Origin of the sequence: Mycolicibacterium sichuanense, assembly GCF_033741125.1 — a bacterium.
In the GTDB taxonomy this organism is placed as follows: Bacteria; Actinomycetota; Actinomycetes; order Mycobacteriales; family Mycobacteriaceae; genus Mycobacterium.
In genome coordinates this window covers 115,344-229,262 of the sequence record NZ_JAWQPU010000002.1, presented here as the reverse complement: position 1 = coordinate 229,262, position 113,919 = coordinate 115,344, and the positions used below count along the sequence as shown (strand labels likewise).

Here is a 113,919-nt window from a genome sequence, read left to right as displayed (position 1 = left end):
CAGCAATCTGGTCGTCTGCAGCCTGGCCGGCTACGCCTTCGCGCGCATCAGATTCCTTGGGCGTGGCGCCCTGTTCGTCACCCTGATGGCCACCCTGATGGTGCCGTTCCAGGTCACTATGATCCCGGTCTTCCTGATCGTGAAGTGGTTCGGCGACAACGTCTGGGCGGGCCTTGGCATCGATCACATCGGTGCGTTGATGCTGCCGAACCTGGCGACGGCCTTCGGCATCTTCTTCCTGCGGCAGTTCTTCCAGACCGTGCCGGTGGAACTCGAGGAGGCCGCCCGGGTGGACGGGACTTCGCGACTCGGCGTGCTGTTCAAGATCGTCCTGCCCCTGTCACTTCCTGCGATGTCGACGCTGGCGGCGCTGACGGTGCTGACGTCGTGGAACGACTTCCTGTGGCCGCTGATCGTGATCACTTCGCAGGACCAGATGACGATTCCGCTGGGGCTGAGCTACTTTCAGGGCGCTCACCGGGTCAAGTGGCCGCTGCTGATGGCGGCGAACGTGATGAGCCTGCTGCCGATGCTGTTGGTGTTCGTCGGCGCGCAGAAGTACTTCGTGCAGTCCGTGGCCAGTACCGGGATTAAGGGTTGAGAGGCAAAGACGTTGGCAGAGGTCGAATTTCGTGACGTCACCCGCCGCTTCTCGGGCGGTCGATCCGGGGATACGGTAGCCCTCGAGGGACTGAACCTGACCGTGGCCGACGGGGAGTTCCTGATCCTGGTCGGGCCGTCGGGGTGCGGCAAGAGCACCGCCCTGCGTCTATTGGCTGGGTTGGACAAGCCGACGACGGGTGAGATCAGGATCGGTGGCCAGGTGGTCGACCACCTGAGCCCGGGGCAGCGCGACATCGCGATGGTGTTCCAGAACTACGCGCTTTATCCGCACATGACGGTGTACCGCAATTTGGCATATGGCCTGCGGCAGCGGCGAACTCCGCGCGCCGAGGTCGACCGTCGGGTGCGGGAGACTGCAGACCTGCTCGAGATCGGGCCGTTCCTCGACCGCAAGCCCGGTCAGCTGTCCGGGGGGCAGCGGCAGCGGGTGGCGATGGGACGCGCGCTGGTGCGCAAGCCGCAGGCGTTCCTGCTCGACGAACCGCTGTCCAATCTCGACGCCAAGCTTCGCAACCAGGTCCGCGGCGACTTGAAGCGGCTGCACCGCGAGGTTCCCGTCACGTCGATCTACGTCACGCACGATCAGGTCGAGGCCATGACCCTCGGGGACCGGCTGTGCGTGATGGCCGGCGGCAAGGTTCAGCAGCTCGGCTCGGTCGACGACATCTACAACCGGCCGGCGAACACGTTCGTCGCGGCGTTCATGGGAAGTCCGCCGATGAACCTGGTGCCCGGTGTCGTGCGGGACGGCGTGCTGTCGGTCGCCGAGGCCCGGGTCACACGGGTGCCCACCCCCGACGGTCCGGTCACGGTGGGCGCTCGGCCCGAACACCTGCGCGTGCACACCACGGCGGCCGAGGGGCGGGTGCCCGCCCGCGTCGACTTCACCGAACCTCTCGGGAGTCACGCATTGGTGACCACGCTGATCGGCGATACCCGAGTGGTGGCGCAGGCGTCGGCCCAGGTGTTCCTCGAGTCCGGCACCAAGGTGTGGTTGGAGCTGCCGCCCGAGCGCACGTACTTCTTCGACACCGAGACCGGTGACGCGCGGCGTCATCGCGAGCGCATCACGCTGTGAACGGCCACTTACTGACGTCCGGGTAGATATGTAGCCTAAGCAAACTTTCGACCCGGCGGCTGCCAGGTCGGTCGCGACGGCTCAGACGCCGTAGCGCAAGAGTTCGTCGGGGGTGACCAGACGCTCGTGCTTGGCCGGAAACTCACGGCTGCGAACCGGGTGCCGAAGCAATGACCAGGCGATTCGGCCCATCCGAGTGCGGGCGATCGGATTGATGTACACGGTGTTCACTCCTGCGGTTGGCTTCTGGCTTCACCGTGGGCCCACACTAGCGCACGAACCCCGAGCACCATTAGACACCTGTGATCTGGCTAACACCAAGCGGCGCGCCGAGAAAAGATCGGATGTTTCTGGTGTGACTAATGTGATTTCTGAGGCGAAGCTCAGGGCCTACCGCTGAGGCGCCGCCGTCGGCTTGATCGGCTTCGGCAGTGCCGAGGCGCCCATCAGATAGCGGTCGACGCCAGCCGCCGCCGCACGCCCCTCGGCGATCGCCCACACGATCAGCGACTGGCCGCGGCCCATGTCACCGGCCACGAAGACACCGGGTACCGAGGTCTGGAAGTCGTCCTTGCGGGCGACGTTGCCGCGGTCGGTCAGCTCCACCCGCAGGTTGGCCAGCAGGCCGTCCTTCTCGGGGCCGACGAAGCCCATCGCGAGCAAGACCAGGTCGGCGTCCAGGTCGAAGTCGCTGTCCTCGACCTTCACGAACTTGCCGTCCTGCATCCAGACTTCGTGCACCTTGAGGCGTTCGACGTGGCCGTTGCTGCCGACGAACTCCTCGGTGTTGACCGAGAAGACGCGCTCGCCGCCCTCTTCGTGGGCGGAAGCCACCCGGTACATCAGCGGGTAGGTCGGCCATGGGGTCGAGTCGGCCCGCTCCTCGGGTGGGCGCGGCATGATCTCGAACTGGTGCACGCTGGCCGCACCTTGCCGGTGCGCGGTGCCGAGGCAGTCCGCTCCGGTATCGCCACCACCGATGATGACGACCCGCTTGCCCTTGGCCGTGATCGGCGGTTCGCCGTCCTCGCCGACGACGGGATCGCCCTGCTGCACCCGGTTCGCCCAGGGCAGGTACTCCATGGCCTGGTGGATGCCGTCCAGATCGCGCCCGGGGATCGGCAAGTCACGCCAGGCGGTCGCCCCGCCGGTGAGCACCACCGCGTCGAAGTCGGCCCGCAGCTGCTCGGCGGTGATGTCCACGCCGACGTCGACGCCGGTGCGGAACTTCGTGCCCTCGGCCTCCATCTGCGCCAACCGGCGATCGATGTGGCGCTTCTCCATCTTGAACTCGGGGATGCCATAGCGCAGCAGTCCACCGATCCGGTCGGCGCGCTCGAAGACCGTGACGTCATGTCCGGCGCGCGTCAGCTGCTGAGCTGCCGCCAGGCCCGCCGGTCCCGATCCGACGACGGCCACCTTCTTGCCGGTCAACCGGTCCGGCGGCAGGGGAACCACCCAGCCGTTCTCGAAGGCGTTGTCGATGATCTCGACCTCGACCTGCTTGATGGTCACCGCATCCTGGTTGATGCCGAGCACGCACGACGCCTCGCACGGAGCGGGGCACAGGCGGCCGGTGAACTCCGGGAAGTTGTTGGTCGCGTGCAGGCGTTCGATGGCGTCGCGCCACCGGTCCCGGAACACCAGGTCGTTCCACTCGGGAATCAGGTTCCCCAGCGGACAACCGTTGTGGCAGAACGGGATGCCGCAGTCCATGCAGCGAGCCGCCTGGTCACGCAGGACGTCGTGGGAGAAGTCCTCGTAGACCTCGTTCCAGTCCTTGAGCCGCAGCGGAACCGGACGGCGCTGCGGGGTCTCGCGGTGGGTGTGCTTGAGGAAGCCGCGCGGATCAGCCACGAGCGGCCGCCATGATCGCCTCGTTGACGTTCTCGCCGTTGCGCTCGGCCTCGGCGATGGCCGTGAGCACCGCCCGGTAGTCGCGTGGCATGACCTTCACGAAGTGCTTCAGTTGAGGCTCCCAATCGGACAAGATCTTTCGGGCCGGGGCCGAGTCGGTGGCGTCGGCATGCGCGGTGAGCATGTCGCGCAGCCACTCCACGTCGTCGGAGTCCAGCCGCTCCAGATCCACCATCTCGGTGTTGAGGTTGTCGCCCAGCGCGCCGTGCGGGTCGTACACGTAGGCGATGCCGCCGGACATGCCCGCGGCGAAGTTGCGGCCGGTGGGTCCGAGGATCGCCACCTTGCCACCGGTCATGTACTCGCACCCGTGGTCGCCGACGCCCTCGACCACGGCGTGGGCACCGGAGTTGCGCACCGCGAACCGCTCGCCGACCTGGCCGCGCAAGAACGCCTGGCCGCTGGTGGCGCCGAACAGGATCACGTTGCCGGCGATGATGTTGTCCTCGGCGACGAAGTCGGCGGGTGCCTCCTCCGCCGGCCGCACCACGATGCGCCCGCCGGACAGTCCCTTGCCGACGTAGTCGTTGGCATCGCCGTACACCCGCAGCGTGATGCCCTTGGGCAGGAATGCGCCGAAGCTGTTGCCCGCCGATCCGTTGAACGTGATGTCGATGGTTCCGTCCGGAAGCCCTTGTCCGCCATGGACCTTGGTCAATTCGTGGCCGAGCATGGTGCCGACCGTGCGGTTGACGTTGGCGATCGTGGTAGAGAAGCGAACCGGCGTGCCGTTGTCGATGGCCTCGCGGCTCTGCGCGATCAGCTGCTGGTCCAGCGCCTTGTCCAGACCGTGGTCCTGGCGCGAGCTGCAGTACAGGTCCTGGTTCATGAACGCCGAGTCGGGCTCGTGAAGCACCGGCGACAGGTCCAGCTTGTGAGCCTTCCAGTGCGCGGCGGCCTGCTTGGTGTCCAGCGCTCCGACCTGGCCGACCATCTCGTTCATGGTGCGGAAGCCCAGCTGCGCCATCAGTTCCCGCACCTCTTCGGCGATGAACATGAAGAAGTTCTCGACGAATTCCGGCTTGCCGGTGAACCGCTCCCGCAGCAACGGGTTCTGGGTGGCGACGCCGACGGGGCAGGTGTCGAGGTGGCACACACGCATCATGATGCAACCGGCCACCACCAGCGGAGCCGTGGCGAAGCCGAACTCCTCACCACCGAGCAGCGCGGCGATGACCACGTCACGCCCGGTCTTGAGCTGGCCGTCGACCTGCACCACGATGCGGTCGCGAAGTCCGTTGAGCAGCAGTGTCTGCTGCGTCTCGGCCAGACCGAGCTCCCACGGTGCGCCGGCGTGCTTCTGCGACGTCAGCGGGGTGGCACCGGTGCCGCCGTCGTGGCCGGAGATCAGCACCACGTCGGCGTGCGCCTTCGACACGCCCGCCGCGACGGTGCCGACGCCGTTCTCGGACACCAGCTTGACGTGCACGCGCGCACTGGGGTTGGCGTTCTTCAGATCGTGGATCAGCTGCGCGAGATCCTCGATCGAGTAGATGTCGTGGTGCGGCGGCGGCGAGATCAAGCCGACGCCGGGCGTGGAGTGCCGCACCTCGGCCACCCAGGGGTAGACCTTGTGACCCGGAAGCTGGCCGCCCTCACCAGGTTTCGCACCCTGGGCCATCTTGATCTGGATGTCGGTGCAGTTGGTCAGGTAGTGACTGGTGACGCCGAACCGGCCGGACGCGACCTGCTTGATCGCGCTGCGGCGCCAGTCGCCGTTCTCGTCGTATTCGAAGCGGTTGACGTTCTCGCCACCCTCGCCCGAGTTCGACCGTCCCCCAATGCGATTCATCGCGATGGCCAACGTCTCGTGGGCCTCGGCGGAGATCGAGCCGTAGCTCATCGCACCGGTCGAGAACCGCTTGACGATCTCGGAGGCCGGCTCGACCTCGTCGAGCGACACCGGCTCGCGCACGCCCTCACGGAACTTGAGCAGGCCGCGCAGCGAGGCCAGCCGCTCGCTCTGGTCGTCGACCAGCTTGGTGTACTCCTTGAAGATCGAGTACTGGCCGGTGCGGGTCGCGTGCTGCAGCTTGAACACCGTGTCCGGGTTGAACAGGTGGTACTCGCCCTCGCGGCGCCACTGGTACTCACCGCCGACCTCGAGCTCGCGGTGCGCGCGCTCGTCGGGCCGGTCGAGGTAGGCCAGGGCGTGACGGGCGGCCACGTCTTCGGCGATGTCGTCGAGGTCGATGCCGCCGACCGGACAGGACAGCCCGGTGAAGTACTCGTCGAGCACCTTCTGGCTGATGCCGATCGCCTGGAACAGCTGGGCGCCGGTGTAGGACGCCAGCGTGGAGATGCCCATCTTGGACATCACCTTGAGCACGCCCTTGCCGGCGGCCTTGACGTAGTTGGCCTTGGCCTGGTCGCTGCTGATCCCGGCGATCACGCCGCGATCGCACATGTCCTCGATCGACTCGAAGGCCATGTACGGGTTGATGGCGGCGGCGCCGAAGCCGACCAGCGCGGCCATGTGGTGCACCTCGCGGGCGTCGCCGGCCTCGACGACGAGGCCGACCTGGGTGCGCGTGCGATCGCGCACCAGGTGGTGATGCACGGCCGAGACGCTCAGCAGCGACGGGATCGGCGCCAGCGACTCGTTGGATTCGCGGTCCGACAGCACGATGATGCGCGCGCCGTCGCGGATCGCCGACGACACCTTGGCCCGGACGTCGTCGAGCGCCTCCTTGAGCCCCTGGCCACCGCGGGCCACCGGGTACAGGCAGCGGATGACCGCCGCCCGCAGGCCGTGCTTGTGGCCGCGGATCTCGTGGTCGGGGTCGACGCAGATGAGCTTGGACAGCTCGGCGTTGCGCAGGATCGGGTTGGGCAGCACGATCTGGCGACAGGAGTCGGCGTTCGGGTTCAGCAGATCGCCCTCGGGTCCGACGGTGCCCTGCAGGCTGGTGACCACCTCTTCGCGGATGGCGTCCAGCGGCGGGTTGGTGACCTGCGCGAACAGCTGCTGAAAGTAGTCGTAGAGCATCCGCGGCCGGGCCGAGAGCACCGCTACGGGAGTGTCGGTACCCATCGAGCCCAGCGCCTCCGCACCGGTGCGCGCCATCGGCGCGACCAGCAGGTTGAGCTCTTCGTAGGTGTAGCCGAAGGCCTGCTGACGCAGCACGACCCGGTGGTGCGGCATCCGCACGTAGTCACCGGGCGGCAGGTCGCCAAGGTGGAACAGTCCGGCTTCGAGCCAGTCCCGGTACGGCTTCTCGGCGGCGAGCTCGGCCTTGACCTCCTCGTCGGAGACGATGCGGCCCTGCGCGGTGTCCAACAGGAACATCCGGCCGGGCTGCAGGCGCATCTTCTGCACCACCGTCGACGGGTCCAGGTTCAGCACGCCGGCCTCGGAGGCCAGGACGACGAGGCCGTCCTCGGTGACCCAGATGCGCGACGGGCGCAGACCGTTGCGGTCGAGCACGGCGCCGATGACGGTGCCGTCGGTGAAGCACACCGACGCCGGACCGTCCCACGGCTCCATCAGCGAGGAGTGGTACTCGTAGAACGCCCGCCTGACGGGGTCCATGGACTCGTGCCGCTCCCACGCTTCGGGAATCATCATCAGCATGGCGTGCGGCAGGCTGCGACCGCCGAGATGCAGCAGCTCGAGCACCTCATCGAAGCGCGCGGTGTCCGAGGCCCCCGGGGTGCAGACCGGGAAGATCTTGTCGACGTCGGCGTAGCTGCCGAAGACGTCGGTCTTGATCAGTGCCTCGCGGGCGCGCATCCAGTTCTCGTTGCCGGTGACGGTGTTGATCTCACCGTTGTGCGCGACGCGGCGGAACGGGTGCGCCAGCGGCCAGGACGGGAACGTGTTGGTCGAGAAACGCGAGTGCACGATGCCCAGCGCGCTGGTGAGCCGCTCGTCCTGCAGGTCGAGGTAGAACGCCTTGAGCTGCGGGGTGGTGAGCATGCCCTTGTAGACGAACGTCTGACCGGAAAGGCTTGGGAAGTACACGGTTTCGCGGCCCGGGCCATCCTGCCCCGGCCCCTTGGTGCCCAGCTCGTGTTCGGCGCGCTTGCGCACGACGTAGGCACGCCGCTCGAGGTCCATGCCGGACGCCCCGCCGATGAAGGCCTGCCGGAAGGTCGGCATCGCGTCGCGGGCCAGCGCGCCGAGGGAGGAATCGTCGGTCGGCACGTCGCGCCACCCCAGGAACGTCAGCCCCTCGGCCTCGACGATCTTCTGCACGGACTCGCACGCAGTGGCGGCGTCACGCGACGACTGGGGCAGGAAGGCGATGCCGGTGGCGTAGCTGCCCGGCTCGGGCAATTCGAAGTCGACCACTTCGCGCAGGAACGCGTCGGGCACCTGCAGCAGGATTCCCGCACCGTCGCCGGTGTTCGGCTCGGCGCCCTGGGCGCCGCGGTGCTCCATGTTCAGCAGCGCGGTGATCGCCTTGTCGACGATGTCGCGGCTACGTCGACCGTGCATGTCGGCGACCATCGCGACACCGCAGGAGTCGTGCTCGTAGGCCGGGTTGTAGAGGCCCCCGAATCTTGAGCCTTGGTCGCTGGGCGCCATTCCCACCTGCCCCTTCACAACTTCATGGAAGCCTGATGCTGACAGCCGTCGACGACGACTATTGCCGGCGGGCGATGAAGTGTCTGCGTGCAGCGCTGAACGACGGGACTGCTCCACTCGCCTCGAGTGGTCAAACGATATGACAAACCCCGCCTGACATGCCAACTTAGTACAGCCTAACCGGGCGCCCTCCGGTCGATCCCGCCCCAAGGGGTGCCGGTTGCCTTCCTACGACGAAATCCGTTGTCGGGGTTGGGTAGTGACGGACGCTGGCGCGAGAGCGGGTCGGCGGACGCGATTCCGGCCACCGGGCAGGTCCCGCCAGGCAGTTTGCCCGAATGGAAATATCTATCTCCTTGGTGCAAGAATGCGTTTAGAATAATTTGCTCGAAAGCCTGATTGGATTCTTAGACACGGGTACTGGTCAGCGCGGCGACGCCAGCGGCCGGACTCAGGTCCATTCGCCGTAGCAACTGTGCATTCAGCGCCACCACGACCGTGGACAACGACATCAGCAGCGCACCCACCGACATGGGCATGACGAACCCGATCGGCGCCAGCACGCCTGCCGCCAGCGGCACCGCGATTAGGTTGTAACCCGCTGCCCACCAGAGGTTTTGCTGCATCTTGCGGTACGACGCGCGGGACAGGGCGATCACCGAGAGTACCGAGCGGGGATCGGAACTGGCCAGGATCACCCCGGCCGAGGCAATCGCGACGTCGGTACCCGCACCGATGGCCATCCCGACGTCGGCCAGCGCCAGCGCGGGCGCGTCATTCACGCCGTCGCCCACCATGGCCACCACGAGACCTTCGTCTCGTAGTTCGGCGACCTTCGCCGACTTGTCCCGCGGTCGCACCCCGGCGAAGACCCGATCGATCCCGAGCTGGTCGGCCACCGACCGCGCCACGGGCTCCGCGTCACCGGTGATCATGACGACCTCGACGCCGATGGCCCGCAGCGCGGCCACCGCCTGCCGCGACTCGGGGCGGATCTCGTCGGCCAGAGCCAACGCCCCCACGACTACTCCGTCGTCCACGACGTGCAGCACGGTCGCACCGTCGTCGCGCCACTGGCGGGTGGCGGCCAGCTCGGCCTGCCCCAACTCCGCGAGCAGCGCAGGACCGCCGACCCGGATCCGATGACCGGCCACGACGGCGTGCACACCCAGCCCTGGGCTCGAACCGAACCCGGTGGCCTCGGGTACCGACAGCTGCCGTGCCACCGCCTCGGCGACGACGGCGCGGGCCAGGGGATGCTCGGAGTCCGACTCCGCGGCCGCGGCCAGCGCGAGCACGGTCGACGGGTCGCCATCGACCGCTACGACCCCGAGGACGGTGGGTTCGCCCCTGGTCAGGGTGCCCGTCTTGTCGAAGAGCACGGCATCGACGTTGCGCATGCCCTCGAGCGCCAGGCGGTCCTTGACCAGCACGCCACCGCGGGCGGCTCGCTCGGTCGCGATGGACACCACCAGAGGGATGGCCAGCCCGAGGGCATGCGGGCAGGCGATGACCAGCACCGTGATGGTCCGGGTCACCGCGTCCTGGGGGCTGCCCGCGACCGACCAGACCACCGCGGTCAGCACGGCCGCACCCAGCGCGAACCAGAACAGCCAGCCCGCCGCGCGGTCGGCCAGGCGCTGCGCGCGCGACGTCGAGTTCTGCGCATCGGCGACCAGCCGCTGGATGCCGGCCAGGGCGGTGTCGGCGCCGACGGCGGTGACCTCGATCCTGATGCCCGAATCGGTCGCCACGGTCCCGGCCACGACACCGTCACCCACGCCGCGGCGGGCCGGCCGGGATTCGCCCGTCACCATCGACTCGTCGATCTCTGCGGTGCCTGCCACGATCCGACCGTCGGCGGGGACGCTGCCGCCGGGGCGCACGATCGCGACGTCGCCGACCACCAGTTCGGCCGGGGACACCGTCGTGACGACCTCGCCGCCGCCGGGCTCGCGGCGCACCAGCTCGGCCTCGTCGGGCAGCAGCGCCGCCAGCGAGTCCAGCGCCGAGGCAGCCTGCGCGAGCGAGCGCATCTCGATCCAGTGCCCCAGCAGCATGATCACGATGAGCAGCGCCAGCTCCCACCAGAAGTCCAGCTCGTGGTGCAGCAGGCCGAGCACCGCACCCCACGACGCCACGAACGCGACCGTGATCGCCAGGGCGATCAGGAGCATCATTCCCGGTGTCCGAGAACGGATCTCCGAGAGCGCACCGGCGAGGAAGGGCCGTCCGCCCCACAGGTACATCACCGTGCCCACGACGGGCGAGACCCACTGCACGCCGGGGAGGTCGGGCACTGCGTAGCCCACGATCATCGCGAACATTCCCGACAGGGCCACCGTGGGCACGGCCAGCACCACCATGATCCAGAAGAGCCTGCGGAACTGGGCCACGTGGCCCCCGTGGTGCGCGTGGTCCCGATGCTCGGTCATGGCGCCATCATATACCCCCTGGGGGTATGCTGACGGCGCCTTCCCTCGGCACCCGCTCGTCCCGACGCCGCTGCTAGCATCCGGTCATGGGCCTAGCGCGCGGCACCGGTGGCCGCTTGGGCGCCTTCGTCAGGACGTCGGGATACCTGCGCAAGTGGCTGATCCTCGGGATCGCGATCGGCGTCATCGCCGGCCTCGGCGCGGTGGTCTTCTACCTGGCGCTGGAGTACGCGGGGCGGTACCTGCTCGGTGACCTCGGCGGTTACCGGCCGCCCACCCCCGCCGCCGAGGGCGGCAGCCCGGGCTCGGCGGGGTTCGCCCGGCCGTGGGCCATCCCGCTGGTCACCTTCGGCGGTGCTCTGGTGTCGGCGTTCCTCGTGGCCAAGTTCGCCCCCGAGGCCGAGGGCCACGGCACCGACAGCGCGATCGAAGCCGTGCACACCGATCCGCGGTCCATTCGGGCACGTGCCGTGCTGGTCAAGATGATCTCCAGTGCGCTAACCATCGGATCGGGTGGCTCGGCGGGCCGCGAGGGACCAACCGCCCAGATCTCGGCGGGTTTCGGCTCGCTGCTGGCCCGCCGGCTGGATCTCTCCGACGTCGACGGCCGCGTGGCGGTGTCCCTCGGCATCGGTTCCGGCATCGGCGCCATCTTCGGGGCCCCGCTGGGCGGTGCGGTGCTCGCCGCCTCCATCGTCTACCGCGAGGACTTCGACTACCGCTCCCTGGTGCCCGGCTTCATCACCTCGGGCACCGCGTACGCCGTCTACGGCGCGTTCTTCGGCTATCAACCGCTGTTCGGGTTCGTCGCCCCCGACTATGAATTCGTGCCCGGCCAGCTCGGGTGGTTCCTGCTCATCGGCCTCGTCTCGGCCGGTGTCGGTTACCTCTACGCCAGGGTCTTCTACGGCACCGTGGCCCTCACCCGGCGACTGCCCGGCGGCAAGATCGTCAAGCCGGCCATCGGCGGGTTGCTGGTCGGCCTGCTGGCACTGCTCATCCCGCAGATCCTGGCGAGCGGCTACGGCTGGGTCCAGCTGGCGTCGGCCCGGGAGACGCTGCTGACGATCCCGCTCTGGATCGTGCTCGTCCTGCCGTTCGCCAAGATCCTCGCCACCTCGCTATCGATCGGCAGCGGCGGCTCCGGCGGCATCTTCGGACCCGGCATGGTCATCGGCGGATTCGTCGGTGCGGCGATCTGGCGACTGGCCGACCTCGCAGGCCTGCCCGGAATCCCGGACGGCCCCGGCGTGTTCGTCATCGTCGCCATGATGGCGTGCTTCGGCAGCGTCGCCCACGCGCCCCTGGCCGTGATGATCATGGTCGCCGAGATGACGGGGTCGTTCTCGGTGCTGCCCGGCGCGATGATCACCGTCGGGATCGCCTATCTGATCATCACCCGCACCAGCGTCTCGATCTACCGGTCCCAACGGTTGAATCGCGAGAGCGCCGAAGCCGAACGCCGCGGCGAAGCCAAGGTCGTCAAGGACGAGTTCGAGTAAACCCGGCCCGACGTCACCATCGGGACAAGATTCGGATACGGAACTCCTCGAATCGGCTGAGCACGTGCGACCCTCGAAATCTGGCAGTCCAAGGACGCACTGCCGAGGAGGGCGTGCTCATGACGACACCGACCATGCTGCATCGACTTGCCGCCGAGTTCGTCGGCACCTTCTGGCTGGTCTTAGGGGGTTGTGGCAGCGCCGTATTCGCCGCCAAGTTCCCCTCGGACGGGACCGCGCTCGGCATCGGATTCCTGGGTGTGGCACTGGCATTCGGCCTGACCGTGCTGACCGGCGTCTACGCGTTCGGCACCATCTCAGGTGGCCACTTCAACCCAGCGGTGACACTGGGTGCGGCCATCGCCAAGCGCGTCGAGTGGAGGGCGCTGCCCGGCTACTGGATCACGCAGGTGATCGCAGGCGTGGTGGCGGGTCTGGCGATCTATGTGATCGCCAAGGGCAAGGACGGCTGGACGGCCGAGGGCAACATGGCGGCCAACGGTTTTGGCGCACACTCCCCCGGCGGGTATTCGATGGTGGCGGTGCTCATCACCGAGATCCTGCTGACCGCGATCTTCCTGCTCGTCATCCTCGGTGCCACCGACGACAGGGCGCCAAGGGGCTTCGCGGGCCTGGCGATCGGTCTTACGCTGACACTGATCCACCTCATCTCGATCCCGATCTCCAATACGTCGGTCAACCCCGCCCGGTCCACGGCGGTGGCATTCTTCAACGGAGCCGACGCGCCGGCACAGCTGTGGCTATTCTGGCTAGCGCCGCTGGTGGGTGCCGCGATCGCCGGCGCGGCCTACCCAATCCTGTTCGGTCGCAACGAAGAACTCGCCGACCGACCAGTGCGCGACGACTCCTTGGAGTAGGCAGCCAAACAGCGAGTGCCTAGTTGCCGGGGGCCTTGTCCTTGGCGTTCGCGGCGGCCTTCTGCTCCGTCGGCGCGCCGTCGCTCGAGAGCTGGCCACCGGAGTTCTCCAGGTGTGCCCGCACGAACCACTGGAACTTCTCCAGCTCGCCGGCATGGCCGATCAAGATGTCCTGCGACACCAGGTCGAGCTCGTCGAGCCGCTCGATCGACTTGCGAGTGTCCTCGATCACGCCGGTGTACACCAGATCAAGCGCCGCCAGGTGCGCCGCGACGGTGTCCCGGCCGACCGAGTAGTCATCCCACGTGCGGTCCTTGATGATGGCGCCCGGCGTGCCCTGCGGCGACGCACCGAGCGCCGCGACCCGCTCGGCCACCTCGTCGGCGTACCCGCGGACCAGCTCGACCTGCGGATCGATCATCTCGTGGACGCCGATGAAGTTGGGGCCCACGACGTTCCAGTGCACGTGCTTGAGGGTGAGGTGCAGATCGTTGTAGGTGCTGAGTTGCTTCTGCAACAGATCCGCGACCTCGCGGCCGGCCTGGTCCGTCATCCCGGGAACGGTGAACTGTGGCATGCGATGCCCTCCTTCTTGTCTGACTCCGGAGTACGGCTACCCCCGTCCCTCGTCGGTTACACCCGGATACAGTCACGGCATGACCGAGTCGTCACCAGGATTCGCCGGCTTTCCCGAGGCGGCGCTCGACTTCTACGACGATCTGGAGATCGACAACACCAAGGCGTTCTGGGAGGCGCACCGGGAGGTGTACCAGACCAGCGTCAAGGCGCCGATGACGGCGTTGGTCACGGCCCTGGAGCCGGAGTTCGGCACTGCCAAGGTGTTCCGGCCGTTCCGCGACGTCCGCTTCGCCAAGGACAAGACGCCGTACAAGACCCACCAGGGTGCCTACGTCGGGGTCGGTCCCGCGTGCGGGTGGTATGTCGAGATCGCGGCCCGCGGGGTCCGCACGGGCGCCGGCTTCTACGACGCCAGCAGCTCCGATCTGGGCCGGATCCGGGCGTCGATCGCCAACGAGCTCACCGGCGACCGGCTGCAGAAGCTCCTGGCCAAGCTCACCAGGGCCGGCTTCACGGTCGGTGGCGACCGGCTCAAGACCTCGCCGCGCGGTTACGACGCCGACCATCCGCGCATCGAGCTGCTGCGGCACCGCTCACTGACCGTCACCAAGGACTACGGCTTCGAGCCGGTCATCCACACCCCTGAGTTCGTCGACGCGGTGCGCGCCGACTGGCGGGCGGCGCGTCCATTCGTCGAGTGGGTCGCCGAGCGGCTCGGTGACTAGAGCGCCCGCAGATTCGGAATGGCCTGCCGCGCACCGAACCGCGGATTGCGGGCCATCCCACTGACCTCGAGCAGACGCACGGCCCGAAAGCGATGCGGCCGAAGCGGTTCCAGCAATTCGACCATCTCGTCGTCGTCGATGCGGTGCCCCAGCAGCGTCGAACCGACCACATTGGACAGGTGGTAGTCGCCGATGGACAGCGCGTCGGCGTCCCCCCAGGCGCGCTGCGCGACCTCGGCCGCCGTCCACACCCCGACCCCGGGCAAGGTCATCAGCGCCGAGCGGGCGTCCTCCGGCGGACGGGCGGACAACCGCTCCAGGGCATCGGCCCGCTGAGCGCAACCGACCACCGTGCGGGCCCGGCCGGGATCGACGTTGGCGAGGTGGAACTCCCACGACGGGACCCGCCGCCACACCTCGGCAGGCGGCGGTACCCGCATGCGGGCGGGAGCCGGGCCGGGTGCCGGCGAGCCGTACTTGGTGACCAGCAGCCGCCAGGCGCGAAAGGCGTCCTTGCCGGCCACCCGCTGCTCCAAGACGGCGGGCACGAGCGCCTCCAGCACCCGGTCGGTGCGCCCCAGTCGCAGATGCGGGACCCGGCGGTGGGCCGCGGCGATCGTGGGCTCCTGCGGTGCGAAGCCGGTGACGTCGTCGTGGACGCCCAGCAGCGCGGGCAGCCGTTCGAGGAACTCGCCGGCACCCTCACCCCACGCCTCGCAGTCGACGGTGTGCAAGTCGGACCGCTCGATCCTGGCGGTCACCGGGCCGCTGGGCATCAGGCTGGTCTTCCAGATCGCGCCGTCGACCAGTTGAAGGCAGGGGTCACCGGGACCCCGGCGCTGCGGGGACAGCGTCATCGCCGGGCTGGCGGGCCCGTCGAAGACGACGCTGGCCGAACTGGACACCGCCAAAGGCTAGGTCAGAAACGTCCTAGCCGACGGTGACGTCGGCCTTGTCCGCGTAGAACGCGACGTGACCCGCGATCTGGGCGACGGCCGGGTAGGGCTGCTCGTAGGTCCAGATGACGTCGTCGACGGTGTCGCCCGCGGCGGTCACGTGGTAGTAGTTCGCCTCACCCTTGAACGGGCAGTAGGTGGTGGTGTCGCTGCGCTGCAGCGACGCTGGAGCCACGTCGGCCAGCGGTAGGTACTGCACCGCCGGATAGGTCGATTCCTGCAGGGTCAGCGCATCGTCGGTCTCGGCGACGACCTCGCCGTTGACCCGGACGACGACGTGCCGGCCGGTCGGCGTGACGGTGATGGGGTGCTCGGCGGTGGGCTCGAGGACTACGCGTTCGGTCATGGTCATGCCAACGCGCGAACACCCGACGGGGATTCCTGAGTGCTGGCTACGATCACGCCATGACTGGACCCTCGGCCGCGGCGTCGATCGCCATCTCGGCCAGCTGCGCCGACGTGTACGCCCTGATCACCGACCTGCCGACGATGGCGACGCTGGCCGAGGAGGCCGACGCCATGGTGTGGCACCGCGGTGCCGGCGCCAGCCCCGGTGCGGTGTTCAAGGGCCACAACACCAACCGCGGCAAGACCTGGACCACCAAGTGCACCGTGACCGACGCCGAACCGGGCCGGGTGTTCGCGTTCGACGTGCGGACCGCCGGCATCGTTCCGGTGGCGCACTGGCGCTACGACATCGAACCCATCGACGGAGGCTGCCGGGTGACCGAACAGACCTGGGACCGCCGGCCGGGGTGGATCCGCAAGCCCGCGGAGCTGACGACCGGCGTCAGCGATCGCACCGCGGAGAACGCCAAGAACATCGAGCTGACGCTGCAGCGGCTCAAGGCCAGGGCCGAAGCCGGGCCTACGGCTGCCCGGTGATTTGGTCGGCGACGTCGGCGATCGGCGAGGTGGTGGCGCGGCCAGCGGCTTCCTGCCGGTCGGCGATCCCGTACGCCAGGTACAGGCTTCGGACGCCCAGCCACCGCAGCGGTTCGGGCTCCCAGTTGCGCGACCGGTGTCCGACCCACGGCAGCGCGGTGCGCGGGGTCTTCTCGCCGAGTACCAGGTCGGCCAGCGTGCGGGCGGCCAGATTGGCCGCCGTCACGCCGTGCCCGACGTACCCTCCCGCCCAGCCGAGTCCGGTCGCGCGGTCAAGGTCGACACCCGCCTGCCAGTCCCGCGGAACGGCGAGCACGCCGCACCAGCCGTGGGCGATCGGGACGTCACGCACCTGGGGCAGGACGGTGTGCAGTACTTCGCCGAGCTGGCGGATGGTGCGTTGCGGGACGTGGCCGTCGAGGTCGGTCCGCGAGCCGTAGCGGTAGGGCACGCTGCGGCCGCCGATGGCGATGCGGTCGTCGACGGTGCGCTGGGCGTAGAAGAACCCGTGCGCCGTGTCACCGACCGTCTCGCGGCCGTCCCAGCCGATGGTGTCCCAGACGTCGGCGGGGATCGGCTCGGTGGCGATCATCGAGCTGTTCATCGGCAGCCACCGCCGCCTCAGGCCGGGGAGTGCGGCGGTGAAGCCCTCGGTGGCGCGCAGCACGATGGGTGCCCGGACGGTGCCGCGTGCTGTCGTGGCGCGGCCCGCGGCGATCTCGGTGACCGCGGACATCTCGTAGACGTGCACGCCCATGGCCTCGACGACGTCGGCCAGGCCACGTACCAGCGCCGCCGGCTGGATGCGAGCACAGTGCGGGGTGTGATAGGCCGCCACCACGCCATCGAACCGAATGCGCTGCGCCGCTTCGGCACTCGTCAGTGCGGCGACTCCGTCGTTGCCCCAGGCGCGGTGCTCGGCGAGCTCGGCGGCCAGACGAGCGGCCTGCGCCGGGTTGCGGGCGATGCGCATCGTGCCACCCTTGACGATGCCCGCGTCGATGCCCTCGCGGGCCGCGACGTCGGCGACCTCGTCGATCGACTCGTTCAGCGCGCGCTGCCAGTCGAGCACGCTCTGGCGGCCGTGCTTGCGGGCCATCGCGTGGCGGTCACCGGGAACGAGCCCCGACAACCAACCGCCGTTGCGTCCCGAGGCGCCGAACCCCGCGGTCCGCGCCTCAAGGATGGTGATGCGCAGCGACGGGTCGGCGCGCTTGAGGTAGTAGGCGGTCCACAGACCGGTGTAGCCGGCGCCGACGATGCACACGTCGGCGTCCCGGTTCCCCGGCAACCAGGACCGCGGCGAGGGCAACGCGGCGAACCAGTGCGAGATGCGACCGTTGATGACAGGCACCGATCGATTGTGGCAGGGCGGCCCCACTCAGTGCGGCGTGACCGCCCTGACTCCCGCCCAGGCGCTGCCTTGCTCCCGATCCAGCACGGTGATGCCCTTGTTCTTCAACGCGAAGACGTACACCAGCAGGCTGACGCCGATGACCACCGTGACGTACACGATGAACAGCGTGACGTGATCGGGCTTGGCCGCTTGGTAGAGCATCGGCGCCGTGCCGCCGAACGCCGAGTTCGCCAGCGCGTAGCCCAGTCCGACGCCGAGCGCGCGGATCTCGGCGGGGAACAGTTCGGCCTTGACGATCGCGTTGACCGACGTGTAGCCGGTGATGATCACGTAGCCGACCGCCAGCAGCAGGAAGGCCCACACCACCGACGTGGTCTGCGGCAGATATGTCAGCAGCACCCAGGTGTAGAGCACCCCACCCACCCCGAAGAAGACCAGCAGCGGTTTGCGGCCGACCCGGTCGCTGAGCAACCCGCCGAGCGGTTGCAGCAGCATCAGGAAGATCAGCCCCAGCAGGTTGATCCAGGTGGCCGTCAACGCCCGATCGGAGCCGAACGTCGACTTGACGATCGCCGGCGCGTTGATGCTGTAGGTGTAGAACGCGACCGTCCCGCCCGCGGTGATGAGGAAGACGAGCAGTAGCGAGCGCCAGTGCACGGTGAACAACGCCTTCATCGACCCGGCCGACGGATCCTTGCCCGCCCGCACGGTTTCGAGGTGGGCCTCGCTGAGCGACTCGTCCATGGAGCGCCGAATCCACAGCACCACCAGCGCGGCGATGCCGCCGATGAAGAAGCCGATCCGCCAGCCCCAGGCGCTGAGTGCCTCGGTGTCGAGGAAGTGCAGTGACACCAGCAGGGTCAACTGGGCCAGCACGTGGCCGCCGATCAGCGTGACGTACTGGAACGAGGACAGGAATCCGCGTCGGTTCGCCGTCGCCGCCTCGGACATGTAGGTCGCGGACGTGCCGTATTCACCGCCGGTCGCGAAGCCCTGCACCAGCCTGGCCAGGATCAGCACCACCGCCGCCCAGTAACCAATCACCTCGCGGGTGGGCATGACCGCCACGATGAACGAGCACGCCGACATCACGCTGATGCTCAACATCAGGGCCGACTTTCGGCCGCGCCGGTCGGCGTACCGGCCGAAGAACCAGGAGCCGACCGGGCGCATCACGAACGTCACCGCGAAGATCGCGTAGATGTAGACCGTCGAATTGGTGTCGGCCTTGTCGAAGAACTGCGCCTCGAAGTACGACGCGAAGACGGTGTAGACGTACACGTCGTACCACTCGACGAGGTTGCCCGCCGATCCCCTCGCGGTGTTGAGGACCGCCCGCCGGGTGCTCGTCGGAGCGAGGGTGGGACCGGGCTGGCTCATCTCCGGACGATAACGGATTGGTTCACAGCTTGGTGCCAGGTTCACCATTGGGCGGCGCTCGGATGGGTCTGCAGCCTCGGGCGCAGACGTGGGGCCACTCCCGCGGGAACGCCCGAATTCGACCCGACGCACGGGACGATGACGGCCGTCGGGCACGCTGGTGGTCACGATGCCCCCGCCCGCCCTGCTCGAGGATCCGAGCGATCTGTCCGCCCTGCACGCCAAGGGGGAGGACGCCGACGAGCTGTTCGCCTCCTTCGCCGCGTGGGCCGAGGCCAGCGGCACGGTGCTCTACCCTGCGCAGGAAGAGGCGCTGATCGAGATGGTCAGCGGCGCCAACGTAATCCTCGCGACGCCGACCGGTTCGGGTAAGTCGCTCGTCGCCACCGGTGCGCTGTACGCCGCGCTTGCCGGTCACCGGCGCAGCTTCTACACCGCACCGATCAAGGCGCTCGTCAGCGAAAAGTTCTTTGCGCTCTGCGAAATTTTCGGCGCCGCGAACGTCGGCATGCTGACCGGCGACGCGTCGGTCAACCACGAGGCGCCCATCATCGCCTGCACCGCCGAGGTACTGGCCAATGTCGCGCTGCGCGAGGGGGCCGCCGCCGACATCGGCCTGGTGGTGATGGACGAGTTCCACTTCTACGGCGACCCCGACCGAGGCTGGGCGTGGCAGGTACCGCTGCTGGAACTGCCGCGGGCGCAGTTCCTGCTCATGTCGGCGACGCTCGGCGACGTCACGTTCCTGCGGGAGGACCTCACCCGACGCACTGGACGGCCGACTGCGCTGGTCGCACATGCGGAACGTCCTGTGCCGCTTCATCACTACTACGCCACCACGCCCATGCACGAGACGATCGCCGATCTGCTGAGCTCCAAGCAGGCGCCGATCTACGTCGTGCACTTCACCCAGGCCTCGGCGCTGGAGCGCGCGCAGGCGCTGATGAGCGTCAATGTCAGCAGCAAGGAAGAGAAGGCCGCGATCGCCGAGATGATCGGCGGATTTCGGTTCACCTCTGCCTTCGGGTCCACGTTGTCGCGACTGGTCCGCCATGGCATCGGCGTGCACCATGCCGGGATGCTGCCGAAGTACCGGCGGTTGGTCGAGCAGTTGGCCCAGGCCGGTCTGCTGAAGGTGATCTGCGGTACCGATACGTTGGGTGTCGGCATCAACGTCCCGATCCGCACTGTGGTGTTCTCGGCGTTGTTCAAGTACGACGGCACGCGCACGCGGTTGCTCAACGCCAGGGAGTTCCACCAGATCGCCGGGCGGGCTGGCCGTGCCGGTTACGACACCGCGGGCACCGTGGTGGTGCAAGCGCCCGAGCACGAGGTGGAGAACCTCAAGCAGTTCGCAAAAGTTGCCGACGATCCGAAAAAACGTCGAAAGCTGGTGCGCCGCAAGGTTCCCGAGGGCATGGTGCCGTGGAGCGAATCGACCATGACCCGATTGGTCGAGGCGTCCCCCGAACCCCTGGTCAGCCACATGCGCATCTCCACGGGGATGATTCTCGACGTCGTCGATCGCCCCGGTGACCCGTTCGTGGCGATGCGGCGTCTGCTGACCGACAACCACGAACCGCGCAAGCGTCAACTGCGGTTGATCCGCGAGGCCGTCGGCATCGCGCGCTCGTTGCTGCAGGCCGGCGTCCTCGAACGCCTCGACGAACCCGAGCCCGACGGCCGCCGCTATCGACTCACCGTCGACCTGCCACCGGACTTCGCGCTGAACCAGCCGCTGTCGACCTTCGCACTGGCAGCGATCGACGTGCTCGACGCGGCATCGGAAACCTATGCGCTGGACGTGGTCTCGGTGATCGAGGCGACCCTGGAAGATCCGCGGCAGATCCTGGCCGCCCAGTTGAAGAAGGCCAGGGGTGAGGCCGTGGCCGCGATGAAGGCCGAGGGCATCGAGTACGACGAGCGGATCGCGCTGCTCGACGAGATCACCTACCCCAAACCGCTCGAGGAACTGCTTGGGCACGTGTTCGACGTGTATCTGCAGAGCAATCCATGGGCTGCCGACGGCCGGCTGTCGCCCAAGTCGGTGGTCCGCGAGATGTGGGAGGGGGCGTTCACCTTCCGCGAGTATGTCAGCGTCTACGGGTTGACGCGTTCCGAAGGCGCGGTGCTGCGCTACCTGTCCGACGCCTTCAAGGCGCTGCGCTCCGGCGTCCCGACCACCGCGCGCACCGAGGAGCTCACCGACGTGGTCGAATGGCTCGGTGAGCTGGTCCGCCAGGTGGACTCGAGCCTGCTCGACGAGTGGGAACAGCTCACTAGCCCGGATCAACCGTTGGACATACCCGTCGCAGCGCCCGCGCGTCCGCGACCGCTGACCGGCAATGCGCGCGCCTTCACGGCGATGGTGCGCAACGCCCTGTTCCGTCGCGTCGAACTGTTCGCGCGGCGACGGTGGTACGACCTCGGCCAGTTGGACGCTGATTCCGGATGGACAACCGAGCGCTGGGCGGGCGTCGGCGACGCCTACTTCGCCGAGCACGACGACCTGGCTACCGGTGCTGACGCGCGCGGCCCCGCACTGCTCATCGTCGACCGCCAGCCCGACGTGTGGCGAGTACGGCAGATCCTCGACGACCCCGCCGGTGATCACGACTGGGGCTTCGACGTTGAAGTGGACCTCGAGGCGTCCGACGAGGAGGGCGTCGCCGTCATCCGATTGGTCGACGCGGGACTCCTTGGCTGATGGGCATTCTCGCCGTTCGACCGATTGAGTTCGCGCTCGTCGTCGATACGCCGCCGTCGGTCCTCGGTGCGGGTGCTGGTGCGCCGGGGCATCCTCAGCCCGTTGCTCGCGGCTGACCTCCCGGACGCTGCGGCCAGCACTGGCCCGGTGGGGCGAGACAGACTCGGAAACAGCAGCCGGCTGCCCGGTGTCGTCGTATAGCGTTGCCGCTCAGGCGACTCCCACTGCACCGTGCCGTCGGGAAACTGCGTGTCCCGCCATCCTGACCGGCCACCCCAGAATGTCTTCAGCAGGTGGTGAGTTCGGCACAGACACTTCAGATTCGATGCCTGAGTCGGACCCGCTGGGTACGGAATCGTATGGTCCACATCGCAATTCACCGCTGGCTCGGCGCAGCCGGGGAAGCGGCAATGCAGGTCACGGCAACGCACGAACTCGGCCAACCGCTGAGATGGGGTATATCGCGTCTCGGGTGGCGCGTCACCGGGGTGCACGATGCGGCGAATCGCGGCGCCGCGCACTGCCCGCCGTACGACCGGCCCGGACAGCACCGGCCCGCCCATCACGGAGCCCGGACGCGTGACGGCGAACCTCGGAGGCGTCGGCTGGACGAGTGCCTGCGCCAGCGTCAGCTCCCGTAGCGGCGTCCGGCCGGACCGCCCCGCCGGGCCGCCATCGAGAGCCGCATCCTCTGCAGCCGTGGCCAGGCCTTCATCGGTGACGGTGTCCTCGTTGGCGACGACGTACACCACCGTCGCGATGACGGAGCCGGTGCCGGACTCGGCTGCCGCACCACAGTTCCGCTGGCGGCACGTGCAGTCCAACCGGTCTGCACCGGCGGCCAGTGCGCCGAGCGCATCGGATCTGCGCTGATCGACGGTGCGGGGATCGGCGTCGCACACCGTCGCGGCCAACGCATTCAACCGACGGTCCAAGGCCACCGCGTCGTGGGAGAAGAGACTGCCCCACAGCGATGCCAGCCCCGAGCCATCCTCGGCTCCGATCTCGACCGACCGCGACCGCGCCCGTGACTGCGTGCGACGCAGCGCGTGCGGATCGAATCGGTGCACCCAGTAGTCGATTGCCGCGACGGTCTTCTCCTGCGACATCGGCTCCCAGGTCCGCATTGCCGCGGCGAGCGCCGCATCGACGGCCCGCCGCGCCTCGGGGTCGGTGATCAACGCCGTACGCCATACGATGGTCGACATCAATTGGTAGGAACCCAAACCCGTGCCGAACGCTTCGCGCACCAGTGGCAACCGATCGCGCAACGCGGTGGCCACTAGCAGCTGATGGGAGGCTGCACCCGACGTGATCCGTTGGGCAGCAGCGATCTCGGCGCACACCGCGCTCCAGTTGTCCAGGTACCACTGCTCACGCTCCGCCGACCCCGCGGCGGCATGACGCCTATCCAACACGACGACCACCGCCATCAGGCGGCGCGCGCAAGCGGCCGTCTCGACCCGTGCCCACCCTCGGATTGCCGCCGCCCCTTCGAGCGACTTCGCATCCGTCACCAGTTCTTCGAACATGCGTGCGAATCTATCGTCCGGTTGGACGTCCGCTCGCTCACGAGTCGGCGACAGGCGCTCGTTGTGGATGAACTCGCGATTGTGGACAACTCGCCCCGCAACGCCATTGGACGCCCGCGGTTGTCGGCGGCCCTACGCACACTCGTCTCAAGTATCAAACGGAAAGGCGGGCAGGACATGTGCTGGCAGTGCGATCACCCCGAAGAGGCCCTCGACGACTACCTCGACCTGCTGCGCGGGAAGATCCTGCTCCGCGGATGGATCGTGCAGTGCGTCGAGGACGACCGACATCCCTTCGCCTACACGATCGGCCTGCACGCTCAGGGGTGGCCCGAGCTGCTCGTCACTGGGTTGGCACCCAAGCGGGCGCGATGGTTGTTGAACACCTTCGCCAAGCGCACACGCAGTGATCTCGAACCCGTTGCCGGACAGCAGGTTCGACTTCCCGCCGGCACCCGCCTCGAACTGGTCGAGGTCGCGCACCCCGACGCACACATGGGGATGGCCATCGCCATCGAAGGCAGTGGCATCAGCGCCATGCAACTCGTGTGGGCCGACGACCGCGGGCGGTGGCCCTGGGCGCCGAACTTCGACGACGGGCACCGGCTCCAGCCGGTCCTCGGGGTTCGGGGCCGGCCGGGCTGACCGGTGGCGCCCGCCTACTGGCTGGGCGGGGTCGGCGCCAGCGAGGCGCAGGCCTTGTTCGCCTCGTCCCAGGTCGCCTGGTCGACGCCAGGAGGGATCTGGCCGCTGGACATCGGCGGCGGCCCACCCTGGGCGCCGGGTGGCGGACCCTGCGGTAGCTCACCGTTCGGGCCACCGGGACCTCCTTCCGGAGGTGCGGGGACGCCGTTCTCGGTCAGGCACTTCGAGAACGCGTCGTTGCCCGGTCCCGCCATCGCGGACGTGGACGAAGACGGGGAAGACGTCGTCGATGCGGCAGTCGAGGAAGACCCGGCAGCAGAATTCTTTGCGGTCGTGGATGTTTCACCAGACCCACCGTTGGAGGAACACGCCACGGTGCCGCCGAGCAGGGCGGCGACGACCGCCCCACGCAGCGCGACGCGCAGGCCACGATCGATCACTCTTCCTCCTGAGAAGTAGGTAGTGACGGCAACCGTAGGAGGACAGTATGGGCGTTGCGTGTGGAGTTCTTATGCCTTTGCTTTGGCGGTATCCCACCGAGACGGGGAGGGGCCGTTTTAGCTCGTTTGCTCGGTCTTGCGCTTCGCGTCGCGAAGGCTCACCCAGAACCTGGCAGCCTCGCGGATCGATTCCTCGACGGGACTTGGCTCCCAACCGAGTTCACGCCTGGCCTTGCTGCAGTCCACGGGCGCCTCCGCACGCATCAGGCGCAGCGAGTCGATGGACAGCTTCTCGTCGGCGCCCGTCAGACGCGCCTTGGCGCTGCCGAGCGCGGCCATCGCCCAGGACAGCGCCAACGGGATGGACCGCGTGGGTGGTAGGACGCCGGCGGCCTCCGCTGCGATGCGCACGACCTCGGTGTTGCTGATCATCTTCTCCGAGATCAGGTACCGCTCGCCGATCCGACCCTTCTGCGCCGCGAGAATCAAAGCCCTTGCCGCATCTTCGATTCCGACAGCCTCGAGCTCGACACCATTCATCACGAACGGCATCTTGCCGAAGGCGGCACCGGCGATGATGGCACCGTGCGGGGTCCGCCCCCAGTCGCCTGCGCCGTAGGTGGTGGACACGCACATCGCGATGGCCGGCAAGCCGCGGTCGCGGGCGTACTGCATGACGAGGTTCTCGGCCTGCACTCGCGACCGCACGTACGGGGTGAGCCCGCGGAACCGGTGGGTCGACGACAGCTCACGTTCGGAGATCACGTCGTCCTCGGTGGCGACGCGACCGCGCTTGCGCGCCACCGTCGCGTAGCTGCTGGTGAAGACGAACCGTCGCAGCTCGGCCGCGACCCGTTCCTCGCACGCGACGTCGAGCACGTGCCGTGTGCCGTCGACGTTGGTGCGGAACAGCGGCGCGGGGTCCTTGAGCCAGCCGCGGGTGTCGACGACGCAGTAGTACACGACCTCGCAGCCGATCATCGCCGCGCGGAGGACGTCGGCATCCCAGATGTCGCCGACGAAGCGCGTGACTTCCAGGTCGTCGATGCCGATGGTGTTGGCACCGGCCCGCACCATGGCGCGCACGTCCTGCCCGTCGGCGACCAGCTGCCTGGTCACATGCGAGCCGAGGTATCCGTTGGCGCCGATGACGAGGACGGTCACCGCCGATCACCGAACGTCGTCATCCACTGTGCCGCTTCGTCGGGTAACGTGCCGAGCTCGCAGGCCTTCCGGCACCACTTCACCGTGGCGGCCACGAAGCGAAGCGGGTTGTATACGTCTTCCTGCCGACGCCACTTGCCGTCACCGGCATAGGTGACGATCGAGATGTTGGTGGCGCTGATGATGGTCCCGTCGCCGGGGTCGCGCATCGGATTGTCCAGCTCGCACAGGACGCGGCCGCGCGCTTCGTCGATCACCGTCCACAGCGACGGGAACGACGTCATGTAGCTGCCGGGAAACGTCTCCATCGTCTTCCAGATCCAGCGGCGAACTTCCATGCGACCGTGCATGGTGCCCGCCGCGTGTTCGACGTAGGTGACGTCGTCGGTGTACTGGTCCACCCAGGGATCCCAGTCCCGTGTCTCGGCCGCCCGACCGACCGTGGCTTCGAATCCGGCGAAGGCCTCGACCAGTTCGTCGCGGCTGAAGGTGCTGCCCGTCACACCCAGAACTAGAACACGTTCTACCTGGCTTTGTCGAGCAGTCGTATCGTTCCCACGTGGACGTCCTGCGATTGGCAGCGCTGAGCGCTGCGACGGCGATGCTCACCGCTCCCGTCGCCTCGGCGGACGACGTCGCCGGTCTCGTCGACATCGGTGGCGGACGCAGCCTGTTCCTGAATTGCCAGGGCGAGGGCTCGCCGACGGTGTTCGTCATCCCCGGGAAGGGTGGCTACGCCGAGGCCTGGAATGCGGCCGTGCTGCCCGACGACCCGATCCGATCGTCACCGTATGACCTGATCGAGGAGGCGAAGCTCGACCTGAGTCCCGCATCCACCCAGCCGCTGGTCGCGAAGACCACGCGAATCTGCGTCTACGACCGGCCCGATACCCGGCCCGACGGTGACGCCAAGTCCACTCCGGTGCCGCAACCGCACACCGTCCAGTCCGACGTCGACGACGTCGTGCGGCTGATCGGCGCGGCGCAGCTGCCGACGCCGATGGTCTTCGTCGCCCATTCCTACGGCGGGCTGGTCCTCGACCTGCTCACGCGCGAGCATCCCGAGCTGGTCAGCGGCCTGGTGTTCTCCGAACCCACATCGGAATTCCTTTGGAGCCTCGGCAGACCCGACCAGAACGAGGCGTTCGACGCCGACGGGCAGTCCGTCCCACCCGGTGAGGAGGCCATCCTCGCCCAGAACGCCTTCGCCACCATCGCCGCCGCCCCACCGCTGCCCCGAGTGCCCGCGATCGTACTGAGCGCAGACAGGTTCTCCGCGCCATCGGCGCTCAAGCCAGAGAACTACACCCAGGGGCAGATCCGCCAGGCGAACGACATGCTGGCCGCCGCGCTCGGCACCACCAACGTCGTCGTCCCCGGCACGGGGCACAACCAGATGCTCTATCGACCGCAAGCCATTGCTGACGAGATCGTGACGGTGGTCGACGAGGTCCGTACCGGGAACTAACCCACCGTCGCCCGGGGTTGTACCAGTGCCAACACAAGGAGGACGCGTGGCAGCCAAGAATTCAAGGACCTATGACAAGAACCCCGCGGCAGTGAATGCCCTCTCCCCAGAGCAGTACCAGGTGACGCAGAAGAACGGCACCGAGCGACCATTCACCGGCGAGTACTGGGACAACCACGAACCGGGCATCTACGTCGACGTGGTGTCCGGCGAGCCGCTGTTCGCCTCGACCGACAAGTTCGAGAGCGGCTCGGGCTGGCCGAGCTTCACCAAGCCGATCGACGCCGAGAACGTCGTCGAGAAGCGCGACTTCAGCCACCTGATGCTGCGCACCGAAGTCCGTTCGACGCACGGCGACAGTCACCTCGGCCACGTCTTCGACGACGGGCCGCGCGAAGCCGGAGGGTTGCGCTACTGCATCAACTCCGCTTCGCTGAGATTCATCCACGCCGACGACCTCGAAGCCGAGGGCTACGGCGACTACCGGACGTTGTTCACCGAGGAGGCACAGGCATGACGACCAAGACCGCGATCCTCGCAGGCGGTTGCTTCTGGGGCATGCAGGACTTGATCCGCAAGCAGCCCGGCGTGGTCTCCACGCGCGTCGGCTACACCGGCGGCAAGAACGACCACCCCACCTATCGCAACCATCCCGGGCACGCCGAGGCCATCGAGATCACCTACGACCCCGCGCAGACCGACTACCGCGCCCTGCTGGAGTTCTTCTTCCAGATCCACGATCCGACCACCAAGGACCGTCAGGGCAACGACGTCGGCAGCAGCTACCGGTCGGCGATCTTCTACCTCGACGACGAGCAGAAGGCCGTGGCACTGGACACCATCGCCGACGTCGAGGCCTCGGGACTGTGGCCCGGCAAAGTCGTCACCGAAGTGACCCCCGCGGTCGAGTTCTGGCAGGCCGAGCCCGAGCACCAGGACTACCTCGAGCGCTACCCCAACGGGTACACCTGCCACTTCCCGCGCGCCGGCTGGAAGCTGCCGAAGCGCGAAACCGCCTCGCAGTAGCGCTGTTTCAGCGGCCGGGCCGGCGGCGCAGCACGATGCGTCCGCCGGCCTTCGGCGTGTAGGCCACCCCGCGGGAGTGGACCTTCTCGTCGGGCGCAGTGGTGGTCTCGATGGTGAAGTGCCGCAGAACCGTTCGCAGCACTACGTCCATCTCCACGTTGGCGAACGCCGCCCCGACGCAGCGGCGGGTGCCACCGCCGAAGGGAATGAACGCAAACGTCGGAGGACGTTGGCCGACGTACCGCTGCGGGTCGAAGCGCTCGGGATTCTCGAAGTCCTCGGCACGACCGTGGATGTAGTCGATCGCCACGAAGATCGACCACCCGCGCGGAATCACCCATTCGCCGAGCTCGAAGGCCGGGGTGTACACGTGTCGGCCCGCGAAGTCGATCACCGTGCGGGCGCGCTGCACCTCGAGGATGGTGGCTTGCCGGTACTCGTTGTCGTCGGAGTCGGCCTCCTCGACGAGCTTGGCCAGCACCTCGGGGTGCCGGGTGATTCGCTCCATCGCCCAGGCCAGCGTGGACGCCGTGGTCTCGTGCCCCGCCGCAAGCAGCGTCAGCAGTTCGTCGCCGATGTCGCGGCGGGACATCGGCGAACCGTCCTCGTAGCTGCTGCGCAGCAAGAGGGTCAGGATGTCGTCGCGCGTCTCGAAGTCCGGGTCTGCCCGGACCGTGTCGATCAACCGCTCGATCACCGCGTCGTACTGCCGACGGTAGGCGGCCAGCCGACCCCACGGGGTGAACCGGCCATAGGTGCGCGACGGCGACGGCAGCACGGCGAGCTTCGAGCCCAGCGTCACCCACGGCGGGATGATGCGGCGCAGCTCGTCGAGCTGCTCACCCTCGGCACCGAACACCGCCCGCAGGATCACGTTCAGGGTGATCCGCATCATCGGCTCGAGGGAGGCGAATTCCTCGTCATCGGGCCAGGACGCCGACTCGCGCAGCGTCTCCTCTTCGAAGATCGCCTCGTAGTTCTTGATGCTCTTGCCATGGAAGGGCGGCGTCAGCAGCTTGCGGCGCTGCTTGTGCTCGGCGCCATCGAGGGCGAACACCGAACCCGAGCCGAGGATGCGGCTGAGGTTGGGCTGAATGTTGCCGACGTCGTCGGTGTTGGCCGAGAACAGCTGCTTGGCGATCTGCGGGTTGGCGACGGTCACCATCTTGCCGAACACCGGCACCGACAGCGCGAAGACCTCGCCGTGGCGGCGCACCATCCACTCGACCATCCGGCGTCGCGAGGCGACGAAGCCCACGGCCTGCAGGAACGGGGGCAGTCGCGGCGTCGGAGGCAGCTTGATCTCGCGCGGGGTGTCGACCGCGGGCGCAGCTACGAGGGTGGACGCGAGGGTGGATTCGGTCACTGCGCACTCCAAACTGTCGTGGTACCACGTCGTACCGCTCCGTGGTGTTGTACGGTACCGCCTAGTACCAGCAAACGCAAGGGCCGGAGGCGATCTCGAATGACCAGCGCGGCATCCGCCGTCGACGACGGATCTCCGGAGGGCTCGGCCACGGCATTCCGCCGGCGGCTGCTCGACGGTCTCGCCGACTCGATCGCCGAGCGCGGCTACCGCGCCACCACCGTCGCCGACGTGGTTCGCGGGGCGAAGACCTCCAAGCGCACCTTCTATGACGAGTTCGCCAGCAAGGAGCAGTGCTTCGTAGAACTGCTGCACGCCAACAACGACGACCTGATCGCCCACATCACCGCCGCGGTCGCCCCCGACGCGACTCCCGACGAGCAGGTGCACGCCGCGGTCGGCGCCTACGTCGAGCACATCGAGTCGCGGCCCGCGATCACACTGAGCTGGATTCGCGAGGCGCCGGCACTCGGTGACCTGGCCCGCCCGCTCAACCGCGCGGCCATGCAGCGGCTCACCGACATGCTCGTCGGCATCAGCACCAGTCCTGGGTTCCAGCGGGCCGGCCTGGAGCCCATCTCGCGGTCCCTGGCGCTGATCCTGCTCGGCGGCATGCGCGAACTAACCGCCCTGCTGGTCGAGGACGGCCAGGACGTGAGAGGCATCGTCGAACCCGCGGTGACCGCGGCCCGCGCCATCCTGGGCCTGCGCGACTAGCTCAGGATCAGCCGGGCCGACTTCTCGAGGCGACGGGCGATCTCCTGGTAGGTGGCGTACCCCATGCCCACCCGTACCAGCGCTCCGGCGTAGAGCATCTCCAGCGAATCGATGACGTCCTCGTCGACGTCCTGACCAAGGGCCGCCGCCAACCGAGCCCGGATGTCACGTCCGATCCGTTGCCGCAGCACCTCGACGTCGGGATCCTTGCCGAGCAGGGCGTTGGTCACCGCACCGGCGAACTCGGGCTCGTCCGCGACGAGCAGGGAGATGTGCTGAAGGACGTCGATGACCCGGGTGGCGGGGTCATCCGACTCGTGTGGCACCGGAGGAGCGCCGGCGAGCCGGCGCCAGAACACCTCCGCAACGAGGTGTTCCTTCGACGAGAAGTAGGTGTAGGCGGTTGCCGAGCCGACGCCGGCCTCGGCGGCCACCCGCCGTACGGTCAGGCCGGCGAACCCCTCCCGGCCGAGCATTTCGACCGCGGCTCTGCCGAGACGCTCGACGGTGTCGGCCTGCTTGGCGGTCAGACGGCGCCGAGTCGACTCCAGAGCCGGATCGGACACATGTCCGGACGCTACTACAACTGACCTTGACCAGCAACGGTAAGTTGGCCGTCATGAGCACCACCGAGACTGCCCTGCCGCCGCCCGCCGCGCGACTCTTTGCCCTCGCCGAGCAGGTCACGGGGTTCATGCCGGCCGACGAAGGGCGGGCGCTCTACGATGCCGCGGTCCGATATCTGGGCGACGGCACCGCGGTCGAGATCGGCACCTACTGCGGGAAGTCGACCGTGCTGCTCGGGGCCGCCGCCCAGCAGACCGGCGGCGTGCTCTTCACCATCGACCACCACCACGGCTCCGAGGAGCACCAGCCGGGGTGGGAGTACCACGACACCTCGATGGTCGACCCAGTCACCGGCCTGTTCGACACGCTGCCCACCCTGCGCCACACCCTGGACGCCGCCGGGCTGGATGACCACGTCGTCGCGGTGGTCGGCAAGTCCTCGGTGGTGGCCCGGTCGTGGCTCAGCCCGCTGCAGCTGCTCTTCATCGACGGCGGGCACACCGACGCCGCGGCCCAGCAGGACTTCGACGGGTGGGCGCGGTGGGTCGCCGTCGGCGGCGCGCTGGTGATCCACGACGTGTTCCCCGACCCCAACGACGGGGGCCAGGCGCCGTACCGCGTCTACCGCCGCGCGCTGGACACCGGCGCGTTCCGGGAGGTGTCGGCGCTGGGGTCGATGCGGATCCTGGAACGCGTGACCGGGACGCCCGGGCAGGCGCTGGACTAACCCCCTGCCGCGGCCCGCTCGACGTCGAGGAGCTGCTCGCCACGGCGTTCCGCGTCGTACGCCTTGCGCCCGCCGCGCAACCCGAACAGCCGCTTCGAGAACAGTAGGTAGATCACGGCCGCCACGTTGATGGCGAACGCCAGCACGCGGGTCGTCGTGATCCCCTTCGACACCAGGTCGTAGACCTCGAGCGGCAGGAAGACCGACGTCGCGACGACGGCGAAGTACTCGCCCCACCGCACCAGCAACCACAGCCCGACGCCCTCGACCAGCTCGAGCACGGCGTAGACCACCAGCGCCAGCGTGATGAGGGTCAGAGTGGACGGTTTGGCGGCCAGCGCCTTCTCCAGCTCGTGCACCGCCGTCATCTGGTCGACCTGGATGCCCGCGTTGCGCAGCAGCGGCAGGTCGCGGTCGAACGCTGCCTGGATGGAACCCTGCGCCCCGTGGAACGTCCACACCGCGTAGGCCGCCAGCGCGATCAGCACCGCCCGAATCCAGCGCTCGACGGCCAGCGCACGCAGGATGATGGCCTGACGCAGTGCCTTGCCGCGGATGACGAGTGGAGCGTCGTCCGCCGGTCCGCGGCCGTGCGGCGGGCCGATGACGAAGTCCCCGCAGCGCAGACACCGCCAGACCTCGCCGAGCCCGGTGGTTCCGCTGAGCCGGGCCGCCAGCGCCTCGTCGTCGGGGGCATAGGTGACGTGGCCCCGGCGCGCGCAGGTGCGCAACTCCCACAGATTGGCGTCCAAGAGTCCACGCATGGACGAAACGCTACTCACCCTGGCTGGGCGCGTCCTTCGGGCATAATTTGCTCACCGACAGTGGGGGTCGAACCGTGGCTGGAGCCTTGAGGCGATGGTGGCTGCAGCCCAGTCACTACGACTGGCTCAGCGGGTACTTGCACGCGCGTGGAATCGCCGGTGCCACCCGCGTGATGATGGCCGCGACCTCGTTCCTGTTCGCTGCGTGTCTGGTTGCCCTGATCGCGGGTGCGGGCGGTCCGCGCGGCACCGGGCCCGTGTTCATGACCTGGGCTGCGTTTGCCGTGGGGCTCGCGGGCGGCACCCTGTGGACGGTGCGCTGGCCGACGCCAGGGCAGTCGCTGACGTTCGCCGTCGGCACGAACGCGGCCGTCGCGCTGGCCTGCCTAGCCCATCCGAACCCGATGGCCTCGCTCATCGGATGCATCGCCTTCGCGACCAGCGGAGCCTATCTCGCGTTCTTCCACACCACGAAGTACGTCATCTACAACTTCGTCATCGCGGCGGGCGTCGCGATCCACGAGACCCTCCGACTGGCGTCCGGCGGACAGCTGGCGCTCGCGGGGGTGGATCTGCTGCTGGTGCTACAGATCAACATCGCCATGCCGCTGGCCATCCAGGCAATGATTCGCGCCCTCGGCAACGACCTGGTGCACGCGGATCTCGATCCCCTGACGGGCCTGAACAACCGCCGCGCCTTCCAGCTGGAGACGCTGGGCCTGGTGACGGCCCGTCCGGTGCACGAGATGTACCTCCTGGTGGCGGTAATCGACCTCGACGACTTCAAAGCCGTCAACGACCGCGACGGTCACGTCGCCGGCGATCGCGTGCTCGTCGCGGTCGCGGACGCCCTGCGGTCCAGCACCCGCGCCACCGCGGTGATCGCACGCAGCGGCGGGGAGGAGTTCATCGTCGCCGACACCTCGCACACCGCCGACACCGCGCCACTGGCCCAGAGCATCTGCCACGCCATCGCCGAGTTACCGGTGGCGATCACCGCGAGCGTGGGCACCGCCTGCGCACCCCTGCACGGCGTGCCCACGCGCGAGCACAAACCGTTGGTCGAGCACCTGGTCGGCGTCGCGGACGAGGCGATGTACCGGGCAAAACGCAGCGGCGGCAACGGATACCACCAGTACGGCCGTATCGCCTGAACGGTTCGCGTGCTCAGCGGCCGCTGGAGGCGCAGGCGCAGTCGAAGTCACCCTCGAGCCCGCGGGGCAGCTCCTCGGATCGGAAGATGCCACTGGCGCGGGTGGTCGACGACAGTGCGTCCGCGGCGAGGATCATCGCCGCGCCCGTCCACGTCGTGCGTTCCTCGGGCCAGCGCTTGCCATCGGCGAAGACCAGTCCCGTCCAGTAGGAACCGTCCACCTCACGCAAGTGGTGCATCGCGGCGAATTGTTCGTGTGCCCTTGCCGATTCGCCGATCGCGTCCAGCGCCATCACCAGCTCGCACGTCTCGGCGCCGGTCACCCACGGCCGATGGTCGACGCAACGGATGCCAAGGCCCGGCACGACGAACCGCTCCCACCTGGCGTCGATCCGGGTCCGCGCCGCCTCACCGCGCAGTGCGCCGGCCAGCACCGGGTAGTACCACTCCATCGCGTGGTCGTCCTTGTTGGTGAACGCCTCGGGATGCGCGGCGATCGCGTGGCCAAGGCTGCCGAGGGCGAACTCCCACTCGGGCTGTGACTCACCCAGGTAGTTCGCCAGCGCCACCGCGCACCTGATGCTGTGGTAGATGCTGGCACAGCCCGTCAGCAACGCCTCGGGCAGGATGCCCACTTCGCTTCTCGCCCAGGCAATCTGACCACCGTCGAGCTGCATGGTGAGCACGAAGTCGATGGCCCGGCCGACCACCGGCCACATGGTCTCGGCGAACCCGTGGTCACCGGTGACGAGCAGGTGATGCCACACCCCGGTCGCCACGTAGGCACAGAAATTACTGTCGCTGTTGGCGTCTTCGACGATGCCGTTGCGCAACTGGATGGGCCACGAGCCGTCGGGGCGCTGCTGTTCGCGGCACCAGTCGAAGCCCGCACGCGCGGGCTCCCAAAGTCCGGCGACGGTCAGCGCCATCGCGTTCTCCACGTGATCCCACGGATCGGTGTGGCCACCGGGGAACCACGGCAGCGCGCCGGAGGACTCCTGCGTGGCGGCGATCGAGGTCGCCGTCTGACGGCACTGCTCCGGCGTCAGAACACCTGGTACGCCAGGAACTTCGTGACGCCGCACGGCTCAGACCGCCTGCGGTTGGGAGTCGGCGGGCTTTTGGAAGTACAGGGCGACGCTCTTGCCGATCAGCGGATTGAGCAGGGCCTCGGCGTTGCGGGTGAGCCAGGGCCGCGACATCATGTCCCACACCAGCAGCTCGTGATACGCCTTGACGAGTGGATTGTCGGGCTTGTCGACGCCCACCGCGCACTTGAGCCACCAGAAGGGCGCATGCAGCGCGTGCGCGTGATGGCGGTGATCGAAGCGCAGACCTCTGGCCGCGATCTTGTCGTGCAGTTCGTCCGCACGGTAGATGCGGATGTGGCCGCCCTCGTTGGCGTGATACTCGTCCGACAGCAGCCAGCAGACCTTCTCGGGCAGCCAGCGCGGCACCGTGACGGCAAGGCGCCCACCGGGTTTGAGGACCCGCACCAATTCGTCGATCGCCCGGTCGTCCTGCGGGACGTGCTCGAGGATCTCCGAGGCGATCACGAAGTCGAAGGTGCCGTCGTCATAGGGCAGGTCGAGCGCGTCGCCCTTGACCGCCTCGGCCTTGGCCGACGCCGGCGCCTCACCCTGCTGCTGCATGGCCTGCAGGATGGCGTCGACGTTGTTGAGCTCCTCGACGTCCTGGTCGAAGGCCACCACGTCGGCACCGCGCCGGAATGCCTCGAACGAATGCCTGCCGGCACCGCAGCCGACGTCGATCAGGCTGCTGCCCGACCCGACGCCGAGCCGGTCGAAATCCACGGTCAGCATGTCTTCACTCGTTTCATTGCGCGTTCGTATACCGAAACCGTCTGGGCAGCAACGGATTCCCAGCTGAAGACGTCGACGGCCCGCGTGCGGCCGTTGACCCCGAGCCGGCGCAGTTCCAGCGGCGAGTCGAGGAGCTCCCCGAGCACCCGCGTCAGGTCGTCGACGTCACCGGGGCGGACCAGCCGCGCACAACCGCCATCCTCGCCGACGACCTCGGGCAGTGCGCCGGCGCGGCTCGCCACGATCGGCGTGCCACTGGCCATCGCCTCGACCGCAGGCAGCGAAAAGCCTTCGTACAGCGAGGGAATGCAGGCCACCTCGGCGGAGGCCAGCAGGTCGGCGAGCTCGGCGTCGGTCAATCCGTTGGAGCTGTGCACGATGTCGGAGATTCCGAGTTCGGCGATGAGCTTCTCGGTGGGCCCGTTGGGTTCGAGCTTGGAGACCAGCTGCACGTCCAGGTCGCGTTCGACCCGCAGGCGCGCCACGGCGTGCAGCAGGTGGCTGACTCCCTTGAGCGGGACGTCCGCGCTGGCGATCGCGATGATCCGGTTGCGCACCCGGTTCTCACTCGGCCGGAACAGCTCGGTGTTCACCCCGAGCGGCACGACGTGCAGCTGTTCGGGCGAGACGCCGAAGTCCTCGGCGATGTCGGAGGCCGACGACGAGGACACCGTCAGCAGCTCGGGAATCTGGCGGGCGACCTTCTTCTGCATCTCCGCGAAGGCGTACCAACGGCGGACCAGCGGCTTGCGCCACCACGCGGCGGCCGCGACGTCGACGACGCGGTCCCGGGTGATCGGATGGTGCACGGTGGCCACCACCGGCAGACCGAGGCCGGCCACCGTCAGCAGACCCTTGCCGAGACTCTGGTTGTCGTGGACGACGTCGAACTCATCCCGGCGCGCAGCCAGCAGGCGCGCGACGCGCAGGCAGAACGTCTTGGGTTCGGGGAAGGCGGCCGTCCAGGTCGCCGCCAGCTCGAGGACGTCGATGCGGTCGCGGATCTCGCTGGGCCGCGGGATCCGGAACGGGTCGGGCTCGCGGTAGAGATCCAGGCTGGGCACCTTGGTCAGCCGCACCCGCGGGTCTAGTCCCTCGGGGTAGGGCTGACCCGAGAACACCTCGACGTCGTGACCAAGGTCGACCAGACCGCGACTCAAGTGCCGGACGTAGACGCCCTGCCCACCACAATGCGTCTTGCTTCGGTACGACAGCAGGGCAATCCGCATGGCTAGTTCACCGCGGCCAGAGTCGGAATCTGCGCTCTGGACATGTGTCCAGACTATAGTTTGACTAGCTAGCCGCCGCAACGCGGTGACTCGGCACCCCGGGCCGAGCGGACGATTCGCCCACCTAGCCTGAGTACCACAGACGCCGGGCCCGCGCGGGCGACTAGCGCGGCGGAAAGCCGCCGGTGGCCACCGGCCCCCACCGCACCGGCGTGATCCTGATGAGGCACTTGCCCTGGTCCACCATGGCCTGGCGGTATTCGTCCCAGTCCGGGTGCTCACCCGCGATGGCCCGGAAGTAGTCCACCAGCGGCTCGACCGCGTCCGGCAGATCGATCACCTCGGCGTCGCCATCCACCTGCACGTACGGCCCGTTGAACTCGTCGGACAGGACGGTGACGCTGGCCCGCGGATCGCGGCGAAGGTTGGCCGACTTCGCGCGCTGCGGGTAGCTCGAGATGACGATGCGGCCGGCGTCGTCGACACCGCCGGTCACCGGTGAACTCTGCACAGAGCCGTCCTTGCGATACGTCACCAGCACCATCTGGTGCCTGGGCCGGACGAAGTCGAGCAGGGCGGACCGGTCGACCTCGTCGGCGGTAGCGAGCTTGCGAGCCATGTTCCAACCCTACGGTCGACGCTCGGACGAACGCCGCAGCGTCCACGAGGGAATCCAGTGCGTGACCGACTTGTGGTTGGCTCCGTAGGCGATGTCGTAGGTGACCAGGCCCCACCAGAAGCCCTGCTCGCACAGGCCCCAGCAGCTCAACCGCCCCTCGACCACCGCGTGCATCTGCAGACCGGCGGGGTGATAGCCGCCCGAGCGGTGCGGCTCCCTGGGAAACACCGCGGACAGATCCACCAGGACCGCGACGGGCGGATCGACGCGCCGGAACGCCTGCGGCATCGGCTGACCGTGATGGCCGATCGACTGGAGTCCACCCATCCTTCGATCATATGTTCGATTCTTGGCGTCACACCCGGTACCGCGGAAGCACGAACGCGAACGCCCGGGGGAAGCCCAGGACCGCCAGGCCCGTCCGCTGGATCGCCCCGGCCGGCACGGCGATGACCTCGCCCGACGCCGGCTGGTAGCAGCGCAGCATCGGGCCGTCGATCCCGACGATCAGCACCCAGTGCCGCGGAATGACGTTGCCGATCAGCATGGCGACCGGCCATCCCGCCGCGACGGCGCGCACCACGTCGGCCAGCGGATCACCGGGCCGCGGCAGCCGCCACCCGTACCGCACCCCGAGCCCGACGGCGTGTCCGCCGATCACCGCGGCCATCCCCCACGGCGTGGTGCCCAGCGCCCGCGGCCACACCCGGTTGGCGGCCGCATGCACCACCACCTGCTGTCCGTCGAACCAGCGCCGGCCGTCACCACCGAGCAGATGCGCGCCGTATCCGGAATCGAGGATCGCCCCGGCCACCACCGCGGCGGCGGGGCCGCACGACACCCCGTCGCGCTGCGTGAGGCGGAGTGCCGCGAGGTCCACCCGATCCAGGTTAGGGGCTCGCGAGTCGGCGACCGAGCGTGTTCGATCCCGCGCCAGTGGGTATCAGTGAACACATGTGTACTGAAATGATCCGGCGGCTGCGGGGTGAGCACGCGTGAGCTTCGACGTCACCCCCACCATCGCTCAGCACGACCTGGCCCGGCGGGCCCACGAGTTCGCCGCCGAGGTCGTGCGCCCCGTCGCGCAGGAGTACGACGCGCGCCAGGAGTTTCCGTGGCCGGTCCTCGAGGAGGCGGCCCAGCGCGGGTTCTACAGCCCGCTGTTCTACCGCGACCTGATCGGCGATCCCACCGGCCTTTCGCTGCCGATGTTCATGGAGGAGCTGTTCTGGGGCTGCGCCGGCATCGGGCTGGCGACCGTGATGCCCGCGCTCGCGCTGTCGGCGATCGGCCAGGCCGCGACCCCCGAGCAGATGCTGCAATGGGCGCCGGAGTGCTTCGGCACGCCGGGTGACCTCAAGCTGGCGGCGCTGGCGATCTCCGAACCCGAGGGCGGCAGCGACGTCCGCAATCTGCGGACCGTGGCGCGCCGCGACGGTGATGACTGGATCATCGACGGCCACAAGATGTGGATCGGCAACGGCGGCATCGCCAACGTCCACGTCGTCAACGCCGTCGTCGACCAGGAACTGGGCCACCGCGGGCAGGCGCTGTTCATCGTGCCCGGTGGCACGCCGGGCCTGCAGCTGGTGCGCAAACTGGACAAGCTGGGTTGCCGGGCGTCGCATACCGCCGAATTGAAGTTCGACGGCGTGCGGGTGCCCGGCGCCAACCTGCTCGGCGGCCAGGACAAGCTGGAACACAAGCTCGCCAAGGCGCGTGACGTGGTCGCCGGCGCCAAGCACTCCGGTTCGGCGACGCTGGGGACCTTCGAGCAGACCCGTCCGATGGTGGCGGCCCAGGCCCTCGGGATCGCCAGGGCAGCACTGGAGTACGTGACGGAGTACGCCAACCGGCGGGAGGCGTTCGGTGCGCCGATCATCGACAACCAGGGCATCGCCTTCCCGTTGGCCGACCTCGCCACCAAGATCGACGCCGCCCGGCTGCTGACGTGGCGGGCCTCGTGGATGGCGGCCAACGGCGTGCCCTTCGAACGCGGCGAGGGGTCGATGGCCAAGCTGATGGCCAGCGAGACCGCCGTCGAGACCACCGAGCGCGCGATCCAGACCATGGGCGGCTGGGGCTACATCACCGACCATCCGGTGGAGAAGTGGTACCGCGACGCCAAGCTCTACACCATCTTCGAGGGCACCAGCGAGATTCAGCGCATCGTCATCTCGCACGCCCTCGGCGCCGCCGACGGCGCACCCCCGATGCACGTCGACCTCGAGCCGTCCGGTGGTCCGCTCAACGCATTGTTCGGCCGCGGCACCCCGGCGCGCACCCGCGCCGCCGACCGCGCGATGGCGATGCGCGACCGCGTCCCACGACCCGTGATGAACCTGGCGATGAAGGTGCTTCGCCCGCCGCGAAGGTGAGCACGCACGTGAGTTGGCGTCGCCCCGAAGAATATCCGGTACCCCTGGTTTCACCTGGGTATCGTCTGGCAACATTACCGGCGGGTAGGAACGTTGCCCGACCCTCGGTCGAATGAGAGCGGTAGGCAGATGACAGAGCAGTCCTTGCAATACCTCGCACAGGGAACCGAAGGCGGCGGGGCCGCTTTGGACCAGGTCATCGGCATGTCTGCCGTCGGCCTGGTCGTCGGCCTCGCGCTGCTGTGGATCGGCTACCAGCACCGGATGCGCAAGATCACGTGGTTGCACGATCTGGGCGAGTGGGCCGGCCGCAAGTTCCACCGGCCCGCCTGGGTGGCGCTGCCGGTCGCACTGTTCATCACGACCATCATCACCGCGCTGTTCGGCTTCATCTGGGACGTCAGCCTGCACATCGGCAAGGGGCGCGACCCCGGCCCGCTGGCCAACCCGGCCCACTACTTCATCCTGTTCGGCCTCTTCGTGCTGTTCGTCGCCGGCTGTCTGGCCTGCGTGCTGCCCTACGAGAAGCCCGGCCCGGCCGCGATCCGGATCACCCGCAACTGGTACGCGCCCGTCGGCGGCGTGCTGATGGCCGGCTGCGGTCTGTACGCGCTGATCGGCTTCCCGCTCGACGACGTCTGGCACCGCATCTTCGGCCAGGACGTCACGCTCTGGGGACCGACCCACCTGATGATGATCGGCGGTGCCGGGTTCTCGACACTGACCGCGCTGTTCCTCGAGCACGAGGGCAGGCGCGCCGTCGGCGAGGATGCGCCCAAGGATGGCCCGGGCATCAAGTTCATCCAGTACCTGGCGTTCGGCGGCCTGCTCATCGGCATGTCGGTGTTCCAGATCGAGTTCGACTTCGGCGTCATGCAGTTCCGGCAGGTGTTCGAGCCCATGTTGATCGCTGCGGCTGCGTCGCTGGCGCTGGTGGCCGCCCGCATCATGCTGGGACGCGGCGCCGCCATCATCGCCGCACTGCTGGCGCTGGGCTTGCGCGCGCTGGTCGCCGTCATCGTGGGTCCCCTGCTCGGCGCGCCGATCAACTGGTTCGCCCTCTACCTGGGGCCTGCGCTGGTGATCGAACTACTGGCGTTCACGCCGCTGATCAAGCGCCCCATCCTGTTCGGCATGGTCGGCGGCCTCGGCATCGCGACCGTCGGACTGTGGCTCGAGTCCCTGTGGATCGACGCCGTCTACCACTACGCATGGCCGGCCAGCCTCTGGCCGGAGGCGCTCGCGATGGCCATCCCCGTCGCCGTGCTCGTCGGCGCCTGCGGCGCGATGATCGGGATGGTGCTGACCAATCAGCAGCTACCGCGGCGCGCGATCAGCGCCGGTCTGGTGGCGCTGGCCGTCGTCGCCATCGGCGGCGCCACCGCCAACGGGCTGCGTTACGAGGTGCCCCAGAACGCGACCGCGACGTTCGCCCTCACCGAGGCCCCCAGCATCGGCGATCAGCGGATGGTCACCGCCGACATCCGCATCAACCCGCCCACCCTGGTGAGCGACGACCCGAACTGGGTGTCGATCCTGGGCTGGCAGGGCGGTCTGGCCAACCAGCGCGGCATCTTCGTCGATCATCTGGAGAGGGTGGGTCCGGGCCACTATCGCTCCACCACGCCGATGCCGGTGTCGGGCCAATGGAAGACGCTGCTGCGCATCCACGACGGCCGCATGCTGACCGCCGTGCCGATCTATCTGCACGGTGACCCCGGGATCGGCGCCGCCGAGGTGCCCGCCCTGACGTCGATGACCCGGCCGTTCGGTCCCGAGATCACCATCCTGCAGCGGGAGCGCAACCCCGACACCCCGCAGGTGCTCTGGCTCATCGGCTGCCTGGTGGTGCTGGGCTGCACGCTCATCCTCATCGGCGGGCTGTCGTGGGGCGCGGGACGTCTGAACAAGGCCGAACCCACGAAGAGCAAGGCCGAGTTCGAGCCGTCAGCTCAGTCATGACGGGGATCCTCGCCGCACCACGGGTCGAGGTCCTCGCCGATCACTCGGTGCTGCTGGCCATTCCCGCGTTCGCGCCGGCCCTCATCGTCGTGGGCGTGGTGGTCTGGATCGCGATGAAGGACCGCCGCAACGCCGAGGACGAGGACGACGACGAACGGGCTTCCAGCGAGGACTCAGCCGCCGCCGACAAGGATGGATATCCGTGACGTTCATGACCTCGAAGACACTGGCGGCCATCGCCGCCACACTCCTCGTCGCCGGTTGCGGCGGTTCCGGAGGGTCGGGTGAGCCGACGAGTAGCCCCGCCGGGGCTCCCGCCAGCACGGGCGTCCCCCCGATGTCCGACCAGCAGGCGCCGCCGCAGCGGCTGACCGTCGACGTCACCATCAAGGGTGGCCAGGTGACGCCCACCAACCAACAACTACAGGCCAAGGTGGGTGAGCCCATCGTGTTCCGGGTGAACAGCGACGCCGCCGACGAGCTGCACGTGCACTCGATCCCCGAGCACGAGTTCACCGTCGAGGCCAAGCCCGATCAGCAGTTTCAGTTCACCGTCACCGTGCCCGGCAAGGTCGACGTCGAGTTGCACCACCTGAACCGGACCATCGCGACCATCGCCGTTCAGTGATCCTCGCCCACGGCCTCGGCGGGTCCAACGACCTGCCGATCCCCTACACCTATGCGCTGATCGGCGGGGCGTGGGCGCTGACGTTCACGTTCGCGGTGGTGGTGCTGGCCTGGCGCAAGCCGCGGTTCGACCCCACCAAGCCGGGTCGACCGCTGCCGCAGTGGGTGACCACCCTGGCCGACGCCGCGGTGACGCGGTGGGCGGTGGCGCTGGCCGGGCTCCTCTTCGCGGTCTGGGTGACGGTCGCCGCGGTGTACGGCCCGCAGGACGGCGACAACGCGCTGCCCGGGGTGTTCTACGTGCTGATGTGGGTGGGGCTGGTCGCCTTGTCGCTGGCGATCGGACCGGTGTGGCGGCTGCTGTCCCCGGTGCGCACGGTGTACGGCCTGCTGCCATGGTCGCGCCGGTCCGCGCCCGTGGACTACCCACCGCGGCTGGGTTACTGGCCAGCGGCCGCCGGGCTGTTCGCGTTCGTGTGGCTGGAGCTGGCCAGCCCCGATCCGGGATCGCTGCGGGCCGTCCAGATCTGGCTGTTGCTCTACCTGGCGGTGACGCTGGCGGGGACGCTGGCGTTCGGCACCCGCTGGGCTGCCAGGGCCGACCCGTTCGAGGTGTACGGGGTGGTGGCCTCACGCCTGTCGCCGCTGCGGCGCAACGCCGACGGGCGCATCGCGGTCGGCAACCCCTTCGACCACCTGCCGTCGATGCCGGTGCGGCCGGGCACAGTCGCGGTGCTGGCCGTGCTCCTGGGGTCCACGGCGTTCGACAGCTTCTCGGCGATGCCGCAGTGGCGCAACCTCGTCGACGACCTCGCCGGCCCGACCCCGGCGGTCGCGGTGCTGGTGCGCAGCGCCGCTCTGCTCGTCTTCGCCTCGATCGTCGCGGGCACCTTCTGGCTGGCGGCCCGCGCCACCGGCGGGGTCGACGCCGCCGGGCGCCGCGAACTGCCCGGCCTGATGGCGCATTCCCTGATCCCGATCGTCATCGGCTACGTCTTCGCGCACTACCTGACCTACCTCGTCGAACGCGGACAGCAGACCGTGCTGCGCCTTGCCGACCCGTTCGCCACCGGCTGGCTGGGCGACGTGCAGCCCTCCTACCTGCTGTCCACCCACCCCACGGTGCTCGCGACGCTCAAGGTGTGCTTCGTGGTGGGCGGGCACATCGCCGCGGTGTTCGCCGCCCACGACCGCGCCCTGCGGGTGCTGCCCAGGGGCCACCAGGTGACCGGCCAGCTGGCCATGATGCTGGTGATGGTCGGCTACACCTTCACCGGGCTGTACCTGCTGTTCGGCGGCTGAACCGGGATACTGACTGCCATGGTCACCCGAGATGCCACCGCACTGATCGTCGTCGACGTCCAGAACGACTTCTGCGAGGGCGGCTCGCTGGCGGTCGCCGGTGGCACGGCCGTTGCGACGGCCATCTCCGAGCTGCTGGGTCGGCACGAGTACCCCGCGGTCGCCGCCACGATGGACTACCACGTCGACCCGGGCGGCCATTTCTCCGAACACCCGGACTACGTGGAGTCCTGGCCGCCGCACTGCGTCGTCGGCACCTACGGCGAGGAGTTCCCCCCGACGTTCGACGCGTCCGCCATCGACGCCGTGTTCGTCAAGGGGCAGTACTCGGCCGCCTACAGCGGATTCGAGGGCCGCGACGAGGCGGGCACGCTGCTGGCCGACTGGCTGCGGCAGCGCAACATCACCAGCGTGGACGTCGTCGGCCTGGCCACCGACTACTGCGTGCTCGCGACGGCGATCGACGCGAAGTCGGCGGGGTTCGACACCCGCGTCCTTCTGGACCTGACGGCCGGCGTGGCACCCGACAGCACGGCACGGTCCATCGCGCAGATGCGGGCCGCCGGCGTCGAGGTCACCTAGCCTCCGCCAGGTGACGGTAGCCACACCCCGGCCATCCGGACGTCTGACGAGGTCCAGCGATTGGGCAGATCAGAGGTAGTGTCGCGCGGCCCCATACCCCGTCCTGGCCGGTCTCGCCCGCCATGCCTGCACACCGGCCCGCGCCGTATCGTCACTGTGTCCGCTCCACCACGCCCGACCCACTGCTTCACCAGAAGGACTCGACTTGACCCCCGCCAGTTCCAAGGACACCGCATCCGCGGCCGTCATCCCGGCCGCGCAGCCCGTAGCGCCCGTCAGGGAGGTCGTCGAGCACGAGATGTGGCCCGGCAAGGCGTACCCGCTCGGGGCGAGCTACGACGGTTCCGGTACCAACTTCGCCGTCTTCAGCGAAGTGGCCGACTACGTGGAGCTGTGTCTGTTCGACGCCGACGGCACCGAGACCAGGCTGCGGCTGCCGGAGGTCGACGGCTTCGTCTGGCACGGCTTCGTCCCCGACGTCGAGCCGGGCCAGCGCTATGGCTACCGGGTGCACGGCCCGTTCGACCCCGCGGCTGGACAGCGGTGCAACCCGAACAAGTTGCTGCTGGATCCGTACGCCAAGGCCATCGACGGGATCTTCCAGTGGGATCAGTCGCTGTTCGGTTATGACTTCGGTGACCCCGACAGCCGCAACGACGACGACTCCGCGGCGAGCATGCCCAAGTCGGTGGTGATCAACCCGTTCTTCGACTGGGGTACCGACCGTCCGCCGCAGCACGAGTACGCCGACTCGGTGATCTACGAGGCCCACGTCAAGGGCCTGACCCAGACCCACCCCGACATCCCCGAGCGCAGCCGCGGCACCTACGCCGCGATCGCGCACCCGGCGATCATCGAGCACCTGAAGAACCTCGGCGTCACGGCCATCGAGTTGATGCCGGTGCACCACTTCGCCAACGACTCCACCCTGATCGAGAAGGGTCTGTCGAACTACTGGGGCTACAACACCATCGGGTTCTTCGCCCCCGACTCCAAGTACGGCGCCAGCCCCACCCCGGGTGGCCAGGTGCAGGAGTTCAAGGCGATGGTGCGGGCACTGCACGAGGCCGACATCGAGGTGATCCTCGACGTGGTCTACAACCACACCGCCGAGGGCAACCACATGGGCCCGACGCTGTCCATGCGGGGCATCGACAACGCCGCCTACTACCGACTCGTCGAGGACGACAAGCGGTACTACATGGACTACACCGGCACCGGCAACAGCCTGAATGCCGGCAGTCCGCACGCCCTGCAGCTGATCATGGACTCGCTGCGGTACTGGGTCACCGAGATGCACGTCGACGGTTTCCGCTTCGACCTGGCCTCGACGCTGGCGCGCGAGTTCTACGACGTGGACCGGTTGTCGACGTTCTTCGAACTGGTGCAACAGGATCCGACGGTCAGCCAGGTCAAGCTGATCGCCGAGCCATGGGACGTCGGGCCGGGCGGCTACCAGGTCGGCAACTTCCCGCCGCAGTGGACCGAGTGGAACGGCAAGTACCGCGACACCGTGCGCGACTTCTGGCGTGGTGAGGATGCGACGTTGGGCGAGTTCGCCTCTCGACTGACCGGCTCCGCCGACCTCTACGAGCACACCGCGCGCCGGCCGGTGGCCTCGATCAACTTCGTCACCGCTCATGACGGGTTCACGCTGCGGGACCTGGTGTCCTACAACGAGAAGCACAACGAGGCCAACGGCGAGGACAACAACGACGGCGAATCCAACAACCAGTCCTGGAACTGCGGGGTGGAGGGTCCGACCGACGACCCGGAGATCCTGGCACTGCGCGCCCAGCAGGTGCGCAACTTCATCACCACGAACATCCTGAGCCAGGGCGTGCCGATGATCTCTCACGGTGACGAGCTGGGCCGCACCCAGGGCGGCAACAACAACGGTTACTGCCAGGACAACGAGATCACCTGGATCGACTGGGCCAGTGCGGATTCCGCGCTGATCGAGTTCACCCGCTCGGTGTCGGCGCTGCGGGCCGCGCACCCGGTGTTCCGGCGGAGGCGGTTCTTCGACGGCATCCCCGTGCGCATCCGCGGGTCCAAGCGGCTACCGGACATCTCCTGGTTCCGGCCCGACGGCTCGGAGATGAACGACGAGGACTGGGGTTCGGGCTTCGGCAAGTCCATCGCGGTCTTCCTCAACGGCCACGGCATCCCCGACCTCGACCCGCGTGGGCAGCGGGTCACCGACGACTCGTTCGTGATGTGCTTCAACGCCCACCACGAACCCATCGACTTCACGCTGCCGCCAAGCGAATTCGGCCTGGCGTGGCAGCCGGTCATCTACACCGTCGAGGGTGCCGTCATGGAGGGCTCGCGCCCGGTGCCCGCGGCTGCCACGCTCACCGTCGAGGCGCGCTCGGTCATGGTGCTGCAGGCCGTCTCCGAGTAGGCGGCGCTACTCGACGATGTCGAAGAACGACTCTCCGTCCTCTGGGGTGCCGTCGATCTGACCACGGGTGCGACCGTGCTCCTCGGGGTCGATCTCGTCGAGCTCGGCGTCGCTCTCCAACTGGAGGCCACCACCCTGGTCGGAGTCGTGCGCCTCCGTGGGGACGTCCTCGCCGTCGTCGGTGACGTCGGGCTCCTCCTCGGCGAGCCGCTCGTCGAGGTTCTCGTCGTCCCTGGCCGGGATCCACTGCTCCGGCGGATCGGCGACGTCGTCGCCGTCGTCGTTGCGGACCTGGTCGGAGTCCAGCTCCTCGGACTGCGAGAGCGGGAAGTCGTCGAAATCGCTAGTGCTCATCCGCCCATGGTGCCCGACCGGCCAGCGGTGCAAACGGCGCGGTCCCACGCGAGCCCATTTAGTTACCTCTGCGACAGAGGTAATGTGGTCGCGTGGACACCGCGACCGATCTCGCCTCGGAGTTGCTGACGACCGTCGGCCGCTTCCGTCGCCAGGCGCGCCGGTCGGGCGGCGGCCCCCGCATCGGCACCGGCCTGCCCGAATCCCAGGCCGAACTGCTCCGGCTGGTGGGCCGTCAACCCGGCATCTCCGTCCGCGAGGCGGCCGCCGAGCTGGGGCTGGCCCCCAACACCGCCTCCACACTGGTGTCGCGACTCTCCGGCGACGGTCTGCTGGTGCGCTCCGTCGACCCCGGCGATCGGCGCGTCGGCCGGTTGCGGCTCACCGAGTCCGCCCAACGCCTGGCCGACGAATCCAGGGCGGTGCGGCGGGCCGCTCTGCGCGCCGCGCTGGCCCGCCTGGACCCCGACCAACGCGACGCGCTGAGCAACGGCCTCGCCGTGCTCGCCGATCTGACCCGCCTACTGCACGAGGAGCAGCCATGACTCCACCACCTCCCGCGGCACCCGCCATCGACTGCCGCCACCTGACCCACCGCTACGGCGACTTCACCGCCGTCGACGACGTCACCTTCGAGGTACGCGCCGGTGAGACGATGGGCCTGCTGGGCCCCAACGGCGCGGGCAAGACCACCGTCGTGCGGGTGCTGACCACCCTGACGCCCGTACAGGACGGCGAGGTACGGATCTTCGGCCTCGACGCCAGGCGCGACACCATGGACATCAGGCACAACCTCGGCTATGTGCCGCAACAACTCTCGATCGAGTCGGCGTTGACGGGCCGGCAGAACGTCGACTTGTTCGCGCGGCTCTACGACGTCCCCCGCCGGCAGCGCCGCGAGCGGGTCGACGAGGCCTTGGCCGCCATGCAGCTGCTCGACGTCGCCGACAACCTCGCCGGCACGTACTCCGGTGGCATGGTGCGGCGGCTGGAACTCGCCCAGGCACTGGTCAACCGGCCCTCGCTGCTGATCCTCGACGAACCGACCGTCGGTCTGGATCCCATTGCGCGCGACGGGGTTTGGACGCGGGTGACCGACATGCAGAACGAGTACGGCATGACGGTGCTGCTGACCACCCACTACATGGAGGAGGCCGACGCCCTGTGTGACCGCGTCGCCCTCATGCACCACGGGGTGTTGCGCGCCGTCGGCTCCCCGACCGACCTCAAGACCGAGATCCGCACCGACGCCGAACCGAACCCGACGCTGGAGGACGTGTTCCGCCACTACGCCGGCGAGGACCTCACCGATGACACCGCGCGCCGCGGCCTCAACGAAATCCGCTCCAGCAGAAGGACGGCTCGCCGTGCCAGTTGACCACACCTCCACCACCGGCCCCACCGTCGAGCTGATCCGCGCACCGCGCGGCGCGCGTCGCATCGGCGGGTTGCTGCGTCGGATGGGCGCGTTCGCACTCGTCGAGCTGCAGAAGCTGTCGCACGACCGCAGCGAGTTGATCACCCGGATGGTGCAGCCCGCGCTGTGGCTGCTGATCTTCGGCCAGACCTTCTCCCGGCTGCACGTCATCGACACCGGCAACGTGCCCTATCTGGCGTTCTTGGCGCCCGGGATCATCGCCCAGTCGGCGCTGTTCATCTCGATCTTCTACGGCATTCAGATCGTGTGGGACCGCGACGCAGGCATCCTGGCCAAGCTGATGGTCACGCCCGCTCCGCCGTCGGCGCTCATCACGGGCAAGTCGTTCGCGGCAGGTGTGCGCTCGGTCGCCCAGGTGGTCGGCGTCATGGTGATCGCCTACCTGATGGGCATCCACCTGACGGCCAACCCGCTGCGCATCCTGGCAGCGATGGCGGTCGTCGTGCTCGGGTCGGCGTTCTTCGCCTGTCTGTCGATGACGCTCGCGGGCCTGGTGCGCAACAGGGACCGGCTGATGGGCATCGGGCAGGCGATCACCATGCCGCTGTTCTTCGCGTCCAATGCGCTGTACCCCGTCGACGTCATGCCGCAGTGGCTGCGCTGGCTCTCGGCGGTCAACCCGCTGAGTTACGAGGTCAACGCCCTGCGGGCACTGCTGCTGGGAACGCCTGGCAACACCTGGCTCGACGTCGGCGTGCTGGTGGTGGCCGCGGCGCTTGGCGTCTTCACCGCGTCAACGCTGCTGCGGCGGCTCGTCGGGTAGCCGTCGCGGCGCGGACAGGTCATAGGCGGTGACGCCGCCGACGGTCGCCGACGGGAAGTGCTCGCGCACCCACCGCAGGATGTCCGCATGCCCAGGCGCGCCGGCGTGCCGCTCGTCGGCGTCCTCGGTGGGAGCGCCGCGCGACGAGGCCCGGGGAGCCAGGTAGTAGCCGATCTGGTGCCGGGCCACGTAGTCCTGGAACTGCGCCAGCGTCGGCACCGGATCCGTCCCGGAGAAGCCACCGATCGCCATCACCGCGGTGCCGGTCGACAACTCGAGCCCGGCTGCCGACGAGGACCGGTCGATCGCCGCCGACCACGGCGTGTCGGTGGCCTCCAGGAGCGCGTCGAGCTCCGGATTGCCGATGGTCTTGGCGACGAAGTGCCCCGTCCGCGACGGTCCGACCGACGGGACGATGCCCTGATGCGCCGTGCCGACGGTGGCCACCGCATAGGTCGCCGGGGCGGTCAGCGCACCCGCCACCGCGACGGCGAGCGCGACGGCGCCGACCACCCGCCGGCGCACCGCCCAGGCCCACGGCAGGACCAGCGACCCCGCCACCGTCGCCGCCAGGATCGGCCACCTCAGGGCAGGCCAGGACATCGCACTGCCGCGCAGCAGCCACCATCCCCACAGCCCGGCGGTCAGCAGGATGGCGGCCAGCGCGATACGGCACCACACCGCGTCGCGGCGCGCCCAAGACTGCTGCAAACCGATCGCGAACACCGCAGCCACCGCGGGTGCGATCGACAGGCTGTAGTACGGGTGGGTGGTGCCGTGCATGAAGCTCAGCGTCACGGCACCCACCAGGAACCAGCCCCCGAACAGGACCGCCCCGGCACGCACCGGATCGGTATGCGGCGCCGTGGCGCGGGCCACCACCGTCAACGCCGTCGCCACCAGCGCCGCGGGCACCAGCCAGCCGATCTCGAAGCCAAACTCACCCGTCAGCAAGCGCGACCACCCCTGCGACCGGCCGCCGAAGCTCGACGGCAGCTGAACTCCCGAGTGCCCGCGGCCCAGCAGTCTGGCCACGCCGTTGTAGCCGAAGACCAGGTTCATGAACTCGTTGTCCGTCGACCCGGCGAGATAGGGCCGCGACGACGCCGGCCACACCAGCGTGAGCACCACGAACCACCCCGCAGCGACCGAAGACGCCACCGCAGCCCCCAGCAGGTGCAGCAACCGCAGCCGCACGCGCACCGGTGCGGCCAGCAGGTACGCCGCGGCCAGCGCGGGCGCCACCAGGACGCCTTCGAGCATCTTGGCCAGGAACGCCAGCCCGAGAGCGACCCCAGCGGCCGCCAGCCAGCCGGCCGAACCGCGCGGCAGCGCCCGCACGGTGCAGTAGGCGGCGGCCGTCATCAGCAGCACCATCGCCGCGTCGGGGTCGTTGAACCGGAACATCAGTGCCGCGACCGGCGTCAACGCCAGCACGGCACCGGCCAGCAGGCCCGCACCGGGTCCACTGATCCGGCGCACCGCCCCGTAGGTCAGCGCGACGGTCGCGACGGCCATCAGCGCCTGCGGGACGAGCATGCTCGCGCTGCTGAAGCCGAACAGCTGGCCAGACAGTCCCATCACCCACTGCGACAGTGGGGGCTTGTCGACGGTGATGAAGTCGTTGGAGTCCAGCGACCCGAACAGCAGCGCCTTCCAGTCGCGGGAACCGGCTTGGGCTGCGGCCGCGTAGAACTGGTTGGCCATGCCGTTGACGGTCAGATTCCACAGGTATAGCCCCGCGGTGGCCAGCAGCAGGATGCCCAGCAGCACGCGGTCCCTGGTGACGACCGGCGCGTGGGGTCGTGCCAGCGTCTCGGTGATCGCGTCCGCCAGATGGTCGCCGGGTCGCTCCAACGTCCCAAGCGCGCGCGTCACACAGCCAGTGAGGCACCGCGACGTTCGGGCAACCTGTGAGCAGGCAGGGAGAACGCTGTCGGTGCTATCGCCGAGGTGGACGCCTCAGCCGAGGATCCGCGCGATCGAGGCCATCGGGATGGGGAGCCAGGTCGGCCGGTACCGCGCCTCGTAGCCCGCTTCGTAGACGGCCTTGTCCAGCTCGTAGGCGGCCAGCGGCCCTGCCGAGTCCCGCGGGTCGCTGCCCGCGGCGGCCGCGTAGCCGTCGCAGAACGCCGCGCAGTTGCGGTCCACCCAGGCCCTGGCGCGGTCGGCCAGCCGCTCGTCGGGCTCGGCGGCGGAATCCTCGACCAGACGCTGGTAGGCGGCGTACTCGTAGGACCGCAGCACGCCGGCGACGTCGCGCAGCGCGGAGTCCGGCCGGCGGCGCTCGTCGAGGGGTTGCCCCGGCTCGCCCTCGAAGTCGATCACCAACCAGCCGTGCGGGGTCCGCAGCACCTGCCCCAGGTGCAGGTCACCATGCACGCGCTGCACGGTGATGCGCTCCTCGGCCAGCTTGCGGTAGCGCTCCTCGATCACTTCCCGGTACTGGTCGACGGCGGGGACCAGCGCGGCGACGGCCTGCAGCCGCTGCAGCAGGGTGTCGACGGGAAACGGCTCCGCGGTGGTGCCCAGGGAATCCGCCAGGGTCCGGTGCACCGACGCGACGGCCTCGCCCAACCGGTAGGACTCGGCGGCGAAGTCACTGCCGGCGTCGTCGGTGGTCAGGTCGCGGGTGCTGGCGGTGGCCATGTCCCAGCCCTCGGCCGAGTCGGCGGCGAACTCGGTCACCATGCCCAGCGAGTACGACTCGCCATCGACGGTCGTCTCGAACGACCCGAGCAGGCGCGCCACGTGCGGGTTGCCGGCGCGGGCCAGCTCTCGGTTGAGTTCGATGTCGGGGTTGATGCCGGGGGTGACGCGGCGGAAGACCTTGAACATCGCTTCGTTGCCGAACACGACGCTGGTGTTGCTCTGCTCGGCGCCGATCACCCGGCCCTGCGCGTGCGTCGGAAGCGGCTCCCCCGGTTCCTTGACGAACCGCAGCGGACCCACTGCCGCCGAAGCGTCGACCAGCTCGAGCAGCTGGCGGGCGGCGGCCGGGTCGTAGAGCGCGTCATAGGCGGTGCGGGACCCGGCGCTGCCGATCCGCGCTGTGTCACCGTGCGCGTCGTCGGACCATCGGATGAGCAGTTGATAGCGGGCCGAGGTGCCGTCGGCGTAGCTGGCGTCGAGCAGCGCGAGGTCGAGACCGTCGCTCAACGAGACCACCTCGGCAGCCTGGACGTTGGTCAGTTCGCGGCCACGGCCGGCGTACCACCGTTGCGTCGGCAGCCACTGGTCGAACGGAAGGTTCATCGACTCTGTCATCAGTCTTCAAAGCTACCCACGACCGGTGACTTCGAATCAGTCACCGGGCCGTCAGGACAGGAAGCGCGCGGCATCGGCGCGCAGGTAGCGGCCGGAGTTGGCCTGCCGGTACCCGATCGCACCGCCGCTGACGGTCAACGCCAGCAGACCGGCCAGCCCGGGCAGTGCCACGGTGGCTACCTCGCCGAGGCGGGCCGAGCGCAGGTACTGCGGATAACCCTCCCGCACCGCGGGGGTGCCCATTGGCGAGGCAGCAGGCAGTGCTTCGGCCGGCGTACCCGGCCGCACCGCCGGCGGTTCGGCCAACGGTTCGCGCACCGTCTCGCGGCCAGCCGGCGCCCGCACGGCCGGCGGGACCGCCTCGGCCACGGCAGCTGGCGGCGCGACCGCGGGCGGCGGCGCCACGCCGCGCACCGGAGCAGGTACCGGAACGAGCGGCGCCACGATTCCCGGAACGACGATCGGTGCCTGCAGCACCGGCAGATCCGGCGACCCGGCCGACATGGGGGTGCCGGTGCCGGATCCCCCGTCGACTCCGGCATCGAGGACGGGGCCCTCCTGCAGGATCCGGAACGTCGGCTGCGGCTGGGGTCTTGGCGCCGGCGGCTGGAACGGGTCGTAAGACGCATACGCATCGGCCAGCAGTGAGTTCACCGTGGTCAGGGTCTGCTGCACCGAGGCATAGGCCTTGCCGGGGTCGCGGAAGTCCAGGGTCAGCTGCACCTCCCGGTTGCCGGGCGGGGGTGGCAGCGGCACCGAGATGGGCGGCGCGAACGGCAGCACCACCTCGACTCCGGTTCCTCGGCGCTTGGCCGGCGCGGGCTCGGGTTCGACGGGTTCCGGCGGCGTCGCGGCGGGCGGGTCGGGGTCCGCCTTCGCACCGGGCCGGTCGCGCTTGCTGCCCGACGACGAGCCCGACGGCGTCCCCGTCTCGGGCACCGTGTGCGTGCCGGGCACCCGGCCGTTGCCGAAGATGCTGAGCGGCTTGCCGAACATGTCGCGAAGCTGGTTGGCGATCGTCTGCGGGAGATCGAAGATGCTGGGCTGGGGCACCGGGGTGGTCCCGGTGACCGGCTGGGGTTCATTGGGAGTCGGCGACTCGGCGCTGGGATCGGTACCCGTCCCGGTGCCCGGATCCTCGGGGTCGGCGAGCGCCACGCCCGCTCCCGCACCGCCGACGACCAGCACTGCAATGAACAGGCCGGTGACCAGCGCGACGCGGAGCACGGGGTTGCGCACAAACCCTCCCGTTCCAGCTAAATTTGACGTCTGAGCTGCGGAAATGTGGTTATCTGATTGTCTCATAGGTGGCCGCTGAGACTGAGCTGTTCGACGTTGCGGCAGCTGGAACGACCCCGGCGGCGGTAGGGTTCGGGCCGTGCCATCCGGTGACTCCCTACGCGATCACGGCGATCCCGGTGACGCCCCGACCATTCCCCCGCCGCTGACGCCCCCGGTCGATGCCACCCGGCCGACGGCCGCCGAGGAGGCGCGGACCATCGCCGCGTCGACCAACACCGGCACGCTGGCTTCGCTCACCGCGACGGGTGACCCGTGGGCCTCGTTCGTCACCTACGGCCTGCTCGACGGTGCGCCGGTGCTGTGCGTGTCCAACCTCGCAGAGCACGGCCGCAACCTCGCCGGTGACCCACGGGCGAGCATCGCCATCGTCGCCGCTGCGACCGACGCGGACCCCTTGGCCAACTCCCGGATCACCCTGGCCGGCCAGGTCGAACGGCCCTCCGGTGACGAGCTGGCCGCTGCGCGTCAGGCCCACCTCGATGCGGTGCCCGCCGCGAAGTACTACGTCGACTACAGCGACTTCACCCTCTGGGTGCTGCGCGTCGAGCGCGTCCGCTGGGTGGGCGGATACGGCCGGATGGACTCGGCCACCGGATCCGACTACGTTGCGGCCCAACCCGATCCGGTGCAGTCCATTGCCACGGGCGCCATCGAGCACCTCAACGCCGACCACGCCGACGCCCTTGCCGCGATGGCCAGGACCCTCGGCGGCTACCCCGACACCACCTCCGCGAGTTGCACGGGGGTGGACCGCTACGGCCTCGACCTGAAGGTCACCACGGCGCGCGGAATCGCCTACACCCGCGTCGGCTACGCCCGGCCGCTGGACTCGTATGACCAATTGCGCTCGGCGACGGTCGAACTGACCGAGCGGGCGCGCGCACGCTGAGCCCCGCGTGCCATACGATCGACGCGTGTCCGAGCGCCCCGAGACCTGGCAAGCCGCCTTCGATCTGATCCGCACCCGCGGCTACGAGCGCCGCGAGGAACCGTTCCGGCTGGCCAGCGGTCAGCTGAGCCACGACTACATCGACGGGAAGAACGCGATCAACACCGGTGAGCGCCTCACCATCGTCAGCCGGGCAGTCGCCGACCTCGCCGTCCAGACCGGCATCGAGTACGACGCCGTCGGCGGGCTCACCATGGGCGCCGATCCGCTGTCGCACGGCATCGCCATGGTGACCGGCAAGGCCTGGTTCTCGGTGCGCAAGGAGCAGAAGCAGCGGGGCCGCGAGCAGTGGATCGAGGGCACCCGCATCGAACCCGGCATGCGCGTCCTGCTGGTCGACGACGTCATCAGCACCGGCGGCTCGACCGAGATCGCCTTCGACCGCGTCGTCGCGGCAGGTGCCGTCGTGAGCGGCGTCATTCCGATGGTCGACCGCGGCGACGTCGCGGCCGGCCGGTTCGCGCGGCGAAACGTGCCGTTCGCGGCGTTGGTCACCTACCGCGATCTGGGCATCGAGCCGGTCGAGGACGTCTAGGTCCGGCGGTCTGTCTAGACGTCGGGGTGTAGTTCGCGCACGCTGCTCACCGACTCCAGCAAGGACGCCAGGTGCAGCACCGTCGATTCGGCGTACCAGGGTGCGGCCAATTGGATCCCGATGGGCAGCCCATCGCGGCTAGTGCCGAAACGCATTGTCAGAGCTGGCAATCCGGTGATGTTGAACGGCACGGTGCAGGCCATCAGGTCGTCTAGTGACCTTCGCCTACGCCGGCCGTTCCGCCCGGGCAACATCCGGGGATCAACGGAGTGCCGTGACCTGTGCCGAGCTACGCCCGGGCCTGCATCCGCGTTCTTGGGCGCCGCCCTGGTGACGGTTAGGTCGCCGGCACCACCAGCACCTCGGTGGGCTGCACACCCACGGTGACCGGCTGCCCCGGGCTGAATTCCCGTGCCCGAGAACTGCTTAGCTGTGCGTGCAACACGGCGCCGTCGGCCAGTTCGACGTACACCCGCGAGATCGGGCCGAGGAAGGCCACCGACTTCACCGTCGCCGCACCGTCTTCGGCGGCGGCCACCGTCACCGACTCGGGTCGCACCATCGCCGTTCCGGCGCCGGAGGTGACCGATCCGGCGAGCGTGGGCAACTCCGCGCCGAGCACGTGCGCCCGCCCCGCCGACACCTGGGCCGGCACCCGGTTGTTGAGCCCGACGAACTCCGCGACGAACGGTGTGGCCGGGTTGGCGTACACCTCCGCGGGCGGGGCGAGCTGCTCGAGCCGGCCCCGGCTCATCACCCCGACCCGGTCGGCCACCGCCAGGGCCTCCTCCTGATCGTGGGTGACGAACAGCGTCGTCGTCCCCACTTCGAGCTGCACCCGGCGGATTTCATCGCGAAGCTGCGTGCGCACCTTGGCATCCAGCGCCGAGAGGGGCTCGTCGAGCAGCAGCACCCGCGGCCGGATGGCCAGCGCCCGCGCCAGGGCCACGCGCTGCTGCTGGCCGCCCGACATCTCCGAGGCGTACTTGTGCGCGTGCTCGGAGAGCCCGACCAGCTCGAGCATCTCGGCCGCTCTGGCACCGCGCTCGGCCTTTGCGCTGCCGCGCATCTTCAACCCGAACGCCACGTTCTCCAGCGCGGTCAGGTGCGGGAACAGGCTGTAGGCCTGGAACACCATGCCCATGTCGCGCTTGTTGGCCGGCACCGAGGTCAGGTCGCGACCGTCGACGGTGACGGTGCCCGAGGTGGCCTGGTCGAGCCCGGCCAGGATCCGCAGCGCCGTGGTCTTGCCGCACCCCGACGGGCCGAGCAGCGCCACGAACTCACCGGGCTCGATCCGCAGGTTCAGCCCGTCCAGCGCCTTGACTTCGCCGTAGGTCCTGGTGAGGTCGGTCAGCTCGACCGCGACTCCCTCTCGCGCGCTCATGCGTGACGCCTCCGTCGGGTGACGAGTGAAAGTACAAGCAGCAGAACGAATCCGAACAACAGGGTGGCCAGCGACGCCGCCACTGACGTCGGTCCGTCGGACTTGCCAAGTGCGACGATCTGAATCGGCAGCGTCTCGAACCCCGACAGCGAGGCGATGGTGTACTCGCCGAGCACGACGGCCACCGAGATGAATGCCGCCGACAGGATGCCCGACCAGATGTTGGGTACGACGACCCGCACGATGGTCGTCGCCCAGCCGGCGCCCAGCGAGCGGGCCGCCTCCGACAGCGTCGCGAGGTCGATCGCCGAGAGCGCCGCGTCGATCGCCCGGTACGCGAACGGCAACACCACCACCACGTAGACGAACGTCAGCGTCAGCGCGGACTCGCCGAAGAAGTAGGTCACCCAGAGATAGACGTTCTTCAGTCCGACCACCACGACCAACGCGGGAATCGTCAGCGGCAGCAGGCAGAGGAATTCGACGACGCCCTTGGCCCACGGCGTCCGCAGCCGCACCCAGATCATCGTGGGCACCAGGATCACCAGCATCGCCACCACGGTCAGCAGCGCCAGCAGCAACGACGTGACGATCGACTGGTACAGCGCGTCGTCGGTGAACAGGTTGGCCCAGGCCTGCAGGGTGCGCCCGCCCTTGAGCAGGTTGCGGGTGGAGAAGTCGGCCATCGCGTACAGCGGGAACAGGAAGAACAGCGCGAACGCCACCCAGAGCGCGGTTCTGACGATCCGGACCGTCATCGCAGCCACCTCGACGTCCGGCGAATGAGCAGACTGTAGGCACCCATCACCAGGGCCACCACGACGATCATCTCCAGTGCCAGGGCGTAGGCGAACCCGGACTGTCCGAGCACCACCTCACTGGTCAGTGCCGCGCGGATCAGCAGCGGCACGATCGGGCTGCCCTGACTGACCAGGGCTGCGGCGGTGGCGTAGGCGGCGAAGGCGTTGGCGAACAACAGCAGTACCGCCCCGAGGAACGCAGGAGTCAGCAGCGGCACGGCGACCTGGCGCCAGTATTGCCACGTCGAGGCGCCCAGGCTGACCGCGGCTTCGCGCCACTGCTCGCGCAGGCCCTCGAGCGCGGGGAGCAACACGATGACCATCAGGGGGATCTGAAAGTAGGTGTACACCAACACCAATCCGGGCAGACCGTACAACCAGCCCGAACCGGCCAGGTTCCAGCCGAAGTGCTGCTGCACCCACAACGTCAACACCCCGTTCAGCCCGATCGTGGCCAGGAATGCGAACGCCAATGCGACGCCGCCGAATTGGGCCAGGACGCTGCACAGCGAGAGCACTCCGCGCCGGATCATCGACGTCGCCGGCCGGGTGACGATCAACCAGGCCAGCAGCGCACCAAGGATGGCGCCCAACACCGCGGTGCTGCCCGAGAGGAACACGCTGCGGCCCAGTGCGGTCAGCGCCGTCTCGGAGAACAACGCAGCCAACCGGTCGAGCGAGAACCGGCCGTCCTCGATCACGGCGCTGGTGATCACGGTGACGGTCGGGACGATCAGGAAGATGCCGACGATCGCGAAGAACGGCAGCAGGGGCAGGGCGTCGGCGAGGCGACCTCGGATGGTGCGCAGCGAAGTCAGCCGATCTCGGCCCGGTCGGCCGACTGCGCGGTCACGACATCGGTCACGAGCGGAGACACGTACGCGGTCATGAGCGAACCTTCTTATGGGCGGGAGTCGCGACGGTGACGCTGGGGCCAACGCACACGATCACGCGGGTGAACGGACCAACCTCGGTTGGGGACCTTACCGGCAGGCCGTCACCGCGGCAGGGGTTCGGCCGATGGCCAGCCAGGTTGCCGGGCGCGCCGGGCGAATTCGGCAGGCAGTCACACATTTGCGCTGGTCGACGCCTAGCATCAGAGAGTGGCTGAAAGCGAGGCCCCGGAGGAAGCCCGGTTGGACGACCCTGCCGACGACGACGTCGACACGGGTCCGGTGCAGGTCGTGCCTGGCGATTACGTCGAAGCGCCCCAGGTGAACGGCCACTTCGACGGGGGGTACCCGGTCGGCCACGACGCCGAGGACGGCACCGCCGACGACGCGTGGGACGACGCAGCAGCCGTCGAGCCGCCCCCTCCCGGCCAGACGTTCGACGCGTTCAACGCCAGCACCTGGAACTTCAAGCCGGCACCGACGCCGTGGTATCGGACCGGTCCGGCAACCGTGGGCCTGGTAGCCGTGTCGCTGGCCGCCGTCGCGCTCGTCGTCTCGGTAGTCCTGCTGGCCTTCACCGGATCCTCGCCAGGCAACGCGCCCGCCGACCGGCCCGATGCGTCGCCCGCACCGACCACGGCGACGGCTCCGGCGACCTCGCCCGCCGAACCTCCACCGCCACCGCCTCCCCCACCTCCGCCGCCACCGCCTCCCACGGCATCCGAGGTGAACCTCGCGCCCGTCGTGCGGGCCCCGCAGCAACCCACGAAGAAGCCCGAGATCAACGTGACCCGGTCACCGATGAGCGTGCATCCGCAGATGCCGGGCAACAGGCGGCCGTGACGGAGTTCGACGCGGCGGCCACGTTCTCCGCGGCGCCGGTCGCGGTGCTCGCCACGGTCGGGGCGAACGGTGCTCCGCACGCGGTGCCGGTGGTGTTCGCGGTGCGTTCGGTCGGCGGGGAGTCGACGGTGTACACCGCCGTGGACGCCAAGCGGAAGTCCACGCACCGCCTGCGCCGGCTGGCCAACATCGCCGCCAACCCCAGGGTGAGCCTGCTGGTCGACCACTACGACGCGGACTGGACTCAGCTGTGGTGGGTGCGCGTGGACGGCGTTGCGGCCGTTCACCACAGCGGCGAGCAGATGGCGATCGGGTATGCGGCGCTGCGCCGGGAGTACCCGCAGTACGAACGCGTCGCACTGGACGGACCGGTGATCGCGGTGAAGGTCACGCACTGGTCGTCCTGGCACGCCTGATTCGCGGACGCCGGTAGGGCCGACATGCGAGTGTGAGGACATGGCTCTTCGCATCGTGCAATGGGGTACCGGCGCAGTTGGCAGGGAGGTGCTGGCCGCCGTGCTGGATTCGCGGTCCGGGCTCGAATTGGCCGGTGTCAAGGTCTATTCCGCGAGCAAGGACGGCGCCGATGCGGGAACGCTGATCGGCCGCGCACCGGTGGGCGTTGCTGCCACCACCGACGTCGCGCGGGTGCTGGCGCTCGACGCGGACTGCGTGGTCTACACGCCGCGCCTCACTTCGATCGACGAGGTGTGCGCCATCCTGGCCGGTGGCACTAACGTCGTCACGACGGCATTCCTGTTCCACCCCAACCGTATTCGGCTGGCGGACCGCGACCGGGTGCTCGCCGCTTGCCTGGCGGGCAACGCCAGCGTGCACGGCTGCGGTCTCAACCCGGGCAACGTGTCAGGTGCCCTGCCGCTCGCGCTGTCGGGCATGTGCCGCACCATCGACGGGCTGAGGCTTCAGGAGCGCGCGGACTGGTCGGCCTACGACAGCACCTCGATCACGTTCGACAACATGCGTTTCGGGGCGCCCGTCGACGAGATCGGCGTTCACACCAACGACTTCCTCGCCTTCAACAGCTCCATCTTCACCGAGCAGGTGTGGCTGCTGGCCGACGCGCTGCACGCTGGCATCGACGAGGTGACGGCCACGGTCGAGGCGGTCGCCGCGGAGCACGACCACCAGGTCTTCGACCACGTCCTGCAGGCCGGCACCACCGCCGGGCAGCGGTGGAACTGGGTGGGCCGGCGCGACGGCCACCCGCTGGTCGAGATCGAGGCGCTGTGGACGGTCGGCAACGAATACCCCGCCCACTGGCCCAAGCCCCAGCACGGGTGGACCTTGACCATCGAGGGCGATCCCTCGATGCGCGCTCACTTCCTGACTCTGGCCAGCTTCGAGCGCGACGCGTCGATGGTGGAGCACGTCAACGCCGCGAACGTCGCGACCGCGATGCAGGTGCTCAATGCGGTGCCCGCGGTCTGCGCCGCTGCCCCAGGCTTCGCGACGACGGCCACCCTGCCGCAGGTGCACAGCCTGATCGGGTTCGGTAACGCCTGAGGTCGCATCCGATCACTGTGGCACACGCCATATTCGAGGCCATGACGTGATCACCCACGCATTTGCCGGCTTTCGATTGCGCCCCAACCAACCAGTTGGAACAGTGGGACGGTCGTACCGCTGCGTGGTCGACCGGGCCGAAGGGATCAATGGGTGCATTCCCCGTTCGCGGTGCTGGAGCCGCGCTTCCGGCACTGGCGGCACGACCCGCCGGTCAAGACCTCGGCGATCGTCGTCCTCCTGATCGCGATCGTCGTGCTGACGCTGGTCTGGTGTCAGTTCCGTGGCGTCTTCCGTGACGTCACGCCGTTGACACTTCTCTCCGCCCGCTCGGGTCTGAGCATGGACCTCGGCTCGAAGGTGACCTTCAACGGTGTCGAGATCGGTCGCGTCGCGGCGGTCGACGCCGTGGACGTCGACGGCACCCCGATGGCCAAGGTCACCCTTGACGTCCAGCGGCAGTTCGCCGGGCTGATCCCGGCGAACGTCGACGCCCAGATCAAGGCCTCCACGGTGTTCGGCAACAAGTACGTGGCGTTCTCCTCGCCGCGGCAGCCCGACGCTGCACGGGCCACTGCCGCCACGCCGATTCGGTCCACGTCCACCAGCACCGAGTTCAACACCCTGTTCGAGACGGTGGTCTCGGTGGCCGAGAAGGTCGACCCGATCAAGCTGAACCAAACCTTGACCGCGACCGCGCAGGCACTGGACGGCCTTGGCAAGCGCTTCGGCCAGTCCATCGAGAACGGCAACGCGATCCTGGCCGACGTCAACCCGCTGATGCCCCGCATCCAGCAGGACGACCAGCGCCTGGCCGACCTGGCCGACGTCTACTCCGGTGCGGCACCCGACCTGTTCGACGGCCTCGCCGGGGCGGTGACCACCGCGCGCACGCTCGACGACCGCCAGCGTGACCTCGATGCGGCCCTGATGGCGTCGGTCGGCTTCGGCAACACCGGAGGCGAGGTCTTCGAGAAGGCGGGCCCTTATCTGGTGCGCAGCTCGGCCGACCTCCTGCCCACCAGCGCGCTGCTCGACGAGTACAGCCCGGAGCTGTTCTGCACCATCCGCAACTACCACGACGTCGAGCCGGCGTTCTCCTACTTCGGCGGCGGCATGAACGGCTATTCGCTGAACCTGCGCGACGAGCTGCTCGGCGCCGGCAATGCGTACGTCTACCCCGACAACCTGCCCCGGGTGAACGCCCGCGGTGGTCCCGAGGGCAAGCCGGGCTGCTGGCAGCCGGTGACCCGTGACCTGTGGCCGATGCCATACCTGGTGATGGACACCGGTGCGTCGATCGCGCCCTACAACCACCTCGAGATCGGTCAGCCGCTGGCCACCGAGACCGTGTGGGGACGCCAGATCGGCGAGAACACCATCAACCCCTAGGCCCCCCACCTACGAGTTGGGCGCCTACAGCAGACCCAGCAGCTCCAGGTCGGTGACGTACTTGACGATCACCTGCGGGGAGACGTGCGGGATGTCCTTGTCCGGCCCGATCTTCGCCTCCTGAACCGCGGCGCGGAACCGGTCGGTCGGGGCGATCGACCCGTTGATCGGGTGGTCGGGGGTCTGGTAGTTGTGCAGCAGCGGCAGCAGCGACGCGTTGCGCTGCTTCTCGGGCAGGCTGCGCAGCGTGGTCTCGAAACGCTGCAGCCATTCCCCGTAGTTCTCGACCCGACCGATCGAGTAACCCGCCTCGATGAGCCAGTCGACGAACTCGTCCATGCCGATGCCGTCGTCGTAGGGGTTCATCACGTGGTAGGTCTCGAAGCCACCGGGGCCGACCCGCACGCCGAGCGTCGAGATCGCGTCGGCGATGAACTCGACGGGCAGGCCGTCGTAATGCGCCCGCTGCCGCTGACCGTCGGCGCCCAGCTCGTAGAACGATTGCGGCGCAACGCCGGTCGCCACCAGGCTCAGCATCATCCTGGTGAACATGTCGGGCAGGTTGAGCTGTCCGGCATAAGTGGTGTCGGCCAGGATCATGTCACAGCGGAATACCGCGACGGGCAGGCCGAACTGCTCGTTGGCCTCGCGCAGCAGCACCTCGCCGCCCCACTTGCTGTTGCCGTAGCCGTTGGCGTAGCCGTCGTCGACCTTGCGGGTCGCGCTGACCACGCGGACGTCGGCATCCTCGGTGTTGGCGGCGGGGTCGATCCCCGCACCGACGGCCACCGTCGATACGTAGACGAACGGCTTGATCTTGGTGGTCAGCGCGATGCGGATGAGCTCCGCGGTGCCGAGCACGTTGGGCGCGAACAGCTGGCTGTAGGGCAGCACGTGGTTGACCAGCGCGGCCGGGTCGACGATCACGTCGACGGTGTCGGCCAGGCGCTGCCAGGTCGCATCGTCCAGCCCGAGGTTGGCCTCGCCCTTGTCCCCGGCGAGCACCTCGAGGTGGTCGGCCGCCAGGGTGCGGTAGTGCTCCAGCAGCTTCGGGTCGCCACCGGTGGGCAGGAGCGAAGCGTCCGGGGAATCGACTGCGCCGAACGTCGCGTCCAGCCGGGCGCGCGCGGCGGCGTCGTCCTTGGCCCGGACCAGGCAGATGACCTTGCCGTCGACCAGGTCCATCCGCTCCAGCCATTCCAGGGCCAGATAGCGGCCGAGGAATCCCGTTGCACCCGTGAGCAATACCGTTCGGATCTCCGACGCCGGACCCGGTAGTGACGCCGCGGCGTGCAGGGTCTCCGAATCCAGGAACACGTCGAGGGTGAGATCGCTGGCGCGCACCTCGGTGGCGTCGCGACCGTGCACCGCGTCATAGGTGGGCCGCTTGCTGCCGCCGGCCCGCTGCGCCTCGACGTAGGCGGCGATGGACGCCAGGTCGCTGGCCGGGCTGACGATCACGCCGACGGGCACGTCCACGCCGAAGATCTCGTGTAGGAGGTTGGCGAACGTCAACGCCGACAACGAGTCTCCACCGAGGTCGGTGAACTGGGCGTCGGCTTGCACGTCGGAGGCGGCCGCCCCGAGCAGTGCGCCGGCGGCCCTGGTGACGGTCTCGAGTACGGGCCGGTCGGCACCGCTCTGGCGCAGTGCCCGCAGCTCGCCCGACTGCCCCTCGGCCATGTCGACGTACAGCTGCTCCAGGTCGGCGCCGTAGCGCTCCTTGAGCTTGGGCCACGCCAGCTTGCGGATACCGGTCAGCAGACCGTTCTCCACGGTGAACGGCGTCGTCTCGACGAGGAAGTCGCGGGGCACCTCGTAGGACTGCAGCCCCGCGGTGCGGGCCGCGTCCTTCAGTGACGCGCTGATCGCGGACTTGAGTTCGCTTCCGTCGTAACGGTTCTGGGCGTCCTCGGTGGGAACGACTACGGCGAGCAGGTACGGTCGCGCGCTGTTGCCGTAGATGTAGATCTGGTGCACCAGCGGGCTGGCGGTGAACGCCGCCTCGAGCTTGGAGACCGTCACGAACTCGCCCTGGGAGAGCTTGAGCACGTTGTTGCGCCGGTCCAGGTACTTGACCTGGTCGGGACCGAGCTCGGCGACGATGTCACCGGTCTTGTAGTAACCGTCGGCGTCGAACACCTCGGCGGTGACCTCGGGCCGCTTGTAGTAGCCGGGGAAGAGCTGCTCGGACTTGATCAGCAGCTCGCCTCGAGGGTGCGGCCGGTCGGTGCCGAAGTAACCCAGCTCGGGCACGTCGACCAGCTTGTAGTCGATGACCGGAGGACGGCGGATGACGCCGTCGACGAAGACCGCGCCGGCCTCGGTGGAGCCGTAACCCTCCAGCAGGTGCATGTCGAGGAAGGCCTCGACCCACGACTTCAGCTCCGGCGAGATGGGCGCAGACCCGGTGAGCGCGGTGACGAAGCGCCCGCCAAGCAGGCTCTGCCGCAGGTCGGCGATGACCTGCTCCTCGTCGCCACCGCGGCGGTCGACCTCGCTGACGTACTCCTGATAGAGCATGTCCCAGATGCGCGGGACGAAGTTGAGCTGCGTGGGCCTGGTCAGCGCCAGGTCCTCGAGGAAGGTGGACAGGTCGCTGCGGGCGGCGAAGTTGACGGTGCCGCCGGCAGCCAGGGTGCCGTAGAGCACGCCGCGGCCCATCACGTGGCTCATCGGCAGGAAGGCCAGCGCGATCGCGGGCAGCACGCCCTGGTTGTCGTCCCAGTGGGTGTTGGCGGCGGTGCGCCACATGTTGGCGACCTTGGACTCGGGGTAGATGGCCCCCTTCGGCGCGCCGGTGCTGCCCGAGGTGTAGATCAGCAGCGAGATGGGGTCGTCGCCCTCTCCGGTGACGGCGTGGGGCGCATCCAGCCCGCGGCCGCGGGTCAGGACGTCGGCCAGGGTCTGAACGACCACGCCGGTGTCCTGCAGCCGAGCCGTGGCGGCCGCCAGCGCCTCGCGCTGGTCGTCGACCTCGGGTAGGAAGTCGAACACGATCAGCCGGGCGGGGCGCCGCTCGGCGGCGAGGGTGAGCTCCACCGCGTCGTCCACGTAGTCGATGCTGGAGGCGATCACGGCCGGTTCGGTCTCGGCGACGATCGGTTGCAGCTGTGCGTGGGGTGCGCTGGTCTGCAGCGGCACCGAGACCGCGCCGAGCTGCGTGGTGGCGGTGTCGACGACGGTGTAGTCGATGCTGGTGAAGCCGAGAATGGCGATGCGGTCACCCGGTTCGACGGGCTGGTCGCGCAGTGCGGCGGCAAAGGCCTGCACACGCTCCCACAGCTGGGCGTAGCTGATGGTGTCGAAGCGGGGCAGCAGCTTGGCGGTGGTGCGGCCGGACTCGGTGACGAAGTCGACGGCACGTTGCCCGAGGGCGGGCCGGTCGGCGTAACCCCGAACGACGGTCTCGACGACCTCGGCCAGGCCGAGACCGGGCTGGGCGGCGGCGGCGCTGATCGCGTCGTCGGGCTTTGCGGCGGCGAACTGCTCGTCGTCGGAGTACAGGTCGGCGATGCGGCGCGCCAGGCGCGCTTCGCGCTCTTCGTTCGACATGAGGAAACCCCTACGTGCTGTTGGGTGTGCGTGCTTCGGATGGGCGTCGTTGCCCGGACGAATGAGCACAACGTTAGCAAAACTAAAGATATGCCCCAAATCTCTGACCTGCCAGTTCGCTGTGAGCAAGCCCACCCGTGGCATGATTGATTACGAGAGCTAAGCAATTCGACGAAAGAGGCTGACGATGGCGCGGACCAATGACGACACCTGGGACCTGGCGACCAGTGTGGGAACCACGGCGACCATGGTGGCGGCGGCCCGTGCCATCGCGACCGCCGACGGCGCGATCGACGACCCCTTCGCCGAGCCGCTGGTGCGCGCGGTCGGGGTGGATTTCCTCACGCGCTGGGCGACGGGCGAGCTGACCGCCGCCGACGTCGACGCCGAGGGCACGACGTGGGGGCTGGCTCAGATGCCCGCCGCGATGGCGGCACGCACGCGGTACTTCGACGGCTTCTTCGCCGACGCCGCCGCCGCCGGCATCCGCCAGGCCGTCATCCTGGCCTCCGGCCTGGACGCCCGCGCCTACCGGCTGGACTGGCCGGCCGACATGACGGTCTTCGAGATCGACCAGCCCACCGTGATCGAATTCAAGATGGGGACGCTGGCCGGGCTGGGCGCCGAACCAAGGGCCGAGCTGCGCACGGTCGCGATCGACCTGCGCGAGGACTGGCCGACGGCGCTGAAGGCGGCGGGCTTCGACACCGCCGAGCCCACGGCGTGGATCGCCGAGGGCCTCTACGGCTACCTGCCGCCCGAGGCCCAGGACCGACTGCTCGACACCGTGACCGCGCTCAGCGCGCCCGGCAGCCGGCTTGGCAGCGAGGCCGTGCCCAACACCGCGGCCTTCGACGCCGACGAGGCCCGCGATCGCATGCGCGAGTCGACCGCCAAGTGGCGAGAGCACGGCTTCGACCTCGACTTCTCCGAGCTGACGTTCACTGGCGAGCGCCACGACGTCGGGGAGTACCTCGCCGCGCGCGGTTGGACCTCGGTCGGCACCCCGATGGGCGAGCTGCTCGCCGGTCACGGATTCGAGGCGATCCCGGAGGCCGAGGACGACCAGCCGACCATGAACGGCGTCACCTATTACACGTCGACGTTCTCGCCGACCGAACGCTGAGCCGGGGCCCTCACACCGGCGAGCGGGCCGCCTCCATCTCGAGTTCGGCCTCGTAGGCCCCCTCGCCGCGGCCCAGCGAGAACGTCGCAGCGGTCATCGCGGCGACGGCCAGCACCAGCGCGACCAGCTCGTAGCCGTTGACGTCGAGTGCCTCGCCGAGCACCGCGGCGCCGAGGCATACGGCCACGACGGGTTCCAGGACCAGCATCGTCGGCACTGAGGTCTGCAGTGCGCCCGCGTGGAACGCCGACTGCTGCAGCAGCGTCGCGACGACGCCGAGGACGATCAGCGCGTACGGCGCCGGCGTGGCCAGCAGACCGAGCGCACCGCGCTGATTGAGCAGGTGCATGACGATCTTCGTCACCACGGCCACCACCCCGAAGAGCACGCCGACGGCCACCGCGAACAGCACGGCGCTCGCGGAGCCCTCCAGCCTGCGGGCGATCAGGACGCAGACGACGATGACCACGCCGCAGCCGCCGAACACCAGCGCCGCGACCGGGAGCGAGGCCGCCCGATCCGGCGGGCCGGGATGGGCGAGGAGCACGAACAGCGCCAGCGCGATCGTCAGCAGCCCGGCCCACAACCACTCCCGGCGGGTGACGCGGCGCCCGGCCAGCTTGGCGCTCAGCGGCAGGGCGAACAGCAGCGCCGACACCAGCAGCGGCTGCACCACGATCAGCGAGCCCTTCACCAGGGCGAGCGCCTGGAAGACGTAGCCGGCGACGGCGGCGCCGGTGCCTGCCCACCAGATCGGCCGTCGCGCCAGCGTGACGATCATGCGTGTGCTGACGCTCTGATCGGCGGGGACGTCCATCGTGGCGCGCTGGCGCACCACGATGCCGACCGCCATGCAGATTGCCGAACACAGCGCGAAGAGGACGACCAGTCCGTGGCCCAACAACGTCCTCGACACCCTTCATCGGTGGTGCGGGCGGTCCCGGTGGACGCCGCTGACTACACGGTAGAGGCGGAGCTAGCCCACTTCGACCCGAGCGACCCGCTCGGGGTCCTGGCGCGCCGCCGGATCGATGCGCTCGCCCACCCTGGCGGCGACGGTATCGACGCGGTCGACCGCGGCGTCGCACAGGGTCCGCACCCGGATGCCCGCGGAGTCCACCGCTGAATCCACGTCGTCGGCAGCGCTCAACAAATACGAGCGGACGTTGATCCGCACCCGGTCCGCGGCGTACCGAACCCGTCGGCGCAGCCGATCATCGACCTCGATGGTGACGTAGGGCAGTACTCGAATGGCCATCTGTGCGTGCTCCCGTGCGATGGGCGATCAGCGTGTCACCAGGTTAGCGGAGGTGCCACGGATCATCGAGTGAGCGCGCGCGACCCGGCACCGGGCGTCACCGGCCGGTCAGGTCCCGCAGCGCCTGGCTCAGACCGGCGCGACTGGTCACGCCAAGCTTCGGGAAGATGCGGTAGAGGTGCGCGCCCACGGTCCGCGGGGACAGATACAGCTGCGCGGCGATCTGCTTGTTGGAGTGCCCCTGGGCGGCCAGCTCGGCGATGCGGCGTTCCTGCGCACTGAGGACGACGGCGTCGGGCCCGGCGCGCCTGACCCCGGCTCCGGCGGCGCGCAGTTCGGTGCGGGCGCGGTCGGCCCACCGGGCCGCGCCCAGCGACTCGAACGCGGCGACCGCGAGCTGCAGCGAATCGCGCGCGTCGGTCGGCTGACGCCTGCGTCGCAACCACATGCCGTACGCGAGTCGAATCCTGGCCTGCTCGAGGGGAAATCCCGCCAGAATTGGCTGCGCCAACGCCGCCGCGTAGAGCTCTCCCGCGTCGTCGTCCGGGGCGGTCATCGCGCGGGTCGCCGTGATCAGCGCGGCCAGCCGTGGCGAGTTCTCCCCCAGCTCCGCCCGAACGGCCGCCGCGACGTGCCGCCTCGCCTCGTCGATCCGCCCGGTGTGCACGGCCGCCTCGACGAAGTCCAGGACGGCGTCCGGAGCCTGATGGTCGTACGGCGCGAACTCGCCGGCCGGCCCGATGCGCGACACCGCGGCGAAGGCCGATTCGTAGTCGGCACCGGCCAATGCCACCCGCACGTCGATCCGCGTGACGTAGCCCAGCAGCAGTCCGAGCCCTCGCGGCGCCGCCCAGGCCGAGACCTCCGCCGCACATCGCTTGGCCACCTCGGCGTCACCTGCGCTCGCCGCTCGCAGGCCGTCATAGACGACGAACTGCAGCCGGAACAGCTCGTTGCGATGCTGAGTGGTCAGTTCGACCCCGAGTCGCGCCGACTCCCTCGCCGCGTCCCAATGTCCGGCCGCGATCTGATCGAGCACCAGCAGGTGCAGCATGGTCATGGCATTCGTGACGGCCCCGCGGTCCCGCTCACGTTCGAACAGCCGGGTGAGCGCGGCCCGGAAGTCGGCGAGACCGTCGACGTGATACGCGGTCACGCCCAGCCGCATCACCTCCCACGGCTCCAGGGCGTTCAGCGCGTCGCGGTACTCGGCCAGCCTGGCCCGGACAGAGTGTCCGCGCCGCGTCAGGTCACCCCAGGCGTCGCGGTACAGCAGCGTCACCGCATCCACCCGATCGACGATCCGATCCACGGCGTCGTCGGTCTGCTGCCACAGCTCGGGGTCGGCGGCGTACTGCGTGATCGCCAGCAGCAGTTTGGCCAGCCGCGTGACCGTCGCGTCATCCATCGCGTCGGCAGCCTTGAGGACCGTCAGGATGCGGCGGTGCGGGCCCGCCACCTCACCGTCGCGGTAGAGGGCCAGGTACGCACCCGTCAGCGCCGCGGCCACCGACTCCGACGGGTCGGCAGCGTCGGCTCCGCTCTCACCGGCGAGGGCCTGCGCGTCATCGAATCGACTGGCCTGCGCGGCGACGAACGCCGCCTCTGCCCGCAGCGCGTCGCGACGGGCGGGATCGGTGGACAGCTCGGCCGCCCGGCGCAGCCAGTCGACCGCGACGGCGGCACCCCCGCGCCGGATCGACTGCCGGGCGGCGTCGTCGAGCACGTCGGCCACCGACTGGTCGGGAACCGTCGCCGCCGCGGCGAGATGACTGGCGCGGCGGACCAGCACGTCGCCGTACAGTCGCGCGAGGTGAGCGTGAGCCTCGCGGCGCTCGGCGGCGCTGGCCTGGTGGATCACCGCAGCCCGGACGAGCGGATGACGAAAGGTGATCTCGCCCAACGGATCAACCACCAACAGATCTTCATCGACGGCGGATTCGACGTCGACCATCGCATACCGCGGACCCGATTCGGCCGATGGGCTCGCCCGGACGCCGTCGAGCGCCGCTCGCAGCAACTCCGTCCGGACTCGCGGGTCCAGTCGGCGCAACCGTCCGCCGAACACCGTCACCAGGCGATCGGTCAGCGGAAGGGACGTCACCCATGCGTCGACCTGCTGGGCATGACGTGGAAGTTCCTCCAGGGCAAGCGGATTACCGGCCGCGGAGGTGAGGATAGCCTGTCGGGTGACGGCATTCAGCGGCAGCGCCATGCGATCGACGACCACCGCAGCATCGTCGTCACCCAGCGGTCCCAGTGACATCTCGGCCCACCCCGCCGTCGCGAAGTCGGCGCCGGCCTGCCTCCGATAGCCGGCCACGATGCGGACCCGGGGTTCGGTCGACCGACGCCCCATCGCGCTCAGCACTGTGTGGCTGGTGTCATCGAGCCATTGCACGTCGTCGACGAGCAGCACCACCGGCTGGGTGGTCGCGGCGACCCGGAGCAGCTCGAGCGCGGCCAGCGCCAGCGGCATCGGCGACGGCATCGTCACGGGGTCACCGCCGAAGACCGGCGCCAGGACCTCGCGTTGGCGAGAGTCCAGCCGATCGAGCTCGTCACGAAGTCCGAACACCATCTGATTGAGCCCGCTGAGGGCGAACGGCTGTTCTGCCTCCACCCCAATCGCTCGCAATACCCGCCATCCGTTCGCGGCGGCGCGGGCGCCGAATTCACCCATCAGCGCGGTCTTTCCCACCCCGGCCTCACCGGTGACGACCAGTGCACCTGCGCCCGTTTCCTCGAGGAAGCGCGCGAGCTCCGCCAGCTCGATGTCGCGACCCACCAGGCCCGTACCCGCGCGCACACCACCCGTTGTACGGCAATGCAGTCACTCGCGGAAACCGGGTGCAGTCATTTGACCGATGTTCACGCCGCGACCGAGAAGGCAGATTGGGCAACATGGACATGTACCTCACCGACAAAGTGGTCGTCGTGACCGGCGCCAGCAAGGGCATCGGTCTGGCGGTCAGCCAGGCATTCGCCGAATCCGGGGCTTTCGTCATTGCGGGCGCCCGGCACAACACCCCCGAACTGCAAGCCTTGGAGTCCGCCGGATCGGCCCTCTTCATCGCCACCGACCTCGCGACGCCTCGCGGCCCGAGCACGTTGCTGGCGGCGGCCGCCGAGCGCGGGGGTGCCGACGTCCTGATCAACAACGCCGGTGCGGTGGCCACGCGCTTCGACGGCATCCTCTCGGTGACCGACGAGGAGTGGGACGCCGCGCTGGCCGTGAACTTCCTGTCGGCCGTCCGCGCCTCGCGCGAGGCCATTCCCCAGATGCTCTCCCGCGGTGGCGGTTCCATCGTCATGATCGGTTCGGTGAACGCGACGCTGCCGGAATGGAACATCGTCGACTACAGCGCCACGAAGGCGGCGCTGGCGAACTACGCCAAGAGTCTCTCGAAGGAGTTCGGCCCCAAAGGTATCCGGGTCAACACCATCAGCCCCGGTCCGGTGGCCACCGACCTGTGGCTTGCCCCCGATGGGGTGGCCGCCAAGTTCGCCGGCGCCAGTGTCACCACGCCAGACGACGTCATCGCCTCCGTGTCCGCGGGCGCGCCGACGGGCCGATTCACGACCGCACGGGAGGTCGCCGACCTCGCCGTCTTCCTGGCCGGCAGCCGGTCGGGCAACACCACCGGCTCCGACGTCCGCATCGACGGCGGCTACGTCCCAACCCTCTGACACCCCGCACCGAAACCGCGCCCAGCCGTCAAGACCGAGCCATCAAGAAGGGAACCGACGTGAGCACCAAGACCAACCCCGTCGTCTTCATCCACGGTCTGTGGATCCACTCCACCGCGTGGCAGCCCTGGCTGGACCTCTTCACCGAGCGGGGCTACCGGGTGTCGGCACCCGGCTGGCCAGGCGACGGTGAGACGGTCGCAGCCACCCGCGCCAACCCCGAGGCTCTCGACGACGTCGGTATCAGGACCATCGTCGACCACTACGCGTCGGTGATCGGCTCGGCCGACGGCCGGCACGAGGCGAAGCCGATCGCCGTCGGGCACTCCTTCGGGGGACTGATCGCCCAGGAGCTGCTGGCCGCTGGTCTGGTGGCCGCCGCCGTCGCCATCGACCCGGCTCCCATCAAGGGCGTCAAGGCGCTGCCGCTGGCCCAGCTGCGCTCGGCCTTCCCCGTGCTGAGCAACCCGGCGAACCGGCATCGCACGGTGTCGTTGAACCTCAGGCAGTTTCGGTATGCATTCGGCAACGCCCTCTCCGTGGAGGAGTCCAACCGGCTGCACGAGCTGTGGACCATCCCCGGGCCCGGTCTACCGCTGTTCGAGGCCGCGACGGCGAATCTCTCCAAGAACTCACCCGCCAGGGTCGACACCCGCCTCGTCGATCGTGGTCCACTGCTGCTGACGTCGGGCACCGAGGACCACACCGTGCCGTTGAAGGTCACCAAGGAGGTGTTCGGCATGTACGCCAAGGGCGTCTCAGACACCCCCGTCAACGGTGTCTCCGACACCCCCGTCAACGGTGTCTCCGACACCCCCGTCAACGGTGTCTCCGACACCGACTTCCACGTCTTCCCCGGTCGCGGTCACTCCCTCACAATCGATCACGGGTGGCGGGACGTGGCCGAGGTGGCCCTGGACTGGTTCGCGGCCAAGGGATTCTGAGGCTCAGATGACCGAGATGACCGCGCTGCGGGCGCACCGGCGAGGTGGTCCCGAGATGCTGAACGTCGAGCGGGCGCCGGTGCCGGTGCCCGCCGAGGGGGAGGCGCTCGTCGCGGTGCACGCCGCAGCCATCACCTTCGATGAACTCGGCTGGGAGGAGACGTGGCTGCGCGACGGCACCGACCGCACTCCGATCATCCCGTCGCACGAGGTGTCCGGCGTCGTGTCGGCCCTCGGTCCCGGGGTGGCCGACGTCGCCGTCGGCGACGAGATCTACGGGTTGGTTCCCTTCGACCGCGACGGGGCGGCCGCCGAGTACGTGGCGCTCCCCGTCGCGAATCTGGCGGCCCGTCCGGCCACGGTGTCGCATGCAGTGGCGGCGGCCCTCCCGCTGGCCGGGCTGACGGCCTGGCAGGCACTCGTCGACCACGCGCGGGTCCAACCGGGTGAGCACGTCCTGGTGCACGGCGGTGCCGGCGGGGTCGGTGCGCTGACGGTGCAACTCGCGGGCATCCTCGGCGCCGAGGTCAGCGCGACGGTTCGCAGCGACGCCGGCGACCTGGTGCGCGACCTTGGCGCGGACCACGTCATCGACACGCGCACAACGGCATTCGACGTCCAGACCGAAGCCTACGACGTCGTGGTCGACACCGTCGGCGGTTCGACGCTCGAGCGCTCGTTCGCGGTGCTGCGTCGGGGCGGACGGCTGGTCACGCTGTCGGCCCCGCCGCCCGAGGGCAGGGCCGAGGAGTTCGGCGTGCAGGCAACGTTCTTCATCGTCGGCCCCGATCGTGAGCAGCTGGCCAGGTTGGCCTCCTACGTCGACGAGGATCGGCTGCACGTCGCGATCGCCGCCACCTTCACGCTGGCCGACGGGCGTGCTGCCTTCGCGAGTAAGACGGGCCCGCATCGGCGGCCCGGCAAGACCGTCCTGGTCGTCCGCGACCATTGAGCCGAGGAGGCTGAGAGCGTGCACGATCTCGAAGAGGCCATCGCCCAACGACATTCGACGCGCCTGTTCCTGCGCGACCGACCGGTGTCCATGGAGCTGGTGACCGAGGCGCTGGAGCTCGCCATGCGCGCCCCGTCGAACTCCAACATTCAGCCGTGGCGGGTGGTGTTCGCCTCCGGTCCGGCCCGCGACCGCCTGGTCGAAGCCCTGCTCGAAGAGGCCGACGCCGGTGCGCCCAAGGTGCCGCCGCTGCCCGCCGAGTTCGACCACTTCCGCCGCGATCTCGGCGCGCTGCTGTACGGCACGATGGGCGTGCCCCGGCACGACCCGGAAGCCCGGCGGATCGCCGTCCGGCGGAACTGGGAGTTCTTCCGGGCCCCGCTGGCCGGGGTGGTCTGCATGCATCGCGACCTCGACCACGTCGATGCCCTGGGGGTCGGGATGTTCTTGCAGACGCTGCTGCTGGCGCTGACCGCGCGCGGTCTCGGCAGCTGCGTCCAGGTGTCGATCGCCGGATATCCCGACACCCTGAGAGAGCAGCTTGGCATCGGCCAGGAGATGCGCATCCTGTGCGGCCTGGCGGTCGGTTACCCCGATCCCGCGTTCCCCGCCAACTTCCTGCAGGTGCCCCGCAATCAGCTCGAGGCAAACATCACCTTCCTGGACCAATGAGCGCGCACGGCGATGCCGCGTAGCGTCGAGTCCAGGGAGCAGCTGCCGGATGCGACGTCCGCGCCAGGCATCGCTCCGAACACCCGAGTAGGACATCAGCTGAAGGGAGTCCGATCACATGTCGTCCAAGATCCTGAAATTGCCGCGCCAGATCGTCGAGTCCGCGTTGTCGGTGGTCGGCGTTCGAGCCGGCACCGAAGAACCGCAGCACACCGTCAAACAGTTGGGCGACGGTGTCGAGATCCGCGAGTACGCCCCGCGGATCGCCGCGGAGACCACCGTGAGCGCCGGCGAGGAGGAGGCCCGCAACGCGGGCTTCCGGCGGCTGGCCGGATACATCTTCGGCGACAACGGCGGCCAGGCGAAGATCGCGATGACAGCACCGGTGGCCCAGCAGCGGCCGGCCGGGACGAAGATCGCGATGACCGCGCCCGTCGCCCAGAGCGCGGGTGACGACGGCAGCTGGGTGATCCGCTTCTTCATGCCGGCCAAGTGGACCCTCGAGGAGTTGCCCACCCCGAACGACGACCGCGTGCGGCTGGTCACCGTGCCGGCCGAGACCGTGGCGGTGCTGCGGTTCACCGGCGACCGCGATGCCAAGGCCGTCGCGACCCGCACGGCCGAGCTCAGGGACGCGTTGCGCGCCCGGGGCTACCGGGAGACCGGTGAGCCGACCGCGTGGTTCTACGACCCGCCCTGGACGCTGCCGTTCCTGCGGCGCAACGAGGTCGCCATCGGAGTCACTGCAGGCTCGCCAGATTCTCCACCGACCGCTTGACGTCGCCCTTGATCACCCGCGCGACGAGGGCCCCGACGGGTCCGTTGAGCACCGCCCCGGTGAGGTCGGCGACCAGGTGGAACGTCGTACCGGGCCGGTCGTCGGTGATGTCGGTGCGCAGCGAGATCTGCACCCCGCCGAAGCCTCGGCCGCACATCTCGATGCGTCGCGGCTCGTCGTAGTTCGTCACTTCCCAGTGAATGGTGTTGCGAAAGCCCTTCACCTTGATCAGCGACGACACCTTGGTGCCGGTGTCGATGACGTCGGGCACCGGGCCACGCCAGCCGCCGAAGATCGTCAACCACTCATCGAAGCGCGCCAGATCGGACGCCAGCTTCCATGCCTCGTCGGGAGGGAGCTGGGAGGAGACGGAGACGTCGACGCTGGCCATCCGTCACTTCTACCCGACGGGCGGCGCCGGTGGTGGCGGAGGTGCCACGCCGACGCCGAGCACCCGGAGCACGTCGGGCTTCATCGCCTGCAGCTGCGCGCCCCAGTAACCCCAGCTGTGCGTCCCGTCGTTGGGGAAGTTGAACACCGCGTTGCGCCCGCCGAGAGCCAGGTACTGCTTCTGGAATTCCTTGTTGGTGTTGATGGTGATGTTCTCCAGGAACTGCGCGCTGTATTGGACTCCGAAGTCACCGGGCACGTCCAGGTCGGAGGTCCGGCCGTTGCCGCAGTAGACCCAGATCGCGGTGTTGTTGGCGACCAATGTCGGGAGGTTGACCATCGGGTCGTTGCGTCGCCACGCCGGGTCGCTCGAGACGCCCCACATGTCGGTGGCGTTGTAGCCGCCGGCGTCCTTCATGGCGAAGCCGATCATGGTCGGCCACAGCCCTTGCGACGGGTTGAGGAAGCCCGAGAGCGAGCCGGCGAAGATGAACTGCGTCGGATAGTGCGCGGCCAGGTTCAGCGCCGCGCCGCCCGACATCGAGAGGCCGACGACGGCGTTGCCCGTCGGGGCGACACCCTTGTTCGCGGCCAGGTAGGCGGGTAGTTCCTGGGTCAGGAACGTCTCCCACTTGTAGGTCGACGTTCCGGCGCTACCGACCGCGGGCCGGTACCAGTCGGAGTAGAAACTGGACTGCCCGCCGACCGGCATCACCACCGACACCCCGGATTGGTAGTACCACTCGAAGGCCGCGGTGTTGATGTCCCAGCCGCTTGCGTCGTCCTGTGCCCGCAGGCCGTCCAGCAGGTACAGGGCGTGCGGGCCACCGCCCTGGAACTCGACGCGGATGTCTCGGCCCATCGACGGGGACGGCACGTCGAGCTGCTCGACCGGCAGCCCCTCGCGTGAATATGCGGCCGCAGTGGGCGTCAGGCCCGCGGTGCCGAGCAGGCCGGGCAGCATCGCGACGACGAGCGCCGATACCGCCAGCCTTCGCGTCCACGCACGTCGAACTCCACCAACCTTCGCCAGCACGGCCGAATCCCATCTCTCGTCGATCCCGTCCCGGCGAAGCTAACAGCGCGGCGGCGGAGCACCCCGCCGCCCACGCGTGGCGTGATCGCCTTGTTATCGCGCCGGCCGGTCCGACACGCCGGCGCATGGGAGTGCCACGTGAGCGCACTGAGAGCCGTTCGGCAATAGCCTGTGAATTGACTCGTGAAACCTGCGGTGAACCGTCGTGGACGGCACACTCATCGCAAACGACCAAGGAGCACGTCCATGTCAGGTTCTGGTATCCCATCCACCGGACGCCTCGCGCGTCGCCTCGCAGCTGGGGCACTGCTCACCGGCGGACTGATCGGCACCACGCTTCTGGGCTCCCTGCCGTCGGCGTTCGCGAACGAGGACCCGGCTCTCAACCCGCCGAACTGCACGGCCGCCGACCTCGAGGGCGTGCGCGCCGGGGTGTCGGCTGCGACGTCGGCGTACCTGTTCACCCACCCGGACTACAACTGGTTCGTCACCAGCCTCGAGGGTCTGCCCCGCGACCAGGTCGCCAAGCAGATGAAGGACTACCTCAACCAGCACCCGGACACCAAGGCCGACATCACCGGCATCCGGCAGCCGCTGGTCGACATCAAGAACCGCTGCGGCGGAACGCCCTAGCTAGCCGACCCCCGCCAGCAGGCTCGCCGTGCGCCACCACACCAGCGCGGCGAACACGACGACCAACGCAACCGCGAAGGCCGTCTGGATCAGCAGCCGGTTGGCGCGAGGCGCGTAGGCGTACACCGCGCCGATCGCCGCGCCCGTCAGCAGGCCGCCGACGTGTCCCTGCCAACTGATCGACGGCACCACGAACGTGATGGCCAGGTTGATCACGATCAGCCCGACGATCCAGCGCACGTCGAAGTTGAGCCGACGCGCGAGGGCGAACGTCGCGCCGAAGAGTCCGAAGATGGCACCGGACGCGCCGAGCGTCGGCACGTTGATGGGCGTGAGCAGGTAGACCAGCACCGATCCGCCGAGCGCGCTCAACGCGTACAGCACGACGTAGCGGCTGCGGCCCAGCCAGCGCTCGAGTGCGGGCCCGACCACCCACAGGGCCCACATGTTGAACAGGATGTGCATGACGTCGGCGTGCAGGAACGCCGACGTGGCCAGGCGGTACCACTCCCCGCGCCCGGCGATGCCGGCCGGCCACAGCACCAGGGCCTCGTAGACCCCGGGCACGGCCTTCTGCGCCACGAACATCAGCACGTTGACGGCGATCAGCACGTAGGTGACCCACGGGACGTCGGCCGGTTTCCCGCCGAACGCCGTCCTGGCCTGGGGGACGGCCCGCGCGGCCGCGCCGACGCACTCGGGGCACTGCTGCCCGACCGCCGCGGACCGCATGCACTCGGGGCAGATGGGGCGCTGGCACCGGGTGCAGCTGACGTAGGTGCCCCGGTTGGGATGCCGGTAGCAACTGGGGGGAGCCGCCGGTGCGCCCGGCATGCTGGGTGTGCTCACGCCACCCAGTCTTCCAGTCTCAGACCCGCCACAGCGCTTCCTGCGTCGTGCTCGCCACCAGGGCGCCGGCCCGGTCGTACACGGATCCCGCGACGAGACCGCGTGCGTCGCCGTTGTTGAGCGGGGTCACCTCGTAGCGATGCCAGTCGTGCGGGACGTACGGCCGGTGGAACCACACCGCGTGATCGAGGCTGGCCGCGTAGCCGACGTCGCGGCCCAGCGGCGTGCCCGGCGGCCGGGCCACCGGGACGGGCCCGATGTCCGACATGAAGGTCAGCGCACACGCCTGGACGAGGGGATCGTCTTCGATGCGCTGCTTGGTCTTGATCCAGAACGGCGGGAGGACGAACGGGGAGTCGTCGGTCGCCGCTGTGCGTAGGTCGAACCGGTCGGTGAACCCCAGGTCGGGGACCTTGGGGATGGCGTCGTCGAACGCGATGCCCGCAGGTGAGCTCGGATGCCAGTCCGCGCCCGGCTCCGGCCGGTGAAACGACGCGATCATCTCCAGGATGGTCTTGCCGTTCTGCACGGCGGTGACCTGCCTGGTGTCGAACGAGCGGCCGTCACGGGTGCGGACGACGTTCAGCTCGACGTCGACACCGTACTGGCCGCCCCTGACGAAGTAGAGGTGCAGTGACTGCGGCCGCTTGTCCGGTTCGACGGTGTACCCGGCGGCCGCCAGCGCCTGGGCGGCGATCATTCCGCCGAACAGCCTGCCGTTGGGGCCCGCCGGCGGTTGCGGTGCGTGGAACACGTCGCCGTCGCGCGCGAAGTCGAGCAACCGCGCGATCCAGCTGGGTCTGTCCGACTTGACGCCTGTCATCGACGGGTCAGCGTACGGGCCGGGGCGTCAGTCGATCTCGCCGACGTACCGGTCGAGCACGATGACGTAGACACCCACCAGGGCCAACGGCGCGATCAGCGGCACCCAGGGCAACTGCAGCGGCAGCGCCGCGGCGAGCACGGTGACCGCCGACATGCCGAGCGCACCCAGGACCGTGGGCACGGTAAGGGCGGTTGCGGCGTCCCCGCCCCGGGCGTGGCGCAGCACCAGGTAGACCGTCGCCGCCAGCCCCGCAAGGGCCGCCACCACCGGGGCAGGATCCGACAGAGCCAGCGCCGCGACGGTCGCGAGCACCGCTACCGTCGCGCTGGCCGGCCGGACCAGACCCGCCAGCACCGCGAGCAGCGCCACCGCCGCCGCGATCAGGGCGGCCCCGTCCCCGCCGATGGTGGCCGCCGCCACCATCAGCAGCCCGAACGCCAGCGACAACGCCCGCACCGGCTCACCTCCTCGGCGTCGCACGGCGGCGCCGGCGCGGCACCAGACCCAGCACCTGATCGAGGTTTCCGTCCGCCCCGACGTCTCTTGGCCAGGAAACGACGTCGACGCCGATGGTGCGCATGTCCCGGTACATGAACGCGCGCTGCATCGCCCACATCCGGCCGAGCAGCGGATCGTCGACGTCGTCGAACGGGGCACCGTCGAGCACGTCGACGGCCACCACCACGTGGCCCCGGCGGCACAGCTCGATCAGTGCCAGCGCGAAGTCGGTGTCCAGCAGCGTGGAGAAGGCGATCACGACGGCCCCCGGCGGCACCGCTGCCCGGGGCACCAGGGTGCCGGTGGTGGTCTCGTGCCCGTCGCCGGCGCCGAGCACCGCGTCGAGCACGCGGTAGAACTGGCGGCGACCGATGTCGGCGCCCAACCAGCGGGGCTGCCCGCCGAGGGCCACCACCCCGGCGCGGTCGCCGTTGCGCAGTGCGCTCTGCACCACCTGCACTGCCCCGCGCACGGTCCGCTCGGTCGCCTCGGTGGCGGGCCCGCGGGGTTGGTCGTTGGTGTCGACGACCACGACGACGTCTGCCGCTCGCTCACTCAGTCGCTCGGTGACGTGCAGGCTGCCGCGGCGCGCGCTGACCGGCCAGTTCACCGTGCGCAGCTGATCGCCTGGCACGTAGGCGCGGATGCCGCCGTACTCGACGCCGCGGCCGATGTGCCGCGTCATGTGCGTGCCGATCCGGTCCAGCAGGTCGGTGCGCGGCAGGGCGGTGGAACGTGCTGGGGCGATGGGGAATACGAACACCTCGGCGACCTCCACGCCCTCGGTGCCGCTGCGCCCGAGCAGCAGGCCGCCACGGGCGGTGAGGTCGGTCAGCACGGTCAGCGGATACCGTCCCCACCGCGGCGCGGACAGCGCCACCTCGAAGCGGCCGTCGGACCCCTCGGTCGCCTCGAGCAGCGCGCCGGGTGCCGTACCGAGCACCAGGTGCACCGGCGTTCCGTCCGGGGTGCTGGCCCAGACGGTCACGCGGACGGGTTCGCCCTCGAAGCAGCGCACCAGGGCGGGTTCGGCGTGCACCCGCACCGTCGGCACCGGCCGCTGCCAACGCAGCGACAGCAGTGCTCCGAGCAGTGGGGCAGCGAATATCACCAGCTGCCAATGGGATCCGAGCAGGGCCACCGCGAGTGCCGCGGCCGCACCCGTCGCCAGGGCCAGCGACAGCGGGGACGCCCGCCACCGCACCGCGACGTCGGTGGTGCGCGCGTCGGTCACGTCGCGCCGCGGGCCCGGGGCACCGGGAGCCGGCGCAGCAGTTCCTCCACCACGTCGGCGGTGCGCACCTGGCGCACCCACATCTCGGGGCGAAGGCTGATCCGATGGGCCATCGCGGGTACCGCGAGCGCCTTGACGTCCTCGGGGATCACGTAGTCGCGGCCCGCGAGAAGTGCTCGCGCACGGGACAATTGGACGAGGTCCAACTCGGCGCGCGGGCTGGCGCCGACCGCCACCTGCGGATGCTGGCGACTGGCCACCGCGAGGGCGACGACGTACTGCAACACGTCGTCGTGCACGGTGACCTGTTCCACCGACTCCCGCATCGCGATCAGCTCGGCGGCGTCGACGATGCGGGTGACGGTTGGATCGGCAGAGCCGCGATCCAACCGGCGCCGTAGCATCGAGGCCTCGTCCCGCTCGGTCAGGTAGCGCAGCTCGAGGCGAATGGTGAAGCGGTCCAGCTGCGCCTCGGGCAGCGGATAGGTGCCTTCGTATTCGATGGGGTTGTCGGTGGCCAGTACGATGAACGGCTCGGGCAGCCGGTGGGTGACGCCGTCGATGCTGACCTGGCGCTCGGCCATCGCCTCCAGCAGTGCGGCCTGCGTCTTCGGCGGCGTGCGGTTGATCTCGTCGGCCAGTAGCAGGTTGCCGAAGATCGGACCCGGCCGGAATTCGAAACGCCCGGACTGCATGTCGTAGATGGTCGAGCCGAGCAGGTCGGCGGGCAGCAGGTCCGGGGTGAACTGCACCCGCTTGAACTCCAGGCCCAGCGCCGCGGCGAAGCACCGGGCGATCAGCGTCTTGCCGAGGCCGGGCAGGTCTTCGATCAGCACGTGGCCCCGAGCCAGCAGCGCGGTCAGGATGAGCGCCAGCGCCGGCCGTCGCCCCACCACGACGCGGGCGATCTCGTCGAGCACGGCCTCGCAGTTCTCGGCGGTAGTGGTGGCCGGCAGCGTCACGTCATCTCCAATCGGCGCAGCACCTCGTCGAGTACTGCGCGGCCGGGCCCGGGCTCGTCGCCACCGGTGGGTGAGACGTTGTCGGGATCCACCCACGGCCACAGCCGCTCACCGAACAGTGCCAGCGCCGTTGCGTGAAACACCCTGGGATCCTTGCCCTTTCGCCGCCCCGTCGCGAGTTCGAACTGTCTGGCCAGCACCGGACGCAGGTACTTGTCCCAGTCCGAGCGCGTCGTATCGGCGCGGGCTATCAGGATCTCGGTCTTGGACCGCCACCGCCGCAGTGACTCGGAGGGATCGCGGGCCCGCGAATCGTCGCCGACCGGCCGGTCGTCGCGCACCAGGAACCAGCGCACTACCAGCAGCACGGCCGCGGCCGTCGCGGCACCGATCCACGCGACGACGTGGCGGTCGGGGTGCGGCAGCGCCATCAGCTGGGCACCGATCACCACGACGACGGCCACGATCGCGAGCTTCTTCACACGGGGCTCCGCAACTCCGTCAGCACCTCTTCGAGGATGGCGATCGCCGCGTCGCGGTGGCCCTCGTTCATCACGTGCGGGCTGAATCGTGCCTCGTCGAAAAGATCCACCAATTGCCGCGCGCCGTCAGCCGAGAACGCGTGGTGCTCGACGGCCCGCGCCAGCACCTCGGATGCGGTGTCGAAGTCCCGCGGCGCGGCGTCCGGCAGCTGGGAGAGCCGGCGTTCCATGGCGGCGTAGCAGGCGATGATCGCCCGGCGCGGTTCGCGACTGAGATCCCCCACCTCGGCGAGCCCCACTTCCGCTGCGCGAGCCAGCGATTCGGATCCCTCCGTGCCGGCCGCGAGCGGGTCGCCGAGGCCGATGGGCAGCGCGGGGGCCCGCCAGGGGCGGCGCCGGGCGGCGACCACCGTGCCCGCCACGACGACGACGAGGAAAACCGCCGTCGCGCCGTAGAAGTAGTCGAGCAGGCTCGACGCCGCTGCCGGTTCGGCGGGCGGGACCGGTGCGGTGCGGCCGGGTTCGGCGGTGGGGCGGGATGTGGTCGGCACGGCGCCGGCGTCACCGGGGGCGTCGCCTTGGGGAGCTCCGCCGAGCCGGCCCAGCAGAGCCGTGACCAGCAGCCAGCCCAGGATCAGCGCGAAGGCGGCCAGCGCGACGCGCCAGGTCGGCTTGCCGCGGTCGCCGCGAAGCCAAGCGGACCGGTCGGCGGGCTTGGGCGCCACCGGCGCGCGGTGGCGCAACCTGGCGATCACCGCCACGACGACGACTCCGACCGCGGCGAGCAGCAGGCCGAGCACGGCGGCCACCGCGACCGGGTCCTCGGCGGCGGCCACGCGGGAGCCCTGATCGACCCCCGGCAGGTAGCCACGCAGGGCGACGGTGGCCACGAACGACAGCGCGACCACCGCGGTCGCGGAAGCGATGCCGAGCGTCCTCCCCCGAGGCTGCACGTGGCCGACGCTACGCGCCCCGGCCCGTCAGGACAGGTGTTGACCGAAGAACGTCACGATGCGGTCCCACGCGTCCTCGGCCTCTAGCGCGGAGTAGGCGATGCCGGCGACGTCCTCGATCTTGCGCAGCGGTGCCGGCAGTCCGAAGTCGTTCATGAACGAGTGCCCGACGTCGGGATACTCCTTGACGTCGTGCGGCACGCCGCCCGCGGTGAGGATGGCCTCCACCTTGGCCGCCGCGCCGCGCAGCATCCGGTCCCTCGCCCCGTAGCTGGCCACCACCGGGCACGCCTGCCCCAGCAGGTCGTAGTCCGAATCATGATTCAGCACACCGTAATTGGGAGCCACCGCATCGAAGACACCGTGCGGGGCCAGCAGCAGGCAGAAACCGCCGCCCATGCAGAACCCCACGGCTCCGACCTTGCCAGTGCACCGGTCGTCGTCGGCCAGGTACTGACGCGCCGCGATGACGTCGTCGACGGCTACGCCGCGACCCGTCGACAATGCGCGCAGCGTGGCCACGACGCACCGCGGCCTGAAGCCACGGTGATACAGCGCCGGCACGATCGTCAGATATCCGGCGCCGGCCATCCGGTCGGCGATGCGCTTGACGTCGGTGGTCAGCCCGAGGGCGTCGTGCACGATCACCACGCCCGGCCAGGGTCCAGGCCCGTCCGGCACCGAGAGGTATCCCGACACCGGGCCCGCGGGTGCGGGGAACGCGACGTCAGGCATCGGGCTCCCGCACCAGCGCGACCGCGAAGCCGTCCCAGCCCTTGGTCCCCACGGTCTGGATGGCGGCGGTGTCCAACCGCGGATGCTGCCCCATCATCACGAACATGTCGTGCACCGCGCGGGCCTGCGCGTCCTCGGGAGCGGGATCGAGGACGCGGCCGCCGCGCGCGATGTTGTCGACGACGATCATCGCGCCGGGGGCCGCGAGCCGCACCGCCCAGTCGACGTAGTGCGAGTTGTTCTCCTTGTCGGCGTCGACGAAGAAGAAGTCGAAGCGGCGATCGGCAAGCCCGGGCAGCGAGTCCAGCGCCGCGCCCACGATGATCTCGACGCGGTCGCTCGTGCCGGCGCGCTCCAGGTTGGCGCGGGCCACCTCGGCGTGCCGGGGATCGTATTCGAGGGTGACCACCCTTCCGTCGGGTCCGACCGCCCGGGCCAGGGCGATCGTGCTGTAGCCGCCGAGCGTGCCGATCTCCAGCACTCGGCGCGAGCGGGTGGCGCTCACCAGCAGCGACAGCAGCTTGGCGTGCTGGGCCGACACCTCGATCGGCGGCATGCCGGCCGCGGTGGTGGCTTCGCGGGCGGCGACCAGCGCATCGTCCTCGGTGTGCAGCAGCTCGGCGAACATGACGTCGAGGGCGCGGGGATCGGGCTCGCTCACGTCGTCAACCGTAACCCCGCTCACCGGACGCCCTCCTTGGCGTAGACCACCCGCAGCACGTGGCCGGCCTCCGGCCCCATCACCGCCTCGGCCAGCTCGCCGAAGGTGGCGACGAACTGCGGCCCGTGCGGAGGTTCGGCATGGCACAGGTGATGGGCGATCTCGTGCAGGACGACCAGCTCGCGCAGCGCCCAGGTGGTGTGCCGTTCCGGCACGGCCATCGTCGCGACGCTGCCGTCGCACTCGTAGTGCGCGGCGGTGACCCCGCGGCGGGCCCGCACCGTCAGCGGACCGGCGGCCGGCCACCGTGCGCGGACCGCGGCCATGGCCAGCACGTCGTCGACGTAGCGTCGCACCGACTCCACCGACCCGAAGCGCGCCTCGGGCGGCAGGGTGAGCTGAGCTCCGAAGAAGTCCACCGCCCGGGTCCCGCGTTCGCTCGCGCGGTCGAACAGCGTCCGCACGAACTGCTCTGCGGCATAGACCTTGGACCGCTGCGCGTCGCGGGGCACCGCGGCGGCTACCGCTCCAGCGGGCGACGGGCTCCCGCCAACTCGGTGCTTGGTCCCAGCCGAGCGCGCCGGCCGGCCCGGTCACCAGCACGCCGCGCCGCCGACGAATACCCGGCCGACGCACTGGTCGCGCGCCACGTACCGCGCGCCTTCGAGGCCTCCCGATAGAAGCTCTTCAGCTCGACGTCCTTGTTGCGCAGGGCAATTGCGGTACCCGGCTGGGTGTCCCGTCCGGTCGTGGCGGCCTGCCTGGCCTCGTCGCGCGCCTCGGTGAGCCGCTGCCCGACCCGCGCGCCAAAGGCCAGGTGAAAGTTCAACCGGGCGGTGATGGTCGGCGTCGGGCGGTGCTCACCGGTCGCGATGTAGGCGTCGGACGCCTTCACCATCTGCACCACCAGGCTGGCGTACAGCGCATGCGTCGCGTCGATGTCCTCGCCGAAGCCGTACGCGTAGACGAACGTCGAATTCGAGGCGACGTCGCACTTCACGTCGTTGGCCAGGGCGATCGCCACGAACAACTGCACGTAGGTGCGCAGCCCCTTGGACCCCGCCTCCCCGATGGTGACGGTGCGCTGCACGGGCACCTGAGCCGGGTTGCGCGTCGCGGCGTGCGCCCTGGCCACCGCGAGGTCGATCGACGTGGTGGTCGCCAACCGCTGCGCGGCCGCCATGAACGCCTCGGCCTCGTGTGCGTTGTCGGTGTTCTCGGCCTGGCGCAACAGGGCCGCGATGCGCGCCAGCATCTTCTCGTCAGACATGACTCTCGCTGTTCCTCATGCGGCTCAAGCTAGGGGACCAGTACGACTTTTCCGCGAGCGTGGCCGGTCTGCAGGTAGCGGTGCGCCTCGGCGGCCTCCGCGAGCGGGAACACCCGGTCGACGGTCACCTCCAGCTTGCCGGCCGCGGCGAGCGCGAGGAGTTCGGGGCGCGCGGCGTCGCGGATGGCCTGACCGCCGTCGGCACCGGTCAGCACGGCGATCCCCAGCTCACCGGCGCGGGCGAAACCGGCGATCGTGGCGATGCGGCCGCGATCGGCGACGAGTTCCACCGAGGTGTCCAGCGCCTCGTCGGTGCCCACCAGGTCCAGCGCCGCGTCGACGGGACCGATCGCGCGCACCCGGTCGGCGAGGCCGGCCCCGTAGGCGACTGGCTCGGCACCGTATTCACGCAGCTGGTCGTGCCTGGCGGGGCTCGCCGTGGCGATGACAGTGGCTCCCCGCGCCACCGCCAACTGGACCGCCATCAGCCCGACGCCACCGCTGGCGCCGTGAATCAGCACGGTGTCGCCCATCCCCACCCCGGTGTTGGTCAACAGGTGCCAGGCGGTCTCCCCCGCCAGCAGCAACCCCGCCGCCTGCTCGAAGCTCAGCGAATCCGGCTTGTGGCCCAGGTCAGCGGCCCGCACGAGCACCTGCTCGGCGTAGGTGCCGTCGACGTTGGTGACGATGACGGCGTCGCCGACTGTCAGTGGCCCGGTGTAGCCGACCGCGCCGGATCCCAACGCGGCGACGACGCCCGCCGCCTCCAGGCCGACCGGAAGCGGCAGCCTGGCTGGATCGTCACCCATCTGCCCGCTGTAGACCTTGTAGTCGAACGGGTTGGTGCCCGCGGCGCGGACGTCGACGAGCACCTGCCCTTCACCGGGCTCGGAAAGCTCTATGTCTTGCAGCGCAAGCACTTCCGGCCCGCCATAGGCCTCGGCGACCACTCGTCTCGTCATGGCACGGAGTCTAGCGACTACTTGGTGACGAAGCCGTCCAGCGCAGTCACCAGCTGCGGCGACAGTGGGTCCTTGTTGGCGTAGTTGCCGACGTTGTCGGTCGGGTCGTCGCGCAGCACGTGGTTGACGCCCTTGAGCTGCACGACGGTCAGCGCGGTGTGGGCCAGCGCGTCGAACAGTGGTTGCTCGGCGGGGCACATGGCCTGGGTGTCGGAGTCCGAACACGTCGCCAGCACCGGCATTCCCGCCGGCAGCTGCGCCGCGAGCGCGAGCGGGTCGATGGCGTCGGCCTCCACCACGGCCTTGACGTTGGACGGGTTGAGGATGGCGCCGAGTCCCTCCGGGAGCTTCGCCGGCGCGGTGCCCTTGGTGCGGGCCTCGACGACGGCCGCGTCCCAGGTCTTCTGGACCTCGTCGGCCTGCTGCTGATTCTTGGCGCCCGCCTTGACGTCGGCGGCCAGCCCAGACCGGACCCGGCCGGTGATGATGTCGAGATAACGCCCGGCCAGCGGTTGCAACAGCCCGAGCGCGTGGATCTTCGGTGCGTCCGGGGCCGTGTCGGTAGCCAGCGCCATGGCGTGCACGCCGCCCTCGCCGACGGCGTACGAAGAGATACGCGCACGGTCGGTGCCCGACTGGCCAGCGAGGTAGCGGACTGCCGCCTTGGCGCCCGCGGTGTAGACCGCGCTGCCCACGTCGGCCGGCCGCAACGCATAGGGGCCGAGCCCGGTCCTTCCGGTGCCGACCTTGTCGTAGCGCAGGGTGGCGATGCCCTTGCCCGACAGGTATTCGGCGAGCTGGCGCATGTTGCCGACCGGGCCCGCCACCGCGTTGTCGCCGTTGCGGTCGGTGTTGCCGCTCTCGGAGATCAGCAGGGCGGCCGGACCGGGCGCGGCGGCGGCGGTGTCGTGCCGATAGGTGCCGTGAATGGTCAGCCCGTCGGCGGTGAAGGTGACGTCGTCCTCCACCCAACCCGGCTTCGGCGGCGCTGCGGTGCCCCCGCCGTCATGCGACGAGCAGCCCGCCACCAGCATCAGCGCGGTCAGCACGCCGAGGAGCATCTTCACAGATGTACCTCGATCCAGGACACCACGTCGTCGAGCACGACCGCCTTCTCGGGTTCGTTGAACACTTCGTGAAACAGCTCCGGATAGACCTTGAGGTTGACGTCGGTCGAGCCGACGCATTCGACTAGGCGCTGGCTGCCGGCCACGGGGACCAGTCTGTCCTGACCGCCGTGCACCACCAGCAGCGGCGCCGTCAGCGAGGCCGCGCGCCGCGGCATGGTCGAGCCAACGCCGATGAGCGCCTTGGCAATCCCGGCCGGCAGCTTGCCGTGGTGGACGAGTGGATCGGCTTCGTAGGCGGCGACCACCGCGGGATCGCGCGAGACCGCGTCGGCGGGCAGATCCTCGACGGGCAGTCCGGGCAGGACGCTGCCGACCACGTTCGCCACGGCGACCATCACCGGCGATACCGCGTCCTGGGCGTAGACGGCGGGACCGGACAGCACCATCGCGGCGTAATCGTCGGGATGCTCGACGCCGTAGGTGAAGACGACCCCGCCGCCCATGCTGTGGCCCAGCACCACGCGCTTGAGTTCGGGGTGCGCGGCCGTCGCGATGCCGACCAGGTGGTGGAAGTCGTCGGTGTACTCGGAGATGTTCTTGAGGTAGACGCGCTTGCCGCCGGAGCGACCGTGCCCGCGCAGGTCGATGGCGTAGGTGATCAGGCCACCTTCTCCGAAGCGCTGGGCGACGTGGTGGTAGCGACCAGCGTGCTCGCCGTAACCGTGACAGAGGATCACCACGCCGGTGGGATCGGTGTTGGGCGTCCACACGTCGTAGACGATTCGAACTCCGCCGACACCGTCGAAGCTGCGCTCGCTGCGGGTTGTGGCCATCAGGGGAGACTAGCGGGCTCCGCTGAACGAGCGGGATGACGACGGTGTCGTCTGTCACACCGTCTGGGTAGGCTGACCGGGGTGAGCGTGCTCGCCGAGAACTTCGACTCCAGGGACTCCTTCCTCGCCGACGCCCAGCGCTATCGGCGGGAACTGTTGGCCCACTGCTACCGCATGACCGGTTCGTTGCACGACGCCGAGGACCTCGTCCAGGAGACGTATCTGCGCGCGTGGAAGTCCTTCGAGGGCTTCGAGGGCCGGTCGTCGATCCGCACGTGGCTCTACCGCATCGCGACCAATACCTGCCTGACCGCGCTGGAGAGCCGTCAGCGTCGGCCGCTGCCCAGCGGTCTGGGCGCCCCCAGTTCGGACCCGACCGGCGCCATCGCCGAGCATCCCGAGATCACCTGGCTCGAACCGTTGCCCGACGCACCCGGCGAGCATCCTTCCGATCCGTCGGTCATCGTGGCGTCGCGCGATTCGGTGCGCCTGGCGTTCGTGGCCGCCCTACAGCACCTGCCGGCCCGCCAGCGCGCAGTTCTGGTGCTGCGAGAAGTGTTGCAATGGAAGGCCGCCGAGGTGGGGGAGGCGATTGGCGTCTCGACCGCGGCGGTCAACAGCCTGCTGCAGCGGGCCAGGGCGCAACTCGACGAGATCCAGCCCAGTGCGGATGACGACGTAACCGCCCCAGAGTCGCCGGAGGCCAGGGAGCTGCTTGCCAAGTACGTCGCGGCGTTCGAGACCTACGACATGGAGGCGCTCGCCCGGCTGTTCACCGAGGATGCGATCTTCGAGATGCCCCCGTTCGACGGTTGGTACCGGGGTCCGCACGACATCGTCATGCTCTCCAAGACGCACTGCCCGGCGCAGGGTGCGGGCGACATGCGGTTCATCTCCACGACCGCCAACGATCAACCGGCGGCCGCGCTCTACATGCTGAACCGGGAGACCGGACGGCACGAGGAGTTCCAGCTGCACGTCCTGCAGGTGCGGCCGGGTGGCGTCTCGCACGTGGTGGCATTCCACGCCGGTGACGGCATGTTCGCCCGCTTTGGTCTGCCCGAATTCCTGCCTGTCAGTTAGGAATTGGAAGTCATCCACAGGCGTATCCGCGGGCCTGGTGAAGGTCGTGCAACGGCGGTAGATTCGAATGCGTGTTCGAGGATGTGGTGGCCAGCGCCCACGGTGCGCGCGGTGGTGAGGCGATCGCCGCGTGGGCCCGGGTCGAAGCCGCCGCCTGCGCGCGGCGGTTGGCCGCGATGGTCACCCTGCTCGACATCGCCCACGCCGCCTCCGGATCCGCCGACCGCGAACAATGGTGCATCGACAACTGGGGGGCGGTCTGCGCCCAGATCGGCGCCACCCAACACCTGACCTGCGGAGCCGCCTCTCACCTGCTGCTCATCGGCCTCGCGCTGCGCGAGCGCTTCCCCCACCTCGGAGCGGCCTTCGAGGACGGGCGGGTCGACTACCGACTGGTGCGCACGATCGTCGGACGCGCCGCCCTAGTGGTCGACCCCGACACCCTGCGCGAACTAGACACCGCCGTGGCGGCCGCGGCCCGCACCTGGCCGGCGATGTCGGCGCAGAAGACCGTGCACGCCATCGACGCGATCATCGCCAGCCTGGACCCCGCGGCGGTGCGGCGCACCCACAGCCGGGCCCGTGGACGCGCGGTGGAGGTGGTGGCGCAGGCCGGCAGCGGAATGGCCGAGATCTACGCCAGCCTGTTCGCGGTGGATGCCGCCGCCCTCGACACCCGCCTGAACGGTTTGGCCGACACCGTCTGCGAGGCCGATCCACGCACCCGCGAGCAACGCCGCGCAGACGCCCTGGGCGCCCTCGGACACGGCACCGACCGGCTGGCCTGCCTCTGCTACACCCCCGACTGCCCCGCCGCGGCACTGCCCCCCGCCCGCGGGGTCGTCATCCACGTCGTCGCCCACCACGACACCCTCACCGCCACTACCGGTCACGACGGCGGACCCAACGGAGGCGACGGCGAGCCCGACGCTGGCGGCAACGGCGACGCTGGCGGACCGGATGACGGTCCGGGCCAAGGGACGCACGACTCGCCCACCGTCGACGATTCCGATGTTGGCGGGACCGCCGACGACGGCGATGACCGCGGCAGCGCGTCCGATGGTCACACGACCAACAGCGACAGCGCGGTGCGTGAATCCGATGCCGCGCCAACCGAATCAGAGCCCGCCAGCCCGTGGACACCCACCCCCGACGAATACCTCGGCATCGACGGCCCACCCCCACCCCAATTCACCAAACCGCTGCGCGAGCTCACCCTCACCGAGCTAATGACACCTCTCCCCGGCCGACGCGCCCACCTGGCCCCCGGCATGCTCATCGGCGGCGGCGTCCTCCCCGGAGCGATCACCCGCCGCGCCGCCCACCATGCCCAGCTACGACCGGTACTGCACCCCGGACAGGCACCACCCGAACCCCGCTACACCCCCACCACCGCCCTCGCCGACTACGTCCGGTGTCGCGACCTCACCTGCCGCTTCCCCGGCTGCACCACCCCCGCCATCACCTGCGATCTCGAACCACGTCATCCCCTGGCCCCAAGGCCCCACCTGCGCAGCCAACCTCATCGCCCTATGCCGCCGACACCACCTACTGAAGACCTTCTGGGCCGGCGACCGCGGCTGGCAGCTCCGCCTGCAGCCCGACGGCACCGCACACTGGACCGACCCCGAAGACCACACCCACACGACCACCCCCGGCAGCCGACTACTGTTCCCCACCCTCAGCACACCCGTTGCACCCCTAGACACCTGCACCACCACGCCACCACCGGCCCACACCGCCGGCCTGACCATGCCCCGCCGCCGCACCACCCGCGCCCACGACCGCACCAACCGCATCCACCACGAACGCCAACTCAACCAGCGAGAGCTCCTTCACAGACCCTCGCCTCCGAGCTCCAGCACAGTCGGCGCTCAGCCGGCGCATAACCCGCTCGCCTAGCGTCGATGCAGTGACTCGTGCAATGAATGGCCACCAAGGCCCTCGACCGGCCTTGGATCGGTGACGTCTCCGTGTCCGCGGCTGCTTCTGCCCTCCTTGGCATCGCCACCGGAGTCGTCGACCACCTCGGCCTCGGGATGGCCGTCGGCGTCGGGCTGACGGCCGCCGCGCTGGCGATGCCCGAGGAGCGCGGCGGCGTGGTGGCGCCCCGGGTCCGCAGGCTGGCGATGCCGGCCGCGGCGCTCGTCGCCTCTACCGCCGTCCTGCACGTCGTCGCCCCGACCGCGAAACACCAGGGCGCCGCGTCCCTCACCCAGACCGCCGCCTACGCACTGGTCGCCATCGGCCTGCTGTTGACATGGCGGCATTCCTCGCGCTGGCTCGCCGGAGGCGTGGCCGCGGCCGCTGTCGTCACCGCGGCCATCCCCGAGATCCCGCTCACCGCACCGACACTCGACGTCGCGATGCGTGACCTGCTGACCTTCCTACACATCACCGGCGCATTGGTCTGGGTGGGCGGGCTGGTGGTGCTGTCCGCGGCCGGTCTCCTTGGCCGTCGCAACCGAATTCTCGCCACCCCCAACACCGCACGCGACTGGAGCCAGGTCTGGGAGCGGTTCACGGTGGTGGCATCGTTCGCCGTTGGCGCCCTCATCGTCAGCGGCACCTGGCTGGCGTGGACCCACGTCGGCACCCCCGCCCAGCTGCTGACCACCACCTATGGGCGCTATCTGTCGATCAAGCTAGTGGTGGTCGCCCTGATGCTCGCAGCGGGCGGCTACAACACCAGGGTGCTGATGCCCAAGATCGCCGCCGCCCGGCGAAGCGGCGATGACCGCTCGGCGATTCGCATTGCCGCCCAGCACTTCCCGGTCGTCGTGGCGGGCGAGGCCGCGCTCGGTGTCGTGGTGCTGACCATCGTTCCATTCCTGAGGGGTTCGGCCCGCACCCAAGCCGGGTGGCCCAGCGCCGGCCCGTTCGACGCGTCAGTCCTCGGCACCGGCCTCGTCCTCGTCGCGCTCGTCGCCGCCGGACTCTGGGTGGGGACCCGCGCGCCCCGCTCGGAGCGAACGGTCAGCCGGCCGGGATCACCGGCAGCGTGATGCTCGACGGATGCGCGGCGTCGTGCAGGATCGTCTGCGTGGCGGTCACGGTGGCGGTGCCCTGCCCGAAGGGCTCGCCGGTGTTGGGATTCGGCGCGAACTGCGGGTAGTTGCTGCTGGAGATCTCGATCCGGATGCGGTCGCCGGCGCGGTACTGATAGCTCGTCGGCCAGATCTGGATTCGATACCGAGTCGGCTGGTTGGGCGGCACCGGCGTCGGATCGGACAGCGAGTCGCGGAACGACGTCCGCAGGATGCCGTCGTTGAGGTTCACCACCTCACCGTCGGGTTTCACCACAGCCAGCTTGGCGGTGAAATCTGTGTCGGGCGCCGATGATTGAGCCCACAGGTCGACCGTCGCCGCGCCCGTCACCTCGGTGTCCTGCGACAGCGGCGCGCTGCTGTAGACCAAGACGTCGGAACGCTGCTCGACCGGCGTCTGGTCGTACGGCCCCTGCGGACCCGACTGCGCACCGCAGCAGGAATGCCCGCCCAGGCTCGGCGCAGGATAGCGCGGGTCGTAGGTGTACACATCGGGCGGCTCGGCACCGGGCACGGCGTCGCGCAGCTCGCCCGTGCGGTCCTGCCCGCCCGACCCCGACAGGTAGTAGGTGGTCGGGTGTGTCTGCGGCAGCGGCCAATTGGTCGCCGTCTTCCAGACGTTGGCGCCCATCAGGAAGTAATCCACGCGCGGCTTGCCGGCCACGCCGTCGTCCTCGCCCTTGAGGAAGTGGTCGTACCACTGCAGCATCAGCTCGTTGATCGGGCTGTTGGCGACCGGCCCGATCGCCTTCAGCATCGGAGCTGGCGTCGAACCGGGCCTGCCCCAGTCGACGTGATCCCACGGCCCGATCACCAACCGCTGATTGGCCCGCGCCTCGGCGTTGCCGCCGTGGGCCACCATGCCGGCGAAGTTCTCCACCCCGCCGGCGAGGAACGCGTCGTACCACCCCTCGAAGTGCAGTACCGGCACGGTCACCGACGGGTAGCGGTCACGAATGCCGAACTGGCGCCAGAAGTCGTCGCGCGTCGAGTGCCTGATCCAGTCGAAGTACCAGGGCGCCACCGCCGGATTCCCCGGTTGCATCGGGGGCAGATCCTTGAACGGCCGGAAGTCCAGCCACCGGGTGGGATCCTTTACCGCAGCCGCCAATTCATGAACGGTCGCCTGGTCGTTGCGGTTCTTCGCCGCGGTCGTCGCGATCGACTCCATGGCCCACGGCAGCACGAACGCCAGGCGGAACTCGCCACCCTCGTAGGTCCAGCCGTCGTAGTAGTCCGACGCCGTGTTGGCCGGGACGATCGTGACCAGGTGCGGCGGAGCGGTGATGGCAGCCAGCCACTGCGTCGCCCCCACGTAGGACGACCCGTACATCCCCACCTTGCCGTTGGACCCCGGCAGCGCGGCGGCCCACTCGACGGAGTCGTAGCCGTCGGCCTGGTCGTGGGTGAACTCGCTGAACGTGCCTCCGGAGGCGCCCTGGCCGCGAATGTCCTGCACGACGACGAGGTAGCAGTGCGAAGCGAACCAGTCCGGCGGCTGGTAGCGCGTTCCGGCCTGCGCGCCGTCCTTGCCGTACTGCGTGCGCATCAGGATCACTGGCACCGCGTCGGACGTCGTCGGGCGGTAGACGTCGGCGCGCAGAACGGTGCCGTCACGCATCGTGGCGGGAACGTCGGCCTGCTTGGTGACCGCGCACGGCCCGCGGCCCGGATCGGGCGGCCACGGTCCGTCGCCCCGGTTCGACGTGCGCTCCCCCGAGCACGCTCCCAGCACCAGCATGGCGGCCGCCGCGACGGCCGCCAGTCGAACCGTCACCGAATGCACCCGGACACGCTAATCCGGCCAGCTGGGACTGGTACGCCGTCACGACATGTCGTGTGCACCGTAGTAGCAGTTGAGAGCCGCCGAGGGGTTCCTTTCTGGAACGTGTTCTATCATCGTCGCCATGAAGACCAAGGGTGCCCTGTTGTGGGAACTGAACACACCGTTCAAGGTTGACGAGATCGAGCTGGGCGACCCCGTCGCCCACGAGGTGCAGATCCGCATGCACGCGGCGGGCATGTGCCACTCCGACTACCACCTCACCACCGGGGCCACCCCGATCGGTCTGCCGGCGCTCGGAGGCCACGAGGGTGCCGGCGTCGTCACCAAGGTGGGCAAGGGCGTCACCGGCATCGAGGAGGGCGACCACGTCATCCTCGCGTTCATCCCGGCGTGCGGCAGCTGTCCCCCGTGCCTCAAGGGCTTCCGGTCGCTGTGTGACCGCGGCGCCGTGCTGCTCGGCGGCAAGGCCATCGCCGACGGCACCTCGCGGGTGCACGCCGGTTCACACGAGGTGTCCCCGATGAATCTGCTCGGGACGTTCGCGCCCTACATGACGGTGCACGAGGACTCGGTCGTCAAGATCGACCCCGACGTCCCGTTCGAGACGGCCGCCATCATGGGCTGCGCGGTACCGACCGGCTTCGGCTCGGCGACGAACGTCGCCGACGTGCAGCCGGGTGAGACGGTCGCCATCATCGGCGTCGGCGGCATCGGGATGAGCGCGCTGCAGGGTGCGGTCATCTCGGGCGCCAGGCACGTCATCGCCATCGACCCGAACGAGTGGAAGCGCGAGCAGGCCATCAAGTTCGGCGCCACCCACGTCTACCCGTCGATGGCCGAGGCCATCGGCCCGATGATCGACGTGACCCACGGCCTGATGGCCGACAAGACCATCATCACCGTCGGGGAGATGCGCGGCGAGTACGTCGAGGAAGCCATGATCCTGACCGCCAAGACGGGCACCTGCGTCGTCACCGGCATGGGCTCGATGATGGACGCCGACGTCAAGCTCAACCTGTTCCTGTTCACCATGTTGCAGAAGACGTTGAAGGGCAACATCTTCGGTGGTGGCAGTTCACACGTCGAGACCCCCAAGCTCGTCGGTCTCTACAAGGCCGGCGTGCTGAAGATCGACGAGATGGTGACCAACACGTACTCGCTGGAGAACATCAACGACGGCTACCAGGACATGCTCGATGGAAAGAACATCCGTGGCGTCGTGACGTTCGACGAATCCGACTGGTAGCGACCTACTTCGGTGGCATCCGGATTCCGCCGTCGACGCGCACGACCTCGGCGTTCATGTAGGAGTTGGTGATCAGCTCGAGGACCATCGAGGCCAGCTCCTCGGGCTTGCCGAGGCGGTGCGGGAACAGCACGGACTGACCGAGCTTGGCCTTGAACGCCTCCGAGGCCTCGCCCTCGCCGTAGATCGGGGTGTCGATGAGGCCGGGAGCCACGGTGTTGACGCGGATGCCCACCGCCGACAGGTCGCGGGCCACCGGAAGGGTCAGACCGACGACGCCACCCTTGGACGACGAGTAGGCGGCCTGGCCGATCTGTCCGTCGAAGGCGGCCACGCTGGTCATGTTCACGATCGCGCCGCGCTCACCGGTGTCGGTGGGCTCGTTGCGGCTCATCGCGGTGGCGGCCAGTCGAATGCAGTCGAAGGTGCCGACCAGGTTGATCGCGAGCACCTTCTTGTATGCATCGAGGTTGTGCGCCGAGGCGAACTCGCCGTCCTTGCCGATGGTGCGCTGAGCCCAGCCGATGCCCGCCGAATTCACCAGTGCCCGCAATGGGCCGAGGTCCGCGGCGGTATTGACGGCGTCGATGATCTGCTCGGTGTTGGTCACGTCGACGGTGACGAACACCCCGCCGATCTCCTTGGCGAGGGCCTCGCCGCGGTCGGCCTGAAGATCGGCCACGACGACGCGTGCACCCCGGTCGGCCAATTGGCGAGCCGAGGCCGCTCCGATGCCGGATGCCCCACCCGTGACGATTGCGCTAGCTCCGTTGATGTCCACACCGGACAGACTAAGCAGGCTCTCGCCCCAGCCGGGACAGGACCTGCGAAGTCCAGCGATCCAGCGCGCGCAACTCGCCGGCACCAACCCCGTCGAACACCAGGGCCCGGACCAGCTCGGCGTGGCCCGGCGCCGCGCTCGCCAGCGCCGAGCGCCCGGCATCGGTCAGCTCGACGGTCGCGCCGCGGCGGTCGTGCTCGGCACCGCGCTTGTCGACCAGACCGCGCGCCTGCATGCGCCGCAACTGGTGTGACAACCGGCTCTGCTCCCAGCCCAGCCGGTCGCCAAGCTCCTTCACCCGGCAGGCGGTGAGTTCGGAGATTGCGACCAGGACGTCGTAGTCCGATAGCGACAGCCCGCAGTCGCGTTGCAGCTGGCGGTTGATCTCGGCCTGCAACTCGGTGGTCATCGCGAGGTAGTTCCGCCACACCCGCTGTTGGTCTTCGGACAGCCACATGGAATATATGACACATCATCTAAGTTGTCGTGTCCAGCGGCAGCCACCTAGGCTGGCAAATGACCCCTCGAGGAGTTCCCATGACCCCGTCCGACATCATCGACATCCGCCGCGCCCAGGACCGCGCCACCACCAGGATCTCCTGGTTGGACTCCAAGCACTCGTTCTCCTTCGGCGGCAACTACGACCCCACCAATACCCACCACGGGCTGCTGCTGGTCAACAACGACGACACCGTGCGCCCCGGCGCCGGATTCGAGACACACCCGCACCGCGACATGGAGATCGTCACGTGGGTGCTGCGCGGATCGCTGGTGCACCAGGACTCCACGGGCCACTCCGGGGTGATCTATCCCGGTCTGGCACAACGGATGTCGGCCGGGCGCGGCATCCTGCACTCGGAGAAGAACGACTCCTGGACGCTGACGGGCGACGCGTCGCACTCCGAACCCGTGCACTTCGTCCAGATGTGGGTGGTGCCCGACGAGGCCGGCATCAAGCCGGGCTACCAGCAGCTCGAGATCGACGACGAGCTGCTGCGCGGCAAGCTGGTGACGATTGCCTCCGGCATGCCCGAACACGCGAACGACGCGGCCATCACCATCAGCAACGAGTACGCTGCCCTGCGCGGCGCCCGGTTGCAGCCCGGCGACGTCGTCGAGCTGCCGCAGGCGCCCTACCTGCACCTGTTCGTCCCGCGCGGTGAGGTGACCCTCGAGGGCGCCGGCGCGCTGTACGAGGGCGACGCCGTCCGGTTCACGGCATCGGGTGGCCAGCGGGTCACCGCGACCCAGCCTTCGGAGATCCTGGTCTGGGAGATGCATGCGAGCCTGGCCGCAGCGTAGCCATCGGACGGTCGGGCTGGCCGTCGGACTGACCGGAGTCCTCCTGCTGGCGGGGTGTTCGTCCGCGACCACCCCGCCGGCGTCGGATGCGACGGCGCCCAGCACACCGACCCGCGAGGCGGGTCTGTCGGAGGTGACGGTCCAGGTCTCCACCGACCTGGCCGCCGCCCCGTTCGACGAGCCGCGAAAGGCGTTGGTCCCCAACGGCTGGACGATGTCGGTGTGGGCCAGGGTGCCGAAGCCGCGGCTGGCTGTGTGGGCTCCCGACGGTGCCCTGCTGGTGTCGCTGCCCAGTTCCGGACAGGTGGCCAGGATCCAACCCTCGGGGCTCGGTCCGCAGATGGAGCTGCTCGTCAACGGCATGAATCAACCGCACGGCCTGGCCTTCGCCGGCGATACCCTCTACGTCGCCGAGGCCGACCAGATCGACGCCTTCGACTACGCCGACGGCAAGACGGTTCGGCCGCGCACCATTGCCGCGGGGCTGCCCGACGCCAGGAGCCCCGAGCTGGGTGGCGCCTACGCGCATGCGCTCAAGAGCGTTGCGGTGGGACCCGATGGGGCGCTGTACTTCTCGATCGGTTCGACGGGCAACGTCTCGGCAGGCGATCGCACGGCGACACCGCAGCGCGCCACCATCATGCGGGTGCCGCCCGGCGGAGGACCGTACGCTCCCTTCGCCACCGGGGTGCGCAACGGCACCGGTCTGGCGGTCGCGCCCGACGGTTCGGTGTGGACCGCGGTCAACAATCGCGATGACGTCGCCGTCCCGGATCAGGGTCCGACCTACGGCCAGGTGCTTGGCGACTACGTCGGCGACCATCCGCCCGAATCGCTGGCCAAGCTCACCCCTGGACGCGAATTGGGTTGGCCCTACTGCAATCCCGACGGTGGCCCGGCGAACCTGCGGCTGATCCGCGACGTGCAGACCAACGCCGACGGCAGCAAGCTCGACTGCTCGGCGCTGCCGCCGATAGAACAGAGCATGGGGGCGCACTCCGCCCCGCTGGGCATGAGCTTCGTCGACGGTAGCCTGCCCGAGCCCTACGCCCACGGCGCCCTGGTGGGCGTGCACGGGTCGTGGAACCGCCAGCCGCCCCGGGCACCCGAGGTCTCGTTCTTCCCCTGGGCCAACGGCACTCTGGGCAATCAGCAGACCTTGGTCGGCGGCTTCCAGGACGCCGACGGTTCACGCTGGGGGCGGCCGGTCGACGCCGTGGTCGGTCCGGACGGCGCGGTGTACGTCACCGACGACGCCGCCGACGCGATCTACCGGTTGGCACCGCCGGGGCGCTGACCCGCTACAGGCGGTCGAGCACGTCGGTCATCTGCCGCTCGGTGTCGTGGGCGAGCTTCTCGAAGACCAGTTTCATCGCGGGGCTGAGCAGCTTGGCCGCACCCTTCATCTCCAGATCGGCGCGATAGGTAAGCACCGAACCAGCCCCGGAGGCGTCGACCGTGATGGTGTCGGTGGACGTCGACGACTCGTTCTCCCCGACGAAGACCAGCGTGCGATGGGTCAGTTCCCGCAGCGTGTAGGTCAGTTCGGCCGTCACGCCGAAGATCTTGGAGACGTTGTGCCAGGTGGCACCCACCTCGATCGGGCCCTGGCCCTGCCGCACGCACGACTCGGTGCCGGGATCCCACTGCTCGGCGTTGCCGAAGTCCTTGAGGTAGTCGATGACCCGGTCTGGTGGGGTCGAGACGGTGAAGGTGCGTGACACGGTTGGCATGACGGCCGCTTACCCCCGACCGGCGCGGGTCACTCGTGACGAATTGGGGACGCTCAGGCGGCCTTGTCCGACGAGGTGCCGGGCGAGGTGTCCGACGTGGCGCCGGCACCGGACGGGGCCGTCGTCGCACCAGCGGCGTCGCTGCCCTTGCCGCCCGGCTCGTCCGCCGTCTTGTCGTGCTTGGGAGAGAAATCGTTGGCGGTGTCCCTGACCTCGTTGGTGGTGGGCTTGGCGTGCTTGGGCGCGGTAGTGGCGCCGGTGGCCGTGTCCGTATCCGTGTCCGGCTTGGCGTGCCGCGGACCGGTCGACGAAGTGGTCGCCGGGGTCGAATCACCATCGGGCTTGGCGTGTTTGGGGCCGGTGCTGGAATCCGGTGCGGAGGCGTCGGGCGTGGAGGTGGCGGGCGTGGAGGTGGCAGGCGTGGAGCTGGCAGGCGTGGTCGTATCGGGGATGGTCGCGTCGGGTTTGGCGGTGTCCGTCGTGGCCGCGGTCTCGGTCGGGGCCGGTGTGCTGGTCGAGGTGGCAGTGGCGGCCGTCCCGTCGGCGACTGCCGTCGTCTTCGGCGTGGCCGCTGTCCGCGCGGCGGTACCCGGCTCGACGGAGCTGACACTGAGCAGGGCGGCGTTTGCCGAGGGGATGCTCGCCGCGGCGGTCTGCGCAGCCGTCGCGGCCGCAGTGGTGGACGCCGCGATCGGAGCGGTCAGGGAGTTGAGCAGCCCGCCGTTGAACAGGCTGCCATCGAGTAGCGCCTTGACCAGGTTGGCCAGGACGTTGGGGGTGTTCGGCGTCGGGTTGCCGCTGAAGAACTCCTTCTGCAAGCCGGCGAACAGCTGAGAGACGCTGTCGCCGATCGCCTTTCCGTAGTCGATGTTGGCGAACGAGAGGAACGGCGTCTCGGTGCCCGAGGTGCTGAAGTCCCGGGTGATGGTCCCGTCGGGGTTCTGCACGGCGTTGGCATACCCGATGTTGGTCAGCGTGGTCAGCGCCGGCGCCAGCGCGTTGGCCAGGCGCATCGGGATCTGCGCGAGCGGGCTCAGGCCGACCAGGTTGAGGAAGTCCGACGCCAGGTACAGCGGTTCCAGCATCGGCAGGGTGGCCGAGTGCAGGGTGAGATACAGGTTGAGCGCCAACGGATTTCCGCCCGCGGCGTTGGTGAGCGCCTGGGTGACCTGCGGGGTGAGCTGGTCGGTTAGCCCGTTCACGTCGAGGCCACGCAACATGTAGGTGGGCGACAGCGCTGCCGCCAGATTGTTCACCAGCGTGAACGCATTGGGCCAAGAGGCCAGATCGGACAGCGGCTGATACTCGTAGGTCGCATCGACCAGGATGGGCAGGACGTTGGCGGCGCCCAGCTTCACCCCGGTGCCGAGCACTGCAGTGCCGGTGCCGTTGCTGGTCACCTGCGTCGTCGGGTTCACGGTGTCGATGCCAAGCAGCGAACCCAGGAAACCGAACCGGGCTGCCGCGCCCCCGTCGGGGCGGGCCGGGTTGTTCAGCAGGATGAGTGGCAGAACCGTCAGGCTGCCGAGGACGGCGTCGGTGCCGGTGTAGCTGGTGCCGCCTGGCTGGGCGGCCAACTGATCCAACACCTTCTGGTAGGACATGGCGGCGGCGAACGCCCCGACGCCGACGCCGACGGTCGGCGTCACCCGCAGATCCAGGACGTCCGGGAGGCCGGAGGTGAGGCCGTTGATCACGCCCTGCAGCCCACTGGTCAGCACGCCGAGCGGGTCGAGCAGCGGGTTGTTCTGCACCGCGATCTTCAGTTTGTCGAGGACGAGGTTCAGCACCCCGTTGACGCCGACCTTGAGGTAGGGAGTGCCGTTCACCTCGGCGGCCACCGAGTTGGGCAGCGAGGGCGTCCACCCAAGGTCGAGACCCGCCATCTTGAGCAGGGCGAACGGGGATCCGGCGGTGACCACGTTGACCCCGGGCAGCGCCAAGTTGGACAGGTTGAGCGGATTCGACAGATCGAGGCCCAAGATCGCCAGCAATCCGGTGAGGGTGCCGTCGGTGATCTGCGGGATGCCGATGGCGTTGAGCACCTGGGTCAGGATCTGCAGATCGCCGAGACCCAGCTGGCTCAGCGCCGCGTCGAGGAAGGGCACCTTGAGCGAGATCTGCGCGAGGATCCCGGGCAGCAGGTTCGCCGGCAACTCGGCGAGCAGGCCGTTGAGGAGCTTTTGCGGGTCCAGCCCCGCCGCTTGCGCCGCCGCGGCCAGGTTGATGCCGTTCACGACGGCCTTGATGAGGGTGTCGGCCAACGCCTGGTTGCCGTCGTAGAGGGCGCTGCCGAGGCCGCCCGTGACGTCGGCCGTGGCGTTCTCGTTCGGCAGCAACCTGATGGCCGCGGCGAGGTCGACGTTCTGGGCCAGCACGCGCGTTGGGGGTGCCGGCGGCGGCTCCACTCCGACGGTCAGGGCGGTGGCCGTCGCTGTGGCGGCGCTGACCAATGCCACGCTGAACCGGCGAGCCTTGCGCGTCTGGTGCCGACCGGCCATCTGACCTCACCTTTCGTAGGCAACGTGTGGTGCGTCACAGCAACTTAACACTTACGCCCGCGGCAATAGCAACATTGCTGACTTGATCCCGGGGGGCCGAGTCGGCGGGGTCGACGTGGAGAACTGGCCTCGTCGGCCGCACAATCCCTGATTGACGTCGATGCAAATTAATCGCCGTCGCGGCAACCGAGGTGGGCTAACTGAGCGTCGAGTCGGCGACCGGCGCGCCCGTGCGATTTGCCAGTGTCGCAACGTCCCGACCGACGCCACCGATGACCTGCACCGGCACCACCTACGAGGCGGCGGCGAGTGCGCTGGAAACCGCAGCCGCCGTCCGGTCGAGGTAGCTGGCGCCGAACAGCACGACGTGGGCCAACAGCGGATGGAGCTGGTGCAGCCCGAGGCGGTCCCGCCAGCCCTGGCGCAACGGGTGCTCGCTGCGGTACCCGTCGAGCACGGCATCGCGGAACGGACACCCGAACAACGCCAGCATCGCGAGATCGGTCTCGCGGTGCCCACCCTGGGCAGCCGGGTCGATCAGCACCGCGCCGTCCGGGGTCCACATCACGTTCCCGCTCCAGAGGTCGCCGTGCAGGCGCGCCGGCCCATCCCCGTCGTCGAAGTCACCGGCGCGGCAGCGCGCCATCACGGTGTCGAGTCCGGCACGCGTGCAGGCGTCCAGCAGGGGTGCGGCCAGTTCCGCCATCGGCGCCAACCGGTCTTCGGCGTAGAAGCTCCCCCAGTCGTCGTGTCCCGTCAGCGCCATCGGCAACGGCCGCGTCAGCGGTCCGAAGAATCCGGATCCGGTCCACCCCGCGGGCGGGGCGCCGAAGGCGGGCGCACCCGCGGCGTGCGTGCGGGCCAGGCGGCGTCCGAACTCCTCGGCCGAGGTCCGGTCGGGCGGTGTCTGCGCCAACCGCTGCAGGGTCAGCGACGTCGCGTCCTGCGCGATCACCCGCACGCACGGGACACCACCGTCGGCGTCGGCCAGCCAACGCAAACCCGCTGCCTCACAGGCGAAGAAGTCCTCGGGTGCGCCGGGATTTCGCTTGACGTAGACGTCCACGGCTACGGCTCGTCGGCGTCGCCGGCCGGGCCGAACGCGAAGATGGCCGCACTCGCGGCGACTACCGCGGCGGCGAGCCCGATGACCGGGGCCACCATCCATCGGGTCAGGGTCGCACCGATCACCGCACCGGCCAGCATCACGAGCACGACGCCGTAGCGGAGCTTCTCGCGGTCGCCCGTGCCGCCGGCGAGCCGGCTGTCGAAACCGATGCCGACGATGGTCTGGGTCAACACCGTGGTGGACAGCTCCTGGACCCCGAACATCCGGGCGGTCGCGTTCTGCGTGCCGAACACCAGCGCCAGCCCGGCGATGAGGATCAGCCGGCCGCCGTCGTGATACTTCAGCACCCCGGCGCCGGCGAGTCCGGCGAGCGTGGCCAGCACCACGACCTCGAAGCTCAGCGCGATGACCAACCAGTGCCTTGCCCTGGTGTCGAGATGTCTGGCCAGCCGGCCGCCAATGACGGCGCCGCTGATGAAGCTGGCGAATGCCACGGCGGCGGCGGGCAGGTCGATGCCGGACTGCGGGATGAACCAGAAGCCCAGGAAGATGACGTTTCCCGTCATGTTCGCCACGAAGACGTGACCGAGCACCAGCACGCTGACCGCGTCGACCAGGCCCGTGGCGGAGGTGAGCAACATCAGCGCCGTGATCGTCAGCTTCGTGGAGACTGGCGAACCGATCGGCATCTCGGGAAGTCTAGAGGCGCGGCGTCAGATCCAGCTTGGTGACGGCCACCATCTGCGTGATCAGCCAGCGGCTTCCGTCGGGCTTCATCGTCAACCGGTAGGACAGGTAGCGCAGCGACGGGATGCCCTTGGTCACCGGACTGGTCGCCACCGAGTTGGTGTAGACGATCGCGGTCGCCTCCGTCGGCGTCAGGGATTCCACGGCCGCACCGAGCACCTGCGTGTTGTTGGTGACCTGCGCCTGCTTGTTGGGTGCGACGATCGCGTCGATGTAGCGCTTGTAGTCGGCCGCGAAGTCGCCGCCGAGATAGCGAGCCGAGCGCTCCGGCAGCTTCTCCATGTCATCGGGCGTGTAGGTCCACAGCGTGGTGATCGCGCTGGCCGCGGTCTCGGCGATGACGAACTTGGTGTGCACCTCGGCGCGGTCGGCGAGGTACGGCTGAATCGTCGCACCCGCGAATGCCGCTGCGGCGACGAACGCCACGCCGGCGGCGACGGCCGCTGCCTTCAGTACCCGTCCGGCGGTGCGGTGCGGCACCAGAACGGGCGCAGGCCCGACCTCCTCCTCGACCTCGGCGGCGGCCGCGCCCTCACCGGCTTCCGGGGCGGTGCCGTCCTCTGCAGGCACGGCGGCCGGCCGGTCGCGGCGCCACGGCATCCGCCGGCGCCGGGTCGGTTCGGGCTCGGTCGCCGATTCTGAAGACTCCACGGTGAGCTCGGCGGCCGCGACCGGTTCGGTGAGCTCGACGGTTTCGGTTTCGGCGGCGGGTTGGGACTCGGATTCGGATTCGGACGGAACGTCCGCCGACTGGGCCTTCTGCCGCGGCAGCCGGTGACGGTTGCGTCCGGCCTTACCCTGCGGAACCGAGGCGGCGCCAGCGTCGGCGGTCAGATCACTTGAATCAGCTGACTGATCTTCCACTGCTGTCCCTCCTCGATAGTCGTTACCACCCAACGAGTTCCGCTCTCTATGGGCGTCTTGCCATCCGGGCCGGTGGACTTCACGATGGTCGCCACCAGGATGTCGGCGCTGCCGTTGTCGTTCCACCGTTGCACGCCGGCCTCCTGCACGATGCCCTCGGTGGGTTCGGCGCGGGCGACCTGGACGACGATCTCGTTCAGCTTCTCCTTGAACGACTTCTGAAACTCGCCCGTGCCGTGCGCCAGGATCCGGTCGGCGTAGTCGTTGGCATGGAAGGGATCCAGCGACGTGTACTCGGTCATGAAGGCGCGGACGTTGAACAGCGCGGCCGCATCCCTGGCCTGCGTCCGGTTCACGTCCTCGTGGGCCACCAGCATGAACACACTGCCGGCGATCGCGGCCGCCGCCAGCGCGAAGGCGAGCAGCGCAGTGACCGGAAGACCCCACCGCAGCGGCGTCTTCGGTGCCTTGCCCTGCGCCGTGAAGAAGTCGCGGACGCTCCCGTCGACCTTGCGCCGCGGGCTCATCGACCCGGTCCGTTCGGCGGCCCGGCCGCCGGCGGCGGCGGCGGCGGAGCGGCGGGCGGGTTCGTCAATGGCTTCTTCAGCACCTGCAGGGCGGCAACCTGCCAGCGCCCGTCCTTGGACTTCTCGAAGTCCGCGCGCACGGTCGCCGTGATGAACTTCAGCTGGTTGGGATCCGAACCGCGCTGGCCCTGCAGCGCCAGCAGCATCGCCGCGCGGTCCTTGCTCACCGACAGCACGGCACTGCTGACCGCCCAGTACTCGTTGTCGGTGACGCCCGACTTCTGGACGGCCTGCTGCTGTTGGATCAGCTGCGGGCGATAGGAGTCGGACGCCAGAGTCTGCGCCTTGGCGAAGTCGTCGACGACGGATTGCGTGCCGTAGCTAAGGAGTTGCTCCACGATCCTCGGCCCCTGCTCGGCGATCTGGGCCCTGGCTTGCTCGACCGCCCGGTCCTGCCGATAGACCTGCAGGTATGCCAGGCCGCCGCCCGCGGCGCACAGCAGCGCCGCCGCGATCAACACCACTGCGGCAAGGCGTCGCGGGTTGCGCTGCGGCGCCCCCGCCGGTCCGACCACGCGGACTTCGGTGCGCAGCGCCAGATCGGCGAACGTGCGGTTGCGGCGATCGACGAGCGGCCACAGCCAGCCGATGAACAGGGCGGCCGTATCGAGCAGGTGGCCGAGTTCACGCCCGAGCAGCCGGATGCTGCTCACCGGCGCGCCGTCGGCGGTGGTGACCCGGATGCCCGCCACGGCTCGGCCCAACGTCCAGCCGGTCACCGACGGGACGATCACTCGGTTGATCAGCACGGCAAGCGCCGCGACCGCGGCGACGGCGGTGAAGACCCACCACGTCCACGTACCGGCCGCGGTGGTCGGAACCAGCAGTGCCATCGTCACGACCACCGCGACGCCGGGCAGGACGTCCAGCGCGATGGCGCCCGCGCGGGCAGCCCAGGACGCGTACCGCACGACGTCGTCGTCGGGTGCGGTCCGCGGTTCGGCGTCCTCGTGCAGCACTGCCGTCACGATGTGACCTGATCCAATCTGTTGATCTTGTAGGTGCCGTCGGCGGGTTGCATGTTCACCCGCAGCCGATAGCCCTGCTCCTGGTCGGCGGCCTGGGAGTTGGTCACCTTGACCCGCACCGCGACCAGCACGTCGACCGAGCCGTCGTCATTGTGCTTCTCCACCGCACCACGCATGTCGGAGACCTGGACCGAGACGTTGGCGGCCTGGTAGGCCTCGACCAGCATGCTCGCGAACAGGTTGGCCTGGACGCCGAAGTCACCCGTCGCGCACTCCAGCACCTTGGTCTGGCTTGCGGTCATGGCGGCCACGTCGGGAGCCTGGGTGGCCGCGACGCAGTCCTTGGCCCGCGCCAGGGCGGCGGCATCCTCCCGCGCAATGGCCTCGCTCTGGTCGTGCGAGCGCAGCGCGAGATAGCCGCCGACACCGACCCCGGCCGTCAGCACCAGCAGGACCAGGCAGATGGCCACCAACCAGCCGCGCCCGAAGCGCTCGGGGCGGCGGTCCACGTCATCGACGGATGGTTCACCCAACCCGTCCTCGGCCGGTGCCTCGGAGGGTTGGTCTAGCTCGTCCTCGGATCGTGCATCGGTGGGGTTCAGCCGGCTGGTGCCAGCATCTCCTTCCATCCGTTCTCTCCTGGATCACTTGAGTTGGTGACGGAGTACTTGATTCCGTCGGGTCCGTCGACCTCACCGCTCGACGGGTTGTAGACCGCCGTGGGGCCTGCTGCCGGAGTGTAGACACACGGGTTCGGCTGCTGGCCACTGCAGGCGACGGTGCCCTGGCCAGGGGCCGTGAGCGGGTCGCTGAGCGGTGACGGTGGCTTGGGCAACTGATCGGCCGGCAACGGGTTGAGACCGTTGTTGATCGTCGGTGCCGGGATGACGTAACCGGGCTTGACCGGTTGATCACAGCGAGCCCCGGCGGCCGGGCAGGTCAGGATCTGGTTCGGATCGCCATACCAGGGGTTGGTGCCCATGGGCTCGTAGGGCTGGTTGCCGCGGCACTCGTCGGGCGTCGCGGCGCGCTTGCCCGGCACGTCCGCACACGGGTAGTTGCGCGCACCACGCACTACGTTGCCCTGGTAGTCCTTCGGGATCTTGCAGTACAACCCGTCGGGCAGCGGCTTGGTGCTGGTGTCGGCAGGTGAGCGCCACTGCGACGCCGGCAGGAAGCCGGTCAGGCACGGTGGCGGCTGGTTGATCGACAGACCGAAGTGCAGCAGACCCTCACCGGGGAAGATCGTGCCTGCCTGAGCGATGGTCGCTCCCTGGGGCAGGATCACCAGCGCCTGCTCGAGGCCCGCGTGGTAGCGCTTGAGCATGTCGGTGACGATCGCGAGGTTGGCCAAGGTCTGCGGCAGCGCCTCCCGAACGTCGCCGAACACCGCGTTCAACTGGTCGGCCGTGGGGGCCGCCTGCTGCAGACCACTGCGCAACGCCTGATCCTGCTCCGCAGTCTGCGAGGCGATGGTGTTCAGGTTCCTCGCCCACTGCGAGATTGCATCCCCGGAGTCGACCTGGCTCTGCAGGATCGGCGTCGAGTTGTTGATGATGTCGTTGACCGGGGTGAGGTTGTCCTTGAGGTCGCTCGCGATGGCGGTCGTCGAGTCCACCAGCCGCTGCAGCGCCGGACCGAGACCGCCGACCGCCTGCGAGGTCTCGGTCAGCAGGGAGTCGATCTTCTCCTTCGGCAGCACCGCGAGTCCGTTGTTGGCGGCGTCCAGTGCAGGACCGACCTCGCTGGGCACGGTGCCGTCGGCGATCGTCGACCCCGGTGCCAGGTACTGGCCCGGTGTCTTCGACGTCGACACCAGATCCAGGTACTGCTCACCGATCGCCGACACCGAGTGCACGTTGGCCGTGGCATCCGCGGGGATCTTGTACTTGCTGTCGATGCTCATCGTCGCCAGCGCCCCGCGTTCGGTGGGCCGGACGTCGGTGACCTTGCCGATCTGCGTCCCCAGGTAGGTCACGTTCGCGGTGGCGTACAGCCCACCGGAACGGGGCAGTTCGGCCTTGAGCTCGTACTGTCCGATGCCCGCCACGCTGGGCAGCCGCAGGTAGTACCAGCCGAGGACGACCAGCGCGATGACCGTCAGAACCGTGAAGATCACCAACTGAATCTTGATGAAGCGGGTCAGCATCGCTCACTCACCTCTCTCGACCAGCGGTCCGCCCGGCGCATCGTGCGGGTTCGGGGTGAACCGCACGTCCGGGATCATCGTGTTCGGGTCACGGCCCCACGACTGCTCGAGAGCCCGCAGCATGCCGGATACACCCGTGCCACTGAGGATTCCGTTGTCGAGAGCGGACAGCGTGAGGTCCACGTTCAACGAGACGTTGATGTAGTCACCGCGGATCGCCTTCGGCACGTTCTCGATGCTGAACGGCGCGGTGCCGATGATCTTCAACGCGCCCAACAGGTACGGGGACGCCTTGCCCAGCTGCACCAGCGGCCGCTGCAGATTCTTCAGGTTGGCCGTGATGTCCGGATTGGCTTGGGACAGCGCGTCATTGGTGGCCTTGCTGACGCGACCGAGGGCAACCACCGCGTCGGCGAACAGATCCCGGGTGTCGGCGAAGTGCTTGATCAGCGGCGGGAACTCGGTGAGGACGCGGTCCAGCGTGTCGTTGCGCTGCGCCACGATGTTCAGCAGCCGGTTGGTGGAATCGATTGCGCGGGTGATGTCCTGGCGCTGGTTGTTCAGCTCCGCGGTGAACGTGTCCAAACGGCCCAGGAACTCACGGATCTGGTCGCCGCGGCCGGTCAGGATGTTGGCGACCTCGGTCTGGATGGTCTCCAGATTGGGGATGCCACCGCCGGTGAGGATCGTGCCGATGCTGGCCAGCGTGCGTTCGGTCGTCGGGAAGGCGCTCGCGTGGTCGAGCGGGATGGTGTCACCGCTCTTGAGCAACGGGCCCGACGCGTTCGGCGGCGGGGTGAGCTCCACGTGCTGCGAGCCGAGCAGAGAGGTCTGCCCGATCGCGGCCCTGGTGTCGGCCGGCAGCTTCAAGCCGGGCTCGACGTCGAGCGTCAGCGTCGCCACCCAGTTCTTCAGCTCGATCGCCCGCACGCTACCGACGAACACGTCGGCCACGCGGACGCGGCTGTTGACGTTGAGCGCCAACGTATCCGGCATCTGGACGTAGATCCGCATGCTGTCGGCACCCGTGCCGGCGCCACCCGGCACCGGCACGTTCGCGATGCCCTTCCAGCCGCACGACGTCAGGACCAGCGCGACGGCGAGCATCGCGCCGCCGCGGCGCACGACGGTCCGAAGCTTCAGTCGCTTCGGCATCATCGACGTCGACTTCTCTTCGCGCGAGCGGCTCATCAACCTGCTCCTGCTTCAGCGGGCAGCGGCGGACCAGCGGGTGCTGGCGCGGCAGCGGGGGGCGGCCCCGCGGCGGGTGCGACCGCACCCAGCGGATCACCGGGGAGCACCCCTGGCGCGGGCGCCGGCGGCGGCCCGGGCTGCGGGTACCACGGCGGCGGCAGTGGCTGGTTCTCGCTGTAGGCGTTGGGCGGGCCGGGAAGCCTGCCGTCGTTGACGCCGAAGGCCGGCGGCGCGGGCGGCGCCACGATGTCGGGTCCACCCATGAGCTCGCCCAGCGATTCCGGCGTCAGCATGTTCGCCGTGAACGGCTGCACCTCGATGCCCTGCATGCCGGGCGCCACGGTCCAGCCGGGCTCGTGATTGCCGTGCGAGAACAGCGTGTCGCGGGAGAAGACGCCGGGCACCGTCGTGTCCTTGTATCCCGGCGGCGGCTGCAGCCGGGGCTCGGAGTAGGCGATCTGCTTGGGCAACGTCATCGCGGTGTTCAGCTGATTCAGCCCGAACGGCGGGTAGTTGAACTTGGTGGCATCCAGGATCGGCGCCAGGTACTGCGCGCACAGCTCCGCAGAATCCTGGTAACCCAGCCGGCTGCCCGCCTGAATCGCGCTGCAGAGGAACTGCATCGGGTTGGCGTAGTTGTTGATGGTCGGCAGACCGACGATGCCGCCGGCGTTCGGCGAGGCGATGTTGACGATGTTGGCCGCCAGGTTCGGGTACACGTGCAGGCCGGTCTCCAGGCCCTTACGGGGCTCCGGCTGCAGGATCGCAGTGGTGACGTCGGCCAGGTTGTTCACGTCCTTGGTCAGCACCGTCGAGTTCTGGTTCAAGAAGCTGCGCGTGGTGGTCAGCAGCTGGTTCAGGTCCTGAACGGCACTGGCCACCTCGCGGTCGGTATTGGTGAAGGAGTTGGTGAACTGCGCCAGGTTGTCGTTGAGTTCGACGAACTGCTGATCGCTCTTGTAGAGCGCGTTGACGAACAGTGCGAGGCTCTTCACGACGCCGAAGAAGTCACCGCGGCCGGAGTTCAACGTGGTCAACGCCTCGGAGAGGCTGTTGAGCGTCTTGTTGATCTGCTGGCCCTTGCCGGCCAGACCGTCGGAGAAGGATTCGATGACGTCACCGAACGGGCCCTTGGGTTGTTCCTTGGTGGGCCCCAGGTCGGTCAGGATCCGGTTGATCGAGTCGCGCAGCTCGTCGTACTCGACGGGGACCTGGGTGCGGTCCTCCGGGATGAGCGCGCCGTCCTGCATGACCGGTCCGCCGGTGTAGGGCGGGGCCAGCTGGATGGTGCGCGACGCGACGAGGCTGGGGTTCAGGATCGAGGCCGTGGCATTGGCGGGGACCTTGTACTTGGACTCGTAGTTGAAGGTCACCCGCATCTTGTCGCCGTCGGGTTCGATCTTGTCGATCGAGCCGACGCGAACGCCCATGATCTGCACCTTGTCCCCGGGATAGAGCGCAAGGGTCTGGGGGAACTCGGCCACCACCGTGTTGTAGGTCAGCTTCTTGTACAGGTGCCAGCCACCGAACGCAGCGGCGACCGCCACGATCACGACGAGCGTGCCGATGATGACCGCCCCCTTGGTCAGGGCGGGCATCTTCAGATTCCGGACGTTGAAGATCGTCGACATCTCTGGTGCCCCCTAACCTTGTGATCCGGGCGGAAGGAACGGCGGATTGCCGGGCAGCTGCGCGTCACCGGGGGTCTGCGGCCCGGGCCCTGGCGGCGGGATCGGACCCACCAGCGCGGGGGGCGGCGGCGAGGTGCCGTCACCCTGCAGCGAGCCGGGTGCGATGTAGGGGTCCGACGGTCCTGGCGTCGCCGGCACCGTCCTGGCTCCGGGCGGACCCGGTGCGAACGACGGCGGCGGGGTGCCCTGAACCGGCGGCGAGTACTCACCGGGGAACGCGGCACTGGGGACGCCGGGAGCCGCGGGCGGCGCGTTCGGGTTCGGCGGCGCCCCGAGCACGTCCGGTGGTCCGTAGTCGTTGGCGCCGTACGGGTTCGGCCCGAACGGCCCGTTCTCCGCGCTGGCGCACGGCAGCGGGTTGCCAGGCGTCGGGTAGTTGCCGGGCGCCGGGGCGTAGGAGCACGGCGAGCCCGCGATCACGGCAGGGCCGGGATGCTCTGGCGTCCCCTCCAGGGGCGTCGGCGCCGGCGGCGGGGCGCCGTTGGGCTGGCGCTGGCCGTTGGGGTCCGGGTAGCGGAACGACGGCAGGCCGGCGTTGCCCCAGAACTCCTCGGGGCTGATGCCGCGCTTCTTGAACGCGGCGTCGACCCACGGCTGCAGGATCCAGTACGGCAGCAGGTTGACCAGCATCACCTTGAAGTACGGACCCGACGCGAGGGCCTCGGCCAGCGACGCGGTGAACTTGCTCAGCGACGTCAACGTGTCGGCCAGGTCGAACTTGCGCGCCACCAGCACGTCGCTGATGGTCTGCAGCTGGGTGAGCACCTTGTTGAGGTTGGGGTTGTCGTTGATGAAGCCCCGGACCTGCGTGGAGAACGCGCTGACGCGCTCGAGCAGTTGGCTCACCGCGTAGGAGCGCTCGTTGATCGCGGCCAGCAGGGTCTTGGCATTGACCAGCAGGTCGTTGATCTGACCGCTGCGGCTGCCGAGCACGCCGGCGATCTTGTTGGCGTTGGCGAGCAGCGACTTGATGTCCTCGTCGCGCTTGCCGATGGTGTCGGAGAACCGCGCGACGCCGTCCAGCGCGGCGCTCAGGTGCGGGTAGGTCTGGTCGATGGTCTCCGAGAGCACGTTCAACGACTTCTTGACCGACTGGGTGTCCCAGCCCGACGCCGCCTTGGTCAGATCGAAGAACGCGTCGTAGATCTGGTACGGCGTGGTGGTCTGTCCCAGCGGCAGAATCCCGTTGGCGCGCAACGTCGATGAGCCCTTCGGCTCGATCTCGAGGTTCTTGCGTCCCAGGATCGTGTCGGTGCGGATGTTCGCGCGGCTGTCGGTGCCGATCTTGGTGCCGTTCAGCGAGTACCCGATGATCACCTTGTCGCCGTCGATGGCCAGGGACTGCACCTGGCCGACGTCGACACCGGCGATGCGTACCTTGTCACCGGGGTTGAGCCCGCCGGTGTCGCTGAACTGCGCGTAGTACTTGGGCTGCGCGAAGATCATCGGGACACTGGCGAAGCTCTGGCCGACGCCGATGACGAGCACCAGGATGATGATGCCCATCAACCCGTTGCGGATCCGGTTGTTGCCCTCGAGAGTCCTCATTGCGGCGTGCACCTACCCGATGGCTGAGACCACACCTTGACCGTGCGGACCGGGCCGCCCGGCTGCAATCCGTTCAACTTGAGCGTGACGTCGCAGGCGTAGAAGTTGAAGAAGTCGCCGTAGATGCCACCGGCGCGGCCGATGATCTTCAGCGCGGCGGGGATCTTGATCAGCGTGTCGTTCAATTGTTCCTTCTGGTCGACCAGCGGCTGCTGGAGGATCTCGAGGTTGGTGACCGTCTTCTGCAGCAGCGGACGGTTCTCGCCGAGGAGGTCGGCGACCGACCCGGCAGCGTCGCTGATGTTGGCCACCGACGAGGCGATCGGATCGGCGCGGTTCTTCAATCCGGTGACCAGCGTCTCGAAGTTCTTCACCGTCTCGTCGAACTGCTGCTGGTGCTTGACCGTCGTCGCGAGGACGGTGTTCAGGTTCTTGATGACCTCACCGATGGCCTGATCGCGGTCGGCCAGTGCGGCAGTCAGCGAGGCGGTCTGATCCAGGATGTCGTTGATGGTGCCGCCCTGGCCCTGGAAGATCGTGATGATCGACTGGGCGATGGAGTTCACCTTCTGCGGATCGAGGGCTCGGAACAGCGGCCGGAAGCCACCGATCAGGGCGTCGAGGTCCAGCGCCGGCTCGGTACGGCTGTCGGGAATGGTGCTGCCCGCGGGCAGTTTGGTGTTGTCGTCGCCCCGCTTGAGCTCCATGTACCGGTCACCGATCAGGTTCAGGTACCGGATGGATGCCGTGGTGCCCTGGAACAGCTGCAGGGAGCGGTCGACGGAGAAGTCGACCTGGACCTCGTTGCCGCCGTTGATCAGTTCGACCTTGGAGACCTTGCCGACCTCGACACCCGAGGCGCGGACGAACTGTCCGGCCCGCAGACCACTGGCGTTCTTGAAGATCGCGGAGTAGCCGGTGGTTCGGTCGAACCGCATCTGGCCGAAGACCACGATGATGAGCGCGGTGAACAGCAGCAGCACCAGTGACAGTGCGCCGAGCTTGATCGCTGTACCGGTGATCTTCATGGGTTGATCGTGTTCTCCCCGATTTGGCGGCCCCAGACGTACTCGTTGGCGATGGGCTGACCCAGTCCGATGTGGTTGTACGGCGCGATGCTGGCGCCGGTGTCCATCACCAGGTACGGCATCGGCCACAGGTCACGGGTGAGCGGCTGCCAGCAGCCCGGCCGGCCCTCGGGACCACCGTGAGCGTTCACCCGCGGCAGGTTGTCGGGGTACACGTAGGGGTTGCCCGCACCCAGGATCTCGGAGTGGGTGTTCAGCGAGTATCCGTTGCCGCCGAGCGAGGAGGCGATCTTGGGCTCGACGTCGTGGTAGTTGCGGATGGTGCAGAACAGCATCGGGCTGTACTCGTCGAGCAGCGCGCTGGTCGGCACCAGGTCGGCCGAGCTGCGCACCAGGTACGGCCCCGCCTTCTCGAACACCTCGCCACCGGTGTTGCCGAAGCCCACCGAGGCCATCAGCGTCTGGTCGATGGTGCTCTGCTCGTCGTTCAGCGTCTTGGCCGTGACTACGGCGTTCTTCAGCCCGTCGAACAGGTCGGGCGAAGCGTCGGCGTACACGTCGGCGAGATCGGCCAGGCGCTGGTTGTCCTGCCGGATGCGGGGCATCAGCGGGTTGACGTCCGCCAGGATCGCGTTGCCGTTCTCGATGGACTGGCCGAAACGCGTGCCAAGGCCGTCCAATGCCTGCGCGGTCGCGGTCAGGGTCTGATTCAGCTTGATCGGGTCGA

110 protein-coding genes (2 of these 110 running past the window's edge) are annotated in these 113,919 nt (G+C 69.1%); 43 read left to right on the top strand and 67 right to left on the bottom strand.

The features are described from left to right. Positions 1–601: the 3' portion of a carbohydrate ABC transporter permease gene (locus SBI80_RS07930; RefSeq protein ID WP_318973924.1), read on the top strand. Its footprint begins 308 nt before the window's first position; only the last 601 of its 909 coding nucleotides appear in the window; its start codon lies beyond the left edge, outside the window; its stop codon occupies positions 599–601. 12 nt (positions 602–613) lie between these two features. Further along, the gene (locus SBI80_RS07925; protein ID WP_318973923.1) at positions 614–1,702 is read left to right on the top strand and encodes an ABC transporter ATP-binding protein; all 1,089 of its coding nucleotides are present in this window, start codon (positions 614–616) and stop codon (positions 1,700–1,702) included. Positions 1,703–1,783: 81 nt separating this feature from the next. Here SBI80_RS07925 and SBI80_RS07920 read toward each other — a convergent pair whose 3' ends face one another. The 4 genes from SBI80_RS07920 to SBI80_RS07905 form a co-directional block, all read right to left on the bottom strand. Then, on the bottom strand, positions 1,784–1,924 hold the full coding sequence (locus SBI80_RS07920) for a hypothetical protein (protein ID WP_318974407.1): 141 nt from the start codon (positions 1,922–1,924) through the stop codon (positions 1,784–1,786). A gap of 168 nt (positions 1,925–2,092) precedes the next feature. Then, on the bottom strand, positions 2,093–3,559 hold the full coding sequence (locus SBI80_RS07915; RefSeq protein WP_318973922.1) for a glutamate synthase subunit beta: 1,467 nt from the start codon (positions 3,557–3,559) through the stop codon (positions 2,093–2,095). Continuing rightward, positions 3,552–8,150, bottom strand: a complete 4,599-nt coding sequence (gene gltB, locus SBI80_RS07910; protein WP_318974371.1) for a glutamate synthase large subunit — start codon at positions 8,148–8,150, stop codon at positions 3,552–3,554. The genes SBI80_RS07915 and gltB overlap by 8 nt, the downstream gene beginning before the upstream one ends. A gap of 407 nt (positions 8,151–8,557) precedes the next feature. Beyond that, positions 8,558–10,585, bottom strand: a complete 2,028-nt coding sequence (locus SBI80_RS07905; protein ID WP_318973921.1) for a heavy metal translocating P-type ATPase — start codon at positions 10,583–10,585, stop codon at positions 8,558–8,560. An 86-nt stretch (positions 10,586–10,671) separates the two neighbouring features. On the opposite strand from SBI80_RS07905, the gene SBI80_RS07900 reads away from it, so the two are divergent. Both SBI80_RS07900 and aqpZ read left to right on the top strand, forming a co-directional pair. Beyond that, the gene (locus SBI80_RS07900; protein WP_318973920.1) at positions 10,672–12,087 is read left to right on the top strand and encodes a chloride channel protein; all 1,416 of its coding nucleotides are present in this window, start codon (positions 10,672–10,674) and stop codon (positions 12,085–12,087) included. A 119-nt stretch (positions 12,088–12,206) separates the two neighbouring features. Continuing rightward, a complete protein-coding gene (aqpZ, locus tag SBI80_RS07895) occupies positions 12,207–12,965 on the top strand; it encodes an aquaporin Z (RefSeq protein WP_318973919.1) in 759 nt (252 codons plus the stop codon). 19 nt (positions 12,966–12,984) lie between these two features. Here the strand turns inward: aqpZ and SBI80_RS07890 are convergent, their stop codons facing one another. Beyond that, a complete protein-coding gene (locus SBI80_RS07890; RefSeq protein ID WP_318973918.1) occupies positions 12,985–13,542 on the bottom strand; it encodes a Dps family protein in 558 nt (185 codons plus the stop codon). Between the two features lie 79 nt (positions 13,543–13,621). Between SBI80_RS07890 and SBI80_RS07885 the strand changes: the two genes are divergently transcribed. Next, positions 13,622–14,269 (top strand): DUF2461 domain-containing protein, encoded by a 648-nt coding sequence (locus SBI80_RS07885; RefSeq protein ID WP_318973917.1) that lies wholly within the window; start codon positions 13,622–13,624, stop codon positions 14,267–14,269. On the opposite strand, the gene SBI80_RS07880 is transcribed toward SBI80_RS07885, so the two are convergent. Both SBI80_RS07880 and SBI80_RS07875 read right to left on the bottom strand, forming a co-directional pair. Next, the gene (locus SBI80_RS07880) at positions 14,266–15,126 is read right to left on the bottom strand and encodes a DNA-3-methyladenine glycosylase family protein (RefSeq protein ID WP_318974370.1); all 861 of its coding nucleotides are present in this window, start codon (positions 15,124–15,126) and stop codon (positions 14,266–14,268) included. The genes SBI80_RS07885 and SBI80_RS07880 overlap by 4 nt on opposite strands. 73 nt (positions 15,127–15,199) lie before the next feature. Further along, entirely contained in the window at positions 15,200–15,571 is a 372-nt protein-coding gene (locus SBI80_RS07875; RefSeq protein ID WP_318973916.1) for a DUF427 domain-containing protein, read from the bottom strand. A 59-nt stretch (positions 15,572–15,630) separates the two neighbouring features. Between SBI80_RS07875 and SBI80_RS07870 the strand changes: the two genes are divergently transcribed. Further along, complete coding sequence (locus SBI80_RS07870; RefSeq protein WP_318973915.1) at positions 15,631–16,110, top strand: SRPBCC family protein; 480 nt, start codon at positions 15,631–15,633, stop codon at positions 16,108–16,110. On the opposite strand, the gene SBI80_RS07865 is transcribed toward SBI80_RS07870, so the two are convergent. Then, entirely contained in the window at positions 16,094–17,464 is a 1,371-nt protein-coding gene (locus SBI80_RS07865) for an NAD(P)/FAD-dependent oxidoreductase (protein ID WP_318973914.1), read from the bottom strand. The genes SBI80_RS07870 and SBI80_RS07865 overlap by 17 nt on opposite strands. A gap of 27 nt (positions 17,465–17,491) precedes the next feature. After that, positions 17,492–18,847 (bottom strand): MFS transporter, encoded by a 1,356-nt coding sequence (locus SBI80_RS07860; protein WP_318973913.1) that lies wholly within the window; start codon positions 18,845–18,847, stop codon positions 17,492–17,494. Positions 18,848–19,016: 169 nt separating this feature from the next. Here SBI80_RS07860 and SBI80_RS07855 point away from each other — a divergent pair, with 169 nt between their 5' ends. Continuing rightward, positions 19,017–21,554: a DEAD/DEAH box helicase gene (locus tag SBI80_RS07855; RefSeq protein WP_318973912.1), complete on the top strand. Its 2,538-nt coding sequence runs from the start codon at positions 19,017–19,019 to the stop codon at positions 21,552–21,554. Here the strand turns inward: SBI80_RS07855 and SBI80_RS07850 are convergent. Next, positions 21,458–23,086 (bottom strand): HNH endonuclease signature motif containing protein, encoded by a 1,629-nt coding sequence (locus tag SBI80_RS07850; protein ID WP_318973911.1) that lies wholly within the window; start codon positions 23,084–23,086, stop codon positions 21,458–21,460. The genes SBI80_RS07855 and SBI80_RS07850 overlap by 97 nt on opposite strands. Before the next feature lie 177 nt (positions 23,087–23,263). On the opposite strand from SBI80_RS07850, the gene SBI80_RS07845 reads away from it, so the two are divergent. Beyond that, on the top strand, positions 23,264–23,731 hold the full coding sequence (locus SBI80_RS07845) for a DUF4262 domain-containing protein (RefSeq protein ID WP_318973910.1): 468 nt from the start codon (positions 23,264–23,266) through the stop codon (positions 23,729–23,731). A gap of 14 nt (positions 23,732–23,745) precedes the next feature. Here the strand turns inward: SBI80_RS07845 and SBI80_RS07840 are convergent, their stop codons facing one another. The 3 genes from SBI80_RS07840 to SBI80_RS07830 all read right to left on the bottom strand — a co-directional run bounded on the left by SBI80_RS07840 (position 23,746) and on the right by SBI80_RS07830 (position 25,838). Continuing rightward, on the bottom strand, positions 23,746–24,171 hold the full coding sequence (locus tag SBI80_RS07840; RefSeq protein ID WP_318973909.1) for a hypothetical protein: 426 nt from the start codon (positions 24,169–24,171) through the stop codon (positions 23,746–23,748). A gap of 117 nt (positions 24,172–24,288) precedes the next feature. Then, entirely contained in the window at positions 24,289–25,335 is a 1,047-nt protein-coding gene (locus SBI80_RS07835; RefSeq protein WP_318973908.1) for an NAD-dependent epimerase/dehydratase family protein, read from the bottom strand. Continuing rightward, positions 25,332–25,838 (bottom strand): nuclear transport factor 2 family protein, encoded by a 507-nt coding sequence (locus SBI80_RS07830; protein WP_318973907.1) that lies wholly within the window; start codon positions 25,836–25,838, stop codon positions 25,332–25,334. The genes SBI80_RS07835 and SBI80_RS07830 overlap by 4 nt, the downstream gene beginning before the upstream one ends. Before the next feature lie 56 nt (positions 25,839–25,894). Between SBI80_RS07830 and SBI80_RS07825 the strand changes: the two genes are divergently transcribed. From SBI80_RS07825 to msrA, 3 genes are read left to right on the top strand one after another with little or no spacing between them, the layout of a single operon-like run. Continuing rightward, positions 25,895–26,803 carry an alpha/beta fold hydrolase gene (locus SBI80_RS07825; protein WP_318973906.1) on the top strand — a complete coding sequence of 303 codons (909 nt, stop codon included), beginning with the start codon at positions 25,895–25,897 and terminating at the stop codon, positions 26,801–26,803. A gap of 46 nt (positions 26,804–26,849) precedes the next feature. After that, positions 26,850–27,320 carry a peptide-methionine (R)-S-oxide reductase MsrB gene (msrB, locus tag SBI80_RS07820; protein ID WP_318973905.1) on the top strand — a complete coding sequence of 157 codons (471 nt, stop codon included), beginning with the start codon at positions 26,850–26,852 and terminating at the stop codon, positions 27,318–27,320. Continuing rightward, the gene (gene msrA, locus SBI80_RS07815; RefSeq protein WP_318973904.1) at positions 27,317–27,829 is read left to right on the top strand and encodes a peptide-methionine (S)-S-oxide reductase MsrA; all 513 of its coding nucleotides are present in this window, start codon (positions 27,317–27,319) and stop codon (positions 27,827–27,829) included. The genes msrB and msrA overlap by 4 nt, the downstream gene beginning before the upstream one ends. 7 nt (positions 27,830–27,836) lie before the next feature. On the opposite strand, the gene SBI80_RS07810 is transcribed toward msrA, so the two are convergent. Beyond that, positions 27,837–29,195, bottom strand: coding sequence for a cytochrome P450 (locus SBI80_RS07810; protein WP_413232673.1), 1,359 nt, complete (start codon positions 29,193–29,195; stop codon positions 27,837–27,839). 99 nt (positions 29,196–29,294) lie between these two features. Between SBI80_RS07810 and SBI80_RS07805 the strand changes: the two genes are divergently transcribed. After that, positions 29,295–29,912 carry a TetR/AcrR family transcriptional regulator gene (locus SBI80_RS07805; RefSeq protein WP_318973903.1) on the top strand — a complete coding sequence of 206 codons (618 nt, stop codon included), beginning with the start codon at positions 29,295–29,297 and terminating at the stop codon, positions 29,910–29,912. Here SBI80_RS07805 and SBI80_RS07800 read toward each other — a convergent pair. Continuing rightward, on the bottom strand, positions 29,909–30,478 hold the full coding sequence (locus SBI80_RS07800) for a TetR/AcrR family transcriptional regulator (RefSeq protein WP_318973902.1): 570 nt from the start codon (positions 30,476–30,478) through the stop codon (positions 29,909–29,911). The two genes, SBI80_RS07805 and SBI80_RS07800, sit on opposite strands and share 4 nt — an antisense overlap. A gap of 53 nt (positions 30,479–30,531) precedes the next feature. On the opposite strand from SBI80_RS07800, the gene SBI80_RS07795 reads away from it, so the two are divergent. Beyond that, positions 30,532–31,206 carry a class I SAM-dependent methyltransferase gene (locus SBI80_RS07795; protein WP_318973901.1) on the top strand — a complete coding sequence of 225 codons (675 nt, stop codon included), beginning with the start codon at positions 30,532–30,534 and terminating at the stop codon, positions 31,204–31,206. Here the strand turns inward: SBI80_RS07795 and SBI80_RS07790 are convergent. Then, positions 31,203–31,970 carry a DUF2127 domain-containing protein gene (locus SBI80_RS07790; RefSeq protein WP_318973900.1) on the bottom strand — a complete coding sequence of 256 codons (768 nt, stop codon included), beginning with the start codon at positions 31,968–31,970 and terminating at the stop codon, positions 31,203–31,205. The two genes, SBI80_RS07795 and SBI80_RS07790, sit on opposite strands and share 4 nt — an antisense overlap. Positions 31,971–32,044: 74 nt before the next feature. Here SBI80_RS07790 and SBI80_RS07785 point away from each other — a divergent pair, with 74 nt between their 5' ends. Further along, entirely contained in the window at positions 32,045–33,124 is a 1,080-nt protein-coding gene (locus tag SBI80_RS07785) for a GGDEF domain-containing protein (protein ID WP_318973899.1), read from the top strand. A 13-nt stretch (positions 33,125–33,137) separates the two neighbouring features. Here the strand turns inward: SBI80_RS07785 and mmpH are convergent, their stop codons facing one another. The 6 genes from mmpH to SBI80_RS07755 all read right to left on the bottom strand — a co-directional run bounded on the left by mmpH (position 33,138) and on the right by SBI80_RS07755 (position 37,674). Continuing rightward, complete coding sequence (gene mmpH / locus SBI80_RS07780) at positions 33,138–34,208, bottom strand: MMP endo-(1,4)-3-O-methyl-alpha-D-mannosidase (protein ID WP_318973898.1); 1,071 nt, start codon at positions 34,206–34,208, stop codon at positions 33,138–33,140. A gap of 3 nt (positions 34,209–34,211) precedes the next feature. Then, positions 34,212–34,946, bottom strand: a complete 735-nt coding sequence (locus SBI80_RS07775) for a class I SAM-dependent methyltransferase (protein WP_318973897.1) — start codon at positions 34,944–34,946, stop codon at positions 34,212–34,214. Next, positions 34,940–36,175, bottom strand: a complete 1,236-nt coding sequence (manT, locus tag SBI80_RS07770; protein WP_318973896.1) for an MMP alpha-(1->4)-mannosyltransferase — start codon at positions 36,173–36,175, stop codon at positions 34,940–34,942. The genes SBI80_RS07775 and manT overlap by 7 nt, the downstream gene beginning before the upstream one ends. Before the next feature lie 163 nt (positions 36,176–36,338). Then, positions 36,339–36,794, bottom strand: a complete 456-nt coding sequence (locus SBI80_RS07765) for a PPOX class F420-dependent oxidoreductase (protein ID WP_318973895.1) — start codon at positions 36,792–36,794, stop codon at positions 36,339–36,341. A 9-nt stretch (positions 36,795–36,803) separates the two neighbouring features. After that, a complete protein-coding gene (locus tag SBI80_RS07760) occupies positions 36,804–37,121 on the bottom strand; it encodes a hypothetical protein (protein ID WP_318973894.1) in 318 nt (105 codons plus the stop codon). Positions 37,122–37,149: 28 nt separating this feature from the next. Beyond that, complete coding sequence (locus tag SBI80_RS07755; protein WP_318973893.1) at positions 37,150–37,674, bottom strand: hypothetical protein; 525 nt, start codon at positions 37,672–37,674, stop codon at positions 37,150–37,152. Between the two features lie 115 nt (positions 37,675–37,789). On the opposite strand from SBI80_RS07755, the gene SBI80_RS07750 reads away from it, so the two are divergent. The 7 genes from SBI80_RS07750 (at position 37,790) to glgX (ending at position 46,052) form a co-directional block, all read left to right on the top strand. Further along, a complete protein-coding gene (locus SBI80_RS07750; protein ID WP_318973892.1) occupies positions 37,790–39,172 on the top strand; it encodes an acyl-CoA dehydrogenase family protein in 1,383 nt (460 codons plus the stop codon). A gap of 129 nt (positions 39,173–39,301) precedes the next feature. Then, on the top strand, positions 39,302–41,134 hold the full coding sequence (locus SBI80_RS07745; RefSeq protein ID WP_318973891.1) for a hypothetical protein: 1,833 nt from the start codon (positions 39,302–39,304) through the stop codon (positions 41,132–41,134). Beyond that, complete coding sequence (locus SBI80_RS07740; RefSeq protein ID WP_318973890.1) at positions 41,131–41,340, top strand: hypothetical protein; 210 nt, start codon at positions 41,131–41,133, stop codon at positions 41,338–41,340. Before SBI80_RS07745 ends, SBI80_RS07740 begins: the two co-directional genes overlap by 4 nt. Before the next feature lie 5 nt (positions 41,341–41,345). Then, complete coding sequence (locus SBI80_RS07735) at positions 41,346–41,762, top strand: cupredoxin domain-containing protein (RefSeq protein WP_318974368.1); 417 nt, start codon at positions 41,346–41,348, stop codon at positions 41,760–41,762. Next, on the top strand, positions 41,759–43,063 hold the full coding sequence (locus tag SBI80_RS07730) for a hypothetical protein (protein WP_318973889.1): 1,305 nt from the start codon (positions 41,759–41,761) through the stop codon (positions 43,061–43,063). The genes SBI80_RS07735 and SBI80_RS07730 overlap by 4 nt, the downstream gene beginning before the upstream one ends. Before the next feature lie 18 nt (positions 43,064–43,081). Further along, entirely contained in the window at positions 43,082–43,645 is a 564-nt protein-coding gene (locus SBI80_RS07725) for a nicotinamidase (RefSeq protein ID WP_318973888.1), read from the top strand. A 298-nt stretch (positions 43,646–43,943) separates the two neighbouring features. Then, positions 43,944–46,052, top strand: a complete 2,109-nt coding sequence (gene glgX / locus SBI80_RS07720) for a glycogen debranching protein GlgX (protein WP_318974367.1) — start codon at positions 43,944–43,946, stop codon at positions 46,050–46,052. A 6-nt stretch (positions 46,053–46,058) separates the two neighbouring features. On the opposite strand, the gene SBI80_RS07715 is transcribed toward glgX, so the two are convergent. Continuing rightward, positions 46,059–46,406 carry a hypothetical protein gene (locus SBI80_RS07715; RefSeq protein WP_318973887.1) on the bottom strand — a complete coding sequence of 116 codons (348 nt, stop codon included), beginning with the start codon at positions 46,404–46,406 and terminating at the stop codon, positions 46,059–46,061. Positions 46,407–46,498: 92 nt separating this feature from the next. Between SBI80_RS07715 and SBI80_RS07710 the strand changes: the two genes are divergently transcribed. The 3 genes from SBI80_RS07710 (at position 46,499) to SBI80_RS07700 (ending at position 48,607) form a co-directional block, all read left to right on the top strand. Continuing rightward, positions 46,499–46,951 (top strand): MarR family winged helix-turn-helix transcriptional regulator, encoded by a 453-nt coding sequence (locus tag SBI80_RS07710; RefSeq protein WP_318973886.1) that lies wholly within the window; start codon positions 46,499–46,501, stop codon positions 46,949–46,951. After that, on the top strand, positions 46,948–47,784 hold the full coding sequence (locus SBI80_RS07705; RefSeq protein ID WP_318973885.1) for an ATP-binding cassette domain-containing protein: 837 nt from the start codon (positions 46,948–46,950) through the stop codon (positions 47,782–47,784). Before SBI80_RS07710 ends, SBI80_RS07705 begins: the two co-directional genes overlap by 4 nt. An 82-nt stretch (positions 47,785–47,866) precedes the next feature. Further along, the gene (locus SBI80_RS07700) at positions 47,867–48,607 is read left to right on the top strand and encodes an ABC transporter permease (protein WP_318974366.1); all 741 of its coding nucleotides are present in this window, start codon (positions 47,867–47,869) and stop codon (positions 48,605–48,607) included. Here SBI80_RS07700 and SBI80_RS07695 read toward each other — a convergent pair. The 3 genes from SBI80_RS07695 to SBI80_RS07685 all read right to left on the bottom strand — a co-directional run bounded on the left by SBI80_RS07695 (position 48,578) and on the right by SBI80_RS07685 (position 53,113). Further along, positions 48,578–50,485 (bottom strand): ArnT family glycosyltransferase, encoded by a 1,908-nt coding sequence (locus SBI80_RS07695; RefSeq protein WP_318973884.1) that lies wholly within the window; start codon positions 50,483–50,485, stop codon positions 48,578–48,580. The genes SBI80_RS07700 and SBI80_RS07695 overlap by 30 nt on opposite strands. A gap of 84 nt (positions 50,486–50,569) precedes the next feature. Then, a complete protein-coding gene (locus SBI80_RS07690; RefSeq protein ID WP_318974365.1) occupies positions 50,570–51,862 on the bottom strand; it encodes a maltokinase N-terminal cap-like domain-containing protein in 1,293 nt (430 codons plus the stop codon). Between the two features lie 63 nt (positions 51,863–51,925). Continuing rightward, positions 51,926–53,113, bottom strand: a complete 1,188-nt coding sequence (locus SBI80_RS07685) for a hypothetical protein (protein WP_318973883.1) — start codon at positions 53,111–53,113, stop codon at positions 51,926–51,928. Positions 53,114–53,252: 139 nt separating this feature from the next. Between SBI80_RS07685 and SBI80_RS07680 the strand changes: the two genes are divergently transcribed. Then, positions 53,253–54,065 carry a HugZ family pyridoxamine 5'-phosphate oxidase gene (locus SBI80_RS07680; protein WP_318973882.1) on the top strand — a complete coding sequence of 271 codons (813 nt, stop codon included), beginning with the start codon at positions 53,253–53,255 and terminating at the stop codon, positions 54,063–54,065. A 25-nt stretch (positions 54,066–54,090) separates the two neighbouring features. Beyond that, positions 54,091–54,660, top strand: a complete 570-nt coding sequence (locus tag SBI80_RS07675; RefSeq protein ID WP_318973881.1) for an orotate phosphoribosyltransferase — start codon at positions 54,091–54,093, stop codon at positions 54,658–54,660. 14 nt (positions 54,661–54,674) lie between these two features. Here the strand turns inward: SBI80_RS07675 and SBI80_RS07670 are convergent, their stop codons facing one another. From SBI80_RS07670 to SBI80_RS07655, 4 genes are all read right to left on the bottom strand, one after another. Next, a complete protein-coding gene (locus SBI80_RS07670; RefSeq protein WP_318973880.1) occupies positions 54,675–54,914 on the bottom strand; it encodes an amidase family protein in 240 nt (79 codons plus the stop codon). Between the two features lie 83 nt (positions 54,915–54,997). After that, positions 54,998–56,047, bottom strand: a complete 1,050-nt coding sequence (locus SBI80_RS07665) for an ABC transporter ATP-binding protein (protein ID WP_318973879.1) — start codon at positions 56,045–56,047, stop codon at positions 54,998–55,000. Next, on the bottom strand, positions 56,044–56,805 hold the full coding sequence (locus tag SBI80_RS07660; RefSeq protein WP_318973878.1) for an ABC transporter permease: 762 nt from the start codon (positions 56,803–56,805) through the stop codon (positions 56,044–56,046). Before SBI80_RS07660 ends, SBI80_RS07665 begins: the two co-directional genes overlap by 4 nt. Next, positions 56,802–57,656, bottom strand: coding sequence for an ABC transporter permease (locus tag SBI80_RS07655; RefSeq protein WP_318974364.1), 855 nt, complete (start codon positions 57,654–57,656; stop codon positions 56,802–56,804). Before SBI80_RS07655 ends, SBI80_RS07660 begins: the two co-directional genes overlap by 4 nt. Positions 57,657–57,950: 294 nt before the next feature. Between SBI80_RS07655 and SBI80_RS07650 the strand changes: the two genes are divergently transcribed. The 4 genes from SBI80_RS07650 (at position 57,951) to SBI80_RS07635 (ending at position 61,499) form a co-directional block, all read left to right on the top strand. Continuing rightward, on the top strand, positions 57,951–58,583 hold the full coding sequence (locus SBI80_RS07650; RefSeq protein ID WP_318973877.1) for a hypothetical protein: 633 nt from the start codon (positions 57,951–57,953) through the stop codon (positions 58,581–58,583). Further along, positions 58,580–58,999 (top strand): TIGR03668 family PPOX class F420-dependent oxidoreductase, encoded by a 420-nt coding sequence (locus tag SBI80_RS07645; RefSeq protein ID WP_318973876.1) that lies wholly within the window; start codon positions 58,580–58,582, stop codon positions 58,997–58,999. The genes SBI80_RS07650 and SBI80_RS07645 overlap by 4 nt, the downstream gene beginning before the upstream one ends. 40 nt (positions 59,000–59,039) lie before the next feature. Further along, positions 59,040–60,107, top strand: coding sequence for an NAD(P)H-dependent amine dehydrogenase family protein (locus tag SBI80_RS07640; RefSeq protein ID WP_318973875.1), 1,068 nt, complete (start codon positions 59,040–59,042; stop codon positions 60,105–60,107). Positions 60,108–60,260: 153 nt separating this feature from the next. After that, positions 60,261–61,499, top strand: coding sequence for an MCE family protein (locus tag SBI80_RS07635; RefSeq protein ID WP_318973874.1), 1,239 nt, complete (start codon positions 60,261–60,263; stop codon positions 61,497–61,499). 24 nt (positions 61,500–61,523) lie between these two features. Here SBI80_RS07635 and car read toward each other — a convergent pair whose 3' ends face one another. Further along, complete coding sequence (gene car, locus SBI80_RS07630; protein WP_318973873.1) at positions 61,524–65,054, bottom strand: carboxylic acid reductase; 3,531 nt, start codon at positions 65,052–65,054, stop codon at positions 61,524–61,526. A gap of 187 nt (positions 65,055–65,241) precedes the next feature. On the opposite strand from car, the gene SBI80_RS07625 reads away from it, so the two are divergent. After that, entirely contained in the window at positions 65,242–66,180 is a 939-nt protein-coding gene (locus SBI80_RS07625) for an SAM-dependent methyltransferase (RefSeq protein ID WP_318973872.1), read from the top strand. Between the two features lie 10 nt (positions 66,181–66,190). Here the strand turns inward: SBI80_RS07625 and SBI80_RS07620 are convergent, their stop codons facing one another. The 3 genes from SBI80_RS07620 to SBI80_RS07610 all read right to left on the bottom strand — a co-directional run bounded on the left by SBI80_RS07620 (position 66,191) and on the right by SBI80_RS07610 (position 70,247). After that, on the bottom strand, positions 66,191–67,084 hold the full coding sequence (locus SBI80_RS07620; RefSeq protein ID WP_318974363.1) for a DMT family transporter: 894 nt from the start codon (positions 67,082–67,084) through the stop codon (positions 66,191–66,193). A 72-nt stretch (positions 67,085–67,156) separates the two neighbouring features. After that, the gene (locus tag SBI80_RS07615) at positions 67,157–67,438 is read right to left on the bottom strand and encodes a hypothetical protein (RefSeq protein ID WP_318973871.1); all 282 of its coding nucleotides are present in this window, start codon (positions 67,436–67,438) and stop codon (positions 67,157–67,159) included. A 97-nt stretch (positions 67,439–67,535) separates the two neighbouring features. Next, a complete protein-coding gene (locus SBI80_RS07610; protein WP_318973870.1) occupies positions 67,536–70,247 on the bottom strand; it encodes an ATP-binding protein in 2,712 nt (903 codons plus the stop codon). Positions 70,248–70,342: 95 nt separating this feature from the next. Here SBI80_RS07610 and SBI80_RS07605 point away from each other — a divergent pair, with 95 nt between their 5' ends. The 5 genes from SBI80_RS07605 (at position 70,343) to SBI80_RS07585 (ending at position 74,474) form a co-directional block, all read left to right on the top strand. Next, the gene (locus SBI80_RS07605; protein WP_318973869.1) at positions 70,343–71,128 is read left to right on the top strand and encodes an SDR family NAD(P)-dependent oxidoreductase; all 786 of its coding nucleotides are present in this window, start codon (positions 70,343–70,345) and stop codon (positions 71,126–71,128) included. A 59-nt stretch (positions 71,129–71,187) separates the two neighbouring features. Then, positions 71,188–72,072 carry an alpha/beta hydrolase gene (locus SBI80_RS07600; protein ID WP_318973868.1) on the top strand — a complete coding sequence of 295 codons (885 nt, stop codon included), beginning with the start codon at positions 71,188–71,190 and terminating at the stop codon, positions 72,070–72,072. Between the two features lie 16 nt (positions 72,073–72,088). After that, the gene (locus SBI80_RS07595; RefSeq protein ID WP_318974362.1) at positions 72,089–73,024 is read left to right on the top strand and encodes an NADP-dependent oxidoreductase; all 936 of its coding nucleotides are present in this window, start codon (positions 72,089–72,091) and stop codon (positions 73,022–73,024) included. Positions 73,025–73,042: 18 nt separating this feature from the next. Continuing rightward, positions 73,043–73,696 (top strand): nitroreductase, encoded by a 654-nt coding sequence (locus SBI80_RS07590; RefSeq protein WP_318973867.1) that lies wholly within the window; start codon positions 73,043–73,045, stop codon positions 73,694–73,696. Between the two features lie 118 nt (positions 73,697–73,814). Continuing rightward, a complete protein-coding gene (locus tag SBI80_RS07585; RefSeq protein WP_318973866.1) occupies positions 73,815–74,474 on the top strand; it encodes an SOUL family heme-binding protein in 660 nt (219 codons plus the stop codon). Here SBI80_RS07585 and SBI80_RS07580 read toward each other — a convergent pair. Both SBI80_RS07580 and SBI80_RS07575 read right to left on the bottom strand, forming a co-directional pair. Continuing rightward, positions 74,437–74,865, bottom strand: a complete 429-nt coding sequence (locus SBI80_RS07580; protein ID WP_318973865.1) for a type II toxin-antitoxin system Rv0910 family toxin — start codon at positions 74,863–74,865, stop codon at positions 74,437–74,439. The genes SBI80_RS07585 and SBI80_RS07580 overlap by 38 nt on opposite strands. Before the next feature lie 9 nt (positions 74,866–74,874). Continuing rightward, positions 74,875–75,828 (bottom strand): esterase family protein, encoded by a 954-nt coding sequence (locus SBI80_RS07575; protein WP_318974361.1) that lies wholly within the window; start codon positions 75,826–75,828, stop codon positions 74,875–74,877. A 318-nt stretch (positions 75,829–76,146) separates the two neighbouring features. Between SBI80_RS07575 and SBI80_RS07570 the strand changes: the two genes are divergently transcribed. Next, positions 76,147–76,533 carry a heme-binding protein gene (locus SBI80_RS07570; protein WP_318973864.1) on the top strand — a complete coding sequence of 129 codons (387 nt, stop codon included), beginning with the start codon at positions 76,147–76,149 and terminating at the stop codon, positions 76,531–76,533. Here SBI80_RS07570 and SBI80_RS07565 read toward each other — a convergent pair whose 3' ends face one another. The 14 genes from SBI80_RS07565 to SBI80_RS07500 are packed head-to-tail and all read right to left on the bottom strand — an operon-like array spanning position 76,534 to position 87,868. After that, positions 76,534–77,367, bottom strand: coding sequence for a rhomboid family intramembrane serine protease (locus tag SBI80_RS07565; RefSeq protein ID WP_318974360.1), 834 nt, complete (start codon positions 77,365–77,367; stop codon positions 76,534–76,536). It abuts the gene before it with no gap. 34 nt (positions 77,368–77,401) lie between these two features. Next, positions 77,402–78,205 (bottom strand): acyl-CoA thioesterase, encoded by an 804-nt coding sequence (locus tag SBI80_RS07560; protein ID WP_318973863.1) that lies wholly within the window; start codon positions 78,203–78,205, stop codon positions 77,402–77,404. 27 nt (positions 78,206–78,232) lie between these two features. Further along, complete coding sequence (locus SBI80_RS07555) at positions 78,233–78,664, bottom strand: hypothetical protein (RefSeq protein WP_318973862.1); 432 nt, start codon at positions 78,662–78,664, stop codon at positions 78,233–78,235. A gap of 4 nt (positions 78,665–78,668) precedes the next feature. Then, positions 78,669–79,940, bottom strand: a complete 1,272-nt coding sequence (locus SBI80_RS07550) for a DUF58 domain-containing protein (RefSeq protein ID WP_318973861.1) — start codon at positions 79,938–79,940, stop codon at positions 78,669–78,671. After that, positions 79,937–80,902 (bottom strand): AAA family ATPase, encoded by a 966-nt coding sequence (locus SBI80_RS07545; protein ID WP_318973860.1) that lies wholly within the window; start codon positions 80,900–80,902, stop codon positions 79,937–79,939. The genes SBI80_RS07550 and SBI80_RS07545 overlap by 4 nt, the downstream gene beginning before the upstream one ends. Next, positions 80,899–81,384, bottom strand: a complete 486-nt coding sequence (locus SBI80_RS07540) for a hypothetical protein (protein WP_318973859.1) — start codon at positions 81,382–81,384, stop codon at positions 80,899–80,901. The genes SBI80_RS07545 and SBI80_RS07540 overlap by 4 nt, the downstream gene beginning before the upstream one ends. Continuing rightward, on the bottom strand, positions 81,381–82,337 hold the full coding sequence (locus SBI80_RS07535) for a DUF4129 domain-containing protein (RefSeq protein WP_318973858.1): 957 nt from the start codon (positions 82,335–82,337) through the stop codon (positions 81,381–81,383). The genes SBI80_RS07540 and SBI80_RS07535 overlap by 4 nt, the downstream gene beginning before the upstream one ends. A 27-nt stretch (positions 82,338–82,364) precedes the next feature. Then, the gene (locus tag SBI80_RS07530; RefSeq protein WP_318973857.1) at positions 82,365–83,072 is read right to left on the bottom strand and encodes a dienelactone hydrolase family protein; all 708 of its coding nucleotides are present in this window, start codon (positions 83,070–83,072) and stop codon (positions 82,365–82,367) included. Beyond that, positions 83,065–83,700 carry an O-methyltransferase gene (locus SBI80_RS07525; RefSeq protein ID WP_413232688.1) on the bottom strand — a complete coding sequence of 212 codons (636 nt, stop codon included), beginning with the start codon at positions 83,698–83,700 and terminating at the stop codon, positions 83,065–83,067. The genes SBI80_RS07530 and SBI80_RS07525 overlap by 8 nt, the downstream gene beginning before the upstream one ends. Positions 83,701–83,753: 53 nt before the next feature. Further along, on the bottom strand, positions 83,754–84,245 hold the full coding sequence (locus SBI80_RS07520) for a TIGR04338 family metallohydrolase (RefSeq protein ID WP_318973855.1): 492 nt from the start codon (positions 84,243–84,245) through the stop codon (positions 83,754–83,756). Between the two features lie 8 nt (positions 84,246–84,253). Continuing rightward, the gene (locus SBI80_RS07515) at positions 84,254–85,003 is read right to left on the bottom strand and encodes a DUF2786 domain-containing protein (RefSeq protein WP_318973854.1); all 750 of its coding nucleotides are present in this window, start codon (positions 85,001–85,003) and stop codon (positions 84,254–84,256) included. Positions 85,004–85,032: 29 nt separating this feature from the next. Further along, complete coding sequence (locus SBI80_RS07510) at positions 85,033–85,965, bottom strand: NADP-dependent oxidoreductase (RefSeq protein ID WP_318973853.1); 933 nt, start codon at positions 85,963–85,965, stop codon at positions 85,033–85,035. Positions 85,966–85,982: 17 nt separating this feature from the next. Continuing rightward, positions 85,983–87,026 carry an alpha/beta hydrolase family protein gene (locus SBI80_RS07505; RefSeq protein ID WP_318974359.1) on the bottom strand — a complete coding sequence of 348 codons (1,044 nt, stop codon included), beginning with the start codon at positions 87,024–87,026 and terminating at the stop codon, positions 85,983–85,985. 2 nt (positions 87,027–87,028) lie between these two features. Continuing rightward, positions 87,029–87,868: an alpha/beta hydrolase gene (locus SBI80_RS07500; RefSeq protein WP_318973852.1), complete on the bottom strand. Its 840-nt coding sequence runs from the start codon at positions 87,866–87,868 to the stop codon at positions 87,029–87,031. Between the two features lie 81 nt (positions 87,869–87,949). On the opposite strand from SBI80_RS07500, the gene SBI80_RS07495 reads away from it, so the two are divergent. From SBI80_RS07495 to SBI80_RS07485, 3 genes are all read left to right on the top strand, one after another. Continuing rightward, positions 87,950–88,951 (top strand): sigma-70 family RNA polymerase sigma factor, encoded by a 1,002-nt coding sequence (locus tag SBI80_RS07495; protein WP_413232672.1) that lies wholly within the window; start codon positions 87,950–87,952, stop codon positions 88,949–88,951. A gap of 71 nt (positions 88,952–89,022) precedes the next feature. Further along, the gene (locus tag SBI80_RS07490; protein ID WP_318973851.1) at positions 89,023–90,840 is read left to right on the top strand and encodes a DUF222 domain-containing protein; all 1,818 of its coding nucleotides are present in this window, start codon (positions 89,023–89,025) and stop codon (positions 90,838–90,840) included. A gap of 39 nt (positions 90,841–90,879) precedes the next feature. Beyond that, a complete protein-coding gene (locus SBI80_RS07485) occupies positions 90,880–91,956 on the top strand; it encodes a CopD family protein (RefSeq protein ID WP_318973850.1) in 1,077 nt (358 codons plus the stop codon). On the opposite strand, the gene SBI80_RS07480 is transcribed toward SBI80_RS07485, so the two are convergent. Further along, a complete protein-coding gene (locus SBI80_RS07480; RefSeq protein ID WP_318974357.1) occupies positions 91,928–93,739 on the bottom strand; it encodes a CocE/NonD family hydrolase in 1,812 nt (603 codons plus the stop codon). The two genes, SBI80_RS07485 and SBI80_RS07480, sit on opposite strands and share 29 nt — an antisense overlap. A gap of 166 nt (positions 93,740–93,905) precedes the next feature. Between SBI80_RS07480 and SBI80_RS07475 the strand changes: the two genes are divergently transcribed. Then, a complete protein-coding gene (locus SBI80_RS07475) occupies positions 93,906–95,030 on the top strand; it encodes an NDMA-dependent alcohol dehydrogenase (RefSeq protein WP_318973849.1) in 1,125 nt (374 codons plus the stop codon). A gap of 4 nt (positions 95,031–95,034) precedes the next feature. Here the strand turns inward: SBI80_RS07475 and SBI80_RS07470 are convergent, their stop codons facing one another. Together SBI80_RS07470 and SBI80_RS07465 are read right to left on the bottom strand one after the other, a co-directional pair. Further along, complete coding sequence (locus tag SBI80_RS07470) at positions 95,035–95,811, bottom strand: SDR family NAD(P)-dependent oxidoreductase (RefSeq protein WP_318973848.1); 777 nt, start codon at positions 95,809–95,811, stop codon at positions 95,035–95,037. Positions 95,812–95,821: 10 nt separating this feature from the next. Then, the gene (locus SBI80_RS07465; protein WP_318973847.1) at positions 95,822–96,268 is read right to left on the bottom strand and encodes a MarR family winged helix-turn-helix transcriptional regulator; all 447 of its coding nucleotides are present in this window, start codon (positions 96,266–96,268) and stop codon (positions 95,822–95,824) included. Between the two features lie 80 nt (positions 96,269–96,348). Between SBI80_RS07465 and SBI80_RS07460 the strand changes: the two genes are divergently transcribed. Next, positions 96,349–97,113 carry a pirin family protein gene (locus SBI80_RS07460; RefSeq protein WP_318973846.1) on the top strand — a complete coding sequence of 255 codons (765 nt, stop codon included), beginning with the start codon at positions 96,349–96,351 and terminating at the stop codon, positions 97,111–97,113. Continuing rightward, a complete protein-coding gene (locus SBI80_RS07455) occupies positions 97,091–98,410 on the top strand; it encodes a PQQ-dependent sugar dehydrogenase (RefSeq protein WP_318973845.1) in 1,320 nt (439 codons plus the stop codon). The genes SBI80_RS07460 and SBI80_RS07455 overlap by 23 nt, the downstream gene beginning before the upstream one ends. A gap of 4 nt (positions 98,411–98,414) precedes the next feature. On the opposite strand, the gene SBI80_RS07450 is transcribed toward SBI80_RS07455, so the two are convergent. The 14 genes from SBI80_RS07450 to SBI80_RS07385 form a co-directional block, all read right to left on the bottom strand. Then, positions 98,415–98,846, bottom strand: a complete 432-nt coding sequence (locus SBI80_RS07450; protein ID WP_318973844.1) for an SRPBCC family protein — start codon at positions 98,844–98,846, stop codon at positions 98,415–98,417. A 53-nt stretch (positions 98,847–98,899) separates the two neighbouring features. Continuing rightward, on the bottom strand, positions 98,900–101,347 hold the full coding sequence (locus tag SBI80_RS07445; RefSeq protein WP_318973843.1) for a hypothetical protein: 2,448 nt from the start codon (positions 101,345–101,347) through the stop codon (positions 98,900–98,902). 292 nt (positions 101,348–101,639) lie between these two features. Next, entirely contained in the window at positions 101,640–102,413 is a 774-nt protein-coding gene (locus tag SBI80_RS07440) for a fructosamine kinase family protein (protein WP_318973842.1), read from the bottom strand. Positions 102,414–102,415: 2 nt separating this feature from the next. Then, positions 102,416–103,105: a YoaK family protein gene (locus SBI80_RS07435; protein WP_318973841.1), complete on the bottom strand. Its 690-nt coding sequence runs from the start codon at positions 103,103–103,105 to the stop codon at positions 102,416–102,418. 10 nt (positions 103,106–103,115) lie between these two features. Further along, a complete protein-coding gene (locus SBI80_RS07430; RefSeq protein WP_318973840.1) occupies positions 103,116–104,027 on the bottom strand; it encodes a mammalian cell entry protein in 912 nt (303 codons plus the stop codon). After that, the gene (locus SBI80_RS07425) at positions 103,994–104,554 is read right to left on the bottom strand and encodes an Rv1363c family protein (protein ID WP_318973839.1); all 561 of its coding nucleotides are present in this window, start codon (positions 104,552–104,554) and stop codon (positions 103,994–103,996) included. The genes SBI80_RS07430 and SBI80_RS07425 overlap by 34 nt, the downstream gene beginning before the upstream one ends. Continuing rightward, a complete protein-coding gene (locus SBI80_RS07420; RefSeq protein ID WP_413232671.1) occupies positions 104,551–105,582 on the bottom strand; it encodes an RDD family protein in 1,032 nt (343 codons plus the stop codon). Before SBI80_RS07420 ends, SBI80_RS07425 begins: the two co-directional genes overlap by 4 nt. Then, a complete protein-coding gene (locus SBI80_RS07415) occupies positions 105,579–106,211 on the bottom strand; it encodes an Rv1363c family protein (RefSeq protein ID WP_318973838.1) in 633 nt (210 codons plus the stop codon). The genes SBI80_RS07420 and SBI80_RS07415 overlap by 4 nt, the downstream gene beginning before the upstream one ends. Then, positions 106,181–107,731, bottom strand: a complete 1,551-nt coding sequence (locus SBI80_RS07410) for a virulence factor Mce family protein (RefSeq protein WP_318973837.1) — start codon at positions 107,729–107,731, stop codon at positions 106,181–106,183. Before SBI80_RS07410 ends, SBI80_RS07415 begins: the two co-directional genes overlap by 31 nt. Before the next feature lie 3 nt (positions 107,732–107,734). Continuing rightward, positions 107,735–108,886, bottom strand: a complete 1,152-nt coding sequence (locus tag SBI80_RS07405; RefSeq protein ID WP_318974355.1) for a virulence factor Mce family protein — start codon at positions 108,884–108,886, stop codon at positions 107,735–107,737. A gap of 35 nt (positions 108,887–108,921) precedes the next feature. Continuing rightward, positions 108,922–110,556, bottom strand: coding sequence for a virulence factor Mce family protein (locus SBI80_RS07400; protein WP_318973836.1), 1,635 nt, complete (start codon positions 110,554–110,556; stop codon positions 108,922–108,924). Between the two features lie 12 nt (positions 110,557–110,568). Further along, positions 110,569–112,164, bottom strand: coding sequence for a virulence factor Mce family protein (locus tag SBI80_RS07395; protein WP_318973835.1), 1,596 nt, complete (start codon positions 112,162–112,164; stop codon positions 110,569–110,571). Next, complete coding sequence (locus tag SBI80_RS07390) at positions 112,161–113,192, bottom strand: MCE family protein (protein WP_318973834.1); 1,032 nt, start codon at positions 113,190–113,192, stop codon at positions 112,161–112,163. Before SBI80_RS07390 ends, SBI80_RS07395 begins: the two co-directional genes overlap by 4 nt. Then, positions 113,189–113,919, bottom strand: partial view of an MCE family protein gene (locus tag SBI80_RS07385; protein WP_318973833.1) — the 3' portion only. It continues 499 nt past the right edge of the window; only the last 731 of its 1,230 coding nucleotides appear in the window; its start codon lies off the right edge, out of view; it ends in the stop codon at positions 113,189–113,191. Before SBI80_RS07385 ends, SBI80_RS07390 begins: the two co-directional genes overlap by 4 nt.

Coding starts and splice junctions, on each gene's coding strand:
- SBI80_RS07790 (WP_318973900.1), bottom strand. CDS start 31,970: ATGCGTGGACTCTTGGACGCCAATCTGTGGGAGTTGCGCACCTGCGCG.
- SBI80_RS07705 (WP_318973885.1), top strand. CDS start 46,948: ATGACTCCACCACCTCCCGCGGCACCCGCCATCGACTGCCGCCACCTG.
- SBI80_RS07765 (WP_318973895.1), bottom strand. CDS start 36,794: ATGGCTCGCAAGCTCGCTACCGCCGACGAGGTCGACCGGTCCGCCCTG.
- gltB (WP_318974371.1), bottom strand. CDS start 8,150: ATGGCGCCCAGCGACCAAGGCTCAAGATTCGGGGGCCTCTACAACCCG.
- SBI80_RS07400 (WP_318973836.1), bottom strand. CDS start 110,556: ATGTCGACGATCTTCAACGTCCGGAATCTGAAGATGCCCGCCCTGACC.
- SBI80_RS07595 (WP_318974362.1), top strand. CDS start 72,089: ATGACCGCGCTGCGGGCGCACCGGCGAGGTGGTCCCGAGATGCTGAAC.
- msrA (WP_318973904.1), top strand. CDS start 27,317: ATGACGACCAAGACCGCGATCCTCGCAGGCGGTTGCTTCTGGGGCATG.
- SBI80_RS07450 (WP_318973844.1), bottom strand. CDS start 98,846: ATGCCAACCGTGTCACGCACCTTCACCGTCTCGACCCCACCAGACCGG.
- SBI80_RS07435 (WP_318973841.1), bottom strand. CDS start 103,105: ATGCCGATCGGTTCGCCAGTCTCCACGAAGCTGACGATCACGGCGCTG.
- SBI80_RS07405 (WP_318974355.1), bottom strand. CDS start 108,886: ATGCCGAAGCGACTGAAGCTTCGGACCGTCGTGCGCCGCGGCGGCGCG.
- SBI80_RS07690 (WP_318974365.1), bottom strand. CDS start 51,862: ATGAACCTTCCGTTCGACCAGTGGCTGCCGACGCAACGGTGGTACGCC.
- aqpZ (WP_318973919.1), top strand. CDS start 12,207: ATGACGACACCGACCATGCTGCATCGACTTGCCGCCGAGTTCGTCGGC.
- SBI80_RS07880 (WP_318974370.1), bottom strand. CDS start 15,126: ATGACGCTGTCCCCGCAGCGCCGGGGTCCCGGTGACCCCTGCCTTCAA.
- glgX (WP_318974367.1), top strand. CDS start 43,944: ATGTGGCCCGGCAAGGCGTACCCGCTCGGGGCGAGCTACGACGGTTCC.
- SBI80_RS07460 (WP_318973846.1), top strand. CDS start 96,349: ATGACCCCGTCCGACATCATCGACATCCGCCGCGCCCAGGACCGCGCC.
- SBI80_RS07805 (WP_318973903.1), top strand. CDS start 29,295: ATGACCAGCGCGGCATCCGCCGTCGACGACGGATCTCCGGAGGGCTCG.
- SBI80_RS07900 (WP_318973920.1), top strand. CDS start 10,672: ATGGGCCTAGCGCGCGGCACCGGTGGCCGCTTGGGCGCCTTCGTCAGG.
- SBI80_RS07665 (WP_318973879.1), bottom strand. CDS start 56,047: ATGAGCGCGCGAGAGGGAGTCGCGGTCGAGCTGACCGACCTCACCAGG.
- SBI80_RS07580 (WP_318973865.1), bottom strand. CDS start 74,865: ATGGCCAGCGTCGACGTCTCCGTCTCCTCCCAGCTCCCTCCCGACGAG.
- SBI80_RS07640 (WP_318973875.1), top strand. CDS start 59,040: ATGGCTCTTCGCATCGTGCAATGGGGTACCGGCGCAGTTGGCAGGGAG.
- SBI80_RS07845 (WP_318973910.1), top strand. CDS start 23,264: ATGTGCTGGCAGTGCGATCACCCCGAAGAGGCCCTCGACGACTACCTC.
- SBI80_RS07465 (WP_318973847.1), bottom strand. CDS start 96,268: ATGTGGCTGTCCGAAGACCAACAGCGGGTGTGGCGGAACTACCTCGCG.
- car (WP_318973873.1), bottom strand. CDS start 65,054: ATGTCGAACGAAGAGCGCGAAGCGCGCCTGGCGCGCCGCATCGCCGAC.
- SBI80_RS07410 (WP_318973837.1), bottom strand. CDS start 107,731: ATGCTGACCCGCTTCATCAAGATTCAGTTGGTGATCTTCACGGTTCTG.
- SBI80_RS07485 (WP_318973850.1), top strand. CDS start 90,880: ATGGCCACCAAGGCCCTCGACCGGCCTTGGATCGGTGACGTCTCCGTG.
- SBI80_RS07570 (WP_318973864.1), top strand. CDS start 76,147: ATGTCAGGTTCTGGTATCCCATCCACCGGACGCCTCGCGCGTCGCCTC.
- SBI80_RS07510 (WP_318973853.1), bottom strand. CDS start 85,965: ATGACGAGACGAGTGGTCGCCGAGGCCTATGGCGGGCCGGAAGTGCTT.
- SBI80_RS07795 (WP_318973901.1), top strand. CDS start 30,532: ATGAGCACCACCGAGACTGCCCTGCCGCCGCCCGCCGCGCGACTCTTT.
- SBI80_RS07855 (WP_318973912.1), top strand. CDS start 19,017: ATGCCCCCGCCCGCCCTGCTCGAGGATCCGAGCGATCTGTCCGCCCTG.
- SBI80_RS07515 (WP_318973854.1), bottom strand. CDS start 85,003: ATGTCTGACGAGAAGATGCTGGCGCGCATCGCGGCCCTGTTGCGCCAG.
- SBI80_RS07660 (WP_318973878.1), bottom strand. CDS start 56,805: ATGACGGTCCGGATCGTCAGAACCGCGCTCTGGGTGGCGTTCGCGCTG.
- SBI80_RS07505 (WP_318974359.1), bottom strand. CDS start 87,026: ATGCTCCTCGGCGTGCTGACCGCGCTGATGCTGGTGGCGGGCTGCTCG.
- SBI80_RS07735 (WP_318974368.1), top strand. CDS start 41,346: ATGACCTCGAAGACACTGGCGGCCATCGCCGCCACACTCCTCGTCGCC.
- SBI80_RS07670 (WP_318973880.1), bottom strand. CDS start 54,914: ATGTTGCCCGGGCGGAACGGCCGGCGTAGGCGAAGGTCACTAGACGAC.
- SBI80_RS07700 (WP_318974366.1), top strand. CDS start 47,867: ATGGGCGCGTTCGCACTCGTCGAGCTGCAGAAGCTGTCGCACGACCGC.
- SBI80_RS07875 (WP_318973916.1), bottom strand. CDS start 15,571: ATGACCGAACGCGTAGTCCTCGAGCCCACCGCCGAGCACCCCATCACC.
- SBI80_RS07745 (WP_318973891.1), top strand. CDS start 39,302: ATGACAGAGCAGTCCTTGCAATACCTCGCACAGGGAACCGAAGGCGGC.
- SBI80_RS07455 (WP_318973845.1), top strand. CDS start 97,091: ATGCGAGCCTGGCCGCAGCGTAGCCATCGGACGGTCGGGCTGGCCGTC.
- SBI80_RS07885 (WP_318973917.1), top strand. CDS start 13,622: ATGACCGAGTCGTCACCAGGATTCGCCGGCTTTCCCGAGGCGGCGCTC.
- SBI80_RS07890 (WP_318973918.1), bottom strand. CDS start 13,542: ATGCCACAGTTCACCGTTCCCGGGATGACGGACCAGGCCGGCCGCGAG.
- SBI80_RS07500 (WP_318973852.1), bottom strand. CDS start 87,868: ATGGCCACAACCCGCAGCGAGCGCAGCTTCGACGGTGTCGGCGGAGTT.
- SBI80_RS07760 (WP_318973894.1), bottom strand. CDS start 37,121: ATGGGTGGACTCCAGTCGATCGGCCATCACGGTCAGCCGATGCCGCAG.
- SBI80_RS07860 (WP_318973913.1), bottom strand. CDS start 18,847: ATGAGCCAGCCCGGTCCCACCCTCGCTCCGACGAGCACCCGGCGGGCG.
- SBI80_RS07905 (WP_318973921.1), bottom strand. CDS start 10,585: ATGACCGAGCATCGGGACCACGCGCACCACGGGGGCCACGTGGCCCAG.
- SBI80_RS07525 (WP_413232688.1), bottom strand. CDS start 83,700: ATGTTCGCCGAGCTGCTGCACACCGAGGACGATGCGCTGGTCGCCGCC.
- SBI80_RS07615 (WP_318973871.1), bottom strand. CDS start 67,438: ATGGCCATTCGAGTACTGCCCTACGTCACCATCGAGGTCGATGATCGG.
- SBI80_RS07725 (WP_318973888.1), top strand. CDS start 43,082: ATGGTCACCCGAGATGCCACCGCACTGATCGTCGTCGACGTCCAGAAC.
- SBI80_RS07625 (WP_318973872.1), top strand. CDS start 65,242: ATGGCGCGGACCAATGACGACACCTGGGACCTGGCGACCAGTGTGGGA.
- SBI80_RS07740 (WP_318973890.1), top strand. CDS start 41,131: ATGACGGGGATCCTCGCCGCACCACGGGTCGAGGTCCTCGCCGATCAC.
- SBI80_RS07870 (WP_318973915.1), top strand. CDS start 15,631: ATGACTGGACCCTCGGCCGCGGCGTCGATCGCCATCTCGGCCAGCTGC.
- SBI80_RS07850 (WP_318973911.1), bottom strand. CDS start 23,086: ATGTTCGAAGAACTGGTGACGGATGCGAAGTCGCTCGAAGGGGCGGCG.
- SBI80_RS07605 (WP_318973869.1), top strand. CDS start 70,343: ATGGACATGTACCTCACCGACAAAGTGGTCGTCGTGACCGGCGCCAGC.
- SBI80_RS07390 (WP_318973834.1), bottom strand. CDS start 113,192: ATGAAGATCACCGGTACAGCGATCAAGCTCGGCGCACTGTCACTGGTG.
- SBI80_RS07715 (WP_318973887.1), bottom strand. CDS start 46,406: ATGAGCACTAGCGATTTCGACGACTTCCCGCTCTCGCAGTCCGAGGAG.
- SBI80_RS07560 (WP_318973863.1), bottom strand. CDS start 78,205: ATGACAGGCGTCAAGTCGGACAGACCCAGCTGGATCGCGCGGTTGCTC.
- manT (WP_318973896.1), bottom strand. CDS start 36,175: ATGCGGATTGCCCTGCTGTCGTACCGAAGCAAGACGCATTGTGGTGGG.
- SBI80_RS07585 (WP_318973866.1), top strand. CDS start 73,815: ATGTCGTCCAAGATCCTGAAATTGCCGCGCCAGATCGTCGAGTCCGCG.
- SBI80_RS07415 (WP_318973838.1), bottom strand. CDS start 106,211: ATGGAAGGAGATGCTGGCACCAGCCGGCTGAACCCCACCGATGCACGA.
- SBI80_RS07395 (WP_318973835.1), bottom strand. CDS start 112,164: ATGAGGACTCTCGAGGGCAACAACCGGATCCGCAACGGGTTGATGGGC.
- SBI80_RS07425 (WP_318973839.1), bottom strand. CDS start 104,554: ATGAGCCCGCGGCGCAAGGTCGACGGGAGCGTCCGCGACTTCTTCACG.
- SBI80_RS07565 (WP_318974360.1), bottom strand. CDS start 77,367: ATGCCGGGCGCACCGGCGGCTCCCCCCAGTTGCTACCGGCATCCCAAC.
- SBI80_RS07775 (WP_318973897.1), bottom strand. CDS start 34,946: ATGCTGACCGTGGATTTCGACCGGCTCGGCGTCGGGTCGGGCAGCAGC.
- SBI80_RS07480 (WP_318974357.1), bottom strand. CDS start 93,739: ATGCTGGTGCTGGGAGCGTGCTCGGGGGAGCGCACGTCGAACCGGGGC.
- SBI80_RS07445 (WP_318973843.1), bottom strand. CDS start 101,347: ATGGCCGGTCGGCACCAGACGCGCAAGGCTCGCCGGTTCAGCGTGGCA.
- SBI80_RS07530 (WP_318973857.1), bottom strand. CDS start 83,072: ATGCCTGACGTCGCGTTCCCCGCACCCGCGGGCCCGGTGTCGGGATAC.
- SBI80_RS07475 (WP_318973849.1), top strand. CDS start 93,906: ATGAAGACCAAGGGTGCCCTGTTGTGGGAACTGAACACACCGTTCAAG.
- SBI80_RS07575 (WP_318974361.1), bottom strand. CDS start 75,828: ATGCTGCCCGGCCTGCTCGGCACCGCGGGCCTGACGCCCACTGCGGCC.